Here is a 113358-nt window from a genome sequence, read left to right on the forward strand (position 1 = left end):
CGCACCGCGGCACGCGACACCGTCGCCTCGCCGAGATTGAACGGCGCGCCATCGCCGCCGATCCGGCCGCGCAGCATCACAAGGCCATTCTCCGGCTCGCGCAGGTTCTCGTGCGCGGGCACTGCAACATCGGCGAGATGGCCGGCGATCGCGGCAGCGGCTGAATGCGCCAGCACCGCCATCGCGGCCTTGCGCTCGGCCTGTTTGCTGTTCCGTCCGCTGCTGTCCATCCGCAACCCTTGTACAACCCTTGGGGCAAGCTTGCCTGAATCAAGTTGTCTATGATAATAGACAACTTGATAGCCAACTGCCATGACTGTTTCGTGACAAGCCGACGATTTCTGGATATCACCGCGGCATGAGCATGCAGGAAAGTTCCGGTGTCGCCTTGTGGCGGCAGGTGGCCGACGGCATCGAGCGCGGCATCGCTGACGGCCGCTTCGCCGCGGGCGAAAAGCTGCCCGGCGAGATGGAGATCGCCGAAACCTACCGGGTCAACCGCCACACCGTGCGGCGCGCGATCGCAGCGCTCGCGGAGCGCGGCCTGGTGCGTGCCGAGCGTGGCAGCGGCACCTATGTCGAGGCGCAGCGCCTCGCCTATCCCTTGCGCTCACGCACCCGGTTCTCCGAGATCGTCGGCGCCGGCGGCCACGAGCCGCGCGGGCAGTTGATCGAAGCCGGCGACGACATCGCGACCCGCGAGATCGCGCGCGAGCTCGCCCTGAAACCCGGCGCGCCGCTGGTCCGGATCGAATCGGTGCGGCTCGCCGACCGCACGCCGATCTGCGTCTCCACCACCTGGCTGTCGGCCGAGCGCTTTCCCGACGCCGGCAGCGTGTTCGCCAACGTCCGCTCGATGACCAAGCTGCTGGCGCATTACGGGATCAGGGATTACCGGCGCTCCACCACCCGCATCACCGCGGCAATCGCCGACGCCACCGACGCCGCGCGGCTCGATCTGGCGCTCGGCCGCCCGGTGCTGGTGGTCGACGCCACCGACGTCGATCCCGCCGACAAGCCGCTGGTGACCAAGCGCTCCCGCTTCGCCGCCGAACGCGTCGAGTTCCTGGTGGAGAACAGCTAGTTAGCCGGCCTTCCGGACGAAGACACCGGGGCGATGGCCGATTGCACGATTTCGGAATATTGGAAGGTTACAGGTGAGTTGCCCGACGTGTCAAGCGGCCTTTTCGGACAGTGTCCGGGTCGAACGACCGCCGCCGGCTACTTTGCATGGGGTTGTTTTTCACGATTCGGCTATTGCCCCCCTCGACGGAGGGCGGATCCGATGATGGCGAACTTGTTTCTCCCTCTCCCCGTCCTTGCGGGGAGAGGGTGGGGTGAGGGGCTGTCACCGCGAAAACGGTGAACGACCGACTCGTGGAGAGTCCCCTCACCCGGATCGCATTTCATGCGATCCGGCCTCTCCCCGCACGCGGGGAGAGGCGAAAGAGCTACACCACCGCCCTTTGGCCGATGATGGCGAAGCGCAGCTTGGTCGAGATGAAATCGATCGCGGCGACCGCGATCAGGATCATCAAAATCAGGAACGACACCTTCTGCCACTCCAGCACGCGGATCTGCTCGGCGAGCTGCAGGCCGATGCCGCCGGCGCCGACGATGCCGATGATGGTGGCCGAGCGCGTGTTCGACTCGATGAAATAGAGCACCTGGCCGGCGATGACCGGCAGCACCTGCGGCAGCAGGCCGAAGCGAATCTCATGCAGCGCGCTGCCGCCGGAGGCCCTGATGCCCTCGACCTGCTTGCGGTCCGCGGCCTCGATCGCTTCCGAGAACAGCTTTCCGAACGCGCCGAAGTCCGAGACCATGATCGCGAGCACGCCGGCGAACGGGCCGAGGCCGACGACGTTGATCCAGACCAGCGCCCAGATCAGCGTGTCGACGCCGCGGATCGAGTCCAGAAAGCGCCGCACCGGAAAGCGAATCAAGTTGGACGGGATGATGTTGCGCGCCGCCAGCAGGCTGACCGGCAGCGCCAGCAACGCCGCGAGCGTGGTGCCGAGCAGCGCGATCGACAGCGTCTCGCCGAGCGCCTGCATGTAGAGCGGGAACGACGAACCGGGGTTCGGCGGCAGCATCAGCATCGTGATCCAGCCGAGCTGGCCGATCCCGGCAAGCAGCTTCGACGGCGAGAAGTCGAGATCGACCAGCCCAAACACGTAGACCGCGAACGCGGCCAGAAGCATCGCCGGCATCGCCAGCCGCGCCGCGGCCGGCCGCGCGAACACGTCGGGGTATTTCGCACGCAGCCCGTCGGTATCCGGCTTCGGCAGCTGGCTCATCGGCGCGTCTCCTTGCCGAACAGCCGGCCGCGCAGCCAGCCGGTCGAGATGTCGATGATGAAGACGGTGACGATGATGGTGACGAGGATGGCGCTGACGTCCGAGTAGTAGAATTTGCGGATCGCGACCACGAGCTCCTGGCCGATGCCGCCGGCGCCGACAAAGCCCATCACCGACGCCTCGCGGACATTGATCTCGAAGCGCAGCAGCGCGTAGCTGGCATAGCCGGCCGAGACCTGCGGCAGCACCGCAAAGCGCATGCAGGACAGCCAGCTCGCGCCGGTCGAGCGGATGCCCTCGACCGGTTTCATGTCGGCGTTCTCGACGATCTCGGCGAACAGTTTTCCGAGCGCGCCGGTCGAGTGGATCGCGATCGCGAGCACGCCGGCCATCGGCCCGAGGCCGAACGCGATCACGAAGATCAGCGCGAACACGATGCCGGGCACGGTGCGCGCGAATTCCAGCAGGCGCCGCACGGTGAAGCGCAGCCACGGCCCGGGCGAGGTATTTTGTGCGGCGAAGAAGTTCAGCGCAAAGGCGAACACCGCCCCGGTGAGCGTGCCGACATAGCTGATCAAAATGGTTTCGCCGAGCATCCGCAGCCATTTCTGCCAGCCCCAGAACCATTCGGCCGGATCGGTCCAGACCCTCGCCCCGGAATCGAGCGTGAGGATGCGATCGAAATAGCTGATGAAGTTGCCAAAATAGGTGAACAGCGTGCGCAGATTGACTTCCGCGCCGAACGCCGCGACCACCAGCGCCGCGCAGAACAGCGCGGTCGCGAGCGCCGCCTTCAGCCGCTTGCGCGAGACCGCCTTGCGGTAGGCCTCCTCGAGCGTCGCCAGTTGCTGGGCGGGGAGAATCGATACGGCCGTTGCCATCGTCGCGGGCCACTCGGGCTAAAAGGGTTGAACGGAAAAGGGCCGGGTTGTCGCAACCCGGCCCGGCTCGTGTGCTTGGGTGGCGATCAGGTCGCCTTCTTCTTGCGCAGGCTGTCGACGAACTTGATCAGCTCGATGGTGCCGTCCCAATCCTTGGTGGTGGCGGGATGGAAGCCCTTCTTCTGACCGTCGGAGAGGCGATCGAACGCCGCCTTGTCCTTGGTCGGCGACTCGAAGAAGGCCTTGGCGATCGCGGCCTTCAGGTCCTCGGGCAGGTCGGAGTTATAGGCGTAGGGGCCGTTAATGATCGGCGCCGACTTGTGGATGATGCGGAAGTCGTCCTTCTTCATCGCCGAGCCGTCGGCGTTCTTCAGCATGCCCTTGGTCAGCATCTGGGCCAGCGTGGAATCGTCGTCGCTGGTCCACTGGTTGGCCGCGACGTCGACGGTGCCCTGCGACAGCGCCAGCACGGCGTTCTCGTGGCTGCCGGTGAACACGACCTTGCCGAAATAGCCCTCGGCGTCGTGGATGCCCATCTTGTCGAGCTCGAAGCGCGGCACGTTGTTGCCGGAGGTCGAGTTCGGGTCGACCAGGCCGAGGTTCTTGCCCTTCAGGTCGTCGATGCTCTTGTAGGGGCTCGAAGCCTTGACGAAGAACACCGAGTAATAGCCGGTCGAGCCGTCGGCGTTGATGTCGTTGGCGAAGGCGTCGGTCTTGACGCCGGTCAGGCGGGCGCGGGCGAACGAGGCCGAGCCGTAGCTGGCGATCTGGATGTTGCCGGCGCGCTGGCCCTCGATGACAGCCGCATAGTCGTTGGCGATGCGCAGGTTGACCTTCACGCCGAGCTCCTTGGAGAGATAGGCGACGAACGGCGTCCAGCGCTCGGTGACACCGGAGGCGTTTTCCGCCGGAACCACGGCGAAGGTCAGCTCCGGATACTTTGCCTTGTAGTCCTGCGCCGAAGCCGAGCCGGCGAAGGCCAGCACGGCGGCGCCGGCCAGCACGATGCGACGAGTGATCATGATTACCCCTCTTGTTGTAGTTACACCTGTTGGCCGGGCGATATGCCCGGCCGTCCTGGTCGGAAACGGCGACGCTCAGGCTGCGGCGACGGAGCCGAGCGCCGGAACGGTCGCACCGTCGGGCGCCGGCAACGGTGCCGCGCCGATGACGTCATTGGCCTCGAGGTCGTAGAGCTCGCGGGCGATATGGTCGGTCAGCGCGGCCGGCGCGCCGTCGAACACGACGCGGCCTGCCGCCATGCCGACCAGGCGGTCGCAATAGGTGCGCGCCAGGTCGAGCGAATGCAGGTTGCAGAGCACCGTGATGCCGAAATGCTTGTTGATGCGCAGCAGCGCGTCCATCACGATTTTGGTGTTGCGCGGATCGAGCGAGGCGATCGGCTCGTCGGCGAGAATGATGTCGGGCTCCTGCACCAGCGCGCGGGCGATCGCGACGCGCTGCTGCTGGCCGCCGGACAGCTGGTCGGCGCGCTGCGCCGCGAACTGGGCGATGTCGAACTGCTCGAGCGCGGACATCGCGAGCGCCCGGTCCTGCTCCGGCCACACCTGCGCCAGCGAGCGCCAGGACGGGATCTGGGCGAGCCGGCCCATCAGCACGTTGGTCAAGACGTCGAGCCGGCCGACCAGATTGAACTGCTGGAAGATCATCGCCGAACGCGCCCGCCACTGCCGCAGCGCCTTGCCGCGCAGCGCGGTGACGTCAGTGCCTTCGAACAGGATGCGGCCGGAGGTCGGTTCGGCGAGGCGGTTGATCATGCGCAGCAAGGTCGACTTGCCGGCGCCGGAGCGGCCGATCACGCCGACGAACGTGCCCGGCGCGATCGAGAAGGATGCGTTATCGACTGCGGCTTTCGTGCCGAAACGGCACGTCAGACCTTCCACCACCAGCATGCAATGCTCCAACCGCGACGCGTTGGGCCACCGCTATCCCCGGTGTTTTACAGTTATGTGACGTGACTGCTGCGCTGCGGCGATCGTCCACACCCCACTCGACCATTGTCATTGCGGCGTCATGATGCTGTCATGATGCATCTTGATGACACGCGCATCTCCCCCGAAGCCATGATTTGCTGAGGCTCTGATGGCCGGAAAAACGCTCTCGGTCGTGCCGACCATCGATCCCACCGCATCGGTGCGCGAGAGCAAGCTCGGCAAATATACCGAGGTCGGCGCACGAACCATGCTGCTCGAAGTCAGCATGGACGACTATTCCTATGTCGTGAACGACAGCCAGATCACCTACACGTCGATCGGAAAATTCTGCTCGATCGCGGCGATGACCCGGATCAATCCAGGCAATCATCCGATGCATCGCGCGACGCAGGCGCATTTCACCTACCGCGCCAGCGCGTATTTTCCCGGCGAGAGCGACGACACCGAGTTCTTCAACTGGCGACGTGCGCATCACGTGCATATCGGCCATGACGTCTGGATCGGGCATGGTGCGATCCTGCTGCCGGGCCGTAATGTCGGAACCGGCGCAGTGATTGCCGCCGGCGCAATCGTGACCAAGGACGTGCCGGCTTATACTATCGTCGGGGGCAATCCGGCGCGGCCGATCAAGCGCCGCTTCCCCGAAGCGATCGCGGAGCGACTGACTGCGCTGGGGTGGTGGGACTGGGACCATGAGACGCTTCGCCGCGCCCTGCCCGATTTCCGCAAGCTTTCGGTGGAACAGTTTTTGGACAGGTACGAGGCCGAGGGCGCAGCCCAATCACACAACAAACAGCGGAGTGCCGCATCGTGACTGACATTTTCATCGCAGGCGGACGCACGCTGGTTGACGGCGCCTTGGTCGAGACCTCGCTGCGGACCGCGGGTCTTGATATCGCTGCGCTCGATGCCGAGCAGGGCCGCGCCGCGCTGCATCTCGATGCGAGTGGGCTCTTGGTGCTGCCCGGCATCGTCGACCTGCACGGCGATGCCTTCGAGCGCCAGATGATGCCGCGACCCGGCGTCGACTTTCCGACCGACGTCGCGCTGATCGACAGCGACCGCCAGGTGATCGCCAACGGCATCACCACCGTGTTCCACGGCACGACCTGGTCGTGGGAGCCCGGCCTGCGCAGCGCCGAGAACGCACGAAAGCTGCTCGATGCGATCGAGGCGCTGCGGCCGCAGCTCGCCGCCGACACGCGCTTCCATCTGCGTCACGAGACCCACAATCTCAAGGCCGAGGCCGAGATCATTCAATGGCTGCGCGAAGGCCGCATCGACCTGTTCGCCTTCAACGACCACAGCAACGTCAAGCCAAAAAAGCGCAACCAGTCGGCCGAACGCGCCGGGCTTTCGCTCGAGGCGTTCAACGAGCTGATCGATCAGGTCGTTGCGCGCCGCCCCGAGGTGCCGGCCTCGATCGCACGGCTCGCGTCTGCTGCGCGCGACGCCAGTGTGCGCATGCTCTCGCATGACGACAACAGCCCGGCGATGCGCCAGGAGTTTCGCGCGCTCGGCGCCACGGTCGCCGAATTCCCGGTCAACGAGGAGACCGCGCGGGACGCCGCCGCAGCCGGCGACTTCATCGTGTTCGGCGCGCCCAACGTGGTGCGCGGCGGCAGCCACACCGGCTGGACCAAGGCATCCGACATGATCGCAAAAGGCCTCTGCTCGGTGCTGGCATCGGATTACTATTATCCGGCGCAGCTGCTCGCCGCATTCCGCCTCGCCGCCGACGGCATCCTGCCGCTGGCAAAAGCCTGGGACCTGATCTCGGCGGGACCGGCGCGCGCCGCCGGCCTCGAGGACCGCGGCGTGCTGGCCGCGGGCCGCCGTGCCGACATCATCATCGTCGACGACAAGCTGCCGCTGCGGCCGCGCGTCGTCGCCGTGATCGCCGCCGGACGGCTGGTGCACCTGACGGATGCGAGCTGCCTGGTTCATTCGCTCGCGCCGCGCAAGACGGTTGCGGCGGCGTAGGGTCATTCTGCGGTCATGGCCAATCACCCGCGTTACGCGATCTACTATGCGCCGGCACAGGACAGCGTGCTGCACCGTTTCGGTTCGGCGATGCTCGGCTACGATGCCGTTGATGGTGCCGACCTGCCGTTTCCCGGCGGTGTCGCCGCCGACTGGCGCGAGCTGACAGAAGACCCGCGCAAATACGGCTTTCACGCCACGCTGAAGGCGCCAATCTCGCTCGCCGACGGCAAGGATGAAGCCGAGCTCGTGGCGGCTTGCGCCGCCTTCGCCGGCCGCGCGCGGCGGATTCCGGTGATCGAGCCGGTGGTCGATGCGATCAGCGGCTTCATCGCGGTGATCCCGGCCAGGCGCTCGGAGGAGCTGCAGCAGTTCGCCGCCGACTGCGTCACCGAGTTCGACGGCTTCCGCGCGCCGCTGACGGCGGAGGATCGTGCGCGTCGCAACCCGGCAAAACTCACCGCGCGGCAGTGCGAGCATCTCGATCGCTGGGGCTATCCCTATGTGATGGAGGAATTCCGCTTCCACATGACGCTGACCGGACGTCTCAGCGACACGCGGCGCGGCCCGATCGTTACGTGGCTGCGCGAGCGGTTTGCCGCGATCGGGCTCACCACGCTCGCGGTCGACCGCATCGCGCTGTTCAGGCAGGCCGATGCCGCGTCGCGCTTCCGGATCATCGGCAGCTGGCCGCTGCGCGCGTAGCGCCCCGCTACTCGTCCGGCCGGGTCCGGGCGATGATCTCGGCGGCGCCCTTGTCGAGCAGCTCCATGCCGACGGCGCGGCCGAGTTCGCGCGGCCGATCCGCCGGTCCCCGCCTGACCACCTCGATAAAGCCGGCGCCGGCCTCGTCGAGCACCGAGGCGCGCAGTGTCATCTCACCTCCGGCGAGCGTGGCATGGCCGGCGATCGGCGAATTGCAGTGGCCGTTGAGCACCCACAGCACCTCGCGCTCGGCCTCGGCGCTAAGCCGCGACGCCGCGTTGTCGATCTGTGCGAGCCGCGCCCGCGTCGGCCAGTCGCTCTCGACGCATTCGACCGCGACGATGCCCTGGCCCACCGCCGGCAGCATCTCATCGACCGAGAAATCATGCGCGATGCGCGCGGTCAGCCCGATGCGCTCGAGCCCAGAGCGCGCCATCACCAGCGCATCCGCCGGCCCGACCTCGCCGCCACCGGGCAGCCGCTGCTTGTCGCCGCGATCGAGCTTTGCGACCCGGGTGTCGGCGGCGCCGCGAAAATGGATCACGGTCGCTTCGGGAAACAGCCGGCGCAGATAGGCGGCGCGGCGTACCGCGTTGGTGCCGATCATAAACCCCTTGCCGCGCGCGGCGCGAAACGTCTCCAGCGACAGGCCGGGCCGCAGCACCAGCGAGTCATTGGCCGCATCGCGCGCCAGCATCGCCGCGATGACGAGACCCGGCGTTTCTTCGTTGCCCGGCACGTCCTTTAGCGAATGCATCGCGGCCTGCAGCGTGCCCGCGCGCATCGCGGCGCGGATCTCGGCGACGAAGGCGCCGCCCTTGCCGCCGTGACGGAGCAGCTTGCTGGTCTGGTCCTGATCGCCGCGGGTTTCGAACTTGACGACATCGACGGCAAGCTCCGGCGCCGCCGCGCGCAGCAGGCGCGCGACCTCGTCGGTCTGCGCCAGCGCCATCGCGCTCTTGCGGGTACCGATCCGTAAAACCTGTCCCGACCCGGGATTTTTGCTGCGAATGCTCATTGACCGCGGGATTAGAGCAAAAGGTCAGTCAAAACAACGGTTTTTGCCGCCACTGACCGCCCTCAGGCGATGTCGTCGACCAGCGTCACGCCGGCCTGCCTGATCGCTGCCGTGGCGGCGGCGAGCGAGCCCGCGAGATCGATGGCGCGGCAGCCGGACAGCACCACCGTGGTCTCGAAGCCGAGCCGCCGCGCGTCCAGCGCCGAATATTGCACGCAATAATCCGTGGCGAGGCCCGCCATCACAACGCGCTTGAGCCCGCGTTCGCGCAGATAGCCGGCGAGCCCCGTCGGCGTGGTGCGGTCATTCTCGAAGAATGCCGAATAAGAATCGATCGCCGCGCGGAATCCCTTGCGGATCATCAGCTCGGCCTTATCGGTCACAAGCTGCGAGTGGAAGGCGGCGCCAGCAGTGCCCTGGATGCAGTGATCCGGCCACAGCGTCTGCGGGCCATAGGGCATGGTGATGGAGGAAAACGGCGCCGCCCCGGGATGCGAGGTCGCGAACGAGCTGTGACCGGCCGGATGCCAGTCCTGCGTCAGCACGACATGGTCGAACCGTTGCGCGAGCCGATTGACGACAGGCACCACCGCATCGCCGTCGGCGACCGCCAGCGCACCACCGGGGCAGAAGTCGTTCTGCACGTCGATGACCAGAAGCAGATCGTCGGGCTGGATCTTCATCGCCGTCACGTCCCGACCCGCAAGGAAGCGCGCAGCTTGCGCAGGCAGGCGATCACCGACAGCGCGGTGATGCGGCCGGTCTTCGGGTTCTCCGAGGGAATGTTCTCGATCGTCATCGAGAACCGCGCGGAATCGGAATCGACCTCGATGCGGTGGGTGTTCCGCGTCACCGTCGGGTCGGCCCAGATCTCGACCCGGGTGCGGTCGGGCCCGATGCCGGCGAGCGACAGTGCCACCGCGACGTTGAGATTGGCCGGAAAGCCTTTTGCGGCATCACGCGCGCTGCCTTCGAAGACGCGCAGCGGTTCGGTGATGCCCTCGATCTTGATGTCGTGCTCGACCAGATGCGGCGCGCCGACGAGGCCCGCGACCGGCTTGCGCGTCACGAGCTTTGCCGAATGAATGGTGCCGACCGCGGCCGCCGTAACCGCATCGAGCCCGATCAGCGCGCCGGTCGGCACGATGATCTGGCCGCCATGCGTTTTGGCGAGATCGACCAGGTCCTCATTCTGCAACAGCGCGCCGACGCTGAGCACCACCGCGGTCTTGCCGCGTTCGACCACCGGCGCCACGATCGCGCGCACCACCTTGCTCGGCGCGCACTCGACCACGATGTCGGCGACCTCGGCGAGCTGTTCGATCGGCACCATCTCCGGCGCGGTCTTGAGCTCGGCGAGCCAGCCGCGGTGCTTCTCCGGGCTGCTCGCCGACACCGCGACCAGCATCAAGCCGTCGATCCCGCGGTCGAGCGCCTTGACGACGTCGGCCCCGATCGCACCGAGGCCGGCCACCGCGACGCGCGTCTTCGCCTTGCTGTCCGCCATCACTTGCCGCCGGCGAGCATCTTGACCAGGCGATAGAGATATTCCTGGCCCTCGTAGAACGATTTCACCAGCACACGCTCGTCCTTGCCGTGAATCCTGTTGTCGTCGACATCGGAGGCAAGCCCGGAGTGCCCGTAGGTCGGAATCCCCGCATTGCGCAGGTAGCTGCCGTCGGTGGCGCCGGTGCTCATGACCGGAACGATCGCAGCGTCCGGCCAAAACTCCTTCGACAGCTTCTCGATCGATCCCATGATCTCCTCGTTCAGCGGCGACGGCGGGCTCAGCACGGCCTGGCCGCCCACCACCTCGATCTGCTTGTCGGCGAGCACGCGCTCGATCTGGGTCTGAACGCCCTCGACCGGCTCGCCGGGCAGGATCCGGCAATTCACCCCCGCGGTGGCAAGCTGCGGCAGCGCATTGATGGCGTGGCCGCCCTGCAGCATGGTGGCGACGCAGGTGGTGCGGAGCTGGGCGTTATAGCCCGGATTCTCCGACAGTCGCGCCAGCGCGGCCGGATCCGGCTGCGGAGCCAGGATGGCGCGGATGTCGTCGGCGTTCTGCTTGCTCTCAGTCTCAGCCGTCTTGGCGAAATAGATCCGGGTGGTCTCGTTGAGATTGAGCGGGAAATCGTACTTGGAAAGACGAACCAGGCCTTCGGCAAGGCGATAGATCGCGTTGTCCTTGCGCGGCAGCGACGAGTGCCCGCCACGGTCCTTCACCGTGAGCTTGTAGCTGGTCGAGACCTTCTCGCTGGTCTGCACGCTGTTGCGGATCGCCTTGCCGTTCTTCAGGCCGACGCCGCCGCCTTCGTTGAGCGCGAACTCGGCGTCGATCAGGTCGCGGTGGTTCTTGATCAGCCACTGCATGCCGAGCGCGTTGGCGTCGAGGATTTCCTCATCGGTCTCCAGCGCGATGATGATGTCGCGGTCGGGCTTGTAGCCCTCCTTCTTGTAGCGGATCAAGTTGGTGACAAAGGACGCCGCCATGTATTTGTCATCGCTACTGCCGCGGCCATAGAAATAGCCGTCCTGCTCGGTGAGCTTGAACGGGTCGAACGACCAGTCCTCGCGCTTGGCCGGCACGACGTCGATATGGGCGACCAGGAGGATCGGCTTGCGCGCGCCGGAGCCGCGCAGCCGCGCCACCAGATTGCCCTTGCGCGGCGCCGGTGAGAGCACGTGGACGTCCTGCTCGGGGAAGCCGGCCGCGCGCAGCCGCGCCCCAAGCGCCTCCGCCGCCTTCTGGGTATCGCCGGTCGCGGTGGTGGTGTCGATCTCGACCAGTTCCTGGTAGATGCCGCGGGCGAACTGCTGCTGCTCGGTCAGTCCCTGCGCCGCAGCGCCGGTTGCCAGCAGCGCGGTGCCGAAAGCGGCGGACAACAGGAGCGACTGGGACACTTTTCGGATCTTTTGCGACATCGTGCTCTCCCCGGAATTGCACTGCCTCACCAGCCTGAATTCAGACAGGCGGCAGGTACTTTGGCAAGACGGCGAGCCCCTCAATTTCTGCGCGCGACCTCCGCGATTTCACGCCCCATTTGCAGTGCTTATTTGGCGTCCTTGACCGCGACCACCTCGATCTCGACGAGGAATCCGGGATTGGCGAGCGCGGCGACGCCGACCACGGAGCGCGCCGGCAGGTTCGGCTGGCCGCCGCCGAAGAACTGGGTGTAGCCCTCCATGAAGGCCTTGAAGTCCATCGGCGCGGCGGCGTTGTGCACCAGGAACACCTGCATCTTGACGACGTCGCCCATGCCGAGCCCTTGGCCCTCCAGAATGCCCTTGATGCGGTTGAGCACGCCGACCGTCTGGGCCCTGGTGTCGCCATAGGCCTGCGGGCTCGCCGGATCGGCATCCTTGTTGATCGCAGGCGGCACCTGGCCGCTGACATAGACCGTCGTCGCATTGCCGGTGACGGTGACGGCCTGCGCAATCGGGAAGGTCGAGTTTGGAATCGGATGCCTGATCACATCGGCGCAGGCCGCGGTCGCGACCGCCGAAAATGCGACGCCGAGGACGACAGTTGCTAGTCTCATGATTCCCCCCATGACCTGATCGCAGGTCGTGCTGTGACACCGATATTTGCTCGTCATTCCGGGGCGCGCACAGCGCGAACCCGGAATCTCGACGTTGTCGGACTCCGCACCATCACCTCTGGATTCCGGGTTCGCGGACTTTGCCCGCGCCCCGGAATGACGGCGACGCCGCGGCTAGCGGCGGGCCTCCTGGACGTCCTTCGCCGTCACCGCGTCCTCAAAGTTGTTGCCGAAGTGCGTCCGCAGATAATTCACAACGGCGGCGACCTGACCATCGGTCATCATGTCGCCGAACGCCGGCATTCCGCGGCGGCCGTTGATGACCATGAAGATTGGATAGCTGCCGGATTCGAGGTTCTTGTTGGCCGCCAGCGACGGATAATTGCCGGCGCCGGTTGCGCCGGACGCATCCGGCATGTGGCAACCTTGGCAGACATTGGCGAACAGCTCCTCGCCGGTCATCTCGACGAAGCGGTAGCCGGAGGAGAAGGTGCGCCGGCTCGCGGTGCTGTCCTGCCCGGTCGCCGCGGTGGCCGAGAGCAGCGTCAGCGCGGCGACCGCCGATGTCCTGACCCGTATCATCATGTCCTCACCACGCGCTCGTGCAGCCGCACGATGGCGTCAAGCGCCGAGAGGATCGCGCCCTCCTGCCAGGCTGGCAGATCGGAGGCGTGCTCGCCGGCCAGCACGATGCGGCCGTCGATCTGGCAGAGAGTGCGGTAATGTTGCGCCCGGCCGGCGTCGGTCCATTCGCCGCTGCAGCCGAGCGTGAACGGCACGCGGTGCCAGGCGACCGCAACGCCGGTCTCGAACTCGGTCTTGTATTGGGGATGGATCTTGGAGCCAAACTCGACCGCGCTGGCGACGCGCTCGGCCGGCGTCATCGCGGTGAACTCGTAGGAATTGGCGCCCTCGAACAGATAGGCGCCGAGCAGGATGCCGCGGCCGGCACGGTTGAAGCCGTAGTTCGGATAGGCGATCTGCCGGATCGGCAGGTCGGTGAAGCTGATGCCGCCATAGATCGCCTCGTCCTCTTCCCAGAACCGCCGCTTGAACTGCAGCCCGATTTTCACCGAGCCGGCATAGGGCAAGGCGTCGATCGCATTCTTCATGGGCGCGCTGACGTCGACCGGCAGCTGGCTCAGGATCGACAGCGGAATGGTACAGATGCACCAGTCGGCAGTCGCCTGCTGCACCACCGATGGTTTCGCCGCATCGACATAGCTCACGGTGACGCCGGAGCTGTTCTGCTGGATCTGCGTCACCTTGGCGTTATGCCGGATCAGATCGCCGACCTCGCGCGCGAACGCCTTGCCGATCATGTCCATGCCGCCGACCGGCTGGAACATCGTGGTCTGGAAATTGTAGCGCGCGAAGGCCTGCAGATAGCGCCACAGCCGCGAGCGCAGGATCTCCGAGAGCGCGATCGGCTCGCTCGGCAGCGGATCGGCGGTCAGGCCGCCGCCGGGATCGCGCGCATAGCCGCGGAACTCGGCGGAGACGAGATTGGCGCTGTATTTGTAGTCGCGGTCGAGCGCGCCCCAGGCGCGCAGCGACTGCAGCAGGATCTCCTGATCTTCCTTGGTGACGGCCTCGTCGAGCTTGCCCTGCTGGGTGACCTTGGCGAGCAGCTCCGACACCTGGCCCTGGAAATCCGCCTTGATGCTGCGGATGCGTTGCGGCGTGCCGTTGAACGCACGCGTCGCGTGCAAGTAGGCGTTGTGGTTGAGCTGGATGAAGGGTTCCAGCGCCACGTTGAGCCGCCGGCAGTAATCGAGCAGCGCGCGGTGGTGATAGGGAATCCGCCACGGGCCCGGATTGATGTAGAGCCCCTGCTCGAACTCGCAGGTCTGCTTGAAGCCGCCGAGCTCGACAAAGCTGTCGCCGCCGCGGATCGTCCAGTTGCGGCCGCCGGCGCGGCTGTTGAATTCGAGGATCTGGACCTTGTAGCCGGCCTTGCGCAGTTCCAGCGCCGCGGTCATGCCGGCAAGCCCCGCGCCGAGGATCAGCACGGAGGTGCCCTTCACATCGCCGGCGAGCTTCAGCGGCCCCTTGTAGGCGGATTCCGACGCGAAGCCGAGGCTCGTCATCGCGTGATACATCGCCGAACTGCCAGCGATGGTCCCGATCAGCGCGAGCAGATCCCGCCGCTTGATCACAGATCCGTTCTGCACCCGCGTTCACCCAGCCGCGTTGATCGTTAAGAGAAGGAAACGGTTGACGCGACCGCTGTCAAGAAAGCGCCCCACTTCGACCCGCAGCAACACGCGCTTTTGATGCCTCACACGACCCGCTCGAGATGCACGCGGCGGCAATCCATCTCGTAGTCGAGCCCGACCACCGGCGGCCGGTCGAAATGCCAGGTCAGGCCGTTGCGCAGCACGCCGCGGCGGCCGAGCTCGGTTTCGAGGACCGCATAGGCGTCGTACACGGTATAGAGCTGGACGGCGGTGGTATTCCGCCACGAACCGCCGAACGCGCGCATCCGCCGTTCCATCTCGTCCAGCACGAATTTCGCCTTGGCCAGCATGCCGGCCGGACTGGTGTCACCGGGCGCGACCGTGTGGTCGCGGTAATTGGCCTTGCCCTCGACGGATTCGCCGCTGCCGGCGACGACGAAGCTGGCGGGCGCATCGGTTGGCGCCGGCACCGTGTAGCAGAAGGCGTGGAAGCACGGCTCGCTTGGCGGATCGAGCTTCGGACAGACATTGCTGCGCGCCACCGGATTGACGCCGTCCCTCATCACGCCCCAGTCGATCAGCGTCTTGATGTAGATCGCGTTGAACGCCTTAAAGCCGTCCTCGGTGAACGGCGCCGGCGAGCGCAATTCGCAGGCGCCGAACGCCGTGAGCGGACGACCTGCGGATGTGAGGATTTTCGCGATCCGCTCGAAGCCCGCGGCCAGCGGCACCGGCCCGGCGAACCTGACGCGCTCGATGGCAAAGCCGGGCAGCGCGCCAATGCCGCAGGAGTACTGGCTGACGCCGGGCATGAACCGGTAGCCGCCGGGAGCCTCGATGGTGCTGGTCATGGTGCCTCGTGGGTGAAGTGAATGCGGGCGATGTCTTGCAACGGAGGATAACCGCTAGTGGTGCGGTGTCACCCCCCGCATACACGCCTGTCGTCCCTGCGAAAGCAGGGACTGCACTGAGTTTCGTTGCACCGTTGTCCGTTCCGTCATCCTGAGGTGCGAGCTCTTGCGAGCCTCGAAGGATCGCCGGCCACCAGCCGGGCCGATTCATCCTTCGAGGCTCGCCCAGCAGCGCAATTGCGCTGCAAGGCTCGCACCTCCAGCGACAAAGGCGAAACCTTTGCGCGGGGATGACGGTGCTGGCAGAGTGCGGCCTAGATCGATGCAGCACTCGTTCTGCTTGTGCTCAAGGCGGTCGCAGCCGATCCGCTGCCGCGCCATGCCGACAGGCGGCGGCCGAGATCCATCGCGGGTCGCTCGATCCAATAGTAGGTCAAGGCGGCGAGCGGCACCACCAGGACGACCGAGAGGATCAACGCCAGCCCCAGCGCCACGCCGGGCGAGCCGAGCCGCAGCAGCTTGTCGTCCTCGTACCAGATCATGATGTCGAGATGCAGCTTGTGGCTCAGATAGGAGCCGACCATCCGCATCAGCTGGAATAGGAAGGTATGGATCATGTAGATCGAATACGACCACAGGCCGAGCTTTTGCAGCGGCGATGAGCGCATCAGCGCCGACAAGAACCCCTGGTCGAACGAGAAGACGTAAATCACGATCGCCGCGAGCAGCGGAAACGCATATTGAAAACTGCCCTTCGGGGTGGTCAGCATGAACAGCACCAGGAGCAGGACGCTGAACACCTCCAGCAGATGCGGCGTTTCGAGCTTGCCGTTCGATTGCGCCCGCAGGTCGTAGACCAGGCAGCCTGCAAAGAAGCTGAACATTGCGCGCAGGATGCCCCAGTCGCTCGACACGAACAACGTGGTCGGCGACAGCGCGTACAGCATGGCACCTGCGGCGAGGCAGAGCCCGAGAAAGATCGGCCGCCGCCGACGCGGAAACACAATCACGATGGCCGCAAACAGCAGCGAGACGTAGAACTCGAGCGCGGCGCTCCAGGCCGGGCCGTTCCAGGTCAGCCCGGGATGCAGATTGAACGACTGCAGGAACAGGATGTTGGTGAGCGCTTCCCACGGCGTGCGCCCCTCGCCGAACGGCACGGAATCCAGGGCAAACGAGCCGCCGCCACGCACGAACACCAGCTTGACGATTTCGATCCCGGCCAACAGCACCAGCACGGCCACATGCAGCGGCCACAGCCGCGCGAACCGGGTAATGGCGAAGCGAACGCCGTCGGCGCCCTGCTTGAGGCGTTCACCATAGGCATGGCAGAGCACGAAGCCGGACAGCGCAAAGAACATGTCGACGCAGAATTGCAGGTTTGCGAACGGCTGCGTCCCCTTGAGCGCATGGTAAATCGGAATGTGGAAGAGCACGACGAGCAGCGCGCAAACGCCCCGCAGTGCATCAAGCGCCTCAAATCGAGCCACTCCGTTAACCCTGAACTGCCCCCGCATGAAACACCTCGACTGCTGCCTTGACCCAAACGGGCTATCCGACAGCGAGGTCAGCAAGTTGCAGGCCAGCGAACGCAGGGTTGAAAAGGGATTTCCGCCAACGGCCCACGCCGTCTAGTTGCGAAACACGAGGCAGCTGCCGCCGATTTTCTCGAGCCGCGCACAGAGCTGGTTGGCGCGCTCGCGGGTCGTCTCGGCGACCCGGACCAGATACCAGGACGCCGAGCCGGGCCCGGCCCGATTGGTTCGCAGCACAAGAGGGGCGCGATCGCCGAGCACCGACGCGAACCGTTTCTGAAGCTGCTGGTAATCGGCGAGCACCCTGGATTGCGACGGTCCGCCCGCCAGTTGGAGGCCCCAGGGTCCCCACGCCGCTTGCTGGATGGATGTCACGGTCTCTCTTGGTCCCGCGGGAACCGCCTTGATGAGCATGCCGCGCACAATGTCGCTGCAGGCCAGGGCAGCATCGCTATGGACGCGATCCTCCAGCGATCCCTGCGCCCATTCCTCGGCGGATTTGCCGGTGATGATCCTGACATAGGCGCGGGTTTCGCCCGGCAGGTTGCCACGTCCCGCCAGCCAATCCTGAACCCGCCGCGGGCCACCATTGTAGGCAGCCGCGGCAAGGCCGAGGTTGCCGAACTGCTCGCGCAGCTCGCGGAGCCAGCGCGCCGATTCCTGGATCGCAAGCAATGGCTCGAACGGATCGGCCAGACCGCGCCATCGCGCCGTGCCGGGCATGAATTGGGCGATGCCCTGCGCACCGGCAGAGCTGACGGAATTGGGATCGAAATTGCTTTCCTGCCAGATCAGCCGGACGAAGAAATCCGGCGGCAGGCCGTTCTTGAGCGCAGTCTCCTCCAGCACCTTGCAGTATTGCTGCGGCCCATCGAGCTTTGGTGCTTGTGCCGCCGATGGAGCGGATGAGGATTGACGGTCCTGCGCTGGCCGATCGGCCTCATTGTTGTTTTCTCCGACGTTCGGATTCGGACGCGAGGGTTCCGCCGGCTCCGCGCGGTGCACCGTTGGCCCCACCTCGACATTGTCGGCAGGTTCGGCGCGCGCCGCGCCGACGAACAGCAGCAGGCCCACCGAGCCGATCGCCGCTCGTGAAATAGATCGATGAACCCGCCGCGGTTCGACAATCGACTGCATGAAACGGATCGTTAAAATAGTGGACGTGCCGGTCAACCATATCATCGACGCCGCCGGACGGGCGGAAAATCTGGTCGACCGCTGCGCGCCCGGCGAGCTACTTGAACCCGATCACCATCGAATCCGGGCCGACCAGCGGTTCGACCCGCGTTTTCGCAAATCCGGCTTCGCGCATCCAGCCCTGACAATCCGCGCCGGTATAGTCGAACCCGCCCGAGGTTTCGATCAGCATGTTCAAGCTCATCAACAGACCGAAGGCGTTGTTGCGGCGATCGTCATCGATGATGGCGTCATAGGCGATGACCACGCCGCCTTTCGGAAGCGCATCGAAGACCCTGCGGAGCAGCGCCTTTTTCTCGGCAAGGTCCCAATCATGGAGGATGTGCCCCATCACGATGACGTCGACGTTCGGCAGCGGATCCTCGAAGAAGTTGCCAGCCTGAAAGCGGACCCGGTCCTGCACTCCGCGCTGCGCGATGAATTCCTCGAACACCGGCTTGACTGGCGGAAGGTCGAAGCCGATGCCGGTGAGGTGGGGATGGGCGGCGGCAAGCGTGGCGGGCACCATGCCTTGCGCCGAACCAAGATCCATGAAGGTCGTGTAGTCCTTCCACGGGAAGCCGGCGGCGATGGCCTGGGCCGCGCCCGCGCTGACGCCACTCATCGCGCGCAGAAATCCCCGCAGCCGTTCCGGATCGGCATACAGCGCCGCAAAGAGGTTTTCGCCGCCGCCCTTGCCCTCGTTCTGCAGCTCGCCGCTACGCAGCGCTTCGGTGAGCGAACCCCAGAAACCGTAGAGACGGGCATTCGCCATCTCCAGCAGTCCGCCGATATAGGACGGCTTGGCGCGATCGAGAAACAGATCGGTCTCCGCGGTATTGCGATAGACGCCGCCGTCGCGCTCCAGAAGCTTCAGGGCCACCAGCGTGTCGAGGAAGTCGCGGGCGGCGCGCGGATGCAGCCCGAGCTTTCCCTGCAGCGTCGGCAGGTCGGCGGGGGCATTGGCCAGGGTGCTGAACACGCCGAGTTCGACCGCGCTCAGCAGCGTCTTGGATGCCCAGAAGCCGAACCCGACTTGCATGATATGTTCAGGTGTTGCGTTCACGCGTTGACCCTCCAATTGGGTTTCACTTGGGACGCGGGATCATTGCGGAGTCGCGCTACAGCGTCATTTCAAAATAACGACAACACGTGACCAGTGTCACATTCGGCGCGGTACATGCTGCCGGATCGCCAGCTTCGCCCATCTCTTTTGAGCATGATCTTTTCGGAAAACCGCTTCGCACTTTGCCGGATCATGCTCTAGTTCTGCGTGCGCTGCGCCTCGAGGCTGCGGCTGTAGCGCGACATCGCGAAGCAGAAGGCAAAATAGATCACGCCGACGAAGACATAAACCTCGACGCTGAAGGACTGCCAGGCCGGATCGATGATCGCGGTCTTCGCGGTGGTCAGCAAATCGAAGATGCCGATGATCAGCACCAGACTGGTGTCCTTGAAGAAGGCGATGAAGGTGTTGACCAGCGGCGGGATGACGTGGCGGATCGCCTGCGGCAGCACGATCAGGAGGTTCTTCTTCCAGTAGGACAGGCCGAGCGCATCCGCGGCCTCGGACTGTCCGCGCGGCACCGCCTGCAGGCCGCCGCGCACCACTTCGGCGAGATAGGCGCCGGCATAGAGGATGAAGGCGATCTGCGCGCGCAGCAGCTTGTCGATGTTGACGCCGTCGGGCATGAACAGCGGAAACATCACGCTCGCCATGAACAGCAGGCTGATCAGCGGCACGCCTCGGATCAGTTCGACATAGAGCACGCAGAGCGAGCGGATCGCGGGCAGCTTTGAGCGGCGGCCGAGCGCCACCAGAATGCCGAGCGGAAAGCCGAAGGCGAGCCCGAAGGTGGCGAGGATCAGCGTCACCGGCAGCCCGCCCCAGCGGTCCTGCGAGACGTAGGACATGCCGAGGAAGCCGCCCCACATCAGGCAGCCGATCACGACCAGCGCCGCGGCCCAGAGCAGGAACAATTCCTTGCGCCAGAAACTGCGCCGGCTCGAGACTACGAACAGCGCGATGAAAATCACGACCACCAGCGCCGGCCGCCACTGCTCGTTGAACGGATAGGTGCCGAACAGGATGAAGCGGTATTTTTCCGGGATCACTGCCCAGCAGGCGCCGAGCCCGCGCAGCGCGCGGCAGGCGCTGGTGTCGTTGCCGGAGACGATCCAGATCGCGTTGGCGATGCCCCACTGCCACAGCGCGATGCAGGCCTTGCCGAGCACGGCCACCAGCAGCAGCGTCACGATGGTCGAGGTGATGGACGGAAACAAATTGGTGCGCAGCCAGACGGCGATCTGGCCGCCGAGCGTACGCTGCACGCGCGGCCGGCCAATCGGCAGCGGATCCTGTGGGACGTGGGCGAGCGAACTCATGTCAGCGCTCCACCAGCGCGATGCGCGCATTGTACCAGTTCATGAACAGGCTGATGCCGAGGCTGACGGTGAGGAACACCATCATGATCAGCGCGATCGATTCGATCGCCTGCCCGGTCTGGTTCAGCGTGGTGTTGGCGATCGAGACGATGTCCTGGTAGCCCACCGCGACCGCCAGCGAGGAGTTCTTGGTCAAATTGAGATACTGGCTGGTCATCGGCGGGATGATGACGCGAAGCGCCTGCGGCAGCACGATGTGCTGCAGCGCAAAGCTCTTCTTCAGCCCGAGCGCCTTGGCGGCATCCCACTGCCCGCGCGGCACCGCCTGGATGCCGCTGCGCACGATCTCGGCGATGAAGGCGGAGGTATAGGTGACGAGCGCGATCAGCAGCGCAAAATATTCCGGCGCAACCGTCAGCCCGCCGACGAAGTTGAAGCCGCGCAGCTCCGGCAGCGTGATGCCCCAGCTCGCGCCCAGCAGCACCGACACCAGCGCCGGCACTGCGACCACGAGGCCGACCGCGTAAGGCCAGGCCGGCCGCGCTCTGCCATCCAGCATCTGCTGCGCGATCAGGCGGCGGCGGACAATGAAGAAGATGACCAGGCCAACGATCAGCGCGAGCAGCGTCCACAGATTGGCCTCGTGCAGCGGCACCGACGGCAGGATCAGCCCGCGGTTGGACAGGAACACGCCTTCGACCGGCTTCCAGGCCTGCCGCGCGGCGGGCAGGCCCTGCATCAGCACGTACCAGAACAAGAGCTGCAGCAAGAGCGGCAGGTCGCGCAGCACCTCGACATAGACGGCGGCAAGCCGCGACAGCAGCCAGTTGGTCGACAGCCGCGCGATGCCGACCAGGGTGCCGATCACGGTCGCCAGCACGATGCCGATCACGGCGACGCGCAGCGTGTTGACGAGGCCGACGATGAAGGCGCGCAGATAGGTGTTCTTCGGCGTGTAGTCGATCCACGAGTCTGATATCGGCATGCCGGCTTCGCGGCCGAGGAAGGCAAAGCCGGTCGAGATCCGCCGCACCGAGAGATTATGCACCGCGTTCGACCACAGCCAGGCGACGATCGCGATCGCGATACCGACCACCAGGATTTGCCAGAACAGGCCGGCGACGCGCGGATCGTCCAGCGAGAGCCGCCAGGATCGGGAGGGAGGGCGTTTCGGCGTCGATGTCGTCACAGCACAAGGATCCTTTGAACGAAGCGATCTTCTGCCATGCGCAAGAGCGTTTTCGAGCGAAGTGGGTACCGGTTCGCGTGAAGAAAACGCGTCAAACTCAAACCTGCGCACTTCATATGTTGCACCAAATTCAGATTCATGCAACATATGTTTCATGGCCCAGGCTCAGCCGAAACCATCGCCCCTCAACGAATTGTGCAGCGCACTGCCGTCGCTGCCGATGCGCTTGCAGGAAGTCGGCCGTTTTGTCGCAGCCAATGATTACGACGCCACCACGCGCTCGATGCGCGACCTTGCCGCGGTTGCCGGCGCCGATCCCGCCTCCTTCACCCGCCTCGCCAAGGCGCTCGGCTATTCCGGCTGGGATGAATTGCGCGCCGCGCTGACCGAGGCGCGCCGGCCGGCACAAACCTCGCCGTTCTCCGGCCGCGCCAAAAGCCGCCGCGCCGGGCCGAATGCCGACGTCAAACTGGTGCACGACAAGCTGGAGGCGGAAGCCGCAGGCCTGGCGCGGATCTCTGCGAGCGCGATCGCCGAGGCGGCGCGTGCACTGCACACGGCGAACCGGATCTGGATCGCGGGCTTTCGCAGCTGCCGTAGCGTCGCGGAACTGCTCACCTATCAGCTCCGCCTGTTCCGCCCGGACGCGGTGCAACTGGTCGGCGGCTCCGGCCCGTTCGATCTCGACCACGGCGCCTTCCGCGCTGACGACGCGGTCATCGTGATCGGCTTTGCGCCCTACACCACGGTCAGCGTCGAGACCGCGCGCGCCGCGCACGATGCGCGCGCCACGCTGATCGCGATCGCCGACACGATCGCAGCGCCGATGGCCGAAGGCTGTGATCACCTGCTGCTGTTCGAGGCCGCCGCCTCGCCCGGCTTCTTCCCGAGCCTCACCGGCGCGATCGCGGTCGCGCAGTCGCTGGCCGCCGTCAGCTTCACGCTGGGCGGCGCGGGCGCCAAGCGCAAGCTGGAGGAGACCGAAGGCCGGCTTGCCGAGATGTCGCAATATTTTGTCGAGAAAGGATGACTGTCATGGCCGCCACCAAGAGCCGCGTGATGCATCGCAGCCTGCGCGAGACCCCGCCAAAGGCAATTGGCGGCGACGGCGTCTGGCTGATTGCCGAGGACGGCCGCCGCGTGCTGGATTCCTCCGGCGGCGCTGCGGTGTCCTGCCTCGGCCATCAGCATCCGCGCGTGCTCGCCGCAATCGCCAAGCAGGCCTCGACTCTGGCCTATGCCCACACCGCCTTCTTCTCGTCCGAGCCGGCGGAAGAGCTCGCCGAGCGGCTGGTCGGCCATGAGCCCGGCGGGCTTGCATCGGTCTATTTCGTCAGCGGCGGCTCGGAGGCGGTCGAGGCCTCGATCAAGCTGGCGCGGCAATATCACATCGAGCGCGGCGAGCCGCAGCGCGCGCGCTTCATCGCCCGCAAGCAGAGCTATCACGGCAATACGCTGGGCGCGCTGTCGGCCGGCGGCAACGCCTGGCGCCGCGAGCCCTATGCGCCGCTGCTGTCGCCGTCGTTCTCGCACGTCACGCCGGCCTTCGCCTATCACGAGAAGCGCGACGATGAATCGGAGGCGGCGTTCGTCGGCCGGCTCGCCGCGGAGCTCGAGGCCGAATTCCAGCGGCTCGGCCCCGACACCGTCGCCGCCTTCATCGCTGAGCCGGTGGTCGGCGCCACCGCCGGCTGCGTGCCGGCGCCGGAGGGCTACTTCAAGGCGGTGCGCGAGATCTGCAACAAGCACGGCGCCCTCCTCATCCTCGACGAGGTGATGTGCGGCATGGGCCGCACCGGCACGCTGCATGCGTGGGAGCAGGAAGGCATCGCGCCCGACATCCAGGCGATCGCCAAGGGGCTCGGCGGCGGCTACCAGCCGATCGGCGCGATGCTGGCGAGCGGCACCATCGTCGAGACCGTGCGGAGCGGCTCCGGCGCGTTCCAGCACGGCCATACGTATCTCGCGCATCCGCTCGCCTGCGCCGCCGCGCTCGAGGTCCAGAAGATCATCGCCGAGGAAAAGCTGCTCGACCAGGTCAAGGAGCGCGGCAAGCTGCTCGAGCAGCGGCTCACCGAGCGCTTCGGCAATCACCGCCATGTCGGCGACATCAGGGGCCGCGGCCTGTTCTGGGCGATCGAGCTGGTCGCCGACCGCGGCACGCGGCAGTCGTTCGATCCCAAGCTGAAGCTGCATCAGCGGATCAAGGCAGCCGCGTTCGCCGGCGGGCTCGGCTGCTATCCGGCGGGCGGCACCGCCGACGGCAAGCACGGCGACCACGTGCTGCTGGCGCCGCCCTACATCGCAACTTCCGGCGACATCGACATGATCGTCGAAAGACTAGGCGCTGCGGTAGACAGCGCGTTGAAGGATATCGGTCACGGAGCGTGATCCGGAAAAGCGGGTTCCGGTTTTCCGGCAGGATCATGCTCAAAATGAAATGGAGGAGGAGTACAATGTACAGGGGATTGATTACTGCAACCGTTCTCGCCGCAAGCATCACGGGCGCAAGCGCGGCGACACTCGACACCGTCAAACAGCGCGGCACGCTGGTGTGCGGCGTCTCGACCGGCTTTGCCGGCTTCTCGGCGCCGGACTCGCAGGGCAACTTCAAGGGCCTCGACGTCGACTATTGCCGCGCGCTCGCTGCCGGCGTGCTGGGCGATCCCACCAAAGTGCGCTACGTCGCGCTGACCGCGCAGAACCGCTTTACGGCGCTGCAGTCCGGCGAGATCGACGTGCTCTACCGCAACTCGACCCAGACTTATCTGCGCGGCACCACGCTTGGGCTACGGCAGGGTCCGGTCAACTTCTACGACGGCCAGGGTTTTGTGGTGAAGAAGGACCTTGGCGTGAAGGAGCTGAAGGACCTCAAGGGCGCCACCGTCTGCGTCGCGCAGGGCACCACGCATGAGGTGACGCTCGGCGACTATGGCCGTGCCAACGGCATCGACTGGAAGCCGCTGGTGTTCGACCGCGTCGACACCATGTACCAGACCTTCTTCGGCGGCCGCTGCGATGCCATGACCCAGGACGCCTCGGCGCTCGCCGGCGCGGTCGCGACCGCCGCACCGAAGGCCGAGGACTATGTCGTGCTGCCGCAGACCATCAGCAAGGAGCCGCTCGGCCCGTTCACTCGCAACGGCGACGAGGGGTGGAGCGACATCATCACCTGGCTGCACTACGGACTGGTCGAGGCCGAAGAGCTCGGCGTGACGCAGGCCAATGCCGACGAGATGGCGAAGTCGCAGGTGCCGGCGATCCAGCGCCTGCTCGGCGCCTCCGGCGATCTCGGCTCGCGGCTCGGGCTCGACAACAAATGGCTGGTCGCGGCGATCAAGGCCGGCGGCAATTACGGCGAGATCTTTGAGCGCAATGTCGGCAAGGCCAGCCCGCTGAAACTCGAACGCGGCCTCAACGCCACCTGGAGCAAGGGCGGCCTGATGTACGCCATCCCGTTCAAGTAGGAAGTCACCTCTCCCCGCCCCTGTCCGCCGAAGCCTTGGCGAAGGCGGATGCGGGGAGAGGTCGGATTGCATCGCGAGATGCAATCCGGGTGAGGGGGAGTCTCCGCGAATTCTCTCTCACCTGTTGTGCCGATAGAGCCCCTCACCCCGCCCTCTCCCCGTGAAGAACGGGGAGAGGGAGAAGAAGACCGACCATGCGCATCACCCTCATCCATGCCCTGAAGCATTCGATCGTGCCGATCGAGGCGTCGTTTGCACGCCTATGGCCGGAGGCGCGGCTGATGAACCTGCTCGACGATTCGCTCTCCGCCGATCTCGCGCGCGACGGCAAGCTCACCGAGCGGATGACCGATCGCTTCCTCACCATGGGCCGCTATGCCGCCGATACCGGCGCCGACGGCATTCTCTTCACCTGCTCGGCGTTCGGGCCCTGCATCGAGGCGGTGGCGCGCGCGCATGCGCCGATGCCGGTGCTGAAGCCGAACGAGGCGATGATCGAACAGGCGGTCGCCAAGGGAAAAAAGATCGGCCTGCTCTCGACCTTCCCGCCGACGCTGGTCTCGATGCCGCCGGAATTTCCCGCGTCTGTGACGCTGGCGCCAAAGCTCGCCGAGGGCGCGTTGGCCGCGCTCGACCGCGGCGACCGCGCCGAACACGACCGCCTGGTGGTCGAGGCTTCGAAAGACCTGCGCGACTGCGACCTGATCGCGCTCGCCCAATACAGCATGGCGCCCGCCGCCGACCGCGTCGCGGAGGTCATCGGCAGGCCGGTGCTGACGACACCCGACAGCGCGGTCGCGAAGCTGAAGGCAATGCTCGGCGCACACTAGGCCGGACCTTGTCGGCGTCGACCGCTTTTGACTCATAGCCGTCATCCAGGCCGATCGATACTGTGCTAAACGGGATCCCGGCTGACATGAGGGCAAACTCCCGATGCGACGTACGGCTTTCCTTGCGATTGCAACCATCGTTCTCGCGCTCGGTCCGGCTGCCGCCCAGCAGGACCAGCCCGCGTCATCGGCGAATGCCGCTTCCGCGCAACTGACGCAGAAGCTCAATGCCTATGTCGGCTGCATCAACCGGCTTTCGGCACGCTCGTTCGAATCGCGCGAGCGTTACTTCTCCTGGGTCGGCAAGAACGGCCCCACCGGCAAGGAGCGGATCATCTACGGCACTTACACGATCTACGACACGGCCGACTGCAAGAAGGACGTCGCAGCCGCCAACGCCATGGACCCGCATGATGCCGAGCTCGAAGCGGCCGCGAATGCCTATGTCACGGCGGTCACCGCGCTCGAGCCGCTGTTGAAGGAGGCGGACGACTACTACAGCCAGGAGAACTACAAGGACGACAAAATGGCCAAGGGCAAGGCTCTGCATCCGCGTCTGGTCGCGGCATGGGATGCCTTTGCCAATGCCGACAAGGCGCTGCGCGGCGGGGTCGATGTCATCAACGACAAGCGCGCCGCCGAGCGGCTCGCCGCGATCGAGGCGAGCGAGGGCCGCAAGTCGCACTATTATGTCGAGGCTCTGATGATCCAGGCCAAGCGCCTGCTCCGCGCGCAGCAGGCCGATAAGCCCGACCTCGATGCGATCACCCGGTCGCTCAACGAGTACGAGGCCACGGTGAAAGCGGCAGAAGAGGCCTCCGGCAAGGACGGCGACGCCAAGCTCGGCTCGATGTTCATCGGCAGCGCCAAATCGTTCCTCACCACCGCGAAGCAGCTGATGCGCCGCGTTCGCGACAAGGTGCCTTACAGCTCGGGTGAGAAGATGATCATGAGCAACGCCGGCGCCGGGTGGATGGTGGAGGGATCGCCGGCCCGGCTGATGCGCGATTACAATCAGCTCGTCGACGGCTACAACCGCGGCGCCCGGATCTGACGGTGGTCGACAGACTGAAGGGATGCCTGGGTAGCTGCGTAGGGTGGATTAGCCGCAGGCGTAAGCCACCGCGACGTGGAAACGGAGGCGGATTACGCCTCTCGGCTAATCCGCCCTACCCGCTGATGCGCGATTACAATCAGCTCGTCGACGGCTACAACCGCGGCGCCCGCATCTGACGACGCCGGCAGCGCGGTGCCCAAATTGAAGGCGATGCTGTGCGCGACCTGAAACGCCGCCTGCCCAGCCCATCCCTCACCGACCACCACCCATCCCGAAACGGGCGTTGTGCACCGCAGCGAAGCGCCTAGATTTGGCGGCTTCCAAGAGGTCATAAGTGTCCGAAATCAATGCCGATGCCTGGGTTTCCTCAGGCCACCGCCCGATGGGCTTTCCCGAATTCGTCGTCGTTATCGCATCCATCATGGCGCTGAACCCGCTGGCGATGGACATGATGCTGCCGGCGCTGCCGAACATTCGCTCGGCGTTTGCGATCGCTGAGGCCAACCGGCCGCAGATGGTGCTGTCGATCTTCCTGGTCGGCTTCGGCGTCGGCCAGTTCGTGATGGGCCCGCTGTCCGATAGATTCGGCCGCCGCCCGGTGCTGCTCGGCGGCATGACCGTCTATACCATCGCCGGCCTGCTCGCGATCATGGCGCCGTCGTTCGAGACGTTGCTCTTGGCGCGCGCGCTGCAAGGGCTCGGCACTGCGGCGACCCGCGTGATCGCGACCTCGATCGTGCGCGACTGCTACGCCGGACGGCGGGCGTGATGTCGCTCGCCATGATGGTGTTCATCGCGGTGCCCGTGATCGCGCCGTCATTCGGCCAGGCTGTGATGCTGCTGACGCATTGGCGCGGCATCTTCGTGGTGCTGATGCTCTATGGCGTGATTGCGCTGGCCTGGAACGCGCTGCGGATGCCGGAGACATTGCCGAAGGAACTGCGCAAGTCGCTGGCGATCCCGGAGGTGCTCTCCGCGTTCCGTCAGACCCTCACCAACCGCCAGACGCTCGGCTATGCGCTCGCCGCCGGCGGCGTCACCGGCTCGCTGTTCGCCTTCGTGTTCTCGTCGCAGCAAGTGTTCACCGAGATCTTCAAGCTCGGGCACTATTTCCCGGTGGCGTTCGCGGCCTGCGCGATCGGCGTCGCCATCGCCGGCTTCCTCAATTCCCGCATCGTCGGCCGCATCGGCATGCGCGTGATCTCGCACGCCGCGATATCAGGCTTTGCGGTGGTCGCAGGCGCACTGCTGCTCGCCGTCAAGCTCGATATGCTGTCGCTGCCGCTGTTCATGACGCTGTCGCTGCTGATGATGTTCGCGTTCGGGCTGATGATGGCGAATTTCACCGCGCTGGCGATGGAGCCGCAGGGCAAGATCGCCGGCACCGCATCATCGCTCTACGGCACCATCACCACGCTGCTCGGGATCGGCATCGGCACCACGATCGGCCAGGACTATGACGGCACGCTGCTGCCGTTCGCGACCGGCTTCTTCCTGTGCACCTTGGCCTCGCTCGCGGTCGTGCTGGTCACGGAAAAGGGCCGCATGTTCCGGCCGCATCACCACCCGATTTGATCTTGGTAGCCCGGATGCAGCGTAGCGAAATCCGGGGCCGCTTTCACAACGGATAGACCAGCCCCCGGATTGCGCTTCGCTGCATCCGGGCTACAGGTGTGAGCTCGCTTCAGGCTTCCCGCGTCCGCCCGACACGCACCGTGGCGGCACGCCGCCGCGTCACGGCAAAGCCCTCCATGCCGAGCTGCCACTGCAACCCGACGATCGCGCCCTTGGTCGGCTGCAGCAGCCCGAGCGCACTGAACAACGTCACCGGCAGCCAGATCGCCAGTTGCAGCCAGGCCGGCGGCGCGTAGTTCATCTCCAGCCAGAGCAGCGCCGGCACCACGATGTGGCCGACCACGACGATGACGAGATAGGCCGGAAAATCGTCGGCGCGCTGCGGGGTGTAGTCCTCGTGACAGACCTCGCAGTGATCGACCACCTTGAGGAATCGGCCGAACAGATGGCCGCGCCCGCAATTCGGGCACTTCATCGTAAAGCCGCGCCACATCGCCTTGGGGAGGGAAACCGCTTCATTCATGGCCGTCATCCTTGACCTGATCTGATGATCCATACAATATGCATCGCAAGACCTACAATCAAAGACAAAGCGCCAGATTGCATGGATTGGATCCCTACAGTTTCGGAATGGCAGGGCCCGATGTTCCTGCGCATCGTCGATGCCCTCGCCGCCGATATCGCCAGCGGCCGGCTGCTGCGCGGCCAGCGGCTGCCGACCCATCGCGCGCTCGCCACCGCGCTCGACATCGATCTCACCACGGTGACGCGCGCCTATGGCGAGGCGCGGCGGCGCGGCCTGCTCGATGCCCGGGTCGGGCAAGGCACCTTCGTCTCGGAGACCACGGCGCGCGCCGCCTCCGATTTGCCTGCGCCGGTCAACATCGACCTGTCGATGAACCTGCCGCCGCAGCCGGTCGAGGCCAATCTCGATCTGCGCATCGCGCAGGGGCTCGCCACCATCCGCTCCGAGGCCGGCTTCTCCGCCTATCTCGGCTATGCGCGACCCGGCGGCACCACCCAGGAGCGCGAGGCCGCCGCCGCGTGGCTGCAGCCGCGGCTGCCGCAGGCGTCAGCCGACCGCATCGTGATCTTTCCGGGCTCGCAGGCGATCATCTTCAATGCCTTGCTCGCGCTGACGTCGCCCGGCGACGTCGTGGTGACGGAAGCGCTGACCTTTCCCGGCACCAAGGCCGCGGCGGCGCGGCGCGACGTCCGCCTGGTCGGCGTTGCGATGGACGCCGAGGGCGCACTGCCCGACGCGCTCGACGACGCCTGCCGCAAGCACAAGCCGAAGGCGGTCTACCTGGTGCCGACCCAGCACAATCCGACCACGGCGACGATGAGCGAGGCACGGCGCAAGGCGGTCGCCGAGGTCATCAGGAAGCGCGGCTGCGTTCTGATCGAGGACGACGTCTACGGCCCCCTCGAGCCGCAGCTGGCGCCGATCGCGTCCCTGATCCCGGAGCGCACCTACTATGCCGCCAGCATCGCAAAATGCATCGCGCCGGCGCTGCGCGTCGCCTATCTGGTGGCGCCCGATGCGAGTGCCGAGCAGCGCATGCGCGCCGGCATGCAGGCGACGCTGCAGATGCCGCCGTCGCTGATGGTCGCCCTGGTCACGCAATGGCTGCGCTCCGGCGTCGCCGCCGAGATCATCCGCGCCATCCGCAACGAGGCCGCGGCCCGCCAGCAGCTCGCGGCGCGCTTCCTCAAGAGCGTCTCCTACGCGGCGCGGGCGGCCAGCCATCACCTCTGGATGCCGCTGCCGAGCCATTTCGGCGGCACCGACCTGCTGTCGCATCTGATGCGCAACGGCCTCGCGGTGGTCGGCGAGGACGCATTTGCCGTGAGTGAGGCCGCGCCGCGCGGGCTGCGCATCTCGCTCGGCGCCGCGCGTAACCGCGCCGAATTGAGCCAGGCGCTGCAGGTGCTGTCGCACGCGGTGAAGGCGCCGGCCGGGACGCGACAGATTGTGTAGGTTCGCGGGAATAATGCCGCAGGAAATTGACTAGGTTGCGCGCGATGCCCGCGCTAATAATCCGGCGTTGAGGACATCAGGCAGGGCGGCACTTTCAAATGTCACGCAGATACCATCGGGCAATCGACGTTGCCGCACGAACGCTCCGCGCAATGCCGCGTCTTGCACTCGCCTGTCTTGCGTCCGTCACAATCGGAGCCGCGCGCGCTGCCGACATCCCTGCCCCGTCGCCGGAAAAGCTGGAGCGCATCACCGCGCTCTTCAACGACGAGGTCAACAGCGGCCGGCTGCCCGGCGCCGTCATCCTGATCCAGCAGCACGGCAAGCCGGTCTATCTGAAAACCTTCGGCTATCGCGACGTCACGACCAAGGCGCCGATGACGACGGACACGATCTTTGCGCTGCATTCGATGACCAAGCCGATCACCAGCGTCGCGGCGATGATGCTGATCGACGAGGGCAAACTGTCGCCGCAGGACCCGCTGTCAAAGTACATTCCGGCGTTCGCCGACGTGACGGTCGGCATCGAGCCGCCCAACGACAACGCCCTGAGCGATCTGAAGCTGGAGATGCCGATCCGCCCGATCACGATCCAGGACATCATGCGGCACACGTCGGGCATCACCTACGAATATATCGGCGCCGACTGGATCCAGCGGCTGTACCATTCCGGCCACCTGTTCGACGGCACCTTCGACAACAAGGAATTCGTCGCGCGGCTGGCCAAACTGCCGCTGTCGCGACAGCCCGGCACGCTGTGGCGCTACGGCCATTCCACCGACGTGCTCGGCCGCGTGATCGAGGTCATCACCGGCAAGACGCTCTATGAGTTCGAGAAGGAGCGGATCTTCGATCCGATGAAGCTGAAGGATACCAAATTCGTGCTCGATTCCGCCGACGAACGCGCGCGGATGGCGGAGCCGCTGCCGTCGGACAAGATCTTGGTCGCCGCCGAGCGCGACCGGCGCGCGCATCCGGAATGGCAATCCGGCGGCGGCGGGCTGGTGTCGACCGTGACGGACTACGCGCGCTTTGCGCAGATGCTGCTGAACGGCGGCGAGCTTGACGGTATCAGGTACATCAGCCCCGCCGCCTTCAAGGACATGACGACCGACCATATCGGCCCCGGCTCCGGCGTCGGCCGCGACTACTGGTACTTTCCCGGCGACGGTTTTGGCTATGGCTACGGCATCGCCATGCGCACCGATCCCGGCAACGCAAAGCCGCCGCCGCCAGGCTTGATCGGCGAGTTGAAATGGGACAGCGGCAGCGGCACCTATTTCGGCGTCGATCCAACGCTCGACATGGTCTACATCATGCTGGAGCAGACCCAGAACGAGCGCCAGCGCATCTTGCCGGTGTTCAAGAAGCTGGTCTACGACGCGTTCACGCCGGACTGAACGGTACTTCGTAGCTTCGTAGCCCGGATGAAGCCAACGGGTCGCGCAAACGCGCGCCCCGTTGGCACAATCCGGGAAAGTCTTGCCGCGGGGACAGAATCCCGGATTGTGCTGCGCTCCATCGGGGCTACGGATTTTCCGTCATTGCGAGGCGCGCCAGCGACGAAGCAATCCATCGTTCCGCATATGCGGTGAAATGGATTGCTTCGCTCCGCTCGCAATGACGGGGATAGTCCACAGCCCAAAGCTCCTGTCCTTACTGCGTTTCAAATCACGTAAAACCCGTGAGTCCCGTCGCGGCGAAGCTGCTCGACGAGGCCGTACTCCCAATCGAGATAGGCCTGCATGGCCTTTTCAGCGACCTCGGTGCCTTCGTAGGGTCGGCGATAGCGGTGCGACGGATCCGGCTTCGGCAGCAGCAGCGGCGGGCCCGCTTCGAGCGCGCGGTCATAGCCGCCGTCGCGCACATAGACCTCCCAGCCCATTTGCGCAAGCCAGGACGCCGTCATGTCGGCGCGGATTCCCTTGTCGTCGGTCAGCACGATGCGCGCGCCGCGCACCGGCGCGGCCATGTCGATCTCCTGCACCAGTTGCCCGCCGGCATAATGGCGAAAGCCGGCGAGATGGCCCGCCGCATATTCGTCGGCATCCCGGACGTCGAAGCGATACAGCGTGCGCTGCGTCTCGCGCTCCAGCGCGGTGAGTTCGCTCGCACCGATGCGGCGGACGCCGGCGCGATAGGCGACATCGCGCGCGTTGCCGGCGGCACCGTCGAACGGTCCGATGCCGCCGCGCCGGTTCGCCCCGTGCTCGATATCGTGTTTGGCGAGCGTCCAGCCGATGGTGCCGTTGCGCAGCGCCCGCACCTGGTTCGGCAGGCCGGCATTGATCAGCGACTGCGTGCCAATGATCGAGCGGGTGCGGCCGGCGCAGTTGACGATGATGGTGGTCTCGGGGTCGGGAGCAGCCTTGCCCGCCCGCAGCACCAGCTCCGCGCCGGGCACGCTGACCGAGCCCGGGATGTTCATGGTGGCATATTCATCGAAGCGGCGGACGTCGAGGATCGCGATGTCGGCCTTGTCGGCGATCAGTTTTGCGACCTCGTCGGCGCTCAGCGACGGCGTGTGCCGCCGCGCCTCGACCAACTCGCCGAACGCCTTGGCGTAGGAATTGACGTCCTGGAAGATTTCGTAACCGGCCGCGCGCCAGGCCTGCAGGCCGCCGCCGAGCGAGCGGACGTCGCTATAGCCGAGTGCGCGCAATTGCTCGGCCGCCCCCGCGACCAACCCCTCGCCGTCATCATAGAGCACGATCGGCACGTTCTTGCGCGGCAGCCGGATCGCGGCCTCGAGCGCAATCCGGTCGAAGGCCATGTTGGCGGCAAACAGCGGATGCCCGGTGGCGAACTCGGCCTCATGCCTGACATCGAGCAGCGCGATCTCATGCCGGAGCAGCAGCGCCGAGCGGATGTCCTGGGGCGTTAGGAGCGGAAGCGTCATGGGAGGCAGGCCTGAAGCAGGGACGGACTGGTTTGCTGTAGGCGGAAATGACGCGTCGTCAATAGCTTTAACCAAGGCGCAACCCCGACCCTCGGAGGCCGAAATCCCGGGAACGAAAACCGCCGATGCCGCTTTGCTCAATCGGGGCCGCTTGCTACGCTCGCGGGCGGCCTCGTGACGCCCGATCAGGCCTTCCGGACAAGAGAAGGTAGCGGGGCCGTGCCGAAAGTCCCGGGAGGATCACCATGATAACCGTCGGAAATGAACCATTGTCGCGTCACGCTCTCGCTTTCGTGCTGGCCGGCGGACGCGGCAGCAGACTGCAGGAGCTCACCGACAAGCGCGCCAAGCCGGCGGTCTATTTCGGCGGCAAGTCGCGCATCATCGATTTCGCGCTGTCCAACGCAGTCAACTCCGGCATCCGCCGCATCGCGGTGGCGACGCAGTACAAGGCGCACAGCCTGATCCGGCATCTGCAGGGCGGCTGGAACTTCTTCCGCCCCGAACGAAACGAGAGCTTTGACATTCTGCCCGCGAGCCAGCGCGTCTCCGAGACGATGTGGTATGTCGGCACGGCGGATGCGGTCTACCAGAACATCGACATCATCGAGGCGCACGGCACCAAGTACATCCTGGTGCTGGCCGGCGACCACGTCTACAAGATGGATTACGAGATCATGCTGAAGCAGCATGTCGAGAGCGGCGCCGACGTCACGGTGGGCTGCCTCGAAATGCCGCGGGCGGAATCCTCAGGCTTCGGCATCATGCATATCGACGAGACCGGCCTGATCAAGTCGTTCCTGGAGAAGCCGGCCGATCCGCCGCCGATGCCCGGCAAGCCGGACAAGTCGCTTGCCAGCATGGGCATCTATGTCTTCAACTCGGACTTCCTGTTCGACGAGCTGCGCCGCGATGCCGCCGACCAGAACTCGGCGCACGATTTCGGCAAGGATATCATTCCCTACATCGTCAAGCACGGCCGGGCGATCGCGCACCAGTTCAACGATTCCTGCGTCCGCTCCGGCGACGATCCCCGCGCCTATTGGCGCGATGCCGGCACCGTCGACGCCTATTGGGGCGCCAATATCGATCTCACCGACGTGGTGCCGGAGCTCGATCTCTACGATCGGTCATGGCCGATCTGGACCTATGCCGAGATCACCCCGCCGGCGAAATTCGTCCATGACGAGGACGGGCGGCGCGGCCAGGCGGTGACCTCGCTGGTCTCCGGCGGCTGCATCATTTCCGGCGCGGCGCTGCGCCGCTCGCTGCTGTTCACCGGCGTGCATGTCAATTCCTACGCCAGCATCGAGAACGCCGTGATCATGCCGTATGTCAATGTCGGCCGCGGCGCGCGGCTGCGGAACGTCGTGATCGACCGCGGGGTGCGGATTCCGGAAGGCCTCGTGGTCGGCGAGGATCCGGAGTTCGACGGCAAGCGCTTCCGCACCACCGAACAGGGCATCACGCTGATCACGCAGTCGATGCTCGACAGGCTCGCGACATGACGCTACTGCGCGTCCTCGCGGTCGCCTCCGAGGTCTACCCGATCGTCAAGACCGGCGGGCTTGCCGACGTGGTCGGCGCGCTGCCGGCGGCGCTGCAGCAGCACGGCGTCGCGACGCGGACGCTGGTGCCGGGATATCCCGACGTGCTCAGGGCGCTGCGCTCCGCCGAGACGGTGCTGAACTGGCCGGAATTTTACGGCGGGCCGATCCGTGTGCTGGCGGCCGCGCATGACGGGCTCGATCTGCTGGTGCTCGATGCGCCGCATTTGTACATTCGTCCCGGCAACCCCTATGTCGGCCCCGACGGCCGCGACTGGCCCGACAACGGCATCCGCTTCGCGGCGCTGTCGCGGATGGCGGCCGAGATCGGCCAGGGCGCGATTGCCTCCTTCACCCCCGACATCGTGCACGCGCATGACTGGCAGGCCGGCCTCGTGCCCGCCTATCTGCACTATGGCAGGCAGCCGCGGCCCGGCACCGTGATGACGGTGCACAACCTCGCCTATCAGGGGCAGTTCTCGCCCGACATGCTCGCGACCTTCGGCCTGCCGGGCGAATCCTACGCGCTGCACGGCGTCGAATATTACGGCACCATCAGCCTGTTGAAGGCCGGCCTGCAATTCGCCGACCGCGTCACCACCGTGTCACCGACCTATGCGCGGGAGATCCAGACCGACGAAGGCGGCATGGGGTTCGGCGGCCTGTTGCGCGAGCGTTCCGATGTGCTGAGCGGCATCCTCAACGGCATCGACGTCGACGTGTGGAATCCGGCCACCGATCAAAATATCGCCGCGCGCTTCAGCGCGGAGCTGCCGGGCGGCCGCGCGCAGAACAAGGCGGCGCTGCAACTGCGCTTCGGTCTCGATCAGGCGCCGGATGCGATGCTGCTCGGCGTCATCAGCCGGCTGTCGTGGCAGAAGGGCCTCGATCTGCTGCTCGAGACCATTCCGACATTGCTCGGCGAAGGCATCCAGCTCGCGCTGCTCGGCAGCGGCGACCGCGACCTGCAGGATCGCTTCGCCGCGCTGGCGCAGGCCAATCCGGGGCGGATCGGCGTCGTGATCGGTTACGACGAGGCGCTGGCGCATTTGATTCAAGCCGGCTCGGATGCGCTTGCGGTGCCGTCGCGGTTCGAGCCCTGCGGCCTCACCCAGCTGTGCGCGCTGCGCTATGGCGCGGTCCCCGTCGTCGCCAATGTCGGGGGACTTGCCGACACCGTGCTCGACTTCGACGAAGCCGTGGTCAGCGGCGCGGCCGCGACCGGCGTCAAGTTCGCACCGGTCACCGCGGATGCGCTCGCTCACGCCTTGCGCAAGGCCAACCTGTTGTTCAACGACCAGGTGACCTGGCGCCGGCTGCAGCAGGCCGGCATGGCCACCGACGTGTCCTGGCACGATCGCGCCGCGCGCTACGCCGCGCTCTACCGCGAGCTCGTCGCTGCGCGGCACTAGGCCGAAGCGCGATCAGTTCAGCAGATTGCAGCTCGCGACGCGGTTGATGTCGGCGAGGCGGCGGTCGGAATTGCCCTTCAGATCCAGGCTGGCGACGAGGTCGAGCAGCCGGCCATAGGCGCGGTCGGCGACAGCAACCGGCAGCGGCTCTTCGTCGAAGGCCTCGACATAGCTGCCGACGAGACCGCTCAACAGCCGGCATACGCCGCGTTGCTCCGGGTCGTCCTTGCTCAATATCTCGAGTTTTTGCTGGAAGGTCCTGAAGGTTCGCAGGCCGTGCGGCTGCTGCGCGAGCCAGGAATGCAAATCAGGATGCAGATTGGTCATATTAGCCTCTTCAAATAGGAGAAGAAGCTACCGGTTTATACAGCCGAACATGGTGCCGCGCTATTGCAATTTTTGCATTCCCCGCCTCCGGATTGCGCAGCAATGTCATCGGATTGGCATCGGCGGCGGGTAAAGTCGCGCGATTGCAGGCAGAATCCTGTAGCGCGCGATCTCGTGCGGATATTCGCCGCGGTTGGCGAGCAGCACGATGCCGAACCGGCGCGCCGGCACCAGTCCGATATAGGCCGAGGCGTTGTTGAGGCCGCCCGGCTTGTCGACGATGGTGACGCCGTCGAGCCGCACATCCTCCCATGCCATCGCCTGCCCGATTTTTTCGTCGATGCGAAAGCTTTCGCGCTCGGTCATCGCTAGCGCCGCGCGCAGCTCGGGATCGATCACCGCGCCGTCGAGACAGGCGCGGATGAAAATGCCGAGATCGCGCGCCGAGGAAAACATCTGCCCGGTGCCGGCAAAGTCGTAATAGCTCTCCTGGTTGCCGGGCGGGCCGATCGGCGTGCCCTGATCGGAATAGCCCTGCACCACGCGCTGCATGATCGCAGGCGCCAGCACCGCGCGATTGTCCTCAGTCCGCTCAGGCATGAAGGTCGAGGTCATGCCGAGCGGCTGCAGGATGCGGCGCTCGATCAGCGCGCCGATCGGCATTTCGTAGCGCCGCTCCAGCACGAGCTGCAGCAGCACGTAGCCGGCATGGCTGTAGATGCGCTGCTTGCCGGGCGCTACGCCCGGCGGCGGCGTCCACGCATTGAGCATCGCGATGAACTGATCGCGGCTGAAGCGTTCATTCGGCCATGGCGGGTGATCGGTCGGCAGCAGCAGTCCCGACGTGTGCGTGACGAGCTCGCCGATGCTGACGCGGCTGATATAGTCGCCATGCAGCTCCGGCAGATATTTGCCGACGGGATCGTCGAGCCGCAGCTCGCCGCGCGCGCTGCCGAGCGCGACCAGCGTCGCCTCGAACACCTTGCGCAGCGAGGCGAGATTGAACAGCGTGTCCGGGGTGATCGGACGCTTGCTGGCCGCATCGGCAAAGCCGTAGTTGAAGAATGTGACCCGGCCGCCGGCATAGACCGCGGCCGCGAGCCCGCCCGGATCAGCGGCGGTCGCGGTCGGCGCGAGCTCGGTCGTGACGATGTCCCTGATCTGCGCATCCATGTCGGAATCCGCGCGGACGCCTGCAAGCATGCCAACAAGCATCGCAAGCGCGACGGCCGCGGGCCGGACGAGGGGCCATGGTTGCATGAAGGCGAGGTTCAGAACGATATCCGCGACGGCGCGCCAGCGGGATTGGCGAGCGATTCGAGAGGCGACCACTTCTAGAGTTTACCGCCCCGGTCCATTCACCAAAACTCACGATTGCGCGCGTCATCCCCACGTGGAAGGGGCGGCGCGATGCCGTTGCGGCGAGCAGAACCGCAACGGCGAACGCGACCGCCCTCCCCACTCACCAGCCACGGTGCGGGAACAACAATCAAACTTGATGGTTGAAAATTCCCCGGGGATGGGAGTTGCCGGCCAAGCCAGGCGACATTGGCGCCTGCGGGGCCGGCCATCGATATTCCAGGGCTAGTCACATTCAACTCCCAACCGGGGATGTTTCTTACTAGCAACAATTCGTCAATCGATGGTTGCACAACTCGCTTGGATTCGAGCAACACGCGGGTGGGCAGCCGATTAACGTCCTCTTAACCATCGGCGAGCGGCCTTATTTCGTGCGCAACGGAACCAGCGATCGCGGCAGCGACGCCAGCAGCAGCACGACGCAGACGCAGAGCAGCACGATGTCCTTGAACAGGAACTCGCCGGCGAGATTCCAGGCCATCGGGTCCCACGACACGCTCCATTTCACCACGCCTGGCGTCGTGAAGAAGAACGACCAAGTGACCACGAAGGTGACCACACCCATGAATGAACCGATCGCCGACAGCAGCGGGCTGAACGCGCCGGCGGCGAGCAGCACGGCAATGCCGAGCTCGACCACGCCGAGCACATAGGCCTCGCCGCGCAGGCCGAACACCTGCAGCCAAAACACGAGCGGACTGTTGCTGATGAACTGGGCGATGCCCTGCGCCGACTGCGGCGTGAATTTTTGCATGCCGAACGACACGAAGATCACGACCATGACCCAGCGCAGGATCGCGAGCAGGCGATAGGAGCCATCGCCGCGTTCGGCGATGTTGAAAGACAGGTTCATGCGGACGTTGCTTCCCTCATTGTGGCGGCGCCGCTGTCGGGTCTTGCAGCGCTCATGCAACGTATTCGCGCGGGCGCGCTCGCCCGTTACGGGCGGAGCGAATTGCCCATTCACGATGGCGTGCGGACAAGGTGATAAGCGTGGACGCCGCCGCACGTAGCGCCACCTGTAGCCGCTTTGGGCGAGTCCGGACGGGCAGCCGGGTTCCATCCAGTGTTGAATCCCTGCAACACAGCGCAACAAAATGTGCGCTGGCGTCGATTGCGGCATGGTGAATCACGACTGTGCCGCATCACGGTCCAATGCTGCCGGCGGGTGGGCATAACAACACTTTGGGGAAAGCCTTCATGCCGCAGGTACCGTCGGGCGCAGTGCGCGCGCAGTCGTCTGGATTCGTGCTTCACTTTCAGCTCGCCAGCAATGGCACCAGACGCGCGTGCAGCCTGACGATCCAGGCGGCCAGCGCCGGCGAGGCAGCGCGAATCTTCCGCGAGAACTGGAGCGCGATCGAATCGATGGCGCGCGACGGCGTCAGCACCGGCGTGGTCGGCTCGGCACCGGTGTGCCTCGCGATGTCCTGAGACTCGCGTCGCGCGTTGCTTGGCGGCGCCGACATTCCAGCTATCGGCACGTCGCAATCACAGGACGCGGTTGCGCATGCCTGCGCGTGCGCAGCGATTCCCTAGAATGATTCAACGTCGATCGCGTTAGAGGGATTCAAGTCCGCTCCGGTTCTTTTCGCGCGCGGGCGCTGCTAGAGGCGCGGCGTTACTCCTTCCGCGTGACCGAAAGAATCCAAAGTGCCTGTGAAAGCTCATGGCCGGCTTGTCGGCGACCGCCGCCATGCCGCCGACAAGGGCCGCTCCCATCTGCTGATGGGCGCGGCATTGCTGCTCGCCGATATCTCCGGTCCGGTGACGTCGGCAAGCGCGCAATCGAGCGTGCCGCTGCCGCCGGTCACGGTGGAAGCGGCGGCGCCGAAGCGCAAGCCCGCGACCGCAGTGACCGGCCAGGCACAGCGAGCGCGCGCGGCGACGGCCGGCCAGCGCAACCGCAATGCCCAGCCGGCGCCGCCGACTGCGTCAGAACGCGCCGCGGCGGCCGCGGCCGCGCTCAACGAGGCCAAGCTCGGCTATCGCGCGATGCCTGATACGACCACCTTGCGCAGCGGCGCCTCGCCGCTCGACACGTCGCAATCGGTCAACGTCGTGCCCGAGCAGGTGCTGAAGGACCAGCTGCCGCGCAACCTCGACGACGCGCTGGCCAACGTCTCCGGCGTCACCCAGGCCAACACGCTGGCCGGCACCCAGGACGCGGTGATGCGCCGCGGCTTCGGCGACAACCGCGACGGCTCGATCATGCGCAACGGCATGCCGCTGGTGCAGGGCCGCAGCCTCAATGCCGCGGTCGAGAGCGTCGAGGTGCTGAAGGGCCCGGCCTCGCTGCTCTACGGCATCATGGATCCCGGCGGCATCGTCAACACCATCAGCAAGCGGCCCGAGCTGTATCAGCACGGCTCGGTTACCCTGCTCGGCTCGACCTATGCCAATGCGAAGACCGGCGCCGACGGTACGCTCGACATCACCGGCCCGATCGGCACCGACGGCCTCGCCTATCGCTTCATCGGCTATGGCGTCAGCGAGGACTATTGGCGCAATTTCGGCCGCCACCGCGAGATGCTGATCGCGCCGTCGCTGGCGCGGTATGGACCGAACACCACGGTGCAGCTCAATTACGAGCACCGCGAATTCATCACCCCGTTCGACCGTGGCACCGCGTTCGTCAACAACGCGCCGCTGGCGATCCCCGCGACGCGCCGGCTCGACGAGCCCTTCAACAACATGTGGGGCACCTCCGACCTGATCCAGGCCTCGGTCGAGCACCGGTTGAACGAGAACTGGAAGCTGTTCGCCGCCTACAGCTACAACACCGAGACGTTCAGCGCCAATCAGCTGCGCATCACCAGCGTCGACGCCAAGACCGGCATCGAGAAGCGCAGCAATGACGGCACCTGGGGCTCGCTCAGCAATGCCAGCTACGGCACCTCGTATCTGCAAGGCAATGTCTGGCTCGGCAACATGCGCAACGAGGTGCTGTTCGGCGGCGACGGCCAGTATCGCACGATCTATCGCGACAATCTGATCCGGCAGGCGACGCCGAACTTCAACTTCTACAATCCGGTCTACGGCCTGATCACGCCGGGCACGACGATTTCCGCCGCCGACAGCGCCCAGACCGACAAGCTCGGCCAATGGTCGCTATTCTTCCAGAACACGCTGCATGTCACCGAGCGCTTCGCGCTGGTCGGCGGCGCGCGCTACATGGATTACGACCAGATCGCCGGCAAGGGACGGCCGTTCGTCACCAACACCAATGTCTCCGCGGACAAGGTGCTGCCGCTCGGCGGCATGATCCTCAAGCTCACCGACGAGGTCTCGCTCTATGCGAGTTACACCCTGTCGGCGAAGCCGAACTCGACCATCGCGCCGCTCGCCAATGGCGGCGGCGTGGTGCTCGATTCCAACATCGCGCCGGAGGAAGGCACGCAGTACGAGACCGGCTTGAAGTTCGATTTCAACAAGCGGCTCTCCGGCACGGTCGCGGTCTACGACATCGAAAAGCGCAACGTGCTGGTGGGCCAGCTCGATGCCGCGACCGGCCTCAACGTCTACACGACGGCCGGCAAGGTGCGCTCGCGCGGTGCCGAGTTCGACATCACCGGACGGCTGAGCGACAATTGGAGCGTGATCGGCAGCTATGGCTACACCGATGCGCGGGTGACCGAGGATCCGACATTGGCCGGCAAGAAGCTGCAGAACGTCGCCCTCAACACCGCCTCGCTCTATCTGGTCTACGATTTCGGCACCGCTTTGCCCGGCCGGCTCCGGCTCGGCGGCGGCGCGCGCTATGTCGGCGACCGGCCCGGCGACGCCACCAACAGCTTCGTGCTGCCGTCCTACACCGTGGCGGACGTGTTTGCGACCTACGAGACCAAGATCGACACGCTGCCGGTGATCTACCAGTTCAACGTCAAGAACCTGTTCGACACCGTCTACTATCCCTCCGCCAACAGCATCCTGACGGTGGCGCTGGGCGACGCGCGGCGCTTCTCGCTGTCGGCGACGGTGAAGTTCTAGCGGCCCATTTACAAAATGCCGAAAAACAACCCCATGCAAAGTAGCCGGCGGCTGCCGGCGTTCGACACTTGACACGTCGGGCAAGTCAGCGGTACTATTCCATTATTCCGAATGCCGTCAGCACCCCTCGCTCAAAGCCCGGGCATGACGAGCTATGGGGCGTGGCCGATAGTCATCTGCGATAGCCTTGCCGCAGGCGGGGCGAGGTCAAGCGGCGTGCGCTGCTCGGCCCGAAGTAAAGTCATCCTGTTCCGGGAATGCCGGTAACCGCGGACGCTCGCGCAGGTGGCGAAATCCGCTATGAAAATCAGCCGTTGACAAAATTCGAAGGATATTCGAGTTTGTCGGCGGCTGCTTGCTGACCTGCCTGATCATCCCCTTGGGAGCGACATCATGGGCAACGTGCTGTGCATCCGCGCGCCGAGGCTGTGCTTGCGCGGCTGCGAGAGCTGTCGCATCAGGGCGGCATGGAGATGTCGGTGAAGCTGAGCTGAGCGGCGCCGGTAGGGTCGTTACGATTCCGAACTTCTAGGGCCGTTGCGATTCCGAACTTCAACGGGTTGTGAACCGTTGTCTCCCCGTCATTGCGAGGAGCGGTAGCGACGACGCAATCCATCCCTCCGCGCATGCGGTGCGATGGATTGCTTCCGCCTTCGCCAAGGCTTCGGCGGACAAGTCGCTTCGTTCGCAATGACGTGGATGGAGCGCCGGTCCTCCAACAGCAGGCTGGATCGATTCCAAACTAGCGCGGTGGCATCGCCACGCGCGCTTGGGTAGGGTCCGGCGCGCTGTTGAATAGGCGGCGATCGCAACAAGTCCCGCTGGTTCCGGTGCGCCTCCCCACCCTGTCGTCATGAGCAAATCCTCAATCAAGGCCGCGCTGCTGCAGGTCCATTCCGTCATTGGCCTTGTGCTCGCGCTGCTCTGGGCCGTGGTCGGTGTATCAGGCGCGACGATGGCGTTCGAGGATGAGATCCAGGCCGCGCTGAACCGCGACGTCATGCGCGTCGATGCCAGCGCCGCGCGGCGGCTGACGCCGGACGAGCTGGTGGCGCGGCTGCAGACGGCCGGCGACTTCGGCAAGGTGTCGGCGGTGACGATGGCGAGCGATCCGACCGCCGCGGCGCGCATCCGCTTCGCCCGCAGCGAAGGCGGCACGCGGCCGTCCTCGGTCTATGTCGATCCCTATGACGGCCACCTGCTCGGCTCGCCGCGTGGAGGGGAATTCTTCGCCACCGTGCGCAAGGTGCACCGCTGGCTGCTGCTGCCCGGCGACGGCAACGGCTATGGCCGCAAGATCACCGGCGCAGCGGCGATCTGCCTGATCGTGATGCTGATCTCAGGCCTCGTGCTGCGCTGGCCGCACCGCGCCCGCAGCGTCAGGACTTGGCTGAAGCCGAATCTATCGCTGCGCGGCCGCGGCCTGCACCGCTCGCTGCATGCCGTGATCGGCACCTGGGTGCTGCCGGTCTATCTGGTGACCGCGCTGACCGGCCTGACCTATTCCTATGAATGGTACAAGGCCGGCGCCAGCTGGCTGCTCGCGCGTCCTTCGGCCACCGCCGCGACGATGCCGTCGAAAGCGCCCCGACGCGCGGCCGATGCCGCCAAGGCAGACGCAAGTGCCGAGGCAAAACCGCTCGGCTTCGACCGGGTCTGGTCGACGTTCCTCGAACAGCAGGGCGACCGCTACGGCAGGGCGCTGCTGACGCTCCCCGCCGGCACCGGCACGGTGGTGCGCGTCCGCTCATGGCCGCGCGGCTCCTCGCTCGACACCGCACGCGACGAGTTCCGCATCGACGCCGTGACCGGCCGCCTCGCCTCGGCCGACATCTACGCCGACAAGACATTCGGCGAGCGCGTGCTCGCCAGTGTGCTCGATATCCACCGCGGCGCCATCCTCGGATGGCCGGGCAAGCTCGTCTTCATGCTGGCCGCGGCGCTGATGCCGCTGTTCACGGTCACCGGCCTCCTGCTCTATCTGTCCCGCCGCCGGCACCGCCGCCTCGCCCGGCCGCCGGTCGCGACCCTCGTGCCGGGCGAGTAAGGCACTACCAGAGCATGATGAGATGAGGTTGAGCTGGAACGGCGTCGAAGGTTCACCTCTCCCTTGGGAGAGGTCGATTTGCGCAGCAAATCGGGTGAGGGAGTACGGTCTATCGAGAGCGCAAGGACCCTCACCCGGCGCTTCGCGCCGACCTCTCCCCGGTGGGGAGAGGTGAACCGAGACCGCGGCGAGCTGCTTCAACCAAAAGAGCGCCGCGAGCCGATCGTGCGGATCGCCAGCGCAAGGCCGAGCAGCAGCGGCAGCATCGCAAGACCCGGCCAGCCGATCGCGCTAACGCCCCAGCGCTCCACCGCCCAGCCGCCGGCGACCGCGCCGAGCGCAATGCCGAGATTGGCCGCCGAGATGTTCATCGCCATAGCGAACGCAGGCGCATCGCGGCCGGCAAAACTGACCCGCACCTGGCACAGCGCGACGCAGGCGGTATGGAAGATGCCCCACGCCACGAACAGCACGACGCGCAGCACCGGCGTCGCGGCCAGCGACAGGCCCAGCACCGCGAGCACCAGCGCCGTGACCGCAACCGCGGTGGCGCGCAGCGGTCCGCGATCGGCGATCCATGCCGCCGCAGTGTTGCCGAGCACGCCCGCCGCGCCGAAGCCGACCAGCGCCAGCGCGATGCCGCCGGTGTCGAGGCCGGCGACCTCGGCAAGCCAGAGCGAGATGTAGGTGTAGGCGGAAAACATCGCGACGAAAACCGCGACCGAAAGCGCGAGCTGCAGCTGGAACGCCGGCGCGCGCAGCAGCGTTGCGGCGGCGGAGGCGCGCGGCGCCTCCGGCCTGCGCTCCGGAAACACCGCCAGCAGCAGCACGGCTGCGGCGAGCGAGACCGCGGCGAGCGCGACAAAGGACGGCGTCCACTGGCCGCGCTCGGCAAGCGCCACGCCGGCCGGCAGCGCCGCCACGATGCCGACGGCGAAGCCGGTATTGGCGAGCGCGAGCACGCGGCCTCTGCGCGCCGGCGGCGCCAGCGCCGTGACCGCCGCCGCGCCGACGCTGACGAAGACCGGCAGCGCGGCGCCCTGCACGATCCGCATCGCCAGCATCACCGAATAATCCGGCCACAGCACCGCGGCGAGATCGGTCGCGGCGTAGAGGCCGAGCGTTGCGGTCAGGATGGTGCGCGGCGCGATCGCGGCGGCGGCAATGGTCAGCGGCGGCCCGAGCAGCGAGGCCGACAGCGCAAACGCGCCGACCAGATGGCCGGCGACCGCCGGCGAGATGGCGAGGTCACGCGCCAGCACCGGCAGCAGGCCGACCACGATGAACTCGGTGGCGACGATGACCGCGGTCGCGGCTGCCAGTGCGGCGAGCGCGAGCGACAGCGCGCTTGCGGCGATGCTCGACTGCAACGTCAAGCGTTGGCACCGCCGTCGATGGTCAGCCCCGCGCCGTTGACCGAGCCGGCCTCGGGGCCGGCGACGAAGGCGACCAGCGCCGCCACGTCGTCCGACTTGCCGTAGCGCTTGATCGCCATCCGCGCGCGCTGTGCTTCCGCGCCCGGGCCGTCAACCGGGTTCATGTCGGTGTTGGTCGAGCCGGGATGCACGATGTTGACGGTGATGCCGCGGCCGCCGAGATCGCGCGCCAGGCCCTGCGTCCATGCGATCAGCGCCGACTTGCTCATCGAATAGAGGCTCATGCCGGCATCCGGCACCCGGGTTGCGAGGTTGCTGCCGATATTGATGATGCGGCCGCCCTCGCCCATATGCGCAGCCGCCGCCTGCGAGGCGACCACCACCGCGCGCACGTTCACCGCCAGCGTGGCGTCGATGTCCTCCAGCGTCAGGTTCTCGATCGGCCCGCCGCCGCGGAAGATGCCGGCATTGTTGACGAGGATGTCGAGACCGCCGAACGCCTTGGCTGCCGCGTTCACCGCGCCGCGCACGGCGGCGGCATCGCCGCTGTCGGCCTTGAGGGCCAGCGCACGGCGGCCCTGCTGCTTGATTTGATCCGCGACGCCCTCAGCGCGATCGGCGGAACGTTCATAGGTGATGGCGACGTCGGCGCCCTCGGCGGCGAGGCGCCTCGCGATCGCCGCGCCAATGCCGCGGCTGCCGCCGGTGACGAGGGCGCGCTTTCCTTGCAACGACTGGGTCATGGGGAACTCCCTGGTTATATCTGTAACGATCGACACAGAAATAAGAACGGTTGCGCCGGAAGGTCAAGTGAATTATTTAGTGAGCGGCACAGAAATGGCAGGAGCCAATGGCCGAGCGTGGCCGCCCGCGAAGCTTTGACAAGGACGCCGCGCTGGCGCGCGCGATGGAGGTGTTCTGGCAGAAGGGCTATGAGGGCGCCTCGATGGCCGACCTCACTTCGGCGATGGGCATCGCCTCGCCCAGCCTCTACGCCGCCTTCGGCAGCAAGGAGGACCTGTTCCGTCGGGCCATCGACTTTTACGCAGCGAGCGAAGGCGGACTGATCTGGGGCGCGGTGAGGCAAGCGCAAACCGCTTACGAAGCCGTCGAAACCTTCTTGATGCAGACCGCGCGCGTATTCACGCGCCGCTCGCGTCCGGCCGGCTGCCTCGTGGTGCTATCGGCGCTGCATCCGAACGAGCATTCCGAAACCGTGCGCCGCGAACTGGTGAAGCTGCGCGCGCAAACGGTGACGGAGCTGCGCGAACGGCTGCGCCAGGGCGTCGCGCGCGGCGAAATATCACCCGCAGCCGACCTCGATGCGATCGCCAAATACTATGTGACGGTGCAGCAGGGCATGTCGATCCAGGCCCGCGACGGTGCCAGCCGGCAGCAGCTCGAGCTGATCGCAACCGCCGCGCTCACCGCCTGGCGCCCGCTGACCGCACCGCCCGAGACCGCCGCGTCCTGAGCAAGCCCCGAGCGCGGAGCTTCAGCGCGTCTCCTTGTTCAGCTCGATCGCGACCTGCGAGAGCCATGAGCCGGGCGCGTCCATCACGAACGACTGGTGGTTGCCCCGGGTTCGGATCGTGACCAGCGCGGCAACGGTCTGGCCTTCAATGCGCGCCTCGATCAGCCCGTCGTCGGTGGCGGTCCCGGAGATCTTGCCGCCCTGCCGGTACTCGCTCTCGAACCAGTTGCCCGAGAGCTGCGCGCCGTTCTGCTCGATATTTGCCGACAGCGCCATCTTGTAGGCATCGCTGGCGCATCTGAGATCCAGGCTGAACGCCCTGCCCGGCTTGGTGACGCCGTAGGCGACCTTGCAGCGGACCTTCTCCCAGGCGCCGTCCTTGGGCTTCATCGAGCCGGCGCCGGACCACGCGCCCGCGAGGCCGTCCAGGTTTGGCGCCGCATGCAACGGGTTCGCGCTGATCAGCGCCCAACACACCGCAATGCACCGCCGGACGAATTTCCACGACATAATGCCAATCTCTCCGATTCACAGATCGAACCGACACTACCCAAGATCGAGCGTCGCGATGAGGCGGCGATGTAAAGAGATGTTGCAAAATATGACGGAGCTCGGCAGCGGGCTGCGCGCAGGCGGCAGCGCGGCGTGCGACAAAGTAACCCGACGAGCAGCGCGCAGGCCGGCCGTGCTGCGGACGCGAAGCTGTATCCCATCCACAGCTGTCATCGCCCGCTACCAACAAAATCAATGACGCTTGCTCACGATTGACCACCGTTATCTCTGTCTGTCCACGGGGTTTCGGTGGTCAATCGGTGGTCGGCGGTTTTGGGCCAGAAGTGGCCAACTTTATTCCGACCGCCTCACCCGATCACTCTGTCCCACTTCGATGCGATACTGGCTAGCGCCGCAGTGACCGACATATCGTGACGATCTCCTGCGGTTCAGGCCGATTGCGATAGTCTGCATCGACGTGGGCATAGGCAATATGGCCAGAACGGTCGATCACGAATGTCCCAGGTACGGGAAGAGTCCACCTGCCGTCAGCATTTCGTTTGTCGATATCGAAGCCGGAACTTTTCAAAATGCTTTTCGCGGCGTCATTCATTTCAAAGGTAAGACCGAACTGCTCGGCAACTTTCCCGCCCTGATCGATCAGGACCGGAAAGGTCGACCCGACGCCGGCATTGTCAATGGATTCCGGGGCGGCCTCTGGCGACACGGCGATCAGGGCAGCGTTGGCGTCGGACAGCGGCGATAGAATTGCTAGTAGCCCACGGAGGTAGATGTTGCAGTAACCGCACCAGGTACCACGATAGAAAACCACAACCAGAGAAGAGAATTTGCCCTGGGCAAGATGTTCGGCCAGATTCCATGTCCGCCTTTCCGCCGTTGGCAACGAAAAGTCAGGTGCTACATCGCCGACACCAATGGAGTTCGTCCTCGCGCTCAACGCCTCTGTAGCTGGACCGATTTGGCCTCCAAATAGGACGTTGGCTTGCTCCACGCCTCGTCGTGCGATCAGCTTTTCGGTGAACTCAGCAAGGGAAGCAGCAATGGGAGTAGCGTAAGCCTGATGAGCACCTTCTTCGCTCATGTCTCTTTCTCCGTGGCTATCTTCTAGGCAGCCAACATACCCGAGTTGGCCCAAACGAACCATTTCTGAGTTGCGAGTCTATCCGGGTCCCAAGTCCGCTATGGGTCTTGGCCGTGTAAAAACGGCCCTTAGGGATGTCCAGCCTGGCAGCCAGAACCTAGCGAATCTCAGGCCACGAACGCGACGATAAGCGGCCTGATCCCGACTATGTTCATGACCCGTGTCAGATTATAGGCCAGAACCGAGAGAGCCATCTCGGTAGCTACTTTTGGAAGCGTTTTGGTCAGGAAGTGCGTCGCTCCGATGCGGGCCTTCATCGTGCCGAACGGATGCTCGACTGTCTCTCGACGCTGGCTCATCGCTTCTGGGTTTGCATCAAGGCGCTGCTGCACGGCCTCGAGTAGATTCTCCTGCTCCCACCGTGCACGTGACTGAATTTCGCAATGAACTCCCGCATACCGGCAATCGGCACGAGTGCCCGCCTGAAGCTGACCAAAGTCCTCGCCTGAAATTGCGCAGCGAACGTTGGAGGCAGTGTTCGACCGACCGTTTTCTCGATTTCGGTGATGATTTCGCCAAATCGTTTGCCCAGATAGCAGCGATAAGAGTCCTCGACTGTCGTCGGTACGCCCAATTCGGTCACTATTTCGGCAAGAACGGTGTTGGCCAAGACCTCGCTGTCTGCGACCACGCCATCGAAATCGAAGATAAGCGCTTTAGCCATTCGTTAAACTCGCAAGCGAACCAAATTCACGGGAGAGACGACGGATCAAATTCGCAGCTTGTGGATCTCCTTTCTGGTCATGGCTCGTTGCTCAGCCAACGGCATTTGCTCACCTACGGGTAGATCACCGCTTTGATGATCCCGTCACGACGCGCGACCTGCTGCTCGAACGCCGCGGGTGTTTGTTCGAGTGAGAATCGGTGCGTTGCAAGCGGCGCGAGCTTGACGCGACCGCTTTCCGCCAACGCGATTGCCCGTGGATAGACCTCGGGCATGCGGCGGGAGAATTTGATCGACAGGCCTTTGCGGCGGGATTCTGCGCCGCTTAGCGCATATTGATTGTTCTCCGGGATTCCGACGATGACGAGGCGGCCGCCGATGCGGGCGCTGCGTGCGGCATGCTCGAAGCCGTGTGAAGAGTCGCTCGCCTCGACGACGAGATCGGCTCCGCGTCCGTCAGTGCAGGCGGCAACATCTTCGTGGCTGCCGCAGCCAACGTCGGCCCCGAGATCGCAGGCCAGCTCCGTGCGTGCCTTGACCGGATCGATCGCGATGATCTTGCTGGCGCCGGCCAATCGCGCCAATTGAATCAGCAGCAATCCCACCGGACCGCAGCCAAGCACCGCGACCGTCTCCATCAGCCGCGGACGTGCGAGGTCCATGGCATGGATCGCGACTCCGAGTGTTTCCAGGATGGCGGCTGCGGCAGGGTCGATGCTGTCCGGCACGATGTGCACGGCAGACGTCGGCACACAGATGAACTCGGCCATCGCGCCATTGTTCGGAGCGTAGCCGAGAAATCGCACGTTCGGGCACAGATTGGTGTGGCCGCGATGACACCATTCGCAACGGCCGCAGGAAATGGCGGGGTCCACCGCCATCAATGCATCTGCCGGCAATCCCGCCCGTCGTGCGCTCTCCGGCGTCAGGGTGCCGGAGAACTCGTGGCCAAGCACGAACGGATTGATGCGAGTGGGACCGGTCGTGCCGCCTTCCAGATACGAATGCAGATCGCTGCCGCACACGCCCACGGCCTTGACCCGCACGACGACCTCGTCCGCCGCCGGGGTCGGTGTCGGGATTTCAGTGACGCGAATATCGCGAACATCGTGGAGAACCGCTGCGCGCATGTTCAAAGTTCCGCTTCCTGCATGTTTTCGGCGTCACCCTGCAGCGACACGACCAATATACATATGTATCTTTTAATTTACAAATGTTCTGACGGCGCTCCGGCATCGACGACGATCGCGTTCACGCGGTCGCGCCCCGGAAACGGGCTCATTGCCGCTTGCCGATCAGCTTGAGCGCTCCGGCAGCAGCCTTCTCGTCCGTAACCAGCACCTTGCCGATCCGGCCCTGCAGCGCCGCTGCGATCACAGGCGCCTTGTTGGTGCCTCCGGCAATCAGCATCACCGTCGGTGTCTTCGCGAGCTTTTCGATCGGCAAGGCGATCGCGCGCGAATTGATGCCGTGATTGATCTGACGGCCTGATTGATCGAGATACTGCCCCAGCACGTCGCCGACCGCCCCGGCCGCACGCAGATCGTCGATGGCGACATCCGGCGGCAAACCGTGCCGCACCAACAGAGAGCGCGGCGAGAGATCGCCCAGGCTCAGTAGCGCGAGATCGAGCCGACCGACCAGCTCCAGAACCTCCGCGTAGACTTCCTGCGCCATGAACGTGTCGCGCGAGCGCCTGTTGCTGGCGTAGATCGGGGCGGCCAGATAGCTGCATTTGGCATGTAGCCTGCGCGCCAATTCGCCCGCGATCTCGAACGTGTTGAGCTCGAGGCCGCGCGAGAGGCCTCCCATCATCGAAACAACCCAGAGCTCCGGGTACTCCGCCGGCGTGACGTGACGGATCGTTTCACGCAGGGTCGCACCCCAGCCGATGCCGACCGTGCGTGGTCGCTTCTCTTCCAGAAATTTCGACAGGTAGGCTCCGGCCGCCATACCGATCAGGCTTGCGACCAGTTCAGGGTTTTCCGGGCTCGGGATCACCACCGCGTCGTCCAACCCGCACCGTTCGCGCAGTTGGTGCTCCAGCTCGGTGCAACTCGCAAATTCCGAATTTAGCCGGATGCTGACGATGCCGCTGTTGCGGGCCTCCGACAGCATACGATTGACGCGCGCCCGCGTCAGCCCGAGCCGCTCGCCAATCTCGGCCTGGGTCAAATTTTCCATGTAATAAAGCCACGCAATCCGCAAGCTAACCTGGTCACTCAAAGCGCAATCTCCTGGAGCACAGTCAGAAGCTCATACTAGATCACCTTCGGTCCTCGTACCCCGTCCTCGACAACAAAAGTCGCCAACCGCCGCACACCGCTATCGATCTCCTTCACGTTGTCGACGGCCTCGAACCCGACGGTACAGGTCTTCGCATCGAGCTCGACAGTGGCGAAGCCACGCTTGTCGCCGCGGGCGAACGTCAGATGCGGATTGTCGGCAATCGCTTTGCGCGTCGCGGCCTCGCCCGGACCATCCGACGTAATCGACGTGCCCACGAATTCCGTCGCGATGGCGGGCTCGTCCGGCTTCGTGAAATCGCGCTTCAGGCTGCCGGCAAAGAAGGCGTGGCGGTCGCCGCCGATCACGACCGGATTGCGCGTCCGGTGCGCGGCGAAAGCATCGAGCAGCCGCCGGCGCGCGCTGGGATAGCCGTCCCAGCCGTCCATCCAGTAGTGGTCGTCGTCGGCGGCGCCGCGCCGATCCTGCGCCATCAGGGTCTGCTGCGCGACGATCGTCCAGGGCGCGTGGCAGTTGCCGAGGCGCTCGTCGAACCAGTTTTCCTGTGCGCGACCCAGCATGGTCCGCGCCTCCTCGGTCCGCTCCGCGCATGGAACGATCCAGGTCGGCCGCCCGCCATTCACGCATGCCGAGGCCGAACGATACTGCCGGTCATCGAGCAGCAGAACATCCATCACGTCACCGAACCTGTAATGCTCGTAGATCGTCGCATCCGGCCCGCGCGGCCGCGCCGACAGCGGCAGCGGCATGTGTTCGTAGTAGGCCTGGTAGGCGGCGGCCCGAATCTTCAGGAACTGGCCGGGGTCCCGCACCGTGTAGGACCGGTCATTGGCGTAATCGTCGGTGACCTCGTGATCGTCCCAGATCGACAGCCATGGAAAGGCGGCGTGCGCGGCTTGCAGATCGGTATCGCCCTTATAGAGCGCGTAGCGGTTCCGGTACTCGGCGAGCGTCGTCGGAACCCCGACACCGTGCTGGCGCACATGGCGCGATCCCCAGGATCGCTCGTAGATGTAGTCACCGAGATGCACGACCAGATCGAGATCGCGCGTGGCCATGTCGCGATAGGCGCTGAAAAAGCCTTGCTCATATTGCTGGCAGGAGGCGAAGGCGAAGCGGACGCGCGCCTTGTGTCCGGCCGGCGCGGTCCGCGTGCGCCCGACCGGGCTCACGGCGGTACCCGCGCGGAAGCGGTACCAGTAGATGCGATCGGGCTGCAGCCCCCTCGCCTCGGCATGCACGGAATGCGCTAGATCGGCCGTCACGTGCTCAGTACCGCGCGCCACGACACGTGCAAACTTCTCGTCCTCGGCAATCTGCCATTCCACCTCGACCGGCGCATCAGGCATGCCGCCGTCTTCGAGCGGCCGCGGCGCTAGGCGCGTCCATAAGATCACACTGTCCGCGCGCGGGCAGCCGGAGGCGATGCCGAGCGTGTAGGGATCGGCGCTGAAACGAACGGGCGCTCCGCGCACGACGCCGAAGGGCGCGGCGAGCGCGGCACTCGCTAGTGATCCCGTCAACAAACGCCGTCGCGAAATCCCTGCGGTCATGTCGCTGCCGGGACTGCCGCGCGCTTGCGCCTGATGTCGACAGCGCGATCGGGCCGGTCGGTCGTGATCTGCCGCACCGGCTGGGCCAACCAATAGTTGATGTCTTCCGGCGTGTTGGTGACCCAGGCGCCGAGCCGCGCCGTACCGAGGATGCCGAGCGCCAGTGGCAGCGCCGGCGCCAGCAGCGACTTTTCGATCGCCACGATGCAGTCGCGAATCTTGGCGAGCCGCTCCAGCGCCGGCCTGAACCCGCCCATCATTTCCGCCGAGCGACGATCGAGCGACACCAGCACCCGTGCATGCGGCGACATGCGCCGCACCGTTTCGATTACCTCGGGGACAAAACAGGTGATGATCGCCCGTCGCTCCAGGTCGCGCCGCCTGATCTCCTCGATCAGCTTCGCCTCGAGTCCCTGATAGGCGTTGCCCAGTGCATCGGTCTTGATCTCGATATGCAGCTCGAGCGCGGTCGAGTCGAACACGTCGAGCACCGACGATAGCGTCGGAATGCACTCATCACCGGCATCGCGCAGTCGCGTCGAGGTCAGCCGGTTCAGGCTGCGCTCGCCGACCGGCCCGGCATCATGAGTGGTGCGGTCAAGCAAGGGATCGTGGATCACGACGATCCCGCCGTCCGAGCTCTGGTGCACGTCAAACTCGACTGCGTCGGCGCCAAGGCCGCATAGGTTCCGGAAGCCCAGCAGGCTGTTCTCGGCCCAAAGGTCGCGAGCGCCGCGGTGTCCGGCAATGAAGACCATTTGCTTCTCCTTACTTGCTGCTGTCGACGAGCCCCTTCAGGAACCAGCGCTGCAACAGCAGAATCACCAAGGTCGGCGGCAACATGGTCAGCAGCGCGCCGCTCATGGCGACGTTCCAGGCTGGTTCACTGTCCGAGCGGGGAATCAGGCTCTTCAGGGCAATGACCGCAGTCGCCATGTCCTTGTCGGTCGTGAACAGCAACGGCCAAAGATATTGATTCCAGCCGAACAGGAACAGGATGATCGCCAGCGCCACCATGTTCGGCACCGACAGCGGCAGCAGGATGCTCCAGAAGAAGCGCAGCGGCGAGGCGCCGTCGAGCCGCGCCGCCTCGCAGAGCTCGTCTGGCACGGTCAGGAAGAATTGGCGAAACAGGAAAGTCGCTGTCGCCGAGGCCATCAGCGGCAGGATCAAGCCGGGATAGGTGTTGACCATATTCCATTCGAGCGCGATCGTGATCTCGTGGCCGCTGATCCAGCTCCAGAGATCGGCAACATGCAGCGCATCAACAACCCATTGCAACGGCAGCGCTGCGTTGGCGACCGCCTCGAAGGTCGGCACGATCCGGACCTCGATCGGCAGCATCAGCGAGACGAAGATCAGCCAGAATGCCAGCATCCGGTAGCGGAAGCGGAAATAGGTGATGGCGAAGGCCGAGAGCAAGGATACCACGATCTTGCCGGCGGTGATGCCGAACGCCACGACGACCGAATTGACAAAGGTGCGGCTGAAATTCGCTTTCGCCCAGGCCGCCTGCAAATTGGCGAAGAACTGATCGCCCGGAAGCCATGACAACGGCACCTTCTGCACGTCGCCGATCGTGAGCGAACCGGCGACAAAGGCGAAATAGAGCGGCACGCACACGATCAGCGCGCCCGCGATCAGAATGGCATGGCAGAAGAAGTTGAGAACAGGTGCGCGCTCGACCATCTCAAACTCCGTAATTGACCTTGCGGTCGAAATAGCGGAACTGCAGCAGCGTGCAGAGCAGCGCGAAGCTCATCAACAGCACCGACTGTGCGGCGGAGGAGCCGAGGTCGAGATTGACGAAACCGTCGACATAGACCTTGTAGACAAGAATGTTGGTGGCGCCGGCGGGTCCTCCCCTGGTGACGGCGTCGATGATCGCAAACGTCTCGAAGAAGCCGTAGATGAAATTCATCACGGCGAGGAAGAACACGGTCGGCCCCAGCATCGGCAGGCCGATCGAGACGAAGCGCCGGATCGGGCCGGCACCGTCGACCGCCGCCGCCTCGATCAGCGAGACCGGCACGGCGAGCAAGCCCACCACCAGGAAAATGTAATCGTAGCAGATATGCTTCCACGAGGCGGTCAGCACCACTAGAATCAGCGCGTGGTTCGGATTGAGGTTCGGATCCCAGCCAATTCCGAGCGCGTGCAGCATCTGGGCAAGCGGCCCGACCGCCGGGTTGAACAGAAAGGCCCAGAGAATGCCGGCGATCGCGGGCGCAATCGCATAGGGCAGGAGAATGATGGTGCGGTAGACCGAACGGCCGCGGACGATGTGGTCGGTGGCGAAGGCGAGCACCAGGGCGACCAGCAATGTCAGCACGTTCTGTCCGACCGTGAACTGCAGTGTCACCCACATCGACTGGCGGTACTCGCCATTGGCGAACAACGCCTTGAAATTGTCGAGCCAGACGAACTGGACCGTCGTGCCAAAGGGATCGGACAGCAGCACCGACTGCGTCAGCGCCCGCAGCGAGGGGATGAAGAAGAAGAACAGCAGAATCAGGAATTGCGGCAGCAGCAGCAGGGTCGGCAGGCCCGGCCCGTCGCCGAAATTCGCCCGCTTCAGGCCCGCCTCCAGTGCCGGCCGCGCCCTCTTCCGCGACGCAGCAGTCCGGCCGCCATCGGCCGTGGCGCCGCGCGAGGCTTGCCCGGCCACAATAGCGGAACGCGACTGTGCGGGCGCAGCCACGTCACGCCACGTCGCTGACGAACGCGCGGTCATGGCCGTTAGCGATCGCCGTCGAGGTTTTTCCCGGCATTGAGCTTCTCGAACTGCCGGAGGATCTCGTTGCCACGCTTGACCGCGTCATCCATAGCTTGCTGCGGCTGTTTCTGGCCCGCAAAGACCGCCTCCACCTCCTGGCGCTGCGCCAGCATGGTTTGCACGAAATTTCCGAAGCGGAAGCCGCGCGAATTTTCGTTCGGAGTCCCGCGCGACAATTGTAGCACGGCGATCTCCCGGGTCGGGTGATCCTTGTAATAGCCTCGCTCGCGCGCAAGCTCGTAAGCGCGATTGGTCGCCGGAACGTAGCCGGTGGCGCCGTGCCACCACACCTGGGTTTCCGGTTGGGCGATGAAGTTGAGGAAGGCCGCCACAGCCTCGTAGCGCTCCGGCGTGTGGCCTTTCATCACCCAGATCGCGCCGCCGCCGATCGTGCTGTTGAGCGGCGGATCGATGTCGCTTTCATGCGGCAGGAACGTGGCGCTCCAGTTGATGGTGGCGTTGCGCTCGATATTGCCGTGCGAGGCCGTCGAGTTGACGAAGGTCGAGCAGCGGCCGGAAGTGAACAATTGCTCCGGGCTGAATCCCTGGCCGGCAATCTGCATGATGCCGTCATCGAGCCATTTCTTCAGCCGCGCCACCTGCGAGACCACCTTGGTCTTGTTGTAGACGAACTCGGTGCCGAGACCGTCAAACCCGTTGGCCAGCGTGCCATAGGGTTGATTGTTGATGGCGCTGTAGTTCTCCAGCAGGCTCCAGTAAAAGTCGCCGGGCAGCACGGTACCGCATTCGCTGATTCCCTTGGCCTTGATGGCGTAGAGCTGCTTCTCCAGTTCCTGCCAGGTGTCGGCCGGCTTGTCGAAGCCCGCTTTCTGGAAGTGATCCTTGTTGTACCAGAAGATCGGCGTCGACGAGTTGAACGGCAGCGCCGACATCCGCCCCTTGTAGCTCCAGAAGCTCGCAACAGGCTTGATGAAATCGGCGAAGTCGATCTTGTAGCCCTGCTTTTCCAGGAGATCCTGCACCGGCACCACGGCATCCGACAGCAGCATGGTCATGTAGCCGCGCTCGGCGATCTGCACCATCTCCGGCGGCCGTTTGGCGCGGTAGGCGGCGATGACGCCGTTGGTCACCTCATCGTAATTGCCCTTGGCCACGGCAACGACGGTGTACTTGTCCTGGGACTTGTTGAATTTCTCGACGACCTCATTGAGCCGATCGCCCAGCACGCCGCTCATCGCGTGCCACCATTGCACCTCGATTCGCGCGGCCTTCGCCGGGGACACCAGCGCCAAAACCGTGAACAAAGCCGCCAAGAATGCTGCTCTCTTCATGGAAGGTCCTCCCTGTCAAAGCCCGGTTAGCTGGCCTGCTGGCCAGTTCGAGCATTTGTATTCTTACAATGACATATGTGTCGACGTGATGAAAGGGGGCAGATTTGTTCCAGCGCGAGGGGCTAGCCAGAACCGGCGGCGTTCCGGGATGAGTCCGGTGTCAGCCTTCAGGCAGTTCTGCCGCTCCAACGATCCGCCGGGCGCGCCAAGACGATCCGGAGCGGTCTCTTGCAAGGCGTCACGACGGCAAACGAACGAACAGGGGGAGGCGCTGTTTTCTTATCGGCGGGCATCCTAACTCGGAACGTTGTTCTCGATAGCAAACACGAGGGCTTGACCTCGATCTATTCTTCGGGCAACCGCGATCCTTGTCATTTCCTCCGTCGCGCGGCTTCTACGCCCAGCGCAGCGCGGGCGGCGACTTGAAACACAGCTTCGATTCCGCGCGTCAGGACTCCGCCGTCGGGCGCAAGCATGCGCACCACAAGCCCGGCCTGGTTCGGTGCCTCCGATACGCCCGCAAGACAGCCGCATTCGTCCGCAGCCTGGGTCAACGACAAGATGCCGGGCAGCTTGTCTCGTGGTGCCACGAGCAAGGCGCTTGCGGCTGCCGCCATGGTCCCCAACGCGCCGTTTCGCAGTTGCCCGCCCGCGAGACGCCCGCGATCCAGCAGCAGGAGTCTGCCGTCCGGCCGCATCACCCGCTGTTGGGTGACATATTCGGCAAAGCCATGTCCCGAGCATCGCGGATCGTGCACCGCGAGGCCATCGACCAGCAGCAGCACGGCATCCTCCCCAACCACGGCGGTGGCGTCGAGCGCAAGGTTTGCGCCGGGAAACAGCACATAGGGGTCGCTTGATATGGCGCAGAACGCCCGCGGGCCCACACGGATGCGCAACTGCTGCATCGAGCGGCCCCCTCGTCCGTGATGTACGACGGTAGCGGCCTGTGTCGTGAGATGGAGCGCCGCTTCCGTGCCGACGTCGACATCCAGCGTCAAACGGTCGCCTGCATAGAGCCCGCCGGATGCCGATTGGATGTAGAGCGTCAGGACATCGGGCCGCGCAGCGTCGAGGTAGAAGCCCCGCGTCACATGCAGCGGATAACCGACATGCTGGCGGCGCAGGATAGTCCGGCCGCCGGCCCGCTCCGCCACAACATGAGCCTCCGCAGTGCGGCCGGTATCAAACGCGGAAGAGGACAGAGGCAGAGATTGCATCCGCGACCTCCTCGATTCCAAACCCGCCACGCACATTAGTCGGAATCACGGCGCGACCGCTGCGTACCGCTCTTGCCTCTTCCAGCATACGATCAATATTGACGCCGACATACGGCGCCAGATCGACCTTGTTGACGACAAGAAGGTCGCAGCGCAACAGGCCAGGCCCCTTCTTCCGCGGGATGTCGTCTCCTCCGGCCACGTCGATGACGAAGATCCACCAGTCGACCAGATCGAGCGAGAAGGTCGAGGCAAGATTATCGCCGCCCGATTCGAACAAGATCAGCTCAATACCCGGGAAGCGGGCTTCAAGATCGTCGCCGGCAGCGATATTCAGGGTCGGATCTTCACGAATCACGGTGTGCGGGCAGGCACCGGCCTCGACCGCGGTCACGCGCGCGGGATCGATCAATCCGGAGCGCCGCAGCCGCTCGGCATCCTCCTTGGTGACGAGATCGTTGGTGACGACGGCGAAATCGATGCCGCGCTGTTGCAGCACGGGGATCAACGCCTCGATCAGCGCGGTCTTGCCGGAGCCGACCGGGCCACCGATGCCGACGCGCGCAGCACCCGGGCCGGAACGGCCTGCCTGTAAATTGAAGGCGGTCTGAACACGCATGACCTCACCTCAACATGTAGCGTCGCGCCAAGGGCAACTCGCGCGCCGGTTCACACGTCGCTAGCACGCCATCGACGAAGACCTCGAAGGTTTCAGGATCGACAGACACGTTGGGACAGGCGTCATTCCAGAGCATGTCGCGCTTGCTGAGCTTGCGCGTGTTGCCGACCGGCAGCAGCTGCTTCGAAAGTCCAAGTGCTCCTCCGAGATCGCGCTCAAGCGCCAGCGGGTGCACGAAGCAGGCGGACAGGGCGGCCGGCGCACGACCGAATGCGCCCCATTGCGGCCGCATCAGCATGGGCTCGCAGGTCATCAGCGACGCCGCGCTGTCGCCCATGGCGCCCCATGCGATGAACCCGCCCTTGATGACAAGCTCCGGCTTAATGCCGAAGAATGCAGGACGCCACACCACAATGTCGGCGAGCTTGCCGGCCTCCAGCGAGCCCACGTGGTCGGAAATGCCGAAGGTCCTTGCAGCATTGATGGTGTATTTGGCGATATAGCGGCGGATCCGGGCATTGTCGCCAAAGCCCAGCCGTTCCTCGGGCAACGGGCCCCGCTGATCCTTCATCTTGGAAGCAAGCTGCCATGTCCGGCAGATCACCTCGTGGATACGGCCCATGCCCTGGCTGTCAGAACCCAGCATCGAGATCGCACCGATGTCATGCAACACGTCTTCGGCAGCAATGGTCTGCGCCCTGATCCTGCTCTCGGCGAAGGCGACATCCTCGGGAATGGACGGATTGAGGTGATGACAGACCATGGTCATGTCGAGATGTTCGTCGAACGTGTTGACCGTGTAGGGGTTGGTCGGATTGGTGGACGACGGCAGACAGTGCATCTCCCCGGCGACGCGAATAATATCGGGTGCGTGGCCACCGCCCGCACCTTCCGTGTGATACATGTGAATGGTGCGGCCGCCGATCGCTTCGAGCGTGTTCTCGACAAAGCCGGATTCATTAAGCGTATCGGTGTGGATCTGCACCTGAAAGTCGTAATCGTCGGCGACGCGCAGACACGTATCGATCGCCGCCGGCATCGAACCCCAGTCCTCATGCAGCTTGAGACCCATGACGCCGGTCTCGAGCTGCTCCACCATCGGCGGCGCACGATGCGAATTGCCGCGGCCGAGAAAGCCGAAATTCATCGGCCAGGCTTCGGCTGCCTGCAGCATCTTCCCGGTGTTGAACGGACCCGAGGAGTCGATGCCGACGGTAATGGGGCCAAGTGATCCCCCGATCATCGTCGTGATGCCGCTGGCAAGCGCGTGCTCGACGAGGCCGGCGCTGTCGAAATGGACGTGAACGTCGATTGCACCGGGAGTCGCGATCAGCCCCTCGCAATCGCGGACGGTCGTGCCGGTCGAGACGATCAGATACGGATCGACGCCGTCCATGATGGCCGGATTGCCAGCCTTGCCGATACCCACGATTCGTCCGTTGCGGATACCGAGGTCTCCCTTCACGATGCCGATGACGGGATCGATGACGGTGACGTTGCACAGCAGGAAATCGAGCGCCCCCTCGGCGCTGGTGATGCCGGCCATGCCGATCCCGTCGCGCAGCGTCTTGCCGCCGCCATGCAGGCATTCGTCGCCATAGACGGCATGATCCTTCTCGACCACGGCGAAAAGTGAGGTATCGCCGAGACGCACGGAATCGCCGGTAGTCGGTCCATAGAGGGCGGCGTAGTCCCGCCGGTCGATCCTGGTCACGTGAGTCCCCTCAATTTATTGGTGTTTGCCAACTACGCCCCACGAAAATCGCGCGACCTGGCGCGCGCCAAAGCTGCATCGCGCACAGCCGGATCTCCGCCCTGGCCGTTGGTCAAGTTGTTAAGACCGGTGAGTTCCTTCTGCCCACCAAATTCCACCAGCGAGATTTCCTTGGATCCGCCGGGCTCGAACCGCACCGCCGTCCCGGCCGGAATGTCGAGGCGCATGTTGAACGCGGCGGAGCGGTCGAATTCGAGCGCCTTGTTGACCTCGAAGAAATGGAAATGCGAGCCGATCTGGATCGGCCGATCGCCGGTATTGACCGCGGTCAACGTGACCTTGCGCCGGCCGGCATTGAGCTCGATCGAGCCGTCCAGTGCCTGCACCTTGCCGGGATGCTCGGGATCGGCTTCAGCACCCGGCGCAGGACGAATCGGCTCGTGGACGGTCACAAGCTTGGTTCCGTCCGGAAAGACGCACTCGACCTGAATGATGTCCATCATCGAGGCGATGCCAGGCAGCACGTCTGCCGTGGTCAGAATCGTCGAGCCGAACCCGATCAAATCGGCCACCGAGCGGCCATCCCGCGCGCCTTCGAGTATCTCGTCGGTGATGATAGCTACCGCCTCCGGATAGTTGAGCTTCAGGCCACGCTCGCGGCGGCGCCGCGCCAGCCCGGCGGCGCTGAAGATCGTCAGTCGTTCAAGCTCGGTTGGGGTCAATAACATGCCGCATCACCTCAATTGGCAAACAGTCTGAGATCGGCCTGCTCGTGCCGCGCGGACGCGACGTCGAGGAACGGGAGAAAGCTTTCCATCTCGACATCGATCGCCACCGGCTGCACCACGAACTGCTGGATCAGCGGCAGGCAATCTCGCAGGATCGTCTGCCCTTGCAGCACGCCGATTGCGCCGAGACGTATGGCGGCGGTGATGAGGCCGGAGACCGCCGCGTAGCCGCTGGTCAGCTGGACGAGTTCCTCGTCGAGCCCGACCGTAGACCAGACCGCTCCCTGCATGACGGCGATGTGACCGAGACATTCGCCGCGACGCACGGCGTCTCGCAGACTAACCGCAGACTCATTGCCGAGCCGCGCGTGCGTGGCGAGAAACGAGGCGCCGTTGCGCCGCGACCCCCGACGCAAGGCACTGAACAGCGTCGACGCCTCGACCTCGCGATCTATGCCGGCGATTGTCGCAACGTCCGCGCCGGCCCGAAACGCGCGCACGAGCGCGATACGGTCAAACGTCGCCCAACGATGCCGGATGATTGCGTGCATCAGCTGCGCAAACTCTGCCTGCTGCATTCCCTCCCGCAGCGCGATCGCGCCCTCCAGTCCGTAGGAGAATGCGAACGATCCGCTGGGAAAGGCTCCGTCAGCCTGCCACATTGCGCGAAGCGTCGACAGCATGGCTAGTGGCCGTGACCAGGAGGGCGGGAGTGGGGGTGCCCGTGCTCCGCGAAAGGCGCAGCTTCATGATCGACGGCTTGCTCGATCACGCCGGCCCCGACGCGGCCGGACTCGATGAGGCCCTCGAGCCTGGCAAGGTAGTCTTCCGGACGTCCTTCGAGGGCCACCAGCAGAACCCCTCCCTCGAAGCGAACGCGCCAGTGGAGATTGCCCGCCTGGTAGCCGAGCTCAATCGCGTCGCTCAACGAGCGCGGCTCCAGCCGCAGCCAGCGCTCCGTGGCCGCCCGCACCACGATCGCCCGCTCTTTCTCCAGCAGAAGAACCGCGCCATCGAACAGTTTTTGATGCCGGGGCAGCGCGATCGCGAGTTCTTCGCCGCCGCTCGTGGTGATCAGCAGCCGACGTCGTGCCAAATCGACTACCGGGATGGTCACGATGTCGACCGCCCCCCGATGCTCGAGCCTGTGCAGTTGCTCGGAGAGTTCGGGCTCCACCCGGCTTCCCAATACGCACTCGATACGCAGCATCAACGTTATTCTCCGAAGATTGCCCACTTGTCGCTTCGCCATGATGGAGAGCGGTGAGTCTGATCGGATGCAGGGAAAGAGCATCGAACGCCTCTCCTTGTGCCAAGATCGTGCCAACGCACGCATCGCCGTTCAAGCCAACGCGCCAGCTACCCGAATTGTCATCCGAGACAGCCGTATTCAAGGCGCCGCGCCCGGTCCTTCAGCAGTAACGTTCAAAAGTCCAATCGCTACGGATGGTCGTTGCGGCTCCGCGATTGCACAATGGAGCGGCAGCTCTGCCAGATATTTCGGCGGCAACATGGGCGCGAACCGTAGCAAATGCGATCTCGGGCTCAGAATGAACTCCACGCCATCATTCGACGAGACGCTCCTGGCGCGGAGAAAGTCCAAATTGTCCCCGGTACGCCCGTGAAAAATTTGCCGGCGTTCCGTAGCCCGTAGCCGCCGCGATTTCACCGATCGGCATCGACGTCTGTCTCAGCAGCAGCCGGGCGCGCTCAAGTCGCATTTGCGCATAGCGCCGCGTGATCGTCGTGCGCAGATATTTGGCGAACAGCCGCTCGAGCTGCCGCACCGAAACTCCGGCGTGCCGCGCCAGCCGACGAGGGGTCAGCGGGGCCTCGACGTTTCCCTCCATCCGGGACAGCGCGACGACCAGCTTTGGATGATGGACGCCGAAGCGCTCGGTGGGGGAAAGACGTTGCGCCACTTCGCCGCGGCGGACTTCGGTCTGCAGGAACCAGTCGCTGACAGCGGCCGCCACTCGCGCGCCGTGATCGATACGGATCAGCGCGTGCATCATGTCCAATGCCGCGATACCGCCCGCGCAGGTAAACCGGTCGCGATCGATCTCGAACAACGCCTGGCTGAGATGCAGGAAGGGGAATGTTTCGGTGAATGCCGGGATGTGCTCCCAGTGAAGCGTACATCGGTAGCCGTCCAGCACGCCTGCTCGGGCAAGCAGGAAGGGACCAGCCGACACTCCCCCCAACCGCACACCATGCCGGACAACCTTGCGCAGGAACGCCATCGTGCCCGGATGACGGAAACTTTGCGGATTTCCGCCGGCGCATACGATGATCGTATCCATCCGCCCGATGTCGGCGATACTCGCGTCCGCCTGAATCCGCACGCCATTGGAAGCGACGATCTCTTGTCCCTCAATCGAAATGTGGCGCCAACGATACAGGACCCGTCCGGTCAGAACGTTGGCCGCACGAAGCGGTTCGATCGCGGACGCGTAGGACATCAGCGGAAAGCCCGGGATGAGCAGGAAGCCGACCCGGCTCATCCGAGGTGTGTCGCCTTGAGATAAGTTTACGTCGTTTTTTGCCATGCTGGTCCGTACTTATCAGTACATGCTCCGGCTCACAAGCTGGTCTCCGGTTTTGCGGCTCATGCGATACTCTTTCCTCACCCTTGGCCGCGCGGCGCTGCGCGGCCATCGCGACTGGCAGCCTGCATGGCGCGATGCCGAGCCGCGGCCGAGCTATGACATCGTCGTCGTCGGCGGCGGCGGCCACGGTCTCGCAACAGCCTATTATCTTGCAAAGAAGCACGGCCTGCGGAACGTCGCGGTGCTGGAAAAGGGCTGGATCGGCTCCGGCAACGCCGGACGCAACACCACCATCATCCGCTCCAACTACCTGCTTCCCGGAAACGAGCCGTTCTACGAATGGTCGATGAAGCTATGGGAGGGGCTTGAGCAGGAGCTCAACTACAACGCCATGGTGAGTCAGCGCGGCGTGCTCAACGTGTTTCACTCCGATGCACAACGCGATGCCTTCGCGCGCCGCGGCAACGCCATGCGGCTGGCCGGAGCGGACGCCGAGCTGATCGACACGGACGCCGTTCGCCGCATTCTGCCATTCGCCGATTTCGACAATGCCCGCTTTCCGATCAAGGGCGGCTTGCTGCAGCGTCGCGGCGGCACTGCCCGTCACGACGCCGTGGTGTGGGGTTACGCACGCGGTGCGAGCGATCTCGGTGTCGACATCGTGCAGAATTGCGAGGTTACCGGCTTCCTGCGTGAAGGCGATCGTGTGATCGCCGTCGAGACCACGCGTGGCACCATTCATGCCGGAAAGGTCGGACTGGCGGTCGCCGGCAGCAGCTCCAGGGTCGCGAAGTTGCTTGGTCTCAGGCTGCCGATCGAGAGCCATCTGATACAGGCCTTCGTGTCCGAGGCCGTCAAGCCGCTGATCCCCTGTGTCGTCACCTTCGGCGCCGGCCACTTCTACATCAGCCAGTCCGACAAGGGCGGCCTGGTGTTCGGCGGAGACATCGACGGCTACAACTCCTATGCCCAGCGCGGCAACCTGCCCGTCGTCGAGGACGTCTGCGAAGGCGGCATGGCATTGATGCCGATCATCGGACGCGTCCGCATCCTTCGTAATTGGGCCGGCCTGCTCGACATGTCGATGGACGGCTCGCCGATCATCGACCGCACGCCGCTCGACGGGCTCTATCTGAATTCGGGCTGGTGCTATGGCGGCTTCAAGGCGACGCCGGCTTCGGGCTGGTGCTTCGCGCACCTGCTCGCGCGCGACGAACATCATGAGGTCGCGTCCGACTACCGGTTGGACCGTTTCGAAACTGGCCATCTCATCGACGAAAAGGGCCAGGGCGCCCAACCCAACCTCCATTGAGATTGCGACGAGTGTCCCGAAATGCGTATCCGATGTCCTTATTGCGGTGAGCGCGACCTCAGCGAGTATATCTATCACGGCGACATGGCGGCGCGCCCCGATCCCGCGGCGCCCGACGCGCAGCGGCGATTCTATGAGGCGGTGTATCTCCGAGACAATCCCGCCGGCCCGCATGAGGAACTCTGGTACCACGCCAATGGCTGCCGGGGCTGGCTGCGCGTGCGGCGCGACACGCGGACGCACGAGATTCTCGATACGGCATTCGCGGGCTCCTGATCATGGTCAATCCCGCTGGACCACACAGGCTTGCAACAGGCGGACAGATCGATCGCACAACGCGCCTGCGATTCTTCTTTGATGGGGTGTCGTATTCAGGCTTCCCCGGCGACACCCTTGCCGCGGCGCTGCTCGCGAACGGGGTCAGGCTGGTCGGCCGCTCGTTCAAATATCACCGGCCGCGCGGCATCCTGACCGCCGGCTCGGAAGAGCCCAACGCACTCGTCGAACTGCGGCGCAATGCGCGACGCGAGCCGAACACGCGCGCCACCACGATCGAACTGTTCGATTGGCTCGAGGCGCGCAGCCAGAACCGCTGGCCGTCGCTGAAGGTCGATGTCGGCGCACTCAGCTCGGTGCTCTCACCCCTGTTTGTCGCAGGCTTCTACTACAAGACCTTCATGTGGCCGGCTTCCTTCTGGGAGAAGGTCTATGAGCCAGCGATCCGCCGTGCGGCGGGTCTCGGACGCGCCAGCGGCGAAGCCGACCCCGACGGCTACGAGAAGACACACGCCTTCTGCGACCTTCTCGTCGTCGGAAGTGGAGCCGCGGGTCTCGCGGCAGCCCTGGCAGCCGGCCGGGCCGGCGCGCGCGTCATACTCTGCGAGGAAGACTTCGTGTTTGGCGGACGGCTCAATGCCGATACATGCGAGGTCGATTCCCTTGCCGGGGCGACCTGGGCCGAGCAGGCCGTCGCCGAGCTGCAGGCCTTGTCAAACGTCCGCATGCTGCTCCGGACCACCGTGTTTGGTGTCTACGATGGCGGCACCTACGGCGCAGTCGAGCGGGTGTCCGATCATCTGCTGGTGCCCGCACCGCACCAACCGCGTCAGCGGCTCTGGAAGATCGTCGCCAGGCGCAGCGTGCTAGCCGCCGGCGCGATCGAGCGGCCGATCGTGTTCGGCGGCAACGACCGTCCCGGTGTCATGTTGGCGTCCGCCGTGCGGACCTATCTGAACCGGTTCGCGGTTGCGCCCGGCCGTCGTGCAGCCGTGTTCGCGAGTTGCGACGATGCGTGGTCCACCGCATTCGACCTGGCGCGACACCGGATTGAGGTCGCGGCCATTCTCGACGCACGGCCGCAGGTCGATCGGGCTCTCGCGGACCGTGCGAAAGAGTTGGGAATCGCGGTGATCGCAGGCGCGCAGGTCATCGATACGCGCGGCGGCCACGAGCTGAAGACCATCGTATTCCGGAACGGCAGCAATCGCACCGGCGAGCTGGAGGTGGACTTGCTGGCCGTCTCCGGTGGGTGGAATGCGAATCTGGCGCTGGCGACCCATCTGGGGAACCGTCCGGAATGGTCCGACAAGGTCGCAAGTTTCATTCCCGGCAAGGCGCCGCCTGGTATGGCGGTGGTCGGCGCCGCCGCCGGCCACTTCACACTGTCGAGCGCCCTGCGTGATGGCATCATGGCCGGAACGCAAGCGGCAGAAACCATGGGCTTCGCCGCAAAGGCGATGGCTGTTCCACAAGCCCATGAGGAGTTCGACGGTGTCACGCCGCTCTCGCATGTCGCCGCCTCGCGTTCGAAGTCGTTCGTCGATTTTCAGAACGACGTCACCAGCGACGACGTCGCGCTCGCCGCGCGCGAAGGCTTCAGGTCCGTCGAGCTGCTCAAGCGCTACACCACGCTCGGCATGGCGACCGACCAGGGCAAGACCTCGAACCTGAACGGCCACGCCATGATGGCCGAGCTGACCGGCAAAGCCATCAGCGATGTCGGCACCACCATGTTGCGTCCGCCCTATACGCCGGTCGCAATCGCGGCGTTTGCCGGCCACCATCGCGGCAAAGAGTTTCGGCCGACCCGCCTGACGGCCGGACACGGCTGGGCCAACGAAAGCGGCGCCACCTTCGTCGAGGCCGGACAATGGCTGCGCGCGCAATGGTTCGCGCAACCCGGCGAGACGGACTGGCTGGCGACGGTGAGCCGTGAGGTGCGCGAGACACGCGAGCGGGTCGGTGTCTGCGACGTCTCGACGCTCGGCAAGATCGACGTCCAGGGCAGCGATGCCGGGGTATTTCTCGACCGCGTCTATGCCAACACGTTCTCGACGCTGCCGGTCGGCAAGGTGCGCTACGGCCTGATGTTGCGCGAAGACGGCATCGTGATGGATGACGGCACCAGCGCGCGATTTGCGCCCGATCACTACATGATGTCGACCACGACGGCGAACGCCAGCAAGGTCATGCAGCATCTCGAGCACGCCCGCCAGGTGCTGTGGCCGGAGCTCGACGTTCAGCTCGCGTCGGTCACGGAGCAGTGGTCGCAATATTCGATCGCCGGCCCACGCTCACGCAATCTCCTGGCACGCCTGCTCTGCGGCGCCTACGACGTGTCGGACGCGACGCTGCCCTATCTGGGTTGCGCCGAGTTCACCTGGCGCGGCGTATCGGCACGCATTTATCGCGTCTCGTTTTCCGGAGAGCTCGCCTACGAGCTCGCCGTGCCGGCGACGTTCGGCGACGCGGCGATCCGGGCAATCATGGATGCTGGAGCCGGATACGGCGCGGTCCCCTACGGCACCGAAGCGCTCGGCGTCATGCGCATCGAGAAGGGACATGTCGCCGGCAACGAGCTCAACGGCACAACCACCGCAGCGGATCTCGGCCTCGGCCGCATGATGTCGCAGAAGAAGGACTTCATTGGACGGGTTCTGGCACAGCGCCCTGGCTTGACCGCCGCCGACCGGCCGGCCCTGGTCGGCATCAGACCCGTCGATCGCGGCGAACGGCTCCGCGCCGGCGCGCACTTCCTCGCGCCGGGTGCCGCGGCGACCATGAAGCACGACGAAGGATACGTCACCTCCGTCGCCTTCTCTCCGATGCTCGGGCACTGGATCGGGCTCGGCTTGCTCAAGCATGGCCCCTCCCGCTACGGCCAGCATGTGCGCGCCTATGATCCGGTCCGGAACGGCGACATCCTGGTCGAGGTGGTGCCGCCGGTCTTCCTCGACCCCGAAGGAAAAAATCTCCATGGCTGAGCTGTCGCCGACATCCGCTTTGTCTTCAGTCCCGCGCGGCGCGCCAGGCGGCGGGGTGACGATCATGGAGCGTCGCGGTCTCGCGCTCATGACCATGCAGGCCCGCCGGGGACAGGAGCACGCCCTGCGCTCGCGCATTGCGCAGTCCTGCCAGGCGGATCTGCCGGAGCGCCCCGCCTTCGTGACAGGTCGCGACATCGCATTCGTCGGCCTCGGCCCGCAAACCTGGTTCGTCATGAGCGAGGCCGACACGCCGGCTTTCCATGCCTCTTTCAGGTCGCTGGTAGGCGGGACGGCGTCGATATCGGATCAGAGCGGCGGTTACGCGGTGTTTCGGGTCGGCGGCAGGGCGACCAGGGAGGCCCTCGCCAAGGGATTCCCGATCGATCTCGACGGACGCGCATTCAACAGCGGCGACGCCGCCACCACGATCGTGTCCCATATCGGCGCCACGATCTGGCGACGCGAGGACGCGCCTGACGGGAGTGCCTGCTTCGAGATCAGCCTGTTCCGCAGCCTCGCGCGCAGCTTTTGGCACTGGTTCTCCGAAAGCGCCGCCGAATACGGTTTGACCTGGCAGGATCTGCCAGCCGATCTGTGAAATCCTTCAACACCGTCGATCCGCACCATGACCGCCAGCAGTTATATTTTGACGTTCTCCTGTCCGAACCGGCCCGGCATTGTCGCCGCGGTGGCGCGAACGCTGTTCGACGTGGGCGGTAATATTCAGGAAGCCCATCAGTATGATGACGTCGAGACCAATCTCTTCTTCGCGCGCATCCGCTTCAACTTCGTCGCGAACGACAACTTGACCGCTTGCCGGGTCGCGCTGTCGGAACTGGCCGAGGGCCTGACCATGCAATGGAAGCTGCGCGCAACGTCGGACAAGGCGCGGGTTCTGATCCTGGTGTCACGTTTCGACCACTGCCTCGCCGACCTGCTCTACCGCTGGCGCATCGGCGAACTCGCGATCGACATCTCCGGCATTGTCTCCAATCATCCCGGCGAAACCTACGTCCACCACGATCTGAGCGGTATCGCCTTCGATCATCTCCCGGTTACACCGCAGACAAAGGAGCAGCAGGAAGCGAGGATCTGGCAAATCGTCGAGGACCGGCAGATCGACCTCGTCGTGCTCGCGCGCTACATGCAGATCCTGTCCGACGACCTCTCGACCCGGCTCGCCGGGCGATGCATCAATATCCACCATTCATTCCTGCCGGGCTTCAAGGGTGCCAAGCCCTATCATCAGGCGCATGGTCGCGGGGTCAAGCTGATCGGCGCCACGGCGCACTATGTCACGGCCGACCTCGACGAGGGCCCGATCATCGAGCAGGACGTCGAGCGCATCTCCCATCAGGACCGGCCGGACGATCTCGTGCGCAAGGGCCGCGATATCGAGCGGCGCGTGCTGTCACGCGCCGTGTTCTGGCACATCGACGGCCGCGTGCTTCTCAACGGACGAAAGACGGTGGTTTTCAGGGATTGAAAATGCAGGCAAGCACCATCGACGGCAAGGCGATCGCGGACAAAGTGCGGGCGGAGCTCGCCATCGACGTCGCGCAGTGGGCTGCGCATGCCGGCCGCAGGCCGGGCCTCGCCGTCGTGCTGGTCGGCAACGATCCGGCTAGCGAGGTCTATGTCGGATCCAAAGCGCGCCAGACCGTCGCAGTCGGCATGCGATCCTTTGAGCACCGGCTGCCGGCCGAGACATCGCAGACGGAGCTGCTTGCGCTGATCGCGCGACTGAATGCCGACGATACCGTCGACGGGATCTTGGTGCAGCTACCGCTCCCCGTCCATATCCGGTCCGACTTGGTGATCCGCGCCATCGATCCCGCCAAGGACGTCGACGGCTTCCATCCCGAGAATGCCGGGCGGCTGACAAGCGGATTGACCGGCTTGGTTCCCTGCACGCCGCTCGGCTGCATGCTGCTGCTGCGATCGGTGGAGCCCACGCCCGTCGGATTGCACGCCGTGGTTATCGGCCGCTCGAATATCGTCGGCAGGCCGATCGCACAACTCCTTCTCCAGGCCGACTGCACGGTAACGACCGCGCATTCCCGAAGCCGCGAACTGCCGGAGCTATGCCGGATGGCCGACATCCTCATCGCGGCGGTCGGTCGCCCCGAGCTGGTGCGCGGCGACTGGATCAAGCCCGGCGCGATCGTCATCGACGTCGGCATCAACCGGTTGCCCGCAGCGGGCGCGGCAAAGGGACGGCTGGTTGGAGATGTCGCGTTCGCCGAAGCCGTGGCTGTCGCGCGGGCCATTACGCCCGTGCCGGGCGGGGTCGGCCCGATGACGATCGCCTGCCTGTTGCACAATACGCTTCAGGCAGCACGGCCCGTCTACGGATTAGCTGAACTGCAGGCTCGCCATACCGGTCAGACCGTCAGCGCGGCCGTCTGCGGGCTGCTGCGCTCGCCAAGACGGCGGCGGCCTTCCCGCTTCTCGTCCTCGCTCATACTCCGCACGAGTTCTTCAAGCTCCGCCATGGCGAGGCCGACACCGTGCCTGGCAGCCGCGCTGAGCCAGACAAAAGCCTCGATACGGTCGACCGTGGTGCCTCGTCCCCTGGCACAGCAATAACCAAGCCGAGCCTGCGATGGATAATGCCCGGCCATCGCTGCGCGCCGATACCACTCGACAGCCCGCGGCATGTCGATCGCAACACCCTGTCCCTTGGTCAGCAACGCGGCGTAGTTGAACTGCCCGAGGACATCGCCCTGCTCGGCCGCCTGGCGAAACCAGGAGGCGGCCAGCGCCAGGTCCGCGACGATCCCCTCTCCCTTCGCATACATCGCTCCGACATTGTTGGCGGCGAGCGGATTGCCCTTCTCGGCGGCACGCAGGTACAGCCCAAAGGCATGCGAAGCGTCACGGTCGACACCCAACCCGTTGGCATAGAGAGACCCAAGCCATGCCTCGGCCTGGGCGTCTCCCGCTTGCGCCAACGGTTCCCAGATTTGTCGGGCCTTCCCGTAGTCGCGTTCCAGAAAAGCGGCTTCACCATCGCTCGCGGTCGGCATGGGACTCTCCTTACTGGCGGGTGTGGGGGGCCATCTTGAACAGGTAGACGCAGTCAAACTCGTTCGTCTCGCCTTCGGGCGGGACACCGGCCGTCTTCAGATGTTGGACGAAGTAGTCGTAGACCGTCCGCGCGGCCCTGTGCGTGAGCAATTGCTTGTATAGCCAGGGATCCTCGCCGGTGCGGACACCGTGCTTGTCGAACAGCGTCTCCTTGGGGGTGTCGGAAATGCCGACACACCAATGCGGGAACGACTGGTCGAACTCCTTGATGTAGGCGAGAAACTCGTACTTGACCTGTTGGACGCTGAAGACCATGTGTGGGCTCCGTCACGCATGCATCAATGGGGCATTCCAGTAGGAGACGTGACGCTCGGCGATACGCTGCATCAGCAACTGATTGAACTGCCAGCCGGCGCGGCTGCGCTCCGTCGTCTCCCCCGACAAGCACAATTCGATATCGCCCTGTCGCGACGTCGCCTCCGCGGCGGCTTTCTCAAGCAGCCGCAGGAGCACGCCGCAGGCAGCGTCATGTTCGGCGTACGACAGATCGGGGCGACTGAAGAAAGAAAGCCGCCACAACGTCTGGTCCATCGCCGTGGGCTGAAGCACGATCGCGAGCGTGGCGTGCCGCGTCCTGATCAACACCAGATTCGGAAAGCACCACTCCGACGCAACGTGGTTGACGGCTCCGCCTCCCGCCTCGTAGGAGCGCGCAACATCCACCAGGGCTGCGCCCGCCAGCTTCCAGTTGGACCGGTGCTCCTGCCAATGCCCGCTGAGCCTCACCAGATTCTGCGGCCAGACAGGCTGGTCGAATTGACGCTCGACGTCGGGAGTCGGATCGATATTGGCAAATATGAGCGGACCGGAGGTTTTCACCTTCGCCGGAATCAGCCGCTCCGGCACTGCGCCGAGATACTGCCCCATCTGCGGCGCCAGCTCCGTCAGGACGCCACCTTGAATGACGTCGCGGTCACGGCTGTAGCCGCAGGACGTGTACGAGCATTTGGTCTTCTTCCCGGTCCGGCACTGCGCTGGAATGGCGCGGCACCCGCCGTGCTGCGCCTTGTTGAAGCGTCCGATCAGCGAGCCATCCTCCTGCCTCTGCACGTGAATGGCATGCTGCCCGATCGTGTACGGCAGGAGATCGTGGGGCTCACCGATCTCCGGCGCGGAACCGACACAGACCCAGTCGCGGGTCCAGACTTTCTCATTCTCGAGCCGCTGAAACACCTCCGAAGTATAGGCCCGTCGCGGCAGCATGATCGCAAGGCCAAACGGTGCACGACAGGCGGAATAAAGCCGGGCGTCGAGAAAATCGACGCCCTCGTCGATATAGATGGTTTCGGGATGAGTAAGCATGCGGCGCCCCGTTGAGCGGGGGCGGCGCCGCAACGGCCCGCCCCGTTCTGCTGGTGATGAGTGCTATTTGCGCGCCTTGTTCATCGGCGGATCGTAGTCCGCGCGACCGCGATGAGCGATGGCGGCCGGATCCGGCATCGGCAGCGGACCATCCGCCATGAAGCGGTTGAGGACGTTGCCGACCAGCGTCGAGATATTGTTGTCGCCGTTGTTCCAGGGCAGTGCGCCGCAGAACGCGATCGACGAGAAAGCGAACGACGCGCCGCCATTCGGCGTCTCATGATAAGCAATGTCCGAGCGCACGCGCGGATGCTGGGTGCCGTCAAGCCCCTGCTGATTGAAGCCGTAGTCCTCCATGACCAGCAGGTATCCTTCGGTATGCCGACCGGCCGACGTCGCGACAACCAGTGTATGCGGCGGGCTGCCGAGCATGGTGTCGACGATGTCCAGCTCGGTGCCGGCGGCACCGCCGCCGACCAGACCGAAATTGCCGAGTTTCTCGTCGTAGTTGATGCCCTCGAATGCCCAAGCGACCCGCGCATCGTTGCTCTCCGGCGTTCGTGAATAGCACGAGGAGATGTCGAACCCTTCCGACGACATGCCGGTGCCGGCCACGGTGTGCAGGTAGCGGCCGCGGAAGCGCCACATGCCTCCGAGCTCGCCGGTGCCCTGATGGTAGTATTCGCCGGGATCGGCGCGCCAGGTGCGGATACCGCTCTCGCAACGTCGCATCTCCGTCATGACGCCGCGGCCGAGGCCATCATAGGCCGGATGGTAGGAATGGACCCAATACCAGCCGTCGGCGCCCATATACATGAAGCGTCCACCGCGCTGCATGTAGTTGTGCAGCGCGTCGAGCTGCGGGCCGCTGTTGTGCTCGGGATGCGAGCCCGTGATGATCACATTGTAGTTCTCGAGCCGCGCAAGGCCGTCATAGGTTACGTCCTCGTCGGTGATCACGTCGTACTCGTAACCCTTCTTCTCCAGCCAGTAGATCATGTGGAGATCGGCCGGATACTGCCATGGCGCCTGCGCGAGGAAATGATCGTATTTCGGCCGGATGCTCAGGATCGGGCGCAGCCGCGATGACAGGCAAAGCCCGCTGCCGTCAGTATGAGTATCGTAGATCGATCCGCCATATTCGCGGTGTTCCGAGAGGAACATGTTCTGCTGCTGCATAATCGGCACGCGATAGACCAGCAGCTCGGCGCCGCCGGCATTGTTCGCAAGGTGCTCGTTCGCGTAGGCCATGTAGCTGATGCTGGGCACCATGAAGGCGATCTTGGCGGTCTCCTCGCCGACACGCGGCACGACCCAGAACGGGATGTAGTCCTCAGCTCCGTCCTGCGAGGTCAGCTTCGCCGCATAGAACTTGCTGCTGGTACCCTTTGGCACCGACCATTCGAAGCTGACCTGCCATCGGGCGTTGTCGATGTCGTCGTCGTGGAAATGGATGGCGCCGTACTGTTCCGGCGCGGTCTTCCAGTCGAACACCTGGCCTTCCCAATTGTAGCCGGTCATCGCACGTGTCGGGCAATTCACGATGGTCGCATCGAACAGATACGGCCCCTTGTCCTTGCCGACCAGCGTGTTGATGCCGTCGGAGAAATCCCAGGATGCGACGATCGCCTCGGAGAGCTTGCCGGTCGGACCCGAGTTCCTCCGTTCCGTGAGACCCGGTTGCGCACCGAGCTTCATGGTCTCGATCTCGAGCCGGCTGAGAGCGCGGTTGCAGACCCGCGGGCTGTCGATCTTGCCGTTGTAGTGCCCCTTGATGAGAGTGCCGGACGGAACCGACGCCCTGGCCTGCGGCGCATCGCTGAGTGCACCACAATAGCCGGCGATCACGGTCGGCGTGCCCGGCGTGTAGGCGAGCTTGGTCGACAGCTTCTTGCTGACGGGCGGGATCTCCGGATCGAGCGCGTACACGACCTGCGGCTCGTGGTAGAGCGCCGCTTCGCCGGTCTTGCCGTCGAACGTCGCCGCGATGAAGTGCCAGGCGTGATCGCGCAGCGGAGCACCGGTCGTGATGACCTGGTCGTTGACGCGGAATTCGACGCAACCCTCCTCGTTGATGAAGAGACCGTAGCCCTTGCCGTCAAGCCATTTCGTGACGAGGCCCTGGGCACCGTGCTTCCAGTACTTCGGATGGGTCTTCGGCGTGGTCGGCCAGATCCAGCATTGCAGCGTCACGCTCTCCAGGCAGAACTGCGGCTTGTCCACGACGAAGCCGTAGGAGCCGCTGTAGATCTCCTGTTTCAGGCCCTTGTAGGTGCCGTTGCAGGCGGCTTCGATCTTCTCCTCGATGAATCCGGGCCCGCGTGGATTGGTGTCCGCATGGATCATCTTGACGATCTCGACCTTGTATTCGGCCGGACCGTCGCAGTTCACATAGAACTTGATCGTGTCTCCCGGGTGCACGCTGAATTTGTCCGCGTACCCCGTGATCTTCATCCAACTCATCTTCGTGCCCTCAATCGTAGACGTTTCGCTTCGATACCAATCAGGTCACAGTCCACATGTCGTCGCGGCGCTTCCATCCTTCGCGGAAGTGTTCCGGAAATCCGTCCTGTTCCGGATATTCTTCGAGCCGCATCAGGAAGATGTCGTGTTGCGGGTCCTGTTCGTTGTCGTAGACCTTGTCATTCACGAACTCGGGCGGAACGCCGCGGATGCCCGACAGCCGCGCGATACGCCATTCCTTCTCGACCTTGGTGCAGACGACGACGAGCTTGCCCTTGGCCGGAGCGGCGCGCATCCGCAGCAAGACGCGATTGAGCTGGAAGTCTTCGTGGATTCCACCGGTGACCGTCGTGGTGTCGCCGGGCGTCGCACATTTGAGCACGCTGTTGCCAGCCACGCCCTTCATCGAGTCGATGCACTCCTTGTGCTCCTTGATCATGCGCTGCGCATCGGGCGTTGACGGTCGCGGTATCGGAATCATCGGTCTGCTCCGGTTGGCTAGATGGTGAGGTAATGATGAATGACATCGTCGGTCAGTTGGGCCATCGGCCCGCTTGCGACCACGCGGCCGTTGTCGACCATCAGGAACGCGTCTCCCAGCCGCCGGGCGACCCGAATATGCTGCTCGGTAAGGAGAAGCGTGATTCCGAGTTTGCGATTGAGAGTCATGAGGGTCTCGCCGATCTCGTGAACGATGTTCGGCTGAATGCCTTCGGTCGGCTCGTCGAGCAGCAGGATCTTCGGGTCGACGGCCAACGCGCGCGCAATCGCGAGCTGCTGTTTTTGACCGCCGGACAGCAGCCCTGCCCGGCGGTCCAGGTTCGCCTTTAGATAGGGGAACATCTGAAGGCAAACCTCGGGGATATCCGGACGACCGTCATGGCGTGCGAAGGTGCCCAGCAGGATATTTTCCCGGACGGTGAACTCCGAGAGAATTCCACGCCCCTGGGGGACGTAGCCGATACCGAGCTTGGCCCGGACATGAGTCGGCGACGAGCCGATCTCGGTACCCTTGATCGTGATGTCGCCGATTGATCGGTCGGTCAGCCCCATGATGGTGCGCATCAGTGTCGTCTTGCCCACGCCGTTGCGGCCGAGCACGCACAGACACTTGCCTTCCTCGATGCCGAACGAGAAGTCCTTCAGGATCGCCGTCTTGCCGTAGTAGGAAGTGACCCGGTCCATCGCGAGCAGCATGGCTACGCTTCCCCCGTTTCGCCGAGATAGACCTCACGAACGCGCTCGTTGGCTTCGATTTCGCTGATCGGCCCTTGCGCGAGCAGGCTTCCCATGTGCATCACGGTGACCACGTCGGCGATCTGGCGAACGAAGGCCATGTCGTGCTCGACCACCACAAGGGAGTTGGTGCGCTTGAGATTGTTGAAGATCTCCGCGGTCTTATCGATCTCCGACTCGGTCATGCCGGCAACCGGCTCGTCGAGCAGAAGCAGACGCGGGTTCTGCATCAGCACCATGCCGATCTCTAGCCACTGGGTCTCGCCATGCGAGAGAATGCCGGCCTCGATGTTCAGCCGGCCGCCGAGCCCGGTGACCGACAGCACCTCGTCCAGCTTGTCCGCGAAGCCCGGTGCCCGGAAGCGGAACAGGTTCTTCAGCGGATGCGTACTGCGGCTATAGGCGACCTCGAGGTTCTGCCGCACCGTCAGGTCGCGGAACACGGCCGGCACCTGGAATTTGCGACCGATGCCGCGACGGGCGATTTCGTGCTCGTCAAGACCTGTGATGTCGTCGTCGCAGAAGATGATCTGACCTGAGGTCGGCTTCTGCCGCCCGGTGACGAGGTCCATCGTCGTGGTCTTGCCCGCCCCGTTCGGTCCGACCAGGCAACACAAAGTCTGCTCGACCAGCTCAATGCTGAAATCATTGATGACCGAGACGGTGTCGAAGCTTTTGCAGAGATTGCGGATCTCGAGAAAACTCATGGCCGTCTCCTCACTCGCCCGGCTGCTGCAAAAGGCGGCTGCGGATGGAGGACACGCCATTGCCGTCCGTCTTGCCGCCCGTCGACGAGGACAGTCTTCCGAGCGCGCTTTCGACCAGGCCGATCAGCCCCTTGGGCAGGAAGCGCACGACGAGGATGAAGAAGCCGCCGAGGATCAGCAGCCAGGTGTTGAGGAAGGCGTCTCCGAGATAGCTCTGCGCGCCCTGGATCAGGAACGCGCCGAGGATCGCCCCCATCAGAGACATGCGGCCGCCGATGCCGGCCCAGATCACCATCGACAGGCTGAAGGTGGTGTCGAACTGGGCGGGCGAGACGTACTGCGTCAGCATCACCCAGCAGCAGCCCGCCACCGCGGCAAAGAAGCCCGAGATGGTGTAGATCGCGGTCTCGTAGCCCGCGACATTGTAGCCGAGGAAGCGAACGCGCTCGGCGTCGTTGCGTACGGACTGCACGACCAGGCCGAACCGGCTCAGCGTCATGAGCTTCGCGACGACAGTCGCCAGCACGAGCAGCGCAAGCACCGTCCAGTAGGCAGCCGGGCTGTAGGGATCGACGACGATCTCCCCAAGTTTCAACGGAGCCGGCGGAGTGATGCCGTTGACCCCGTTGGTGTAGGGCTGAATGTCAAGGATCAGCGTGCCCCAGGCGCTGAGCATGGCAAGCGTCATGATCGCGAAGAACGGGCCCGAGACGCGGGCGCGAAACATCAGCCAGCCGAAGATGGCGCAAAACAGCGTCGGCACGACCAAGGCCAGGGTGATCCCGACACCGGTGTTCCAGAACGGAACCCAGAACAGCGGCAGACGATCAAGGCTGTTGTTCAGCATGAAGGGCGGCATCGGGTTGGACGCGTCCTGCGACTGCATCTGCATGGTCATTGCCATGCCATAGGCGCCGAGACCGAACGGAATGCCCTGGCCGAGGTTCAAAATGCCGCCGAAACCCCAGCAGAGGCTGATCGACAGCGCGAGCATGGCAAACACGCCATAGGTCGACAGCTGATTCAGCAGGAAGTTGTCGCTGACCACGAACGGCACGGCCGCAAGCACGACGTAGAAGACGAGATAAGCCAGCCATTGCGCGCCCGGCCTGTGATAGAGATTCATTTCCGCATTCCTCTTCCCGAGCGCACCGCCAACCTCCTCAGCGTCGCTTCGCAGAGGGGGCGAACAGCCCTTGCGGACGAATCCGCAGGAACACCACGATCAGCACGAACAACAGGAAGCGGGCGAACGTGTCGTTGGTGAAATAGGCGAAAATCGACTGCAACTCGCCGGTGGCACCCCCCGCGGCGACGCTGCCGGCCAGTGTGCCGCCCCCGACCACCACCACCAGGAACGCCTGCACCACATAGGACGCGCCCATGGTGGGAAGAACGATGTTGAGAACACCGAATAGCGAGCCCGCGACGCCAGCCAGCCCGGCTCCGAGCGCGAAAGTCAGCATGTAGACTCGGTCGGCGTTGACGCCGAAGGAGGCGGCCATCTCCTTGTCCTGCATCACCGCGCGAACCTGGACGCCAAACCGCGTCCGGTAGAACAGCGCCCAGAGCCCGGTGACGATCCCCAGCGTCACCAGCAACACGACGACACGGAATACGGAGATGTTGACGAAGGAAAACTGGATGTTGCTCGAAAAGATCGGTGGCACCGCGAGGTACTTTGGATCACTACCGAAGATCAGCCGGACACCCTGCATCAGCACCAGCGATACACCGAAGGTGGCGAGCAGCGTATCGAGAGGACGTTTGTAGAGGTAGCGGATCAATCCCCGCTCCAGCACCAGCCCGACCAGGGCGACGATCAGGAATGAGGCGGGCACGCACAGGACGAACGGGAATCCCAGAAAGCTCTGCAGCATGTAGGAGCTGTAGGCGCCGAGCATGATGAACTCGCCATGCGCCATGTTGATCACGCCCGCCGCACCATAGATGATCGTCAATCCGAGTGCGGCGATCAGCCAGATGCTGGCGATGCTGATACCCAGGATCAGCGCGTTGATAAACGCACTCAGATCGAACGACGTAAAAAAGGATCCGACCGCCATGCCTAACTCCGCCGTGAGTTCGATGGCTGGCCCGTGGCGCCATTCGCTTGGCGCCATGGGACGGCCCGTCGTGCGAGGATACGTCAGATCACGCCCTTGCGGACCTTGCCGTCAGCGGCCTTGAGGCCATCAGCGGTGCATTTGCCGAGATCCGGATAGATCGAGTAGGGATCGGGCGCGACGTGTTCTGCGGATGACTTCACGATCTTGAAGCTGCCGTCGGCCTGGCACTGTCCGATCTTCGGCTTGAGCCATGTGTTGAAGTTCTGGTCGTCGATCCAGATCAGCCCTTCGGGCGACACCGCGTCTTCGACCTTGATGCCGCCGGTGTTGTCGCGGATCGCGCGCGGCGTCACTTCCTCGACACCAACTTTGGCAATCGCCTTCTCCAGCCCGTATTTGAACACATAGGCGGAGAGATAGGTCTCCTCCATGTTGTAGTGCGTGACGCCGTTCTTGCCGTACTTGCTCTTGAGGAAGCTTTCGACAAACTTGTGGTTGGTCGGATTGTCCAGGCCCTGGAAGTACGGGGCCGACAGGAAGTGACCGGCGCCGTACTCGTTGCCCATGGCGCGGGTCTCGATTTCGCCCGTCGTAAGCGAGGCGATCGGCATCGAATCGACCTTGAAGCCCTCCTGCTTGAACTGCTTGTGGAAGGCGATATCGGATGCGCCGACCACGGTCGAGAAGATGAAGTTCGGCTTGGCTTCGCGGATCTTGTTGAGCACCGGACCGAACTCGGAGCTGCCGAGCGGAATATACTCCTCGCCGAGCAGTTCGCCGCCGGCCTGCTGCAGCCAGACCTTGGCGTTCTTGTTGGACTCCTTCGGCCACACATAATTCGATCCGACGAAAAAGACCTTCTTGCCGAATTGCTGGACCATGAACGGGATCAGGTCCTTGGAATGCTGGTTCGCGAGCGGACCGGTGCAGATCGTATTCTGTGTGCACTCCGCGCCCTCATAGCAGGTCGGGTAATACAGCAGGTGGTTCTGCGCCATGACCGTGGGCAGAATGGCCTTGCGGCTCGCCGAGGTGTAGCAGCCGAAGATCGCAACGACGCGATTGCGAAGGATCAGTTCCTTGGTCTTCTCGGAGTAGACATTGAAGTCCGACTTCGCGTCGACGATCACCGGCTCGATCGGCTGGCCGGCGATACCGCCGCTTTTGTTGATCTCGTCGATCGCATACTGCATCACGAGCGTGGAATCTTCTTCCGGCACCGCGAGGCCGCCGGTGAGTGAGAACAGCAGACCGACCTTGATCGGTTCGCCTTTCTTGATCCAGGACTGCGCGCCCCAGGCTTGATTGATGCTTTTTACAAATCCGTAGGGCGCAGCAGCCGCGGCGGCGGCGCCCAGGGTGGCCTTCATGAAATTCCGACGATCCGTCCGCATAACGACCTCTCCGCTGGCTTTCTTGCTGCGAAATGTATTTTCTAGACGATACAAATGGTCGGAACTTTCTCAAGAATAAATTTTGTGCACTGTGAGTTATAATTGCTTTCGATGGCGGATTTACAGAAATGCACACGAGCACCACCACGGGGAAGGCACCATCTGGAAAATAGACAGGCTTCACGCCGAAAAGTTTGCGCGGGACAAGCGACAATCGACCCGCCCCGGTTGCAGAAATCATTATCGACCCGCCCCGCCGACATGTTACGAGGGGCGACGCGAGAGGGACCAACACATGAGACGAAAGACTGCAGTGCGATCGACGGACGCGACCGACGCGAACTCCACCTACCATACCGGGTCGAGCGCTCCGGTCGCCAGCGACCGGAGTCTCGAGCGCGCGCTCGGCGCCAAGATCAGGGATACGCGCCGCGAGCAGGATCTCTCTGTCAACGATCTTGCAAATGCCGCCAACATCTCCGGCGGCATGCTATCGAAGATCGAAAACGGCCAGATTTCCCCGTCGCTTTCTACGCTGCAGTCGATCGCGCAGGCGCTGACGGTACCGCTCAGCCGGTTGTTTGCGGCGTCCGAGGAGCGTCGCGACTGCTCGTTCGTTCGCGCCAAGCAGGGCGTCGTGATCGAACGCCGCGGCACCAAGGTCGGACACGTCTATCAACTGCTCGGACACGTCAACGACGACGACGTCGTCGTCGAGCCGTATCTCATCACGCTGAAGGAAGGAGCCGAGGCCTACACCGAATTCCAGCATGCCGGAACCGAGTTCATCTACATGCTGAGTGGCGAGGTGCTCTATCGGCACGGCAGCAAGAGCTATCGGTTGCGCCCGGGCGATTCCCTTATGTTCGATTCCGGCGCGCTGCACGGCCCCGAGGTCCTGGTCAAGCGGCCCATGACCTACCTGTCGATCATCGTGTATCCGCGGCGCCCCGCCTAATCTGGTTGCAGAGCCTTGCTTAATTTCTTATCAGGAAATTTTTATTCCTGACAGTTGACCGACAGGTTCGGGCTGCTACATTGTTCCCCAGCGAAGGAGCAGTGCATGTGCGGCATCGTCGGATTGTTTCTCAAGAACGAGCGGCTTCAACCGGAGCTTGGGGGGCACCTGTCGCGCATGCTCGCGACCATGTCGGCGCGCGGTCCCGACAGCGCCGGCATCGCCGTCTACGGATCGGGCGCCGACGATCTGATCAAGCTGACGCTCCGCGCAGCTGATCCGGCGGCGGATGGCGATCTCGCGGGAAAGCTTGCCGCCGCGATCGAGGCAGGCGTCGATCTCATCCGGCGCTCCAACCATGTCGTCTTGACAATCCCGAAGCACCGGCGCGCGCCGGCGTTGACCTGGCTGGCTCAGCATGCACCCGACATCGATGTCGTGAGCGCGGGGTCGCGCATGGAGATATACAAGGAAGTCGGGCTTCCCGAACGCGTGGCGAACCGTTTCTCCATATCCGCGATGCGCGGGACGCACGGCATCGGCCACACCCGCATGGCGACGGAGTCGGCGGTGACCACGGAAGGCGCTCACCCGTTCTCGACCGGAGACGACCAGTGCCTGGTCCACAACGGCTCGCTCTCGAACCACAACGCCGTACGGCGCAATCTTCGACGCGAGGGACTCGTGTTCGAGACCGAGAACGACTCGGAGGTTGCCGCGGGGTATTTGACCTGGCGGATGCGCGAAGGCGACAGCCTCAAGGAGGCACTGACGTCCAGCCTTGATGCGCTCGACGGCTTTTTTACCTTTGTGGTCGGCACCCGCGACGGCTTTGCCGTGCTGCGCGATCCCGTTGCGTGCAAACCGGCGGTGCTGGCCGAGTCCGACGACTATGTCGCCTTCGGCTCGGAATTTCGCGCGCTCGCCGTGCTGCCCGGAATAGATAAGGCGCGCGTCTTCGAGCCCGAGCCCGCCACCGTTTATGCCTGGGAACGTCGGTGATGCACGTGGTCGATCTTGAACAGCAATCCGTCCGGGATTTGAACGCTGCGCTCCATCGGCTGACGCCAGACACCAACGAGACCCTTTGGCAGGTGACCAATTCGGGCGGCAAGCACGCCATTGGCGCCGGCGTGGATGCCCCCATCGACATCGTGATCAAAGGCAATGTCGGCTATTACTGCGCGGGCATGAACAAGCAGGCCTCGATCACGATTCACGGCAACGCCGGACAGGGCGTCGCCGAGAACATGATGTCGGGCCGGGTTCACGTCATGGGAGACGCGAGCCAATCCGCCGGTGCCACCGGCCGGGGCGGGCTTCTGATCGTCGAAGGCGATGCCGCCGCACGCTGCGGGATCTCGATGAAAGGCATCGACATCATCGTCAAAGGTTCGATCGGCGCCATGAGCGCGTTCATGGCGCAGGCCGGCAATCTCGTCGTGCTCGGCGACGCCGGCGAGGCGCTCGGAGATTCAATCTACGAGGCTACCGTCTTCGTCCGCGGCAAGGTCAAAAGCCTCGGTGCCGACTGCATCGAAAAGCCCATGTCGGCAGACGACAAGACCCGGCTTTCCGGCATTCTCGCCGGCGCCGGCGTGGAAACCGTCAGTCCGGAGGATTTCCGCATGTATGCGTCGGCCCGTCGTCTCTACAACTTCCACATCGACAATCTTTCTTCCTACTGAAGGCCGACGATGTCATCTGCAAAGCCAATCCGCACCGAACCGCGTTTCTCGGCGACTTTCGACCGATACACCATCTCGGAAATCCAACGCGCAGCGGCGACGGGCATCTACGATATCCGCGGCGGTGGCGCGAAGCGGCGCGTGCCGCATTTCGACGACTTGCTGTTTCTCGGCGCCTCCGTGTCGCGCTACCCTCTGGAGGGCTATCGCGAGAAATGCGGGACGGACGTCGTGCTCGGTTCGCGATTTGCCAAGAGGCCGATTCACCTCAAGACCCCCGTGACGATCGCCGGGATGAGTTTCGGCGCCCTATCGGCTCCTGCCAAGGAGGCGCTGGGCCGCGGCGCGACGGCCGTCGGCACCAGCACGACGACCGGCGACGGCGGCATGACGAACGAGGAGCGCGAGCACTCCTCGATTCTGGTCTACCAACTGCTTCCCTCTCGCTACGGCATGAACCCGGACGATCTGCGTCGTGCCGATGCGATCGAGATCGTGGTCGGACAGGGCGCCAAGCCGGGCGGCGGCGGCATGTTGCTGGGCCAGAAAATCTCCGAACGCGTCGCCGAAATGCGGACCTTGCCGGCCGGCATCGACCAGCGCTCGGCCTCGCGGCATCCGGACTGGACAGGCCCGGATGATCTAGAAATCAAGATCGAGGAGATCCGCGAGATCACGGACTGGCAGAAGCCGATCTATGTGAAGGTCGGCGCGAGCCGCCCCTACTACGACACGGCGCTGGCGGTGAAATCCGGCGCCGACGTCGTCGTTATCGACGGCATGCAGGGTGGCACGGCCGCGACGCAAGAGGTCTTCATCGAGAATGTCGGCATTCCGACGCTCGCGGCGATCCGTCCTGCCGTTGAAGCGCTTCAGGAGCTCGGCATGCATCGCAAGGTGCAGCTCATCGTCTCCGGCGGAATTCGAAATGGCGCCGACGTCGCCAAGGCACTTGCGCTCGGGGCCGATGCGGTCGCGATCGGGACTGCCGCCCTGATCGCCATGGGTGATAATAGCCCGGCGCTCGAGAGCGAATATCAGAAACTGGGTAGCACGGCCGGCGCCTATGATGATTGGCACGAAGGTCTCGATCCTGCAGGCATCACGACCCAGGATCCCGAACTGGCCAAGCGGCTCGACCCGGCCGTGGCGGGCCGACGCCTGGCCAACTACCTCTCAGTTCTCACCCTCGAGGCGCAGACCATCGCGCGCGCCTGCGGCAAGAGCCACATACACAATCTCGAACCCGAAGATCTCGTCGCACTCACCGTCGAGGCGGCCGCCATCACGCGCGTGCCGCTTGTGGGCACAAGCTGGATTCCTGGCCGGGACTGATTCTGACACTCATCTTGAGTAAAGAGGCACCATGTCAATCGACCTTGCTGAAGTCGCCAAAGAACGGAAGATCAAGTACTTCCTGATTTCCTATACGGATCTGGTGGGAACACAGCGCGCCAAGCTGGTTCCTGCCGAAGCGATCGGCGGAATGGCCAAGAACGGGGCGGGCTTCGCCGGCTTTGCGACGTGGCTCGACATGACGCCGGCGGATCCCGACATGCTCGCGATCCCCGATCCGGCCAGCCTCATCCAGTTGCCGTGGAAACCGGAAGTGGGCTGGCTGGCAGCCGATCTCTGGATGAGCGGCAAGCCGGTCGAACAGGGACCGCGGAATGTGTTGAAGCGCCTGATCGGCAAAGCGGCCGAGCGCGGTTTCCAGCTCAAGAGTGGCGTCGAGTGCGAATTCTTCCTGATCTCACCGGACGGCGAGAGCATTGGCGACGGATCCGATCGTCAAGCCAAGCCGTGCTACGATCAATCCGCCTTGATGCGGCGCTATGACGTCATCAGCGAGATCTGCGACAGTATGCTCGCGCTGGGCTGGAAGCCCTATCAGAACGATCATGAGGATGCGAACGGCCAGTTCGAGATGAACTGGGACTACAGCGACGCCCTGACCACCGCCGACCGGCACGCTTTCTTCAAGTATATGGTGAAGTCGATCGCCGAAAGGCACCAGTTGCGCGCGACGTTCATGCCAAAGCCGTTTTCGGGTCTGACGGGCAATGGCTGCCACGTCCACGTCTCGCTATGGAACGGCAACCGGAACGTCTTCGAGGATGACAAGGGAGAGCTTGGAATCTCCGCCACCGGCTACGCCTTCATCGGCGGGATTATTCATTCCGCCGACGCTCTCGCAGCCATCCTGAACCCCACGGTCAATTCCTACAAGCGCATCAACGCGCCGCGCACCATCTCCGGCGCGACCTGGAGCCCAAACACGGTGACGTTCTCGGGCAACAACCGTACCCACATGATTCGCATTCCCGAGGCGGGACGGTTCGAACTGCGGCTGGCCGATGGCGCCGCCAACCCCTACGCCATGCAGGCGGCGATCTTGGCCGCAGGCCTCGACGGCATCCAGAGCAATCGCGACCCCGGCAAGCGTCTCGATATCAACATGTATACCGACGGTCACCTCGTGAAGGATGTGAAGAAGCTGCCGCTCAATCTACTCGACGCATTGCGCGCACTGGAAGGCTCCAAGCTGCTCTGCGAGAGCCTCGGCGCCTACGTTCCCGCCTTTCTAAAGCTGAAGCATCAAGAGTGGAGCGATTTTTCACGTCATCTGACCCGGTGGGAGCGAGAGACGACCCTGGACTGCTAAGCGCGCCACAAAGTCGATCCGCTTGTCGGCCAGCCTCTCATAGTCATTCCTTCACGGTCAGATCGGCGAAGATGCCCATATGTTCGGGCACGTAAGCGACTCCCATTGCGGAGATCGACGGCGTCGGCAGCGCCCCAATCTCTTTTCCATCAAATCGGATGTTGCCGCGCGAGGCGCGCCATAGTCCCCCATGATGGTCCGCAGCGTCGTGGTCTTGCCCGCGCCATTGCGTCCCAGCAACATAGTCACTTTTCCCTTCGGGACGACCGGATGCACGCCGTGCAGGATGTGATAGGCCCCGATATGCGCGTGCACGCCTTCCAGCGAAAGCGCGTTCATTGTAAGCCCTCCGGGCCAGGGAGGCCCAGATAGGCCTCCTGGACAATCGGCATCGCGATCACGTCAGCCGGCTTCCCGTCGGCCACAAGTGTCCCGTTGTGCAGCACGATGATCCTGTCGGCCAGCTCGCGCACGACATCCATCTTGTGCTCAACCAGAAAAATGATCTTGGATCGCTCCGCATAGGTTTGCGCCAAGTAATCAATCTAGACGAAAAGTTGATCTCCAGTGGCGCGCGCCGACCGACGGCACTGATCACCAGCTCGGCAGCACTGCACCCTTGAACTTGGTCAGGACGAACTCCTTGACCTCGGGCGTGTGATAGCTGTCGACCAGGATCTTGACCCACGGCTTGTCCTTGTCGGCCGCGCGAACCGCGATCAGATTGACGTACGGTCCCTTCGGGTCTTCGCGCAGGATCGGATCCTTGACCGGATCGAGCCCAGCTTGCGTCGCGTAGTTGGTGTTGATCGCCGCAGCGTCGACATCGTCGAGCGCGCGTGGAGCTTGCGCTGCGTCGACCTCGACGAATTTCAGCTTTTTGGGATTCTCCACGATGTCCAGGACCGTCGGCTTGAAGCCCGTGCCGTCCTTCAGCTTGATCACGCCCTTGTCGCGCAGCAGAAGCAGCACGCGTCCGCCATTGGTCGGGTCGTTCGGAATCGAGACCTTCCCGCCGTCAGGGATATCGGCCCAATTCTTGTGCTTCTTGGAATAGACGCCGATCGGGAAGTTGACGGTCAGGCCCACCACTTCGATCTTGTAGCCGCGATCGGCCTTCTGGTTGTCGAGATAGGGCTGGTTCTGAAACGAGTTGGCCTGGATGTCGCCGGCATCCAGCGCGGCATTCGGCACGACATAGTCGGAGAACTCGATCAGCTGAACGTCGAGCCCGCCCCTCGCCGCGATCGGCTTCACCGCTTCGAGAATCTGCGCATGCGGTCCCGGCGTGACGCCGATCTTGATCGTCTCGGCTGCAGCGTTTGCCGACCAGGCGGCGAGCATGGTGGCGAGGATCAGGACGGGACGAAACGACATTCTACTCTCCGTGGAATTTGCGTTGCAGGTCATCGCCTGCTCGGCCGTCGAAATCAATGAAATGGAAATCCAAAATTGTCGATACGGCGGAACATCGGTTCTGCGGCGGAGGCTGCACGAGAAATGGAACCGACTGAATGGCCCCGGCGAGTCATCGCGGTCAACACGTCAGGGAAATGACTTTTCTTTGCTACGCTTGAGGACGAAATGACTTGTCTGCACGCGGCGTCACGACATGCTGTCGATTTCAAAGTTATCATTGCTATCAACATTCGCATTCGACCAGAGAAAAGCCATGCTATCGTGAGGATCTCGAACGCGCAGGAGGTTTGATGCAAACGGCCTCTTCTTGGCTTTCCACGCTCGGCCGGATCACGCGGCGAGTGCGACGCTGGCAACGACGATTGGCGCGGGCCACGTCTGTCGATGGACGAGACAACTTTCACGAGATATTCCTGTTCGGGCCACACGGCTGATTGCTGGCTCCTCTGGCGCTGAGCCGACCCGATTGCGGTGTGACACGTGTGAACATGCGACCTCCTCGTCGAGGCCGCGCGTGAGTTTGCGTGCGAAACCTTATCCCTGGCGCCGCTCGTTGTGCGGCCAGCCGATCGGTGGGCAACAGCATGACAGGTTCCAACGGACGTCGCATCATCATCATCGGCGGAGGCGCCAGCGGCGTGCTGCTCGCCTATCAATTGCTGCAGCAGCCGACGCGCAATCTTCGCGTCACGCTGATCGAGCAACGGCCGGACATCGGCCGCGGCATTGCCTATCATACCGGAAACCCCGATCATCTCCTGAATGTACGCGTCGCCAATATGAGCGCGCTGCCCGACCAGCCGGATCATTTCTGGCGCTGGTTGACCTCGCATGACCGCGAAGCGCCTCTCTGCCCGGATCCCTATTGCTTCGTACCGCGACGCATCTACGGCGACTACATCGCGAGCCTGCTCGAGCAGCGCACATCCGAACCGGCGGATGTCGAGCGACTGTCGATCGTGCGCGGCACCTGCGTCGATATCCATGCGAGCGAGACCGGCGTGACGGCGGTGCTGGACGACGGCCAGTCGCTGGTAGGCGATACCGTCGTTCTCGCAACCGGGCATGACATGAGAGCCAGTCGCGCGGGTTATGCCGATCCATGGGCGCCTCCCTCGGCCGCCCCGATCGATGCCGATGCAGCCGTCCTGCTCCTCGGTACGGGATTGACGATGGTCGACTATGTCCTGTCGCTGCTGCGCGATGGGCACCGCGGGCCGATCATCGCGATGTCACGGCGCGGCCTGCTCGCGAAAGCGCACCGTCGCGTCGATGCTCAGCGCATTGACGAGGCCGATGTTCCGTTCGGCGCTGGCATCGCCGCGCTGCTCCGCTGGCTTCGCGGTCACATTGAACGAAACGCAGCCGACGGCGGTGACTGGCGCAGCGTGATCGACGGCCTGCGGCCCTATACCCAACGGCTGTGGCACGAGCTTCCGCAGGCATCCAAACGCCGCTTCCTCGAGCACGCCCGTGCCTGGTGGGACGTACACCGGCATCGGATGGCGCCGGAGGTCGAAGCTCGCGTCACGCAGGCGATGTATGCAGGGCAACTCACCTTAATGGCCGCCAAGGTGATCAGCATCGCCTCGAACGACAGTGGATCACTGATCAACTATCGCCGGCGCGGCGATACACGGATCCGCAACATGCAGGTCGGCGCCGTCGTCGACTGCACCGGCATCGTCAAGGATCCACACGCGACGCCCAATCCGGCGGTGCGCAGATTGTTCGAACGCGGCCTTGCCCGCGTCGACCCGCTCTGCATCGGCATCGAGACCGCCTCCGACTGCGCGCTCATCGAGCGCGACGGCACGATCTCGCGCCGCCTGTTCGCAGTCGGTCCGCTCACGCGTGCCACGTTCTGGGAAATCATCGCCATTCCCGACATCCGCAACCAATGTGCTGCCCTCGCCACCCTGCTCGCCAGCACAGGCAACGAGGGACAGCTGGAACCTCATCGACAACTCGTCCGCATCTAGCTGTTGAAGCCTGCCGGAATGAACGCCGGGATCTTCTCCTCGATGAACTGCTTGACCTCGGGCGAGTTGAACACCTGGATGAAGGCCTTCAGGCGCGGATCGTCCTTCTTGTCCGGCCGCGCCGTGAACCGCAGCACCAGGCCATCATCAACCGTGCGGTCAATGATCAGCGCCGATTTCGGATCGCCGCCGGCCGGAATCAGATAGGTGATGTTGACCAGCGCGAGGGTGACGTCATCGAGCGAGCGATAGGTCTGTGCAGGGTCGAGCTCCACGATCTTCAAGTTCTTGGGGTTGTCGATGATATCGAACCGGCTCACCGAAAAGCCCTTGCCCGGCGCCAGCTTGATTAGCCCGGCGCGTTCGAGCAGGATCAATCCGCGTGCGCCGTTGAGTGGCTCGTTCGGGATTGCGACGCTGTCGCCCGACTTGATCTCCTCGAGCGACTTGATTTTCTTCGAAAACAGCCCGACCGGCGCGATCACGCCGACCTTGTCGACCTGGACGAGGTTGAAACCGCGCTGCTTGTTCTGGAGCGCCAGATAGGTCGCATGCTGGAACAGGTTGGCGTCGACGTCGCCGCTGTTGACCACCTCATTCAACGCGACCCAGTCGGACAGCTCGACGATCTTGACGTCCTGCCCCTTGTTCTTCGCGAGTCTCGCCGCGAACGCCGCCAGCTGGCCGACCGGGCCCGCGCTGGTCGCAATCTTCAATGGTTCGTCGGCCCATGCAGAACCGATCAAAGCCAGCGACAAGCCAGCGGCCTGCGCCAAACGCAAGAGAGTCTTCATTGTCGTGAATCCGTTTCTCGTTTGATCACGCCGCCTTGCGGGCACTACCGCCGACCTCGGCCTGCGCGAGCGCCTGGGTGAGATCGGCGAGGATATCATCGGGATGCTCGATCCCGACCGAGAGCCTGACATAGCCGGGCGTAACGCCGGCCGCGAGCTGTTCGGCGCTAGAGAGCTGCTGATGGGTGGTCGATGCCGGATGGATCGCGAGCGACCGCGCATCGCCGATATTGGCGACGTGATAGAACAGCTTCAGCGCGTCGATGAAGCGGCGACCGGCCTCGACACCGCCTTTCAGCTCGAAGCCGACCAGGGCGCCATAGCCGCCCTTCAGGTAGGCGTCCGCACGCCGGCGGCTCTCGCCGCTCTGCAATCCCGGGAAGATCACATGCGAGACCGCTGGATGCTTGGCCAGGAAGTGCGCAACCTTGATCGCGTTCTCATTGTGCTGGCGCAGTCGCAGCGGCAGCGTCTCGAGCCCCTGGATGAACTGGAATGCGTTCTGCGGTGCGATCGCCGCGCCGAGATCGCGCAGCAGCTTCACCCGGGCGCGCAAGATGTAGGCAATCGGGCCGAGCGGCTTGGCCGCCTCGGTCCAGATCGCGCCGTGATAGGCGCCGTCCGGCTGCGTCAGCAGCGGAAACCGGTCGGCATGCGCCGCCCAGTCGAAATTGCCGCCATCGATGATCGCGCCGCCGATCGAGGTGCCGTGGCCGCCGATATATTTCGTCGTCGAGTAGACCACGATCGCGGCACCATGCTCGAACGGGCGCGCGATGATCGGGGTTGCCGTATTGTCGAGGATGAGCGGAACGCCGAGCGAACGGCCGATATCCGCGACCTCCCTGATCGGAAATACGTTGAGCTTGGGGTTCGGCAAGGTCTCCGCGAAATAGGCACGGGTCTTCGCGTCGGTGGCGCGCCTGAAGTTCTCCGGGTCAACTGGATCGACGAAGCGAACCTCGATGCCGAACTGCTTCAGCGTCTGCGACAGCAACGTCCAGGCGCCGCCATAAAGATCGGTCGAGGAGACGATGTTGTCGCCGGCCTGCGCGATATTGAAGATGGCGAACGCCGAGGCGGTCTGGCCGGACGCGACGGCAAGCGCCGCGACGCCACCCTCCAGCGCCGCCAGCCGCTCCTCGAAGGCGTCGGCCGTCGGGTTCTTGATCCGGGTGTAGATCTGCCCGAGCGCCTCCAGCGCGAACAGACGCGATGCGTGATCCGTGCTCTCGAACTGAAATGACGTCGTCTGATAGATCGGAACGGCGACGGCCCCCGTTGCCGGATCCGACCGGTAGGAGCCGCCATGCAAGGCGAGCGTCTCGACGTTCTTGGTTTCGACCGGCATCTCGATATCTCCTGGAGTCCGCGAGTTCAGCGTTACGGATCGACAAATGATGCGCAGCTTTTTTGTGCTGTCGAGATATCCGGAAAAATAGCGATGCACGTACTGTCGCAGTGAGACGAAACACCGCGAATGTTTCAGCAGACGCGGCCAACACAAATGGTTTGTTTTGCCCGGGCCAAGCACATGGTGAGCGCACGCACGATGGACATCGATCGGATTTGCGTGCGGCTTCGACATGACGCTTCTGTGCGATGCGGAAGCGTCGATCAAAAACATTCCTGCATTCGATTGCCGCGCAGCAGGATTTTCACTCCCGACATCCGAATAGAAAACAATGCATCGTCGATCAGATGATAAGTTGCGCCAAAACTACTCATTGTCGGGACAGATCGATGGCGCGACCGCGAGAACTTCGGTTCAATGCCTTCAACATGATGGCGCCGAGCCACAACTGGGCCGGCCTGTGGTCGCATCCGCGCGACAATTCGCTCAACTACAATTCGCTGGATTACTGGGTCGACTATGCGCGGACCGCCGAGCGCGGCCTGCTCGACGGCATCTTCCTGGCCGACGTCTTCGGTGTCTACGACGTCTATGGCAGCAATCCGGATACAGCCCTGAGCCAAGCCGTCCAATTGCCCAATGCGGAACCGACCCTGCTCGTCTCCGCCATGGCGCTTGTGACGAAGCATCTCGGCTTCGGCATCACCTCCAACCTCACCTACGAGCATCCGTACCAGTTCGCCCGCCGCTTCTCGACGCTCGATCATCTGACCGGCGGGCGGATCGGCTGGAACATCGTCACCGGCTATCTCGACAGCGGTGCCCGCGGGATGGGCCTCGATGCAAATCGCGCACATGACGACCGCTATGAAGCGGCCGAGGAGTTTCTCGCGGCGACCTACAAATTATGGGAAGGCAGTTGGGAGGGCGGTGCGGTCCGTCGCGACCGCGCATCTCGCATCTTCACGGATCCCGCGAAGATCCATCGCATCCGGCACGAAGGGCGCCATTACAAGGTGGACGGCATCCATCTCGCGGAACCTTCTCCCCAACGTACGCCGCTGCTGTACCAGGCCGGGACTTCGAAGCGTGGCCGCGCCTTTGCCGCAAGGCATGCGGAGGCGATCTTCCTCAACGGCCAGACCAAGCCGATCCTCGCTCGCGCTGTTCGCGACATCCGCGATGCCGCCAAGGAATTCGGGCGCGATCCCTATGATATCCGCCTGTTTGCGGGTGCGACGGTGATCGTTGCCCCAACACGTGCGGAAGCTAACGATCTGCTCGCGGAATATGCCGAGCATGTCGACCAGACCGGCCAGCTCGCCCTGCTCTCCGGCTGGACCGGCATCGATTTCTCCACCTATCGACCCGACCAGGCGGTGCAATATGTCGAGAGCAACGCGATCCAGTCGATGGTCGAGAATTTCACATTGCGCAGCGATCGCCCGGTCCGCGTCGGTGATCTCGCAACGCTCAGCCGCGTCGGGGCGCGCTCGCCGTTCGTGGTCGGCTCGCCGCAGGATGTCGCCGACGAACTCATCGCCTGGGCGGAGGAGACCGACGTCGACGGCTTCAACCTGTTCCGCCTGGTCGCGCCGGAATCGCTGAACGCCTTTGTCGACCTCGTCGTGCCGGAATTGCAGTCGCGCGGCGTCTACAAGGCCGCCTATCGGGAGGGCACGCTCCGCGAAAAGCTGTTTCCGGGGCGCGGGCCGCGCCTGCACGCCACGCATCCCGGCGCCAGCCACCGCCACGCGCCCTCCGCGACGGCTCATCCCGACGCCGCCGAATAGAATGGCGCGCGCGAAACGTCCTTCTCCGGCGGCAGCCGAATGGAGAAAAATGCACCAGCTTCGGTGAATTCTCCGCAATTGCCAGCAGCCCGCGATTGAATCCAAATGGCGGGAACTCAGACCGCTTCAGGACGTCTTGCCATGCCGATCTTCGCCCACCCTCCCTCACCAACGCCCACCGCATCGATCACGCGACGCCTTGCCGTCGGCGCGCTTGGATTGCTGATGATGACCGCGGCGGTTCGGCCCGCCGCGGCTGAGGAGATCCGGATCGGCTACCAGAAATCATCGACGCTGACCGCGGTCCTTAAGACCAACGGCGCGCTGGAGAAGGCGCTGGCGCCGCTAGGCATCACCGTCTCCTGGCACGAATTCACCAGCGGGCTTCCTCTGCTCGAAGCCATCAATATCGGTAGCGTCGATTTCGGCGCCGATGTCGCCGACACCGTGCCGATCTTTGCGCAGGCCGCCGGCGCCAAGCTCGCCTATGTCGCCGAGGAAGCAGCATCGCCCTCGGCGCAAGCGATCCTCGTGCCGAAAGACTCTACGATCAAAACGGCTGCCGATCTCAAGGGCCGGAAGATCGCGGTGACCAAGGGCGCCGGCAGCCACTTCCTGTTGCTTGCGGTGCTGGCCAAGGCCGGCTTGACCTTCAAGGACATCACGCCGGCCTATCTGACGCCGGCCGACGGCCGCGCCGCCTTTGTCAGCGGCAATGTCGACGCCTGGGTCGCCTGGGATCCCTTCCTGACCAGCGCGCACCGCCAGTCCGGCGCCCAGATCCTGATCGATGGCAGCAATGGGCTCGCCAGCTACAAGCGCTATTACCTCGCCTCGGCCGCCTTCGCGGAGAAGCGTAGCGATGCGTTGAACGTGATCTTCGCCAAGCTTGTCGAGACCGGAACATGGGTCAAAGCCAATCCCAAGGAGGCCGCGACGCTGCTCGCCGGACTCTGGGGCATCGACGCTGCCACCGTCGAGGAAGCCAACAGCCATCGCTCCTACAAGGTTGGCACGGTTGCTCCCATCGGCCTGTCGGAACAGCAGCGCATTGCCGACACGTTTACGGCCGAGGGCCTGCTGCCGCGAAAGGTCGACACCACGGACGTCAAGATCTGGGCGCCGAAGGGATCGTAGGGGAGTTCCGTGGGAGGCGGACTGCCAAAACCCGAAAAACAACCCCATGCAAAGTAGCCGGCAGCCGCCGACGTTCGACACTTGACACGTCGGGCAACTCAGGGGTATTATTCCATTATCCCGAAATTGTGCAGCGCCGCCCTCTGCCTCTGGGCAATCGCATGATGCGATTGCCCCGCGTCAGCGGTGGCGCAGGCGGCGATTGACGCGACGGGCGAGATAATCGCCCGCGGTCTGCACCGTCTGCACCAGCGCGATCAACACCACGACGACGGCCAGCATCATCTCCGGCATGAAGCGCTGATAGCCGTAACGAATGCCGAGATCGCCGAGGCCGCCGCCGCCGACGGCGCCGACCATCGCGGAATAACCGAGCAGGCTGACGACGGCGAGCGTCAAGGCGAGCACCAGCCCGGGCAACGCCTCCGGGATCAGCACCTTGAACACGATCTGCAGCGGGCTGGCGCCGAACGAGGACGCGGTCTCGATCAACCCGCCGTCGACTTCCCGGATCGCCGCCTCGACCAACCGGGCAATGAATGGGGTTGCCGCGATGGTCAGCGGCACGATCGCCGCGCCCGAGCCGATCGACGTGCCGGCAATCAGCCGCGTGAAGGGTATGATGGCCACGACCAGGATGATGAACGGCGTCGAGCGGGCAGCATTGACGATCACACCGAGCAGGCCATTGACGGCGGGTGCAGCGAACAACTCTCCCTTCCGGCTGGTCGCGAGGAAGACGCCGAGCGGCAGCCCGAACGAGGTCGCAACGAGGGCTGCGACCGACACCATGAACAGGCTCTCGCCGGTGGCCTGAATGATCAGGTTGATGAGTTCACGCGACATAGCCGAGGCGCTCCACCAGGAATTTGTTCTGCGACAGATAGCCGACGGCCTGCTTGGTCGCAGCGTCGCCGCCGGGAATACCGATAGTCAGCGAGCCCACATGCTGGCCGCCGATCTCGTCGATGCGCGCCGACAGCAGCGCCACGTCGATCGCGAGCTCGCGGGCGAGCCGCGCCACGATGGTGTCGCCGGCGTCGGTGCCGCGCACCTGCACGCGGATCACGGCCTGCCCGCTGGCAATCGGCTGCGGCAGCAGGCGGCTCGTCAGCGACACCGGAAGGCTGTCGCCGACCGCCTCGGACAGGAAGGCCTGCGTCACCGGATGCCGCGGATGGGTGAAGATATCGGCGACATGGTCGCGTTCGACGATCCGGCCGCCGTCAATCACGACGACCTCCTTGGCGAGCTGGCGGACCACCGACATCTCGTGGGTGATCAGCACGATCGTGACGCCAAGCTCGCGATTGATATTGGCGAGCAAATCCAGGATCGCCCGCGTGGTCTGCGGATCGAGCGCAGAGGTCGCCTCGTCAGACAACAGGACATTCGGCCGTGTGGCGAGCGCGCGGGCAATGCCGATGCGCTGCTTCTGGCCGCCGGACAGCTCGGACGGATAGCGATCGAATTTGTCGGAGATGCCGACGAGCTCGAGCAGTTCCTCCACCCGGACCGCGATGTCGGCCCGCGACCAGCCTGCGATCTCAAGCGGCAGCGCGATATTGTCCGCAGCAGTGCGCGACGACAGCAGGTTGAAATGCTGGAAGATCATGCCGATCGATCGCTGCGCCAGGCGCAGCTCCTTACCCGCCAGCGCGGAAATCTCACGGCCATCGACGATGACGCGTCCCGTTGAGGGCTTCTCCAGGCCATTGATCAACCGCACCAGGCTCGACTTGCCGGCACCGGAACGGCCGATCACGCCGGTGATGGAGCCGCGCGGAATCGCAAAATCGATCTCCTGCAATGCCTGCACGCTCGGCTTGTCACGGTAGGCGGGGTAGGCCTTCGAGACCGTCTCGAACCGGACCATGGCTTCGCTTGCAGCCGACGCCGGCACGAGCGACGGAAAGGGTTCGGCCGGCCGCGCCGTCGTCAGGGATTGATGTACGTTCATTCAGTCAGTCCAATAAGTGTCGCTCCGGTCGCCCCAGGGTCGCCCCGAGCTCAATGACCGAAGAGCAGGTAGCTGCGGTCGGTGGCGCGGCGGTCCCGCGTTCCGTTGGTCCAGCCGACGGCACGGCGATAGCTGCCCATCGCATCGGTTTGCTTGAGGGCGATCACGTCGATCGACTGCGCCTCATCAGCGAAGGGAGACACATAGAGCGCATCCTCGGGACAGTAAAGCTCGCAAAGGAAGCATGTCTGACAGTCGTTTTGGCGGGCGATGACCGGAATTCCGTCCGTTTTGTCAAACACGTTGGTCGGGCACACGTTCACGCAGATGTCGCAGGACGTGCAGCGCTCGGCATCGATGACCTCGATCATTCCGCGGCCTCCGCAAACGATGCCTCGGCATGCGGCCGCACCGAGGTCCAGACGTCATCGAGGCCGCCGGTCGTCACGTAATGACGCTGCCGGTCGTCCTGATCGGGGAAATCGTCGCGGCGGTGCATGCCGCGGCTCTCTTGCCGTACCAGCGCGCTGCGGTACATCCACCGCGCGGTCGCCAGCATCGCGGCGCTTTCGCGGGCGCGCAGAATATCGGTCGCGCCGGCGGCGTCGGCATCGGACACGTCAAGCCAGGCCGTGTCGAGGCGCGCCAGCGCGCCATGCAGCCTTGTCGCGTCACGGAAATAGTTCAGCTCATAGGGGAAGACCTCGGCCTGCACCGCCTTCGCAAGGACTGACGGGGCGAACGCACGCTGCGGGCGGCTCCGAAACGCGACGGTGCCCGCAGATGAGAACTTTCTGCTGGCCGCCGCGCCAAATTGCTTTGCGTACTCCGCGGCGCCCTGCCCCGCCCATGTTCCCGACGAGATCGCCCAGGCCGCATTATGGCTGCCGCCGCCGGTGAAGCCGCCGCAAATCAACTCGCGCGTTGCGGCATCGCCGGCGGCATAAAGGCCGGCAACGCTGGTCGCACAATGATCGTCGACGATGCGCAGGCCGCCGGTGCCGCGGACCGTGCCTTCGAGCCGCAAGGTGACGGGAAAGCGATCGTTGAACGGATCGATTCCGGTGCGATCGAACGGCAGGAAGAAGTTGGGCTGCGAGACGCGCATCTGCGCCTGCACATCCTCATCGGCTTTGTCGAGCCGGGCATAGACTGCCCCCTGCAGCAGTGCGCGCGCAATCGCCGATCGCCCGCCCTTTGACGCCGCGCCAGGCACCACGCTGCCGTCCTCATAGGTGAAGGTCGCCCAACCGTAGAACAGCGTCTTGGTCACCGAACCGAAGGCCGGCGAGATCGCGTAGGGGTTGGAGAACTCCATGCTGCTAAAATCGGCGCCGACCTCGGCCGCCATCAGATAGCCGTCACCGGTCAGCACGTTCGAGCCCAACGTCTTGCTCAGGAATGCGCAGCCGCCGGTCGCGATCACCACGGCCTTGGCGCGCACTGTCCAGCGATCATGCTTCTGCCGGCGCACGCCGCTGGCACCGGCGACTGCACCGGCGTCATCCACCAGCAATTCGAGCGCCGGGCTGTGATCGAGGATGGTGACGCCGGCCTGCTTGGTGCGCTTGCGCATCAGGCGCATGTATTCCGGCCCCTGCAGTGAATTGCGCTGCGACCTGCCGCGGTCATCGACGGGATAGGGATAGCCCCAATCGGCCAGCCGATTGCTCTGTTGGTAGGTCCGATCAAGGACGCGTGCCATCCAGCGACGATCCTGCAGATGGCCACCCAGCTTCTCGCGATTGGCCATCGCGGCCTCGCGCTGCGCCGGCTCGGGATCGACATACCAGACGCCGGTACCGGCCGCGGCCGTCGCCCCCGACGTGCCGCAAAATCCCTTGTCCGCGAGCACCACGCGCGCGCCGCGTTCCGCGGCGCTGACGGCAGCCCAGGTGCCCGCCGGTCCGCCGCCGAGCACCAGCACGTCGGCGTCGAACTCAACGGATCCGGTCGGCGCGGGCACGCGCTCGGCGCGGTGGGCTTGACTTGTCATGGGGTCGCGTCTCCGGACGGAATCGACTGCGGCCGCAAATTGCGTCGCAACGATATCGTTGCGCGCCGGAGGATCGGAGGCAATTTCAGATATTTGCGGAGAGTTGGATGAAGCTTTCTCCGTCGCGACCGAGCGAAGAAGATTCCGGTTGTCGCGTATCGGATGTTCCGCCGTCTCAGCACGCTGCGATATGGATCATACGCAAGGTGCGTGAGCGGAGGCGGATATTTCTTTTTCGCCTCGAGCGCCCGCGCCTCGTTTTCTTGCAGGCAACACGGCGATATCTCGTAACAGCACGCATTCAGCACACGTGGCCGTCATGTCTCATCGTCAGCTTCATCTCAACGTCAACCTGCTGCACTCCGGCGTCTATGCATCGGCCTGGCGGTTGCCGGAGAGCGATCCGCGCGCCTGCTTTGACGTCGGCCATTACGTACGCGTGGCGCAGATTGCCGAGCGCGGCAAGCTCGACGCAATCTTTCTCGCCGACACGCCGGCGATTACCGACCGCATCGACTATCGCTCGTTCATGTCGATGGAGCCGACCATCGTGCTGGCAAGCGTCGCAGCCGCGACCAGCCACATCGGGTTGATCGCGACCGCTTCGACGACCTACAACGAGCCCTACAATATCGCCCGCCGCTTCGCGACGCTGGATCTGGCGAGCGGCGGCCGCGCCGGCTGGAATGCCGTCACCACGGCCGATGCGGCCGCGAGCCGCAATTTCGGTCTCTCCAATGTGCTCGAGCACAAGGCGCGCTACGACCGCGCCAAGGAGTTCGCCGAGGTCGTGCACGCGCTGTGGGACAGTTGGGAAGACGATGCCTTTGTCGGCGACAAGGCGACCGCACGCTTTGTGGATACGTCGAAGGTGCATCCGATCGCGCATCGGGGCACTCACTACACCGTGGCCGGACCGCTCAATGTTCCGCGTTCGCCGCAAGGCCGACCTGTCACTGTACAAGCCGGCGGATCGAGTGACGGCCGCGATCTTGCGGCAGCCCAGGCCGAAGCGGTGTTCACGCTCGCGCAGACGATCGATGAAGGCGTCGCCTACGCCCGCGATCTGCGCACCCGCGCCGCGGCCTATGGCCGTTCCGGCGACTCCATCGTCATTCTGCCGGGGCTTGCCACTGTGATCGGCAGTACCGAAGCCGAGGCGAAGCGGCGGCAGGACGATCTCTGGGAGCTGGTTCCGATCCAGTACAGCCTCGCCCGCCTCGCCAGCACGCTTCAGGTCGATCCTGACATCCTCGACCTCGACAAGCCCCTGCCCGATCCGTTGCCGCTGCCGGCCAACGCCAACCACACCATGTTCCAGGGAACGGTGAACCTCGCCCGCCGCGGCAATCTCACGGTAAGGCAGCTGCTGCGCGCGCTTGGCGGCGGCGTCGGACACCGGATCATCGTCGGCACACCCGAGCAGATCGCCGACGATATCGAGGCCTGGTTCAACGCGGGCGCCGCTGACGGCTTCAACCTGATGCCGGACGTACTGCCGACCGGGCTCGAGATCTTCGTCGATACGGTGGTGCCGATCCTGCAGCGGCGCGGCCTGTTCCGAGCGGATTATGCCGGAACCACCTTGCGCGATCATCTCGGCCTGCCGCGGCCGACCAGCCGCTTTGCACGACAGCCGACGGCGGCAGCAAGCGCCTGATTTGATCAGCGCGCGCTGGCCAGCAGCGGCTTTTGGTTGGCCACCGATGTCGCGCGCACACGCGGGATGATCTCCTTCGCGAAACGCTCCATCTCCGCCTCGAATGGCTGGAACTGCAGCATGAACAGCTCGATGCCCGCTTGATGGAATGCCTGGATCCGGGCCGCCACCTGGTCGTAGCTGCCGACGAGGCCCGCCGCCGTGCCTCCGTTGCTGCCGACCCGCGCCGATTTCTGCATCGTCTGCATCATCACGACCTTCGGATCGGTGTTCTGCTTCTGGATCGCCTTGATCGGCGCATCCCTCCTGGACAATTCCAACAGCCGCTCGTAGGCAGCCTCGGCTTCAGCCTGCGTCTCGCGCGCAATCACGAACGCCGACAGCCCGAAGCGGAGCGGCGCCGCTGTCCGCGGGCGGGCCGCGACGTCGGCGATCAGGCCTGCGACATCCTCCAGCGGCTGCCCGTTGATGAACCAGACGTCGCCGTGATCGGCAACCAATGCACGCGCCGGCTCGGACTCACCGCCGACATAGATCAACGGACGGTCCCGGTAGAGGCTGATCGGCCGCAGCAAATAGTCGCGGACATCGAAATGCTCGCCCTTGTAGGTCAGCCGCTCGCCCTGCATCAGGCGCGACACCACGGTGATCCATTCACGACCATAGGCATAACGGGCGTCATGCTCGGCAAAACCGATGCCTGCCTTGTCGAGCTCCGGCCGGTTCCACGCATTCACTAGATTGATGGCAAACCGACCGCGGCTGATGTTCTCGATTCCGAGCGCCAGCTTGGCGAGCACGACCGGATGATAGAGATAGGGCTTGATCGCGGCGATGATCTCGATCCGGCTGGTCAGGGCAGCGATCGCGGCCGCTGCACTCCAGGCTTCGAGCTGATCGAGGTCCTCCTGATGCGGATTGATCGTGTGCTGCGCGATCAGCGTGGAGTCATAGCCGAGCGCTTCTGCCTTGAGCACGAGATCGCGATTGCGCTCCCACGACGCATCGTAGGGCTCTTCCGGGTCCTGGTAGGCGGCGCGCGAGCCGTGCACCAGCGCCCAGATGCCGAAGCGGAGCGGTCGTGTCGTCATGGCGATCTCCGATGTCCTTTGCGTCAAGTACGACGTGTTTCACGCCAAGTGCGGCGCAAGATCAAGCAACGGCGCATCAAAAGATTTTCCTTGCCATGCCACGCGCGCGGAGAAATCAGAACACTCCGGAACCAGCGACAATTGGAAAACCGCTCTATTTCTGTCGGTTGAAAATCGTGGGACAGTTTGCGGCGTGTGAACGACACCGTCTCGCGCGATCGCAACACAATGCCGATCGCGTGATCGACGACCTGTACCACGCGTGATCAACGACGCTCATCACGCCGACAAGCGAGGACGGACTTTCTCTTGAGCAACCTCGAACAGACTGCCGCATCTGATGCCTTCGACGTCACGGAGCGCAGCGACCAGGCGGCCTCACCGTCCCGCAAGCCGTTCGAGATCGGCCGGCGCGGCCTGCAACTGCTGTCGTGGCTCGCGCCGGTCGTGCTTGTCATCGTCTGGGAGTTGTTGGCACAGGCCGGCTGGCTGTCGCCGCAGGTGTTGCCGGCTCCGAGCAAGGTCGTCAGGACAGCATTCAAGCTGATCAGCACCGGCAGCCTGCTGAACGACCTCGGCGTGAGCCTGCTGCGCGCCGCCGCCGGCTTTGCGCTCGGCGCCAGCGTCGGTTTCGTGCTCGGCATTCTGGTCGGATTCTCGCGCATCGCGGAGGCTGCGATCGACCGCAGCATTCAGATGATCCGCGCGATCCCGTTCCTTGCCGCCCTGCCGCTGGTCATCGTCTGGCTCGGCGTCGGCGAGGCCGAGAAGATCTTTCTGGTCGCGCTCGGCGTGACCTTCCCGATCTACATCAACACCACGCTGGGAATCCGGCAGGTCGACCCAAAACTCCTCGAGCTCGGCCGCGTCCAGGGCCTCGGCACGTTCGAACTGATCCGGCGCATCATCCTGCCGGGCGCGCTGCCTTCGATCCTGACCGGCGTCCGCTATGCGCTGGCGACCGCGTGGCTGGCGCTGGTGGTCGCCGAGACGATCGGCGCGCAATCCGGCATCGGCTTCCTCGCCATGGACGCGCGCGAGTTCCTGCGTACCGACGTGATCGTGCTGACCATCGTGATCTACGCCCTGATCGGCGTCGCTGCCGACGGCATCGCGCGCTTCCTGGAGCGACGGCTGCTGGCCTGGCATCCGAACTATGGAATTGCCCGATGACCCTGCACGTCGTGCCCTCCTCGACCGTGGCCACGCCGGCCGTCGTGGTGACGAACCTGCGCCGCGCCTATGGCGACCGTGTCGTGATCGAGAACCTCAACCTGCGCATCGAGCGCGGCGAGTTCGTGGCGCTGCTCGGCGAGAGCGGCTGCGGCAAGACCACGCTGCTTCGCGCGCTCGCCGGCCTCGACCCGATCGACGGAGGACGCATCGCGGCGCCGCGGCGGCCTGCCGTCGTGTTCCAGGAACACCGGCTGCTGCCGTGGGACAGCCTGTGGCGCAACGTCTCGCTCGGCTTGCAAGCAACTGACGCCCGAGCGCGCGCCGCCGCCGCGCTGGCCGAAGTCGGGCTCGGCGACCGGCTCGATGATTGGCCGCGGAATCTATCCGGCGGACAGGCGCAGCGTGTGGCCCTGGCGCGTGCACTGGTGCAGGAGCCCGAGCTGTTGCTGCTCGATGAGCCCTTTGCCGCGCTCGATGCCCTGACCCGCATCCGTATGCACGAGCTCGTGCGCGAACTGGTGACCACACACCGGCCCGGCGTGCTGCTCGTCACCCACGACGTCGACGAGGCGATCGCGCTCGCCGACCGCATCCTGGTGATGCGCGACGGCCGGATCGCCTTCGAGCATCGCACCAAGGGCGGCGGCAGAACCTCGATCGCACGCACCGAGCTGCTGGCCGAGCTCGGCGTGGTCGCCTCTCATCCCATCTCTGCGTGAATTTCCAAAAGGACCGCCCATGCCCAAATTTCCGTTTGCAAATCCCTCCCGCCGCGGCTTTTTGGGCGGCGCCGCTTTCGGGATCGGCGCCCTGGCCGGCTTCGACTTCTCACAGCCCGCGCATGCGGCGACCGGACGCGTCACCGACACCGTTCGCCTGACCTGGGGCCTCAGCGGGCTCAACCTGATCGCCAAGGAGCGCGGCGAGTTCGAGAAGCTGCTGGCCAAGGACGGCATCAAGGTCGAATGGCTGGGCCCGTTTCCAAACCACGCCCCGACGCTGCAGGCCGTGACCGGCGGCAGCGCCGATTTCAGCTTCGGCGGCAGCACGACGCCAGCGCTGGCCGCGATCATCGCGGGATCGCCGTTGGTCTTCACCCAGTTCGTGGTCTACGAGCCCCGCACCACCGCAATCATCGCGCGTGACGATTCCGGCATCAACAAGGTCGAGGATCTCGTCGGCAAGTCGGTCGCGGTGAACCGCTCCGGCCTCGGCGAGTTCCTGCTGGTGGCAGCGCTCGAGAAGCACAAGGTCGATCGCACCAAAGTCAAGTTCGTCTACCTCAATCCGCCGGACGCAGCACCAGCGCTCGCCTCCGGCAAGGTCGACGCCTGGTCGATGTGGAGCCCCGGCGTCGACATCGCCCGGCTCGACTACAAGGCGCACGACATTTTCCTCGAGGGCCGCGATCTGGATTTCCAGATCGACTACACCTCGTACCTCACGACGCGAAAATTCGCGACCGAGAACCCGGCGCTGGTCCGCGCCGTCAACGACGCCTTCCGCGCCGAGGGCAAGTGGATTTCCGAGAACGGCAAGGACGCCGAATACATCGCGCAGAAAGCTGGAAAGTACAGCGATCAGGTGCGCGACCAGTTCATCGCGCTGAACCGGAAATATCGCTACTTCCCGGTCAATGACGAGAAGTTCCTGTCCGAGCTGCAAAAGGCCGCCGACTGGCTGGTCGCGCGCAAGGTGCTGCCCGAGCCGGTCAAGGTCACCGATCACCTCGCGCAACTCTGAACAAGCCACCTCCTCAACGGCCATACCGGGTTACACCAATGAACAAGCCTGTGTCCGCTACCTCGCTGCAGCCGTCCGATCGCCTGCACAGCCATTCACCTGATATCGACGCGCTGCTGAGCCGTATTGCCGAGGGCGCGAGCGATCGTGAGCGCGAGCGCGTGCTGCCGTTCCCGGAAATCGATCTCATTCGCAACGCCCGTCTCGGCGCGCTGCGGCTTCCGGCCGACGCCGGCGGCGCCGATACATCGATCCGTACTCTCTTCGAGTTCGTGATCCGCCTGGGTGAGGCTGACGCCAATGTCGCGCACATCCTGCGCAACCATTTCAGCGTGGTCGAGCGCCTGGTGCGACGGCCGACGAATGACCAGCACCGGCAGTGGCAGAAGGCGGTTGCCGACGGCGCGATCATCGGGCTTGCCGCGACCGAGCTGGATACGCCGAAGGTCGGCAACGTCACGCCGAACACGATCTTGACGGCCGATGGCGACGACTATCTGCTCAACGGCACCAAATACTACAGCACGGGCACGCTGTATTCCGACTACGTCCTGGTGCGGACCGCCGATGCGTCCGGCGCCAATGCGGCGGTCCTCATCCCGGTCAAGCGCGAGGGCATCGAGCTGATCGACGATTGGGACGGACTCGGGCAGCGTCTGACCGCGACGGGTACCACGCATTTCCGCAACGTGCGGGTCAAGCGCGACGAGGCCGTGTTCGATGCGCCGGATACCGGCTACGGCATCCCCTATTCCAACACGTTTGCCCAGCTGTTCCTGACCGCGATCAATGCCGGCATCGCGCGGGCGATCCTCAACGACGCCAGCGCGCTGGTGCGATCGCGCAAGCGCACCTTCTATTACGCGCCGAGTGAAACTCCCTCGGATGATCCGCTGCTGCAACAGACCGTCGGCCAGATCGCGAGCGGCGCGTTTGCCGCCGAGACCGTGGTGCTGGCGGCTGCCGAGGCGCTGGACGCGGCCACCGACGCGTTCGACGCTGGTGATGCCGATGCCGAGGCGGCCGCGCACAGGGCAGCGCTGCTGTCCGCGAAGGCAAAAATCGTCGCGGATGAATTCGCGATCCGCAGCGGCAGCCTGCTGTTCGACGTCGGCGGCGCGTCCGCCACCAAGAAGGCGACCAATTTCGACCGGCACTGGCGCAACGCGCGGACGCTGGCGTCACATAATCCCAACACCTTCAAAGCGCGCTCGATCGGACAATACGAGATCAGCGGTACGCCGCTTCCCGCCAAGGGCTTCTTCTAGACAAGGTCCGGTCCGGCGAGGCAAGACAAGGAGAGGTCGATGAGCAAGCCGGATATCCATCTCGTCGACGCCGAGCACGAGATCGAGCAGCAGTTTCGTCTGGTCATGCGCCGCCTCGCCGGCGGCGTCTGCGTCATCACCGCGGGACAGGGCGAGGATATCACCGGCATGACGGTGACCTCGCTGACCGCGCTCAGCGCCGCGCCGCCGCGGCTCCTCGTCAGCATCAACCGCAAGGCCTCGTCCTTTGCGCCGATCGCCCGCCACAGGGTGTTCGGCGTCAATATCCTTGGCTCCGACCAGCAGGTGCTGGCGGAGCGCTTCAGCAATGGCCGGCTGAAGGGCAAGCAGCGCTTCGAGGGGACGGCGTGGACACATGGTGCGTCCGGCGTGCCGCTGCTCGCGCATTCGCTGGCGATGGTCGAATGCCAGGTCGAGGAGATCATCGAGCGGCATTCGCACGGCATCATCGTCGGCCGCCTGTCCAGCATGGAATTGTCGCATCGCCTGTCCGGCCTCACCTACTGGAACGGACAGTACATCCAGATCGATCACGAAGCCGATCTCGACCTGCTGGCCGAAGTCAGCATTCCCCTCGCTCACGTCAGATAGGATGAGGCCGCCATGAAGCGCGAAACCCTTCCGCGGTCAGCGCCATCAGCCTCGGGCGTGGCCGGCAGCCCGCCCGGCCGCTGGCAGCTCGATCGCATCGTCGCCGAGCTGCGCGTCTCCCGGGAGGAGACCCACAGCATCCGGCGCGACGGCGAAGCGCGACGCGCCCCCTCGCGCGATGCGCTGGAGGCGATCCTCAACGGCCTCACCGAGGCGCTGTTTCCGCGTCACTACGGCCAGTCGGACCTCGACGGCGAGAACATCGACTATTTCGTCGGCAACACGCTGAGCATCGCGCTGGATTCACTCAGTGCGCAAATCCATCGTGGGGCGCTGTTCGTTGGCGACGAGCTCGAACCGGGCTTTCGGCGCGAGGAAGCCGTCGAGCTGACGCGGGCATTTGCCGCGCAGCTGCCGGATGTGCGCGGCCTCCTGATCAACGACCTGCGCGCGGCTTTCGTCGGCGATCCCGCGGCGCGCAACTTTCCGGAGATATTGATCGGCTATCCCGGCATGACCGCGATCATCCACCATCGCCTCGCCCATCTGCTGTACCGGCTTGGCGTACGGCTGGTGGCGCGCCTGATGGCCGAGATCGCCCATGCCCGGACCGGAATCGACATTCATCCCGGCGCCAGCATCGGCTCCGGCTTCTTCATCGACCACGGCACCGGCGTCGTGATCGGTGAGACCGCGATCATCGGCGACAGCGTCCGCATCTACCAGGCCGTCACGCTCGGCGCGCGGCACTTTCCGACCGACGACGAGGGCAGCGTGATCAAGGGCGACGCGCGCCATCCGATCGTGGAGGACGACGTCGTGATCTACGCCGGCGCGACCATCCTCGGCCGGATCACCATCGGCCGCGGCTCGACCATCGGCGGCAATGTCTGGCTGACCCGCGACGTCGCGCCGAACAGTGTCGTCACCCAGGCGACCGCCAGGAACAGTCCCGGCGGCGGCGCTTGATCTCGAAGCGGCTTACGCCGTCACACCGGCGCCTTCCAGCGCATGAACCGCCGCTCGAGCGCCTCAAGGACAGCGTTGAACGTCAGTCCGATGACGGTGATGCCGAGGATGCCGAAATACATCTGCGGGATCAGGAAGCTGTACTGGCTGTTGATGACGAGGTAGCCGAGGCCCGCCTTGGCACCGACCATCTCGGACGCGACCAGCACCAGCATGGCCGAAGCGCTGGCCAATCGAATGCCGACAAAGATGGTCGGCAGCGCGGCCGGCAGGATCACCTTGCGGAACAGCTGCTGCGGGCTCGCCCCCATGGTCCGCGCCGACTTGATCAGCAGCGGATCGACCTGCTTCACTCCGGCGATCGTGTTGAGCAGCAGCGGCCAGGCGCAGCTATAGACCACCATCGTGATCTTCGAGAGCTCGCCGATCCCGAGCAGCAGGATGAACACCGGCAGCAGCGCCAGTGGCGCGGTATTGCGGCAGATCTCGATGAACTGATTCAGGAGATCGCCGAGCCGGGCGTACCAGCCGACCGCAAGGCCGAGCGGCACGATCAGCGCAACCGAGATCAGGAAGCCGCTCAGCGCCCGCAGCAGGCTGGCGGAGACGTCATCATAGAGCTCACCAGTTTGCGCCAGCTGCCAGCCGGCGGCAATTACCTCGGAGAATGGCGGCAGGAACACGGCGTCGATCAACCCGAGCCGCGGCGCCGCCTCCCACACCGCGAGCAAGGCAATCAGTAGCAGCGAGCGGCGACCAAAGATGGCCAACCCGCGGATTGCAGCGCGAGCCCGTGCCGCGGCCGCGGATCCCCGCGCATCCGTCTCCGCCTTTGGTCGCCCATGCGCAAGCTCCAGCAGAGTCAGCATCTCCAGGCTAGACATGGGCAACTTCCTCCACTTCGCGACGCGCGGCGCCGCCGCCCGCGAGCTGTCCCTGCTGCGCCTTCTGCACTTCCTCGCGCAGCAGGCTCCAGACCTCGTGCCTGACGTGACCGAACTCCGGCAATGAGCGTACGTCCTCCGCCTCGCTGCGCAGCGCGTCGGGAATCTCGATGACCTGCTTGATCCGGCCCGGGCGTGACGTCATCACCGCGACGCGCTGGCCGAGCACGACGGCCTCGTCGATGCCGTGGGTGATGAAAACGATGGTTTTGCCGGTGGCGCGCCAGATCCGTAGCAGTTCGCCCTGCAACGTCTCGCGGGTCTGGGCGTCGAGGGCTGCGAACGGCTCGTCCATCAGCAGCACTTCCGGATCGTAGGCGAGGCTGCGCGCGATGGCGACACGCTGTTTCATGCCGCCCGAAAGTTCGTGCGGATAGCGATCGGCAAAGCCGGACAGCCCGACGAGGTCGAGGAAGTGCCGCGCGACCTCCTGCCGCTGCTTCGGCTTGAGGCCGGCGATATCGAGCCCGAACTCGATGTTCTGAGCCGCGGTGCGCCAGGGAAACAGCGCGTATTGCTGGAACACGATGCCGCGGTCGCGTCCCGGGCCGGCAATCGGCCGGCCGTCAAGCAGGATGCGGCCGCCGGTCGGCGTCGTCAGTCCACCCAGCAGGTCGAGCAGGGTGGACTTGCCGCAGCCGCTCGGCCCGACCAAAGCGAGAAATTCGCCGGCGTGAACGTCAAGCGTGATATCCTCGAGCGCGGTGAAACGGCCCGCCGGTCCGCCGCCCTCGCCCCGCGTGACGAATTCCTTGCGGACCTGCTCGAAGCGGATCTTGACCGAGGTCATCGCGCCTCCGCCGTCTTGCCGGGACGGAAATAGTTGAACTCGTTGGTGTAGGTGTCGGAGGCCTTGAGCTGGCCCGGCTTGAACAGGCCGTCCTTCTCCAGCCAGTCGATCCAGACCTGGATTTCAGCGTCCGAGATCACGCCGCCCTTGCTCGCGACACCGGTGCTCTTCCAGTACTTGATCGAGGATGCGTCCTCGTTGCGCTTGCGTTCGGCGATGATCCGCTCGAACCGGGCCTTGACTTGATCCGGAGGCGTCGTCTGCGCCCATTGGATCGCGCGCGAGATGCCCTCGACCAGCTTGCGCGCGGCGTTGGGATTATCCTTGATGAACTTGTCGCGCAGCACATAGGCGCCGCCGGTGAACTGGCCGAACAGATCGGTGTCGTTGAACAGCGAGCGGATGCCGCCGCGCTCCAGCGCCTTGTCGCGCAGCACGCCGCTGAGCGCGCTGACCTCGACCTGCCCCTGGCGCAGCGCCTGCTCGCCGCTGACCGGCGGGATCGCCACCAGCGTCACCTGCTTGGCCTCACCAGCGCCGAGCCCGTTCCGCGCCAGATATTCGCGCAGCACGAACTCGAGATGGGCGCCCAGCGTGTTGACCGCGACCTTCTTGCCGATCAGGTCGCGCGCCGACTTGATCGGGCTGTCGTCCTTGACGAAGTAGCCGTAATAGGTGTTGGCATCGGAGCCGTAATAGCCGACCACCGCCTTGATCGGCGCCTTCGCCGCGATCAGCTTGAGGATCGCGCCATAGAACGCGCCTCCAATGTCGATGTCGCCGGTAACGACGGTCTGGATGTCCTGCGGGCCGCTGATGGTGTTGCCGACCCATTTCAGCTTCAGCGGCGCGAGATAGCCAAGATCTTCGGCGAGCTCGGTGAACGTCACCTGCCCGGCCCAGCCCTGATAGCGAATCTCGGTCTTCTCGAGTGGCGGCTCGGCGAGCGCGGGGGCCGTGAGGCCCAGCGCCACGGCACCGGCCAGCAGGGTCCGCGCAGCCTTGCGGGCGGCAAGACGCCGCGCGCGAAGAATTCGAAGCAAAGCATTCATGTTCATAACGTCCTTGTTGGGCTCAGTCAGGCCGCTTTCGCGGTCTGCGGGTTCGGCGTCTTGATGCTCGTCACGCTGTGGCGGCCGTCGATCGAAACCGGGACTTCGCCATCGATCGTGGCGCGGCGCACCACGCGATGCTGATCGCCGTAATCGTTCACCGCGTAATGCTGGGTCGCGCGATTGTCCCAGATCGCGACGTCGCCGGTCTTCCAGCTCCACCGCACCGTGTTCTCGGGCGCCGTGATATGGGACTGGAACAAGTCGAACAGCTTCTGGCCGTCATATTTGGGCAAGCCGACGAAACGCTGCACGAAATTGCCGAGCACCAGCGTTCGCTCGCCGGTCTCGGGATGGACCCGCACCACCGGATGCTCGGTCTCGTAGACCGTACCGGTGAACACTTCGTCGAAGTGCTTGCGGTCCGCCTCGGTGGCGCGCGCCTTGACCGCATAGTCGTAAGCATTGCTGTGCACCGCCCAGAGCTCGTCGGCGAGCCGCTGCAGCGGCGCCGGCAGATCGAGATAAGCGGCCGCCGTGTTGGACCAGACGGTGTCGCCGCCGTAAGGCGGGATCACCACGCCACGCAGCACCGAAATCTTCGGGTAGGCGTCGACGAATGTCACATCGGTGTGCCACTGGTCGGCGCGGCCGCCGCCGCGGCCCGAATCCAGCTCCAGGAGCGACGAGGTGCCCTTGATCGCGCCCACCGTCGGATGCGGCACGAGCTTGCCGAGCCGCACCGCAAAGCGCTCCTGCTCGGCATCGTCGAGATGATCCTGGTCGCGGAAGAAGATCACCTTGTGCTCGAGCAGCACCTGATTGATGGCGCGAACGACGTCGTCGGACAGATCACCCGACAGCTTGACGTTCCTGATCTCGGCGCCGAGGCGGGCGGCGCGCTTGACGATGTCGGCGCGCGGAATGACGTTATCGATGCTGATCGTGTTGCTCATATGCGTGGTCTCATCACCGCGATCTCAAGGACAAGGCTCCGCCATGCGCCGGTCGCGGGAGCGACGGCGGAGACAAATGAAGTCGTTTTGGGCTTGGCTCTATTCGGCTGCGGCGTGTTCCGGTGGACGCCAGATCGCCGGCGCGTAAAGCTCAGGCGCAAAATCCTCTGCAATTTCCCCGTTGATCCGTGCCTCATGCGACGAGAGATCGGCCAGAAACAGATCGCGGCTGATGCGCGCAACAATCGCGGGAATGTCGCGCTTGAAACTCGGGACATCGCCGACCGGCAAGCCGAAGCTGACGAAGGCCGCGGGATTAAAGACGTGAATATCCTTCAGATGCGGCGCACGGCCCGGCACCTTCTCCAGGTACTCATGTCCCGCGCCGAGATAGGGATAGGCGGCCAGCGTCTCGTCCCTCTCGCCTTCGGGCGGCGTGAAGCGATCGCGCCACAGCCGGATTTCATCCGCGAAGTCGCGCAGCTCGGCCTGCGCACCGAGATCGACCAAATAGCCGGTGGCGACGATCGCAAAGTCGAACGCGAACTCGCCCTGGGGCGTGACCGCGACGGCCCGCGTTCCTCTCACCCGCGCCGCGCTCCATGGCGCTCCGAGATGCAGATGAAAATTGGGATAGACCACCGCGCGCGAGATCGCGTCCGGTGGCGGGGTCGAGCCGGCGCGGCGGAACCGGATGGCCTGCTGCCACCGCACAGCATCCGGAAGCGCCCCGTAATTGTCATAGGCGCCGGGATAGCCGCGAATCCGAATCACCGGCAGCGACGCCAGGGTTTCGCGCCGCGCGAACAGGTGCACGTCGTGCGCGCCGGCCTCCAGCGCCACGGCGGCGGCATCGAAGGCCGACGCGGCACCGCCGATCACGGCGACCGATCGGCCGCGCAGCGTCTTGAAGTCGATCGCCTCCGACGTATGCGCGTAGAACCGCTTCGGCAGCTTCTGCAGCGCCTCCGGAACGTGAGCGCCGCCGCTCCCGGCAAATCCGGTCGCAAGCACCAGCTTTCGCGCGGTCTCGACGGTCGCATGACCGTCCCACTCCAGATGCAATCGCAGATGATCCACGGCCGGTTCGATGCGGGTCAGTCGCGTGCCGTAGCGGACCGCAACGCCCGTCACCTTGCGATACCAGTTCAGATAGGCCGCCCAGTCAAAACGCAGAATGCGGTCGAGCGCATCATAGGCCGCCGCGCCATAACGCGCTTCATACCACGCCTGGAAGCCGAGCCCGGGCAGGCCGAGTTCCGGCCCCGGCAACGTCTTTGGCGTCCGCAGCTTGTGCATACGCGCGCTCGTCAGCCAGACGCCGGCTTGGGTATGGTCGGCCGCCGCATCGATCACCGAGACTTTCCCGATTCCCGCCCGGCGCAACGCAAAAGCAAAGGCCGAGCCGGACTGCCCGCCACCGACCACGACGACGTTGTGATCGATGCCGTCGCGATCCGGAACCCAGTTCTGCGGGTCCGGTCCGATCAGGCGAAGGGCTTCGCGGGCAACACTGTCGGGATCGGATTTCGGCATGGAGAACGACCTCGCTTTGACGTTGCAAATCGTAAAAGCGAACGAGGCTCAGTCAATGAAACGAAACCAGCTTTGTTTTCGACGGCGCGCAATGATCGCTTCGTCGGCGGTGCATGCGCTGAAAAATTTGCGGCGACTGCTCGTTGAGCAATCGCCTCCCGGCCGGTGCAACGGGCAAAACTGCTGCAATCGACACGGAAAGCATCCGCAGTTGCTGCCTGACTTCGTTAGCGCAAGCGCGCTCGTCTCCGATCGGCGATCAACTCATAAGGTTCATGCTCGCGCGCCCGACAACAACGCAAATTCATTTCAGCGGCATCGACATAGAGTTCGGCATGACGAACGCGCAGCGTCCAAGGCGCCGGCGCAGGACAATGGACCCTGAAAAATGTCGCAAACTGGCAGTGTCATCAGCCTCGAGCACGATACGCCGGAGCTCGCCCGCTCCTACGACGAAGCGGGTCTTGTTCAATTCCGTCACGGCAAATTCCTGATCGGGCCGCTGGCGATCAAGTCCGGCGAACATGTGCTCGACATCGGAACCGGCACCGGGCGGCTTGCGGAATTCGTCACCGGGCTGGTCGGCCCGAACGGCCGGGTGACCGGCATCGATCCGCTCGCCGGCCGCATCGAGATCGCGCGGCTCCGGCAGTCGGACAATTTGCAGTTCGATACCGGCAGGGCCGAAGACCTTTCCCGCTTCGCAGACGGTCAGTTCGACGCGGTCTACCTCAACAGCGTCTTCCACTGGATCGCCGACAAGGATCGCGCCTTGCGGGAAATCCGCCGCGTGCTGAAGCCGGGCGGCCGTCTCGGGTTGAACGTGCAGGACCCATCGCGGCCACATCAATCTCGTGTGTTGCTCCGCCAGGCCATCGCCGAGGCTGGTCTCGCGGATCGCCGACAGGATTCCAATCCG

At 64.6% G+C, this 113358-nt stretch carries 104 protein-coding genes and 5 pseudogenes (2 of these 109 cut by a window edge); 41 read left to right on the plus strand and 68 right to left on the minus strand.

Annotated features, from left to right (window positions below; genetic code table 11):
• Nucleotides 1-230, minus strand: partial view of a phosphonate C-P lyase system protein PhnG gene (gene phnG / locus CI41S_RS16895; RefSeq protein WP_139860575.1) — the beginning only. The gene continues 232 nt to the left of window position 1, outside the view; only the first 230 of its 462 coding nucleotides appear in the window; it begins with the start codon at nt 228-230; its stop codon lies off the left edge, out of view.
• A 128-nt stretch (nt 231-358) separates the two neighbouring features.
• On the opposite strand from phnG, the gene phnF reads away from it, so the two are divergent.
• Nucleotides 359-1084 carry a phosphonate metabolism transcriptional regulator PhnF gene (gene phnF / locus CI41S_RS16900; RefSeq protein ID WP_139860577.1) on the plus strand — a complete coding sequence of 242 codons (726 nt, stop codon included), beginning with the start codon at nt 359-361 and terminating at the stop codon, nt 1082-1084.
• A gap of 367 nt (nt 1085-1451) precedes the next feature.
• Here the strand turns inward: phnF and phnE (CI41S_RS16905) are convergent, their stop codons facing one another.
• From phnE (CI41S_RS16905) to phnC, 4 genes are all read right to left on the minus strand, one after another.
• Nucleotides 1452-2300 (minus strand): phosphonate ABC transporter, permease protein PhnE, encoded by an 849-nt coding sequence (gene phnE / locus CI41S_RS16905; protein WP_139860579.1) that lies wholly within the window; start codon nt 2298-2300, stop codon nt 1452-1454.
• A complete protein-coding gene (gene phnE / locus CI41S_RS16910; RefSeq protein WP_139860581.1) occupies nt 2297-3181 on the minus strand; it encodes a phosphonate ABC transporter, permease protein PhnE in 885 nt (294 codons plus the stop codon). The genes phnE (CI41S_RS16905) and phnE (CI41S_RS16910) overlap by 4 nt, the downstream gene beginning before the upstream one ends.
• Before the next feature lie 86 nt (nt 3182-3267).
• Nucleotides 3268-4203 (minus strand): phosphonate ABC transporter substrate-binding protein, encoded by a 936-nt coding sequence (gene phnD, locus CI41S_RS16915; RefSeq protein ID WP_139860583.1) that lies wholly within the window; start codon nt 4201-4203, stop codon nt 3268-3270.
• Between the two features lie 75 nt (nt 4204-4278).
• A complete protein-coding gene (phnC, locus tag CI41S_RS16920; protein WP_139860585.1) occupies nt 4279-5094 on the minus strand; it encodes a phosphonate ABC transporter ATP-binding protein in 816 nt (271 codons plus the stop codon).
• Between the two features lie 190 nt (nt 5095-5284).
• Between phnC and CI41S_RS16925 the strand changes: the two genes are divergently transcribed.
• From CI41S_RS16925 to CI41S_RS16935, 3 genes are read left to right on the plus strand one after another with little or no spacing between them, the layout of a single operon-like run.
• Nucleotides 5285-5950: a transferase hexapeptide repeat family protein gene (locus CI41S_RS16925; protein ID WP_139860587.1), complete on the plus strand. Its 666-nt coding sequence runs from the start codon at nt 5285-5287 to the stop codon at nt 5948-5950.
• Nucleotides 5947-7119, plus strand: a complete 1173-nt coding sequence (locus tag CI41S_RS16930; protein WP_139860590.1) for an alpha-D-ribose 1-methylphosphonate 5-triphosphate diphosphatase — start codon at nt 5947-5949, stop codon at nt 7117-7119. The genes CI41S_RS16925 and CI41S_RS16930 overlap by 4 nt, the downstream gene beginning before the upstream one ends.
• Before the next feature lie 15 nt (nt 7120-7134).
• Nucleotides 7135-7824, plus strand: a complete 690-nt coding sequence (locus CI41S_RS16935) for a DUF1045 domain-containing protein (RefSeq protein ID WP_139860592.1) — start codon at nt 7135-7137, stop codon at nt 7822-7824.
• A gap of 7 nt (nt 7825-7831) precedes the next feature.
• On the opposite strand, the gene hemC is transcribed toward CI41S_RS16935, so the two are convergent.
• The 13 genes from hemC to CI41S_RS17000 form a co-directional block, all read right to left on the minus strand.
• Nucleotides 7832-8842 (minus strand): hydroxymethylbilane synthase, encoded by a 1011-nt coding sequence (hemC, locus tag CI41S_RS16940; protein WP_139860594.1) that lies wholly within the window; start codon nt 8840-8842, stop codon nt 7832-7834.
• Nucleotides 8843-8904: 62 nt separating this feature from the next.
• Nucleotides 8905-9525 carry a bifunctional nicotinamidase/pyrazinamidase gene (pncA, locus tag CI41S_RS16945; RefSeq protein WP_139860597.1) on the minus strand — a complete coding sequence of 207 codons (621 nt, stop codon included), beginning with the start codon at nt 9523-9525 and terminating at the stop codon, nt 8905-8907.
• Nucleotides 9526-9530: 5 nt separating this feature from the next.
• Nucleotides 9531-10349, minus strand: coding sequence for an aspartate dehydrogenase (locus tag CI41S_RS16950; RefSeq protein WP_139860600.1), 819 nt, complete (start codon nt 10347-10349; stop codon nt 9531-9533).
• Nucleotides 10349-11767 carry a M20/M25/M40 family metallo-hydrolase gene (locus tag CI41S_RS16955; protein WP_139860603.1) on the minus strand — a complete coding sequence of 473 codons (1419 nt, stop codon included), beginning with the start codon at nt 11765-11767 and terminating at the stop codon, nt 10349-10351. Before CI41S_RS16955 ends, CI41S_RS16950 begins: the two co-directional genes overlap by 1 nt.
• 128 nt (nt 11768-11895) lie before the next feature.
• Nucleotides 11896-12384, minus strand: a complete 489-nt coding sequence (locus CI41S_RS16960; RefSeq protein ID WP_139860606.1) for a RidA family protein — start codon at nt 12382-12384, stop codon at nt 11896-11898.
• 174 nt (nt 12385-12558) lie between these two features.
• Nucleotides 12559-12969: a c-type cytochrome gene (locus CI41S_RS16965; RefSeq protein WP_229175685.1), complete on the minus strand. Its 411-nt coding sequence runs from the start codon at nt 12967-12969 to the stop codon at nt 12559-12561.
• Nucleotides 12966-14558, minus strand: a complete 1593-nt coding sequence (locus CI41S_RS16970; protein WP_139860609.1) for an NAD(P)/FAD-dependent oxidoreductase — start codon at nt 14556-14558, stop codon at nt 12966-12968. Before CI41S_RS16970 ends, CI41S_RS16965 begins: the two co-directional genes overlap by 4 nt.
• A gap of 107 nt (nt 14559-14665) precedes the next feature.
• The gene (gene cnbZ / locus CI41S_RS16975) at nt 14666-15415 is read right to left on the minus strand and encodes a 2-amino-5-chloromuconate deaminase CnbZ (RefSeq protein WP_139860612.1); all 750 of its coding nucleotides are present in this window, start codon (nt 15413-15415) and stop codon (nt 14666-14668) included.
• 314 nt (nt 15416-15729) lie between these two features.
• Nucleotides 15730-16905: an acyltransferase family protein gene (locus CI41S_RS16980; protein WP_172628082.1), complete on the minus strand. Its 1176-nt coding sequence runs from the start codon at nt 16903-16905 to the stop codon at nt 15730-15732.
• Nucleotides 16906-17046: 141 nt separating this feature from the next.
• The gene (locus CI41S_RS16985; protein WP_172628083.1) at nt 17047-18087 is read right to left on the minus strand and encodes a lytic transglycosylase domain-containing protein; all 1041 of its coding nucleotides are present in this window, start codon (nt 18085-18087) and stop codon (nt 17047-17049) included.
• Between the two features lie 97 nt (nt 18088-18184).
• Nucleotides 18185-19168, minus strand: coding sequence for a methyltransferase (locus CI41S_RS16990; protein ID WP_139860621.1), 984 nt, complete (start codon nt 19166-19168; stop codon nt 18185-18187).
• A 221-nt stretch (nt 19169-19389) separates the two neighbouring features.
• Nucleotides 19390-20511 carry an amino acid ABC transporter permease gene (locus CI41S_RS16995; RefSeq protein ID WP_139487365.1) on the minus strand — a complete coding sequence of 374 codons (1122 nt, stop codon included), beginning with the start codon at nt 20509-20511 and terminating at the stop codon, nt 19390-19392.
• A gap of 1 nt (nt 20512) precedes the next feature.
• Nucleotides 20513-21700: an amino acid ABC transporter permease gene (locus CI41S_RS17000; protein WP_139860624.1), complete on the minus strand. Its 1188-nt coding sequence runs from the start codon at nt 21698-21700 to the stop codon at nt 20513-20515.
• Nucleotides 21701-21854: 154 nt separating this feature from the next.
• On the opposite strand from CI41S_RS17000, the gene CI41S_RS17005 reads away from it, so the two are divergent.
• The 6 genes and pseudogenes from CI41S_RS17005 to CI41S_RS17030 all read left to right on the plus strand — a co-directional run bounded on the left by CI41S_RS17005 (nt 21855) and on the right by CI41S_RS17030 (nt 28629).
• Nucleotides 21855-22730, plus strand: coding sequence for a MurR/RpiR family transcriptional regulator (locus CI41S_RS17005; RefSeq protein ID WP_139860628.1), 876 nt, complete (start codon nt 21855-21857; stop codon nt 22728-22730).
• 5 nt (nt 22731-22735) lie between these two features.
• Nucleotides 22736-24091, plus strand: a complete 1356-nt coding sequence (locus CI41S_RS17010; RefSeq protein WP_139860631.1) for an aspartate aminotransferase family protein — start codon at nt 22736-22738, stop codon at nt 24089-24091.
• Between the two features lie 65 nt (nt 24092-24156).
• Nucleotides 24157-25167: an amino acid ABC transporter substrate-binding protein gene (locus CI41S_RS17015; RefSeq protein ID WP_139860634.1), complete on the plus strand. Its 1011-nt coding sequence runs from the start codon at nt 24157-24159 to the stop codon at nt 25165-25167.
• Between the two features lie 194 nt (nt 25168-25361).
• Entirely contained in the window at nt 25362-25997 is a 636-nt protein-coding gene (locus CI41S_RS17020) for an aspartate/glutamate racemase family protein (protein WP_139860637.1), read from the plus strand.
• A gap of 103 nt (nt 25998-26100) precedes the next feature.
• Complete coding sequence (locus CI41S_RS17025) at nt 26101-27051, plus strand: YiiG family protein (protein WP_139860640.1); 951 nt, start codon at nt 26101-26103, stop codon at nt 27049-27051.
• Between the two features lie 385 nt (nt 27052-27436).
• Nucleotides 27437-28629: pseudogene (locus CI41S_RS17030) on the plus strand (multidrug effflux MFS transporter).
• Between the two features lie 109 nt (nt 28630-28738).
• Here CI41S_RS17030 and CI41S_RS17035 read toward each other — a convergent pair.
• Nucleotides 28739-29152, minus strand: coding sequence for a DUF983 domain-containing protein (locus CI41S_RS17035; protein ID WP_244626567.1), 414 nt, complete (start codon nt 29150-29152; stop codon nt 28739-28741).
• 81 nt (nt 29153-29233) lie between these two features.
• Between CI41S_RS17035 and CI41S_RS17040 the strand changes: the two genes are divergently transcribed.
• Nucleotides 29234-30610 (plus strand): aminotransferase-like domain-containing protein, encoded by a 1377-nt coding sequence (locus CI41S_RS17040; protein ID WP_139860646.1) that lies wholly within the window; start codon nt 29234-29236, stop codon nt 30608-30610.
• A gap of 152 nt (nt 30611-30762) precedes the next feature.
• Nucleotides 30763-32010 carry a serine hydrolase domain-containing protein gene (locus CI41S_RS17045; protein WP_139860649.1) on the plus strand — a complete coding sequence of 416 codons (1248 nt, stop codon included), beginning with the start codon at nt 30763-30765 and terminating at the stop codon, nt 32008-32010.
• 266 nt (nt 32011-32276) lie between these two features.
• Here the strand turns inward: CI41S_RS17045 and CI41S_RS17050 are convergent, their stop codons facing one another.
• Nucleotides 32277-33509, minus strand: a complete 1233-nt coding sequence (locus CI41S_RS17050) for a rhodanese-like domain-containing protein (protein ID WP_139860653.1) — start codon at nt 33507-33509, stop codon at nt 32277-32279.
• A 245-nt stretch (nt 33510-33754) separates the two neighbouring features.
• Between CI41S_RS17050 and glgC the strand changes: the two genes are divergently transcribed.
• Nucleotides 33755-35017: a glucose-1-phosphate adenylyltransferase gene (glgC, locus tag CI41S_RS17055; RefSeq protein ID WP_139860656.1), complete on the plus strand. Its 1263-nt coding sequence runs from the start codon at nt 33755-33757 to the stop codon at nt 35015-35017.
• Nucleotides 35014-36468 carry a glycogen synthase GlgA gene (gene glgA, locus CI41S_RS17060; protein WP_139860660.1) on the plus strand — a complete coding sequence of 485 codons (1455 nt, stop codon included), beginning with the start codon at nt 35014-35016 and terminating at the stop codon, nt 36466-36468. Before glgC ends, glgA begins: the two co-directional genes overlap by 4 nt.
• 12 nt (nt 36469-36480) lie before the next feature.
• Here the strand turns inward: glgA and CI41S_RS17065 are convergent, their stop codons facing one another.
• The 3 genes from CI41S_RS17065 to CI41S_RS17075 all read right to left on the minus strand — a co-directional run bounded on the left by CI41S_RS17065 (nt 36481) and on the right by CI41S_RS17075 (nt 39007).
• Nucleotides 36481-36795, minus strand: coding sequence for a hypothetical protein (locus CI41S_RS17065; RefSeq protein WP_139487351.1), 315 nt, complete (start codon nt 36793-36795; stop codon nt 36481-36483).
• Between the two features lie 105 nt (nt 36796-36900).
• Complete coding sequence (locus CI41S_RS17070; protein WP_244622558.1) at nt 36901-37998, minus strand: serine hydrolase; 1098 nt, start codon at nt 37996-37998, stop codon at nt 36901-36903.
• Between the two features lie 520 nt (nt 37999-38518).
• Complete coding sequence (locus CI41S_RS17075) at nt 38519-39007, minus strand: DUF417 family protein (RefSeq protein WP_139487349.1); 489 nt, start codon at nt 39005-39007, stop codon at nt 38519-38521.
• A gap of 347 nt (nt 39008-39354) precedes the next feature.
• On the opposite strand from CI41S_RS17075, the gene CI41S_RS43525 reads away from it, so the two are divergent.
• The 3 genes from CI41S_RS43525 (at nt 39355) to CI41S_RS17090 (ending at nt 44191) form a co-directional block, all read left to right on the plus strand.
• A complete protein-coding gene (locus CI41S_RS43525) occupies nt 39355-39588 on the plus strand; it encodes a hypothetical protein (protein ID WP_172627215.1) in 234 nt (77 codons plus the stop codon).
• A gap of 294 nt (nt 39589-39882) precedes the next feature.
• Nucleotides 39883-42144: a TonB-dependent siderophore receptor gene (locus CI41S_RS17085; RefSeq protein WP_172628088.1), complete on the plus strand. Its 2262-nt coding sequence runs from the start codon at nt 39883-39885 to the stop codon at nt 42142-42144.
• Between the two features lie 853 nt (nt 42145-42997).
• The gene (locus CI41S_RS17090) at nt 42998-44191 is read left to right on the plus strand and encodes a PepSY-associated TM helix domain-containing protein (RefSeq protein WP_139860663.1); all 1194 of its coding nucleotides are present in this window, start codon (nt 42998-43000) and stop codon (nt 44189-44191) included.
• A gap of 197 nt (nt 44192-44388) precedes the next feature.
• On the opposite strand, the gene CI41S_RS17095 is transcribed toward CI41S_RS17090, so the two are convergent.
• Nucleotides 44389-45567 (minus strand): MFS transporter, encoded by a 1179-nt coding sequence (locus CI41S_RS17095; protein ID WP_139860666.1) that lies wholly within the window; start codon nt 45565-45567, stop codon nt 44389-44391.
• Nucleotides 45564-46310, minus strand: coding sequence for an SDR family NAD(P)-dependent oxidoreductase (locus CI41S_RS17100; RefSeq protein ID WP_139860669.1), 747 nt, complete (start codon nt 46308-46310; stop codon nt 45564-45566). The genes CI41S_RS17095 and CI41S_RS17100 overlap by 4 nt, the downstream gene beginning before the upstream one ends.
• Nucleotides 46311-46417: 107 nt before the next feature.
• On the opposite strand from CI41S_RS17100, the gene CI41S_RS17105 reads away from it, so the two are divergent.
• Complete coding sequence (locus CI41S_RS17105) at nt 46418-47041, plus strand: TetR/AcrR family transcriptional regulator (protein WP_139860672.1); 624 nt, start codon at nt 46418-46420, stop codon at nt 47039-47041.
• 21 nt (nt 47042-47062) lie between these two features.
• Here CI41S_RS17105 and CI41S_RS17110 read toward each other — a convergent pair whose 3' ends face one another.
• The 18 genes and pseudogenes from CI41S_RS17110 to CI41S_RS17190 form a co-directional block, all read right to left on the minus strand.
• Nucleotides 47063-47551, minus strand: a complete 489-nt coding sequence (locus CI41S_RS17110) for a hypothetical protein (protein WP_139860676.1) — start codon at nt 47549-47551, stop codon at nt 47063-47065.
• Nucleotides 47552-47939: 388 nt separating this feature from the next.
• Nucleotides 47940-48635 (minus strand): peroxiredoxin-like family protein, encoded by a 696-nt coding sequence (locus CI41S_RS17115; RefSeq protein WP_172627214.1) that lies wholly within the window; start codon nt 48633-48635, stop codon nt 47940-47942.
• Nucleotides 48636-48802: 167 nt separating this feature from the next.
• Nucleotides 48803-49057 (minus strand): annotated as a pseudogene (locus CI41S_RS44450) (transposase); the annotation flags it as partial.
• Entirely contained in the window at nt 48991-49359 is a 369-nt protein-coding gene (locus CI41S_RS44455) for an HAD hydrolase-like protein (RefSeq protein ID WP_244626568.1), read from the minus strand. The pseudogene CI41S_RS44450 and the gene CI41S_RS44455, both read right to left, overlap by 67 nt.
• A 113-nt stretch (nt 49360-49472) precedes the next feature.
• Nucleotides 49473-50489, minus strand: a complete 1017-nt coding sequence (locus CI41S_RS17125; RefSeq protein WP_139860685.1) for a zinc-dependent alcohol dehydrogenase — start codon at nt 50487-50489, stop codon at nt 49473-49475.
• Nucleotides 50490-50637: 148 nt separating this feature from the next.
• Entirely contained in the window at nt 50638-51543 is a 906-nt protein-coding gene (locus CI41S_RS17130; protein ID WP_139860832.1) for a sugar-binding transcriptional regulator, read from the minus strand.
• 77 nt (nt 51544-51620) lie between these two features.
• On the minus strand, nt 51621-53159 hold the full coding sequence (locus CI41S_RS17135; RefSeq protein ID WP_139860833.1) for an alkaline phosphatase D family protein: 1539 nt from the start codon (nt 53157-53159) through the stop codon (nt 51621-51623).
• Nucleotides 53156-53917, minus strand: coding sequence for a glycerophosphodiester phosphodiesterase family protein (locus CI41S_RS17140; RefSeq protein WP_139860687.1), 762 nt, complete (start codon nt 53915-53917; stop codon nt 53156-53158). The genes CI41S_RS17135 and CI41S_RS17140 overlap by 4 nt, the downstream gene beginning before the upstream one ends.
• Nucleotides 53918-53927: 10 nt before the next feature.
• Nucleotides 53928-54848: an ABC transporter permease subunit gene (locus CI41S_RS17145; protein ID WP_139860692.1), complete on the minus strand. Its 921-nt coding sequence runs from the start codon at nt 54846-54848 to the stop codon at nt 53928-53930.
• A gap of 1 nt (nt 54849) precedes the next feature.
• A complete protein-coding gene (locus CI41S_RS17150; protein ID WP_244626576.1) occupies nt 54850-55749 on the minus strand; it encodes an ABC transporter permease subunit in 900 nt (299 codons plus the stop codon).
• Nucleotides 55750-55898: 149 nt separating this feature from the next.
• Nucleotides 55899-57227 (minus strand): extracellular solute-binding protein, encoded by a 1329-nt coding sequence (locus tag CI41S_RS17155; protein ID WP_139860698.1) that lies wholly within the window; start codon nt 57225-57227, stop codon nt 55899-55901.
• 371 nt (nt 57228-57598) lie between these two features.
• Nucleotides 57599-58447, minus strand: coding sequence for an urease accessory protein UreD (locus tag CI41S_RS17160; protein ID WP_139860703.1), 849 nt, complete (start codon nt 58445-58447; stop codon nt 57599-57601).
• Nucleotides 58413-59066: an urease accessory protein UreG gene (gene ureG / locus CI41S_RS17165; RefSeq protein ID WP_139487333.1), complete on the minus strand. Its 654-nt coding sequence runs from the start codon at nt 59064-59066 to the stop codon at nt 58413-58415. Before ureG ends, CI41S_RS17160 begins: the two co-directional genes overlap by 35 nt.
• Nucleotides 59067-59070: 4 nt before the next feature.
• On the minus strand, nt 59071-60780 hold the full coding sequence (gene ureC, locus CI41S_RS17170; protein WP_139860706.1) for an urease subunit alpha: 1710 nt from the start codon (nt 60778-60780) through the stop codon (nt 59071-59073).
• A 32-nt stretch (nt 60781-60812) separates the two neighbouring features.
• Nucleotides 60813-61508 (minus strand): urease subunit gamma, encoded by a 696-nt coding sequence (locus tag CI41S_RS17175; protein WP_139860709.1) that lies wholly within the window; start codon nt 61506-61508, stop codon nt 60813-60815.
• Nucleotides 61509-61519: 11 nt separating this feature from the next.
• Complete coding sequence (locus CI41S_RS17180; protein WP_139860712.1) at nt 61520-62191, minus strand: urease accessory protein UreF; 672 nt, start codon at nt 62189-62191, stop codon at nt 61520-61522.
• Nucleotides 62192-62193: 2 nt separating this feature from the next.
• On the minus strand, nt 62194-62718 hold the full coding sequence (gene ureE, locus CI41S_RS17185) for an urease accessory protein UreE (protein ID WP_139860715.1): 525 nt from the start codon (nt 62716-62718) through the stop codon (nt 62194-62196).
• A gap of 355 nt (nt 62719-63073) precedes the next feature.
• Nucleotides 63074-64012, minus strand: coding sequence for a GlxA family transcriptional regulator (locus CI41S_RS17190; protein WP_175607158.1), 939 nt, complete (start codon nt 64010-64012; stop codon nt 63074-63076).
• A 106-nt stretch (nt 64013-64118) separates the two neighbouring features.
• Here CI41S_RS17190 and CI41S_RS17195 point away from each other — a divergent pair, with 106 nt between their 5' ends.
• From CI41S_RS17195 to folD, 6 genes and pseudogenes are all read left to right on the plus strand, one after another.
• The gene (locus CI41S_RS17195; RefSeq protein ID WP_139860718.1) at nt 64119-65369 is read left to right on the plus strand and encodes a sarcosine oxidase subunit beta family protein; all 1251 of its coding nucleotides are present in this window, start codon (nt 64119-64121) and stop codon (nt 65367-65369) included.
• Nucleotides 65370-65390: 21 nt separating this feature from the next.
• A complete protein-coding gene (locus CI41S_RS17200) occupies nt 65391-65645 on the plus strand; it encodes a sarcosine oxidase subunit delta (protein ID WP_139860721.1) in 255 nt (84 codons plus the stop codon).
• 2 nt (nt 65646-65647) lie between these two features.
• The gene (locus tag CI41S_RS17205) at nt 65648-68632 is read left to right on the plus strand and encodes a sarcosine oxidase subunit alpha family protein (protein WP_139860724.1); all 2985 of its coding nucleotides are present in this window, start codon (nt 65648-65650) and stop codon (nt 68630-68632) included.
• Nucleotides 68625-69233 (plus strand): sarcosine oxidase subunit gamma, encoded by a 609-nt coding sequence (locus CI41S_RS17210; RefSeq protein ID WP_139860727.1) that lies wholly within the window; start codon nt 68625-68627, stop codon nt 69231-69233. Before CI41S_RS17205 ends, CI41S_RS17210 begins: the two co-directional genes overlap by 8 nt.
• Nucleotides 69234-69260: 27 nt before the next feature.
• Nucleotides 69261-70121: a formyltetrahydrofolate deformylase gene (gene purU, locus CI41S_RS17215; protein ID WP_139860729.1), complete on the plus strand. Its 861-nt coding sequence runs from the start codon at nt 69261-69263 to the stop codon at nt 70119-70121.
• Between the two features lie 2 nt (nt 70122-70123).
• Nucleotides 70124-70996 (plus strand): annotated as a pseudogene (gene folD, locus CI41S_RS17220) (bifunctional methylenetetrahydrofolate dehydrogenase/methenyltetrahydrofolate cyclohydrolase FolD); the annotation flags it as partial.
• A 23-nt stretch (nt 70997-71019) separates the two neighbouring features.
• Here folD and CI41S_RS17225 read toward each other — a convergent pair.
• From CI41S_RS17225 to CI41S_RS17270, 10 genes are all read right to left on the minus strand, one after another.
• On the minus strand, nt 71020-71664 hold the full coding sequence (locus tag CI41S_RS17225) for a tetratricopeptide repeat protein (RefSeq protein ID WP_139860731.1): 645 nt from the start codon (nt 71662-71664) through the stop codon (nt 71020-71022).
• A gap of 10 nt (nt 71665-71674) precedes the next feature.
• Complete coding sequence (locus CI41S_RS17230; RefSeq protein WP_139487321.1) at nt 71675-71980, minus strand: hypothetical protein; 306 nt, start codon at nt 71978-71980, stop codon at nt 71675-71677.
• Between the two features lie 12 nt (nt 71981-71992).
• Nucleotides 71993-73027, minus strand: a complete 1035-nt coding sequence (locus CI41S_RS17235; protein ID WP_139860733.1) for a ring-hydroxylating oxygenase subunit alpha — start codon at nt 73025-73027, stop codon at nt 71993-71995.
• Between the two features lie 63 nt (nt 73028-73090).
• Nucleotides 73091-75490, minus strand: a complete 2400-nt coding sequence (locus tag CI41S_RS17240; protein WP_139860735.1) for a N,N-dimethylformamidase beta subunit family domain-containing protein — start codon at nt 75488-75490, stop codon at nt 73091-73093.
• Between the two features lie 40 nt (nt 75491-75530).
• The gene (locus CI41S_RS17245) at nt 75531-75971 is read right to left on the minus strand and encodes a N,N-dimethylformamidase alpha subunit family protein (protein WP_139487318.1); all 441 of its coding nucleotides are present in this window, start codon (nt 75969-75971) and stop codon (nt 75531-75533) included.
• A 17-nt stretch (nt 75972-75988) separates the two neighbouring features.
• Nucleotides 75989-76687 (minus strand): urea ABC transporter ATP-binding subunit UrtE, encoded by a 699-nt coding sequence (gene urtE, locus CI41S_RS17250; RefSeq protein ID WP_139487317.1) that lies wholly within the window; start codon nt 76685-76687, stop codon nt 75989-75991.
• A 2-nt stretch (nt 76688-76689) separates the two neighbouring features.
• Nucleotides 76690-77433, minus strand: coding sequence for an urea ABC transporter ATP-binding protein UrtD (gene urtD / locus CI41S_RS17255; protein ID WP_139487316.1), 744 nt, complete (start codon nt 77431-77433; stop codon nt 76690-76692).
• A gap of 10 nt (nt 77434-77443) precedes the next feature.
• On the minus strand, nt 77444-78559 hold the full coding sequence (gene urtC, locus CI41S_RS17260) for an urea ABC transporter permease subunit UrtC (RefSeq protein WP_139860737.1): 1116 nt from the start codon (nt 78557-78559) through the stop codon (nt 77444-77446).
• 37 nt (nt 78560-78596) lie between these two features.
• Nucleotides 78597-79499 (minus strand): urea ABC transporter permease subunit UrtB, encoded by a 903-nt coding sequence (gene urtB / locus CI41S_RS17265; protein WP_139860739.1) that lies wholly within the window; start codon nt 79497-79499, stop codon nt 78597-78599.
• An 83-nt stretch (nt 79500-79582) separates the two neighbouring features.
• A complete protein-coding gene (locus CI41S_RS17270) occupies nt 79583-80896 on the minus strand; it encodes a transporter substrate-binding domain-containing protein (RefSeq protein WP_139487313.1) in 1314 nt (437 codons plus the stop codon).
• A gap of 295 nt (nt 80897-81191) precedes the next feature.
• On the opposite strand from CI41S_RS17270, the gene CI41S_RS17275 reads away from it, so the two are divergent.
• The 5 genes from CI41S_RS17275 to glnT all read left to right on the plus strand — a co-directional run bounded on the left by CI41S_RS17275 (nt 81192) and on the right by glnT (nt 86207).
• The gene (locus CI41S_RS17275; protein ID WP_139487312.1) at nt 81192-81854 is read left to right on the plus strand and encodes a helix-turn-helix domain-containing protein; all 663 of its coding nucleotides are present in this window, start codon (nt 81192-81194) and stop codon (nt 81852-81854) included.
• Nucleotides 81855-81959: 105 nt separating this feature from the next.
• Complete coding sequence (locus tag CI41S_RS17280; protein ID WP_139860741.1) at nt 81960-82856, plus strand: class II glutamine amidotransferase; 897 nt, start codon at nt 81960-81962, stop codon at nt 82854-82856.
• Nucleotides 82856-83542, plus strand: coding sequence for a GltB/FmdC/FwdC-like GXGXG domain-containing protein (locus CI41S_RS17285; protein ID WP_139860743.1), 687 nt, complete (start codon nt 82856-82858; stop codon nt 83540-83542). The genes CI41S_RS17280 and CI41S_RS17285 overlap by 1 nt, the downstream gene beginning before the upstream one ends.
• Nucleotides 83543-83551: 9 nt before the next feature.
• The gene (locus tag CI41S_RS17290; protein ID WP_139487309.1) at nt 83552-84877 is read left to right on the plus strand and encodes an FMN-binding glutamate synthase family protein; all 1326 of its coding nucleotides are present in this window, start codon (nt 83552-83554) and stop codon (nt 84875-84877) included.
• Nucleotides 84878-84908: 31 nt separating this feature from the next.
• A complete protein-coding gene (gene glnT, locus CI41S_RS17295; RefSeq protein WP_139487308.1) occupies nt 84909-86207 on the plus strand; it encodes a type III glutamate--ammonia ligase in 1299 nt (432 codons plus the stop codon).
• Nucleotides 86208-86253: 46 nt separating this feature from the next.
• On the opposite strand, the pseudogene CI41S_RS17300 reads toward glnT, so the two are convergent.
• From CI41S_RS17300 to CI41S_RS17310, 3 genes and pseudogenes are all read right to left on the minus strand, one after another.
• Nucleotides 86254-86546: pseudogene (locus CI41S_RS17300) on the minus strand (ATP-binding cassette domain-containing protein); the annotation flags it as partial.
• Nucleotides 86543-86722, minus strand: a pseudogene (locus CI41S_RS17305) (ABC transporter ATP-binding protein C-terminal domain-containing protein); the annotation flags it as partial. The pseudogenes CI41S_RS17305 and CI41S_RS17300, both read right to left, overlap by 4 nt.
• 79 nt (nt 86723-86801) lie before the next feature.
• Nucleotides 86802-87584, minus strand: coding sequence for a MetQ/NlpA family ABC transporter substrate-binding protein (locus CI41S_RS17310; RefSeq protein WP_139860745.1), 783 nt, complete (start codon nt 87582-87584; stop codon nt 86802-86804).
• A 626-nt stretch (nt 87585-88210) separates the two neighbouring features.
• Between CI41S_RS17310 and CI41S_RS17315 the strand changes: the two genes are divergently transcribed.
• On the plus strand, nt 88211-89608 hold the full coding sequence (locus tag CI41S_RS17315; RefSeq protein WP_139860747.1) for an FAD/NAD(P)-binding protein: 1398 nt from the start codon (nt 88211-88213) through the stop codon (nt 89606-89608).
• On the opposite strand, the gene CI41S_RS17320 is transcribed toward CI41S_RS17315, so the two are convergent.
• Both CI41S_RS17320 and CI41S_RS17325 read right to left on the minus strand, forming a co-directional pair.
• Nucleotides 89605-90402 (minus strand): MetQ/NlpA family ABC transporter substrate-binding protein, encoded by a 798-nt coding sequence (locus CI41S_RS17320; protein WP_139860750.1) that lies wholly within the window; start codon nt 90400-90402, stop codon nt 89605-89607. The two genes, CI41S_RS17315 and CI41S_RS17320, sit on opposite strands and share 4 nt — an antisense overlap.
• Nucleotides 90403-90427: 25 nt before the next feature.
• The gene (locus CI41S_RS17325) at nt 90428-91753 is read right to left on the minus strand and encodes an O-acetylhomoserine aminocarboxypropyltransferase/cysteine synthase family protein (protein WP_139860752.1); all 1326 of its coding nucleotides are present in this window, start codon (nt 91751-91753) and stop codon (nt 90428-90430) included.
• Nucleotides 91754-92145: 392 nt separating this feature from the next.
• Here CI41S_RS17325 and CI41S_RS17330 point away from each other — a divergent pair, with 392 nt between their 5' ends.
• A complete protein-coding gene (locus tag CI41S_RS17330; RefSeq protein ID WP_139860756.1) occupies nt 92146-93549 on the plus strand; it encodes an LLM class flavin-dependent oxidoreductase in 1404 nt (467 codons plus the stop codon).
• Nucleotides 93550-93690: 141 nt separating this feature from the next.
• A complete protein-coding gene (locus tag CI41S_RS17335) occupies nt 93691-94686 on the plus strand; it encodes an aliphatic sulfonate ABC transporter substrate-binding protein (protein ID WP_139860758.1) in 996 nt (331 codons plus the stop codon).
• 180 nt (nt 94687-94866) lie between these two features.
• Here the strand turns inward: CI41S_RS17335 and CI41S_RS17340 are convergent, their stop codons facing one another.
• Genes CI41S_RS17340 through CI41S_RS17355 form a run of 4 tightly spaced genes read right to left on the minus strand, consistent with a single transcriptional unit; the run spans nt 94867 to nt 98642 of the window.
• Nucleotides 94867-95532: a methionine ABC transporter permease gene (locus CI41S_RS17340; RefSeq protein ID WP_139860760.1), complete on the minus strand. Its 666-nt coding sequence runs from the start codon at nt 95530-95532 to the stop codon at nt 94867-94869.
• On the minus strand, nt 95522-96646 hold the full coding sequence (locus CI41S_RS17345; RefSeq protein ID WP_139860762.1) for a methionine ABC transporter ATP-binding protein: 1125 nt from the start codon (nt 96644-96646) through the stop codon (nt 95522-95524). Before CI41S_RS17345 ends, CI41S_RS17340 begins: the two co-directional genes overlap by 11 nt.
• 50 nt (nt 96647-96696) lie before the next feature.
• Complete coding sequence (locus CI41S_RS17350) at nt 96697-97017, minus strand: 4Fe-4S dicluster domain-containing protein (RefSeq protein ID WP_139487298.1); 321 nt, start codon at nt 97015-97017, stop codon at nt 96697-96699.
• Entirely contained in the window at nt 97014-98642 is a 1629-nt protein-coding gene (locus CI41S_RS17355) for an FAD-dependent oxidoreductase (protein WP_139860765.1), read from the minus strand. The genes CI41S_RS17350 and CI41S_RS17355 overlap by 4 nt, the downstream gene beginning before the upstream one ends.
• 319 nt (nt 98643-98961) lie before the next feature.
• Here CI41S_RS17355 and CI41S_RS17360 point away from each other — a divergent pair, with 319 nt between their 5' ends.
• The gene (locus CI41S_RS17360; RefSeq protein ID WP_139860768.1) at nt 98962-100302 is read left to right on the plus strand and encodes an LLM class flavin-dependent oxidoreductase; all 1341 of its coding nucleotides are present in this window, start codon (nt 98962-98964) and stop codon (nt 100300-100302) included.
• Between the two features lie 5 nt (nt 100303-100307).
• Here CI41S_RS17360 and CI41S_RS17365 read toward each other — a convergent pair whose 3' ends face one another.
• Nucleotides 100308-101393, minus strand: a complete 1086-nt coding sequence (locus tag CI41S_RS17365; protein ID WP_139860771.1) for an LLM class flavin-dependent oxidoreductase — start codon at nt 101391-101393, stop codon at nt 100308-100310.
• Between CI41S_RS17365 and CI41S_RS17370 the strand changes: the two genes are divergently transcribed.
• The 7 genes from CI41S_RS17370 (at nt 101392) to epsC (ending at nt 107161) form a co-directional block, all read left to right on the plus strand.
• Nucleotides 101392-101592, plus strand: coding sequence for a hypothetical protein (locus tag CI41S_RS17370; protein WP_139860773.1), 201 nt, complete (start codon nt 101392-101394; stop codon nt 101590-101592). The two genes, CI41S_RS17365 and CI41S_RS17370, sit on opposite strands and share 2 nt — an antisense overlap.
• A gap of 203 nt (nt 101593-101795) precedes the next feature.
• Nucleotides 101796-102566, plus strand: coding sequence for an ABC transporter permease subunit (locus CI41S_RS17375; RefSeq protein WP_139860835.1), 771 nt, complete (start codon nt 101796-101798; stop codon nt 102564-102566).
• On the plus strand, nt 102563-103288 hold the full coding sequence (locus CI41S_RS17380; protein ID WP_139487295.1) for an ABC transporter ATP-binding protein: 726 nt from the start codon (nt 102563-102565) through the stop codon (nt 103286-103288). The genes CI41S_RS17375 and CI41S_RS17380 overlap by 4 nt, the downstream gene beginning before the upstream one ends.
• A 19-nt stretch (nt 103289-103307) precedes the next feature.
• Nucleotides 103308-104312 carry an NrtA/SsuA/CpmA family ABC transporter substrate-binding protein gene (locus CI41S_RS17385; protein ID WP_139860776.1) on the plus strand — a complete coding sequence of 335 codons (1005 nt, stop codon included), beginning with the start codon at nt 103308-103310 and terminating at the stop codon, nt 104310-104312.
• 38 nt (nt 104313-104350) lie between these two features.
• A complete protein-coding gene (locus CI41S_RS17390) occupies nt 104351-105580 on the plus strand; it encodes an acyl-CoA dehydrogenase family protein (RefSeq protein ID WP_139860778.1) in 1230 nt (409 codons plus the stop codon).
• Nucleotides 105581-105619: 39 nt separating this feature from the next.
• Nucleotides 105620-106192, plus strand: a complete 573-nt coding sequence (locus tag CI41S_RS17395) for a flavin reductase family protein (RefSeq protein ID WP_139487292.1) — start codon at nt 105620-105622, stop codon at nt 106190-106192.
• 12 nt (nt 106193-106204) lie between these two features.
• Complete coding sequence (epsC, locus tag CI41S_RS17400) at nt 106205-107161, plus strand: serine O-acetyltransferase EpsC (protein WP_139487291.1); 957 nt, start codon at nt 106205-106207, stop codon at nt 107159-107161.
• 20 nt (nt 107162-107181) lie between these two features.
• Here the strand turns inward: epsC and CI41S_RS17405 are convergent, their stop codons facing one another.
• The 5 genes from CI41S_RS17405 to CI41S_RS17425 all read right to left on the minus strand — a co-directional run bounded on the left by CI41S_RS17405 (nt 107182) and on the right by CI41S_RS17425 (nt 112439).
• Nucleotides 107182-108045, minus strand: coding sequence for an ABC transporter permease (locus tag CI41S_RS17405; protein WP_172628084.1), 864 nt, complete (start codon nt 108043-108045; stop codon nt 107182-107184).
• Nucleotides 108038-108895, minus strand: coding sequence for an ABC transporter ATP-binding protein (locus CI41S_RS17410; RefSeq protein WP_139860781.1), 858 nt, complete (start codon nt 108893-108895; stop codon nt 108038-108040). The genes CI41S_RS17405 and CI41S_RS17410 overlap by 8 nt, the downstream gene beginning before the upstream one ends.
• On the minus strand, nt 108892-109947 hold the full coding sequence (locus CI41S_RS17415) for an ABC transporter substrate-binding protein (protein WP_139860783.1): 1056 nt from the start codon (nt 109945-109947) through the stop codon (nt 108892-108894). The genes CI41S_RS17410 and CI41S_RS17415 overlap by 4 nt, the downstream gene beginning before the upstream one ends.
• Nucleotides 109948-109973: 26 nt before the next feature.
• Nucleotides 109974-110903, minus strand: coding sequence for a TauD/TfdA dioxygenase family protein (locus tag CI41S_RS17420; protein ID WP_139860785.1), 930 nt, complete (start codon nt 110901-110903; stop codon nt 109974-109976).
• Between the two features lie 99 nt (nt 110904-111002).
• Nucleotides 111003-112439, minus strand: a complete 1437-nt coding sequence (locus CI41S_RS17425; RefSeq protein ID WP_139860787.1) for an FAD-dependent oxidoreductase — start codon at nt 112437-112439, stop codon at nt 111003-111005.
• A gap of 388 nt (nt 112440-112827) precedes the next feature.
• On the opposite strand from CI41S_RS17425, the gene CI41S_RS17430 reads away from it, so the two are divergent.
• Nucleotides 112828-113358, plus strand: the 5' portion of a protein-coding gene (locus CI41S_RS17430) for a class I SAM-dependent methyltransferase (RefSeq protein ID WP_139860789.1). 294 nt of this gene lie beyond the right edge of the window; only the first 531 of its 825 coding nucleotides appear in the window; it begins with the start codon at nt 112828-112830; its stop codon lies beyond the right edge, outside the window.

Origin of the sequence: Bradyrhizobium ivorense (genome assembly GCF_900696085.1) — a bacterium.
Classification (GTDB): Bacteria; Pseudomonadota; Alphaproteobacteria; order Rhizobiales; family Xanthobacteraceae; genus Bradyrhizobium; species Bradyrhizobium ivorense.

What these genes read in the sequence shown, in the direction of transcription:
- CI41S_RS17085 (WP_172628088.1), top strand. Translation starts at nt 39,883, where the DNA reads ATGGGCGCGGCATTGCTGCTCGCCGATATCTCCGGTCCGGTGACGTCG.
- CI41S_RS17200 (WP_139860721.1), top strand. Translation starts at nt 65,391, where the DNA reads ATGCGTATCCGATGTCCTTATTGCGGTGAGCGCGACCTCAGCGAGTAT.
- CI41S_RS17190 (WP_175607158.1), bottom strand. Translation starts at nt 64,012, where the DNA reads ATGAGCCGGGTCGGCTTCCTGCTCATCCCGGGCTTTCCGCTGATGTCC.
- CI41S_RS16925 (WP_139860587.1), top strand. Translation starts at nt 5,285, where the DNA reads ATGGCCGGAAAAACGCTCTCGGTCGTGCCGACCATCGATCCCACCGCA.
- CI41S_RS17315 (WP_139860747.1), top strand. Translation starts at nt 88,211, where the DNA reads ATGACAGGTTCCAACGGACGTCGCATCATCATCATCGGCGGAGGCGCC.
- urtB (WP_139860739.1), bottom strand. Translation starts at nt 79,499, where the DNA reads ATGGCGGTCGGATCCTTTTTTACGTCGTTCGATCTGAGTGCGTTTATC.
- CI41S_RS17385 (WP_139860776.1), top strand. Translation starts at nt 103,308, where the DNA reads ATGCCCAAATTTCCGTTTGCAAATCCCTCCCGCCGCGGCTTTTTGGGC.
- CI41S_RS17345 (WP_139860762.1), bottom strand. Translation starts at nt 96,646, where the DNA reads ATGAACGTACATCAATCCCTGACGACGGCGCGGCCGGCCGAACCCTTT.
- CI41S_RS17320 (WP_139860750.1), bottom strand. Translation starts at nt 90,402, where the DNA reads ATGAAGACTCTCTTGCGTTTGGCGCAGGCCGCTGGCTTGTCGCTGGCT.
- cnbZ (WP_139860612.1), bottom strand. Translation starts at nt 15,415, where the DNA reads ATGACCAGCACCATCGAGGCTCCCGGCGGCTACCGGTTCATGCCCGGC.
- CI41S_RS16955 (WP_139860603.1), bottom strand. Translation starts at nt 11,767, where the DNA reads ATGTCGCAAAAGATCCGAAAAGTGTCCCAGTCGCTCCTGTTGTCCGCC.
- urtD (WP_139487316.1), bottom strand. Translation starts at nt 77,433, where the DNA reads ATGAGTTTTCTCGAGATCCGCAATCTCTGCAAAAGCTTCGACACCGTC.
- CI41S_RS17090 (WP_139860663.1), top strand. Translation starts at nt 42,998, where the DNA reads ATGAGCAAATCCTCAATCAAGGCCGCGCTGCTGCAGGTCCATTCCGTC.
- CI41S_RS17125 (WP_139860685.1), bottom strand. Translation starts at nt 50,489, where the DNA reads ATGCGCGCAGCGGTTCTCCACGATGTTCGCGATATTCGCGTCACTGAA.
- phnE (WP_139860579.1), bottom strand. Translation starts at nt 2,300, where the DNA reads ATGAGCCAGCTGCCGAAGCCGGATACCGACGGGCTGCGTGCGAAATAC.
- CI41S_RS17335 (WP_139860758.1), top strand. Translation starts at nt 93,691, where the DNA reads ATGCCGATCTTCGCCCACCCTCCCTCACCAACGCCCACCGCATCGATC.
- CI41S_RS17195 (WP_139860718.1), top strand. Translation starts at nt 64,119, where the DNA reads ATGCGATACTCTTTCCTCACCCTTGGCCGCGCGGCGCTGCGCGGCCAT.
- CI41S_RS17410 (WP_139860781.1), bottom strand. Translation starts at nt 108,895, where the DNA reads ATGACCTCGGTCAAGATCCGCTTCGAGCAGGTCCGCAAGGAATTCGTC.
- CI41S_RS17270 (WP_139487313.1), bottom strand. Translation starts at nt 80,896, where the DNA reads ATGCGGACGGATCGTCGGAATTTCATGAAGGCCACCCTGGGCGCCGCC.
- CI41S_RS17405 (WP_172628084.1), bottom strand. Translation starts at nt 108,045, where the DNA reads ATGTCTAGCCTGGAGATGCTGACTCTGCTGGAGCTTGCGCATGGGCGA.
- CI41S_RS17100 (WP_139860669.1), bottom strand. Translation starts at nt 46,310, where the DNA reads ATGACCCAGTCGTTGCAAGGAAAGCGCGCCCTCGTCACCGGCGGCAGC.
- CI41S_RS17330 (WP_139860756.1), top strand. Translation starts at nt 92,146, where the DNA reads ATGGCGCGACCGCGAGAACTTCGGTTCAATGCCTTCAACATGATGGCG.
- glgC (WP_139860656.1), top strand. Translation starts at nt 33,755, where the DNA reads ATGATAACCGTCGGAAATGAACCATTGTCGCGTCACGCTCTCGCTTTC.
- CI41S_RS17075 (WP_139487349.1), bottom strand. Translation starts at nt 39,007, where the DNA reads ATGAACCTGTCTTTCAACATCGCCGAACGCGGCGATGGCTCCTATCGC.
- CI41S_RS44455 (WP_244626568.1), bottom strand. Translation starts at nt 49,359, where the DNA reads ATGGCTAAAGCGCTTATCTTCGATTTCGATGGCGTGGTCGCAGACAGC.
- CI41S_RS17235 (WP_139860733.1), bottom strand. Translation starts at nt 73,027, where the DNA reads ATGCTTACTCATCCCGAAACCATCTATATCGACGAGGGCGTCGATTTT.
- CI41S_RS17355 (WP_139860765.1), bottom strand. Translation starts at nt 98,642, where the DNA reads ATGACAAGTCAAGCCCACCGCGCCGAGCGCGTGCCCGCGCCGACCGGA.
- CI41S_RS16965 (WP_229175685.1), bottom strand. Translation starts at nt 12,969, where the DNA reads ATGATGATACGGGTCAGGACATCGGCGGTCGCCGCGCTGACGCTGCTC.
- CI41S_RS17145 (WP_139860692.1), bottom strand. Translation starts at nt 54,848, where the DNA reads ATGGTCGAGCGCGCACCTGTTCTCAACTTCTTCTGCCATGCCATTCTG.
- CI41S_RS16985 (WP_172628083.1), bottom strand. Translation starts at nt 18,087, where the DNA reads ATGCAGTCGATTGTCGAACCGCGGCGGGTTCATCGATCTATTTCACGA.
- CI41S_RS43525 (WP_172627215.1), top strand. Translation starts at nt 39,355, where the DNA reads ATGCCGCAGGTACCGTCGGGCGCAGTGCGCGCGCAGTCGTCTGGATTC.
- urtC (WP_139860737.1), bottom strand. Translation starts at nt 78,559, where the DNA reads ATGAATCTCTATCACAGGCCGGGCGCGCAATGGCTGGCTTATCTCGTC.
- CI41S_RS17310 (WP_139860745.1), bottom strand. Translation starts at nt 87,584, where the DNA reads ATGTCGTTTCGTCCCGTCCTGATCCTCGCCACCATGCTCGCCGCCTGG.
- CI41S_RS16990 (WP_139860621.1), bottom strand. Translation starts at nt 19,168, where the DNA reads ATGCAAGTCGGGTTCGGCTTCTGGGCATCCAAGACGCTGCTGAGCGCG.
- CI41S_RS16995 (WP_139487365.1), bottom strand. Translation starts at nt 20,511, where the DNA reads ATGAGTTCGCTCGCCCACGTCCCACAGGATCCGCTGCCGATTGGCCGG.
- CI41S_RS17340 (WP_139860760.1), bottom strand. Translation starts at nt 95,532, where the DNA reads ATGTCGCGTGAACTCATCAACCTGATCATTCAGGCCACCGGCGAGAGC.
- CI41S_RS17420 (WP_139860785.1), bottom strand. Translation starts at nt 110,903, where the DNA reads ATGAGCAACACGATCAGCATCGATAACGTCATTCCGCGCGCCGACATC.
- CI41S_RS17005 (WP_139860628.1), top strand. Translation starts at nt 21,855, where the DNA reads ATGGCCCAGGCTCAGCCGAAACCATCGCCCCTCAACGAATTGTGCAGC.
- CI41S_RS17425 (WP_139860787.1), bottom strand. Translation starts at nt 112,439, where the DNA reads ATGCCGAAATCCGATCCCGACAGTGTTGCCCGCGAAGCCCTTCGCCTG.
- CI41S_RS17015 (WP_139860634.1), top strand. Translation starts at nt 24,157, where the DNA reads ATGTACAGGGGATTGATTACTGCAACCGTTCTCGCCGCAAGCATCACG.
- CI41S_RS17370 (WP_139860773.1), top strand. Translation starts at nt 101,392, where the DNA reads ATGGCGATCTCCGATGTCCTTTGCGTCAAGTACGACGTGTTTCACGCC.
- CI41S_RS17360 (WP_139860768.1), top strand. Translation starts at nt 98,962, where the DNA reads ATGTCTCATCGTCAGCTTCATCTCAACGTCAACCTGCTGCACTCCGGC.
- CI41S_RS16950 (WP_139860600.1), bottom strand. Translation starts at nt 10,349, where the DNA reads ATGGCGGACAGCAAGGCGAAGACGCGCGTCGCGGTGGCCGGCCTCGGT.
- CI41S_RS17110 (WP_139860676.1), bottom strand. Translation starts at nt 47,551, where the DNA reads ATGTCGTGGAAATTCGTCCGGCGGTGCATTGCGGTGTGTTGGGCGCTG.
- pncA (WP_139860597.1), bottom strand. Translation starts at nt 9,525, where the DNA reads ATGAAGATCCAGCCCGACGATCTGCTTCTGGTCATCGACGTGCAGAAC.
- CI41S_RS17045 (WP_139860649.1), top strand. Translation starts at nt 30,763, where the DNA reads ATGCCGCGTCTTGCACTCGCCTGTCTTGCGTCCGTCACAATCGGAGCC.
- CI41S_RS17205 (WP_139860724.1), top strand. Translation starts at nt 65,648, where the DNA reads ATGGTCAATCCCGCTGGACCACACAGGCTTGCAACAGGCGGACAGATC.
- CI41S_RS17350 (WP_139487298.1), bottom strand. Translation starts at nt 97,017, where the DNA reads ATGATCGAGGTCATCGATGCCGAGCGCTGCACGTCCTGCGACATCTGC.
- CI41S_RS17025 (WP_139860640.1), top strand. Translation starts at nt 26,101, where the DNA reads ATGCGACGTACGGCTTTCCTTGCGATTGCAACCATCGTTCTCGCGCTC.
- CI41S_RS17140 (WP_139860687.1), bottom strand. Translation starts at nt 53,917, where the DNA reads ATGGTCTTCATTGCCGGACACCGCGGCGCTCGCGACCTTTGGGCCGAG.
- phnF (WP_139860577.1), top strand. Translation starts at nt 359, where the DNA reads ATGAGCATGCAGGAAAGTTCCGGTGTCGCCTTGTGGCGGCAGGTGGCC.
- CI41S_RS17225 (WP_139860731.1), bottom strand. Translation starts at nt 71,664, where the DNA reads ATGCCGACCGCGAGCGATGGTGAAGCCGCTTTTCTGGAACGCGACTAC.
- CI41S_RS17275 (WP_139487312.1), top strand. Translation starts at nt 81,192, where the DNA reads ATGAGACGAAAGACTGCAGTGCGATCGACGGACGCGACCGACGCGAAC.
- CI41S_RS17160 (WP_139860703.1), bottom strand. Translation starts at nt 58,447, where the DNA reads ATGCAATCTCTGCCTCTGTCCTCTTCCGCGTTTGATACCGGCCGCACT.
- ureE (WP_139860715.1), bottom strand. Translation starts at nt 62,718, where the DNA reads ATGCTGCGTATCGAGTGCGTATTGGGAAGCCGGGTGGAGCCCGAACTC.
- CI41S_RS17280 (WP_139860741.1), top strand. Translation starts at nt 81,960, where the DNA reads ATGTGCGGCATCGTCGGATTGTTTCTCAAGAACGAGCGGCTTCAACCG.
- CI41S_RS17290 (WP_139487309.1), top strand. Translation starts at nt 83,552, where the DNA reads ATGTCATCTGCAAAGCCAATCCGCACCGAACCGCGTTTCTCGGCGACT.
- phnC (WP_139860585.1), bottom strand. Translation starts at nt 5,094, where the DNA reads ATGCTGGTGGTGGAAGGTCTGACGTGCCGTTTCGGCACGAAAGCCGCA.
- CI41S_RS17365 (WP_139860771.1), bottom strand. Translation starts at nt 101,393, where the DNA reads ATGACGACACGACCGCTCCGCTTCGGCATCTGGGCGCTGGTGCACGGC.
- CI41S_RS17390 (WP_139860778.1), top strand. Translation starts at nt 104,351, where the DNA reads ATGAACAAGCCTGTGTCCGCTACCTCGCTGCAGCCGTCCGATCGCCTG.
- glnT (WP_139487308.1), top strand. Translation starts at nt 84,909, where the DNA reads ATGTCAATCGACCTTGCTGAAGTCGCCAAAGAACGGAAGATCAAGTAC.
- CI41S_RS17135 (WP_139860833.1), bottom strand. Translation starts at nt 53,159, where the DNA reads ATGACCGCAGGGATTTCGCGACGGCGTTTGTTGACGGGATCACTAGCG.
- ureG (WP_139487333.1), bottom strand. Translation starts at nt 59,066, where the DNA reads ATGCGTGTTCAGACCGCCTTCAATTTACAGGCAGGCCGTTCCGGCCCG.
- CI41S_RS17415 (WP_139860783.1), bottom strand. Translation starts at nt 109,947, where the DNA reads ATGAATGCTTTGCTTCGAATTCTTCGCGCGCGGCGTCTTGCCGCCCGC.
- CI41S_RS17065 (WP_139487351.1), bottom strand. Translation starts at nt 36,795, where the DNA reads ATGACCAATCTGCATCCTGATTTGCATTCCTGGCTCGCGCAGCAGCCG.
- CI41S_RS17070 (WP_244622558.1), bottom strand. Translation starts at nt 37,998, where the DNA reads ATGCTTGCAGGCGTCCGCGCGGATTCCGACATGGATGCGCAGATCAGG.
- CI41S_RS16935 (WP_139860592.1), top strand. Translation starts at nt 7,135, where the DNA reads ATGGCCAATCACCCGCGTTACGCGATCTACTATGCGCCGGCACAGGAC.
- urtE (WP_139487317.1), bottom strand. Translation starts at nt 76,687, where the DNA reads ATGCTGCTCGCGATGGACCGGGTCACTTCCTACTACGGCAAGACGGCG.
- CI41S_RS17285 (WP_139860743.1), top strand. Translation starts at nt 82,856, where the DNA reads ATGCACGTGGTCGATCTTGAACAGCAATCCGTCCGGGATTTGAACGCT.
- purU (WP_139860729.1), top strand. Translation starts at nt 69,261, where the DNA reads ATGACCGCCAGCAGTTATATTTTGACGTTCTCCTGTCCGAACCGGCCC.
- CI41S_RS17050 (WP_139860653.1), bottom strand. Translation starts at nt 33,509, where the DNA reads ATGACGCTTCCGCTCCTAACGCCCCAGGACATCCGCTCGGCGCTGCTG.
- CI41S_RS17210 (WP_139860727.1), top strand. Translation starts at nt 68,625, where the DNA reads ATGGCTGAGCTGTCGCCGACATCCGCTTTGTCTTCAGTCCCGCGCGGC.
- CI41S_RS17180 (WP_139860712.1), bottom strand. Translation starts at nt 62,191, where the DNA reads ATGCTGTCGACGCTTCGCGCAATGTGGCAGGCTGACGGAGCCTTTCCC.
- CI41S_RS17155 (WP_139860698.1), bottom strand. Translation starts at nt 57,227, where the DNA reads ATGAAGAGAGCAGCATTCTTGGCGGCTTTGTTCACGGTTTTGGCGCTG.
- CI41S_RS17175 (WP_139860709.1), bottom strand. Translation starts at nt 61,508, where the DNA reads ATGTTATTGACCCCAACCGAGCTTGAACGACTGACGATCTTCAGCGCC.
- CI41S_RS17380 (WP_139487295.1), top strand. Translation starts at nt 102,563, where the DNA reads ATGACCCTGCACGTCGTGCCCTCCTCGACCGTGGCCACGCCGGCCGTC.
- CI41S_RS17230 (WP_139487321.1), bottom strand. Translation starts at nt 71,980, where the DNA reads ATGGTCTTCAGCGTCCAACAGGTCAAGTACGAGTTTCTCGCCTACATC.
- CI41S_RS17325 (WP_139860752.1), bottom strand. Translation starts at nt 91,753, where the DNA reads ATGCCGGTCGAAACCAAGAACGTCGAGACGCTCGCCTTGCATGGCGGC.
- CI41S_RS17395 (WP_139487292.1), top strand. Translation starts at nt 105,620, where the DNA reads ATGAGCAAGCCGGATATCCATCTCGTCGACGCCGAGCACGAGATCGAG.
- phnD (WP_139860583.1), bottom strand. Translation starts at nt 4,203, where the DNA reads ATGATCACTCGTCGCATCGTGCTGGCCGGCGCCGCCGTGCTGGCCTTC.
- epsC (WP_139487291.1), top strand. Translation starts at nt 106,205, where the DNA reads ATGAAGCGCGAAACCCTTCCGCGGTCAGCGCCATCAGCCTCGGGCGTG.
- CI41S_RS17010 (WP_139860631.1), top strand. Translation starts at nt 22,736, where the DNA reads ATGGCCGCCACCAAGAGCCGCGTGATGCATCGCAGCCTGCGCGAGACC.
- CI41S_RS17115 (WP_172627214.1), bottom strand. Translation starts at nt 48,635, where the DNA reads ATGAGCGAAGAAGGTGCTCATCAGGCTTACGCTACTCCCATTGCTGCT.
- CI41S_RS17240 (WP_139860735.1), bottom strand. Translation starts at nt 75,490, where the DNA reads ATGAGTTGGATGAAGATCACGGGGTACGCGGACAAATTCAGCGTGCAC.
- glgA (WP_139860660.1), top strand. Translation starts at nt 35,014, where the DNA reads ATGACGCTACTGCGCGTCCTCGCGGTCGCCTCCGAGGTCTACCCGATC.
- CI41S_RS16960 (WP_139860606.1), bottom strand. Translation starts at nt 12,384, where the DNA reads ATGAGACTAGCAACTGTCGTCCTCGGCGTCGCATTTTCGGCGGTCGCG.
- CI41S_RS17245 (WP_139487318.1), bottom strand. Translation starts at nt 75,971, where the DNA reads ATGATTCCGATACCGCGACCGTCAACGCCCGATGCGCAGCGCATGATC.
- phnE (WP_139860581.1), bottom strand. Translation starts at nt 3,181, where the DNA reads ATGGCAACGGCCGTATCGATTCTCCCCGCCCAGCAACTGGCGACGCTC.
- CI41S_RS17105 (WP_139860672.1), top strand. Translation starts at nt 46,418, where the DNA reads ATGGCCGAGCGTGGCCGCCCGCGAAGCTTTGACAAGGACGCCGCGCTG.
- CI41S_RS17130 (WP_139860832.1), bottom strand. Translation starts at nt 51,543, where the DNA reads ATGGAAAATTTGACCCAGGCCGAGATTGGCGAGCGGCTCGGGCTGACG.
- hemC (WP_139860594.1), bottom strand. Translation starts at nt 8,842, where the DNA reads ATGAGCATTCGCAGCAAAAATCCCGGGTCGGGACAGGTTTTACGGATC.
- CI41S_RS17035 (WP_244626567.1), bottom strand. Translation starts at nt 29,152, where the DNA reads ATGAATGAAGCGGTTTCCCTCCCCAAGGCGATGTGGCGCGGCTTTACG.
- CI41S_RS17040 (WP_139860646.1), top strand. Translation starts at nt 29,234, where the DNA reads ATGGATTGGATCCCTACAGTTTCGGAATGGCAGGGCCCGATGTTCCTG.
- CI41S_RS17020 (WP_139860637.1), top strand. Translation starts at nt 25,362, where the DNA reads ATGCGCATCACCCTCATCCATGCCCTGAAGCATTCGATCGTGCCGATC.